This is a genomic window from Vibrio sp. D3 (assembly GCF_043995865.1).
Lineage (GTDB): Bacteria > Pseudomonadota > Gammaproteobacteria > Enterobacterales > Vibrionaceae > Vibrio > Vibrio diabolicus.
Map to the genome: position 1 here is coordinate 576,714 of NZ_CP171887.1, position 115,343 is coordinate 692,056.

98 protein-coding genes, 4 tRNA genes, 3 rRNA genes and 2 pseudogenes (2 of these 107 cut by a window edge) are annotated in these 115,343 nt (G+C 44.0%); 75 read left to right on the forward strand and 32 right to left on the reverse strand.

Annotated features, from left to right (window positions below; all coding sequences use genetic code 11):
• On the reverse strand, window positions 1–183 hold the beginning of the coding sequence (locus ACHFJ9_RS10690; RefSeq protein WP_256899780.1) for a lytic transglycosylase F. The gene continues 1,272 nt to the left of window position 1, outside the view; 183 of the gene's 1,455 nt are visible here — the first part of the coding sequence; the start codon lies at window positions 181–183; the stop codon falls past the left edge of the window.
• A 171-nt stretch (window positions 184–354) separates the two neighbouring features.
• On the reverse strand, window positions 355–1,083 hold the full coding sequence (locus tag ACHFJ9_RS10695) for an outer membrane protein assembly factor BamD (RefSeq protein WP_005385927.1): 729 nt from the start codon (window positions 1,081–1,083) through the stop codon (window positions 355–357).
• A gap of 136 nt (window positions 1,084–1,219) precedes the next feature.
• Between ACHFJ9_RS10695 and rluD the strand changes: the two genes are divergently transcribed.
• From rluD to ACHFJ9_RS10760, 13 genes are all read left to right on the forward strand, one after another.
• Entirely contained in the window at window positions 1,220–2,197 is a 978-nt protein-coding gene (gene rluD, locus ACHFJ9_RS10700; RefSeq protein ID WP_065645207.1) for a 23S rRNA pseudouridine(1911/1915/1917) synthase RluD, read from the forward strand.
• A 1-nt stretch (window position 2,198) separates the two neighbouring features.
• Window positions 2,199–2,927: a peptidoglycan editing factor PgeF gene (pgeF, locus tag ACHFJ9_RS10705; RefSeq protein ID WP_074192068.1), complete on the forward strand. Its 729-nt coding sequence runs from the start codon at window positions 2,199–2,201 to the stop codon at window positions 2,925–2,927.
• Window positions 2,928–3,071: 144 nt separating this feature from the next.
• Entirely contained in the window at window positions 3,072–5,645 is a 2,574-nt protein-coding gene (gene clpB, locus ACHFJ9_RS10710) for an ATP-dependent chaperone ClpB (protein ID WP_005397478.1), read from the forward strand.
• 507 nt (window positions 5,646–6,152) lie between these two features.
• Window positions 6,153–7,704 (forward strand): 16S ribosomal RNA (locus tag ACHFJ9_RS10715).
• Between the two features lie 95 nt (window positions 7,705–7,799).
• A tRNA-Ala gene (locus tag ACHFJ9_RS10720) sits at window positions 7,800–7,875 on the forward strand.
• Window positions 7,876–7,886: 11 nt separating this feature from the next.
• Window positions 7,887–7,962, forward strand: a tRNA-Glu gene (locus ACHFJ9_RS10725).
• Window positions 7,963–8,229: 267 nt separating this feature from the next.
• A 23S ribosomal RNA gene (locus ACHFJ9_RS10730) occupies window positions 8,230–11,122 on the forward strand.
• A gap of 93 nt (window positions 11,123–11,215) precedes the next feature.
• Window positions 11,216–11,332, forward strand: a 5S ribosomal RNA gene (gene rrf / locus ACHFJ9_RS10735).
• Together the 16S, 23S and 5S rRNA genes with 4 tRNA genes alongside form the textbook arrangement of a ribosomal RNA operon.
• 46 nt (window positions 11,333–11,378) lie before the next feature.
• Window positions 11,379–11,455 (forward strand) — tRNA-Asp (locus ACHFJ9_RS10740).
• A gap of 35 nt (window positions 11,456–11,490) precedes the next feature.
• Window positions 11,491–11,567 (forward strand) — tRNA-Trp (locus ACHFJ9_RS10745).
• A gap of 344 nt (window positions 11,568–11,911) precedes the next feature.
• On the forward strand, window positions 11,912–12,244 hold the full coding sequence (locus ACHFJ9_RS10750; RefSeq protein WP_005391613.1) for a DUF1904 domain-containing protein: 333 nt from the start codon (window positions 11,912–11,914) through the stop codon (window positions 12,242–12,244).
• Between the two features lie 12 nt (window positions 12,245–12,256).
• Complete coding sequence (gene mepA / locus ACHFJ9_RS10755; protein WP_005391611.1) at window positions 12,257–13,093, forward strand: penicillin-insensitive murein endopeptidase; 837 nt, start codon at window positions 12,257–12,259, stop codon at window positions 13,091–13,093.
• A gap of 322 nt (window positions 13,094–13,415) precedes the next feature.
• Window positions 13,416–13,724, forward strand: a complete 309-nt coding sequence (locus tag ACHFJ9_RS10760) for a hypothetical protein (RefSeq protein WP_005391608.1) — start codon at window positions 13,416–13,418, stop codon at window positions 13,722–13,724.
• 42 nt (window positions 13,725–13,766) lie between these two features.
• On the opposite strand, the gene ACHFJ9_RS10765 is transcribed toward ACHFJ9_RS10760, so the two are convergent.
• From ACHFJ9_RS10765 to rdgC, 3 genes are all read right to left on the reverse strand, one after another.
• Window positions 13,767–14,021 carry a YfhL family 4Fe-4S dicluster ferredoxin gene (locus ACHFJ9_RS10765; protein WP_031780214.1) on the reverse strand — a complete coding sequence of 85 codons (255 nt, stop codon included), beginning with the start codon at window positions 14,019–14,021 and terminating at the stop codon, window positions 13,767–13,769.
• A 2-nt stretch (window positions 14,022–14,023) separates the two neighbouring features.
• Entirely contained in the window at window positions 14,024–15,424 is a 1,401-nt protein-coding gene (yegQ, locus tag ACHFJ9_RS10770; protein WP_395356796.1) for a tRNA 5-hydroxyuridine modification protein YegQ, read from the reverse strand.
• 165 nt (window positions 15,425–15,589) lie between these two features.
• Window positions 15,590–16,504 (reverse strand): recombination-associated protein RdgC, encoded by a 915-nt coding sequence (gene rdgC, locus ACHFJ9_RS10775; protein ID WP_005391604.1) that lies wholly within the window; start codon window positions 16,502–16,504, stop codon window positions 15,590–15,592.
• Window positions 16,505–16,728: 224 nt separating this feature from the next.
• Between rdgC and phoB the strand changes: the two genes are divergently transcribed.
• From phoB to ACHFJ9_RS10790, 3 genes are read left to right on the forward strand one after another with little or no spacing between them, the layout of a single operon-like run.
• Window positions 16,729–17,418: a phosphate regulon transcriptional regulator PhoB gene (phoB, locus tag ACHFJ9_RS10780; protein ID WP_005381752.1), complete on the forward strand. Its 690-nt coding sequence runs from the start codon at window positions 16,729–16,731 to the stop codon at window positions 17,416–17,418.
• A 40-nt stretch (window positions 17,419–17,458) separates the two neighbouring features.
• Window positions 17,459–18,757 (forward strand): phosphate regulon sensor histidine kinase PhoR, encoded by a 1,299-nt coding sequence (gene phoR, locus ACHFJ9_RS10785; RefSeq protein ID WP_395356799.1) that lies wholly within the window; start codon window positions 17,459–17,461, stop codon window positions 18,755–18,757.
• A complete protein-coding gene (locus ACHFJ9_RS10790) occupies window positions 18,757–19,716 on the forward strand; it encodes a PstS family phosphate ABC transporter substrate-binding protein (protein ID WP_114323872.1) in 960 nt (319 codons plus the stop codon). Before phoR ends, ACHFJ9_RS10790 begins: the two co-directional genes overlap by 1 nt.
• A 34-nt stretch (window positions 19,717–19,750) precedes the next feature.
• Here the strand turns inward: ACHFJ9_RS10790 and ppx are convergent, their stop codons facing one another.
• Both ppx and ppk1 read right to left on the reverse strand, forming a co-directional pair.
• On the reverse strand, window positions 19,751–21,256 hold the full coding sequence (gene ppx, locus ACHFJ9_RS10795; protein WP_047010200.1) for an exopolyphosphatase: 1,506 nt from the start codon (window positions 21,254–21,256) through the stop codon (window positions 19,751–19,753).
• Entirely contained in the window at window positions 21,240–23,330 is a 2,091-nt protein-coding gene (gene ppk1 / locus ACHFJ9_RS10800; protein WP_005391598.1) for a polyphosphate kinase 1, read from the reverse strand. The genes ppx and ppk1 overlap by 17 nt, the downstream gene beginning before the upstream one ends.
• Window positions 23,331–23,537: 207 nt before the next feature.
• Between ppk1 and ACHFJ9_RS10805 the strand changes: the two genes are divergently transcribed.
• From ACHFJ9_RS10805 to phoU, 5 genes and pseudogenes are all read left to right on the forward strand, one after another.
• Window positions 23,538–25,742, forward strand: a complete 2,205-nt coding sequence (locus tag ACHFJ9_RS10805) for an ABC transporter permease subunit (protein ID WP_395356802.1) — start codon at window positions 23,538–23,540, stop codon at window positions 25,740–25,742.
• A gap of 30 nt (window positions 25,743–25,772) precedes the next feature.
• Window positions 25,773–26,004 (forward strand): annotated as a pseudogene (locus ACHFJ9_RS10810) (phosphate ABC transporter, permease protein PstA); the annotation flags it as partial.
• Window positions 26,005–26,069: 65 nt separating this feature from the next.
• A pseudogene (gene pstA / locus ACHFJ9_RS10815) lies at window positions 26,070–27,446 on the forward strand (phosphate ABC transporter permease PstA); the annotation flags it as partial.
• A gap of 2 nt (window positions 27,447–27,448) precedes the next feature.
• A complete protein-coding gene (gene pstB, locus ACHFJ9_RS10820; RefSeq protein WP_005381745.1) occupies window positions 27,449–28,267 on the forward strand; it encodes a phosphate ABC transporter ATP-binding protein PstB in 819 nt (272 codons plus the stop codon).
• A gap of 30 nt (window positions 28,268–28,297) precedes the next feature.
• Window positions 28,298–28,996, forward strand: coding sequence for a phosphate signaling complex protein PhoU (gene phoU, locus ACHFJ9_RS10825; RefSeq protein WP_005381744.1), 699 nt, complete (start codon window positions 28,298–28,300; stop codon window positions 28,994–28,996).
• 66 nt (window positions 28,997–29,062) lie between these two features.
• Here the strand turns inward: phoU and ppk2 are convergent, their stop codons facing one another.
• The 3 genes from ppk2 to ACHFJ9_RS10840 all read right to left on the reverse strand — a co-directional run bounded on the left by ppk2 (window position 29,063) and on the right by ACHFJ9_RS10840 (window position 31,548).
• On the reverse strand, window positions 29,063–29,839 hold the full coding sequence (ppk2, locus tag ACHFJ9_RS10830) for a polyphosphate kinase 2 (RefSeq protein WP_005381743.1): 777 nt from the start codon (window positions 29,837–29,839) through the stop codon (window positions 29,063–29,065).
• A gap of 70 nt (window positions 29,840–29,909) precedes the next feature.
• Entirely contained in the window at window positions 29,910–30,653 is a 744-nt protein-coding gene (locus tag ACHFJ9_RS10835) for a copper homeostasis protein CutC (protein ID WP_395357428.1), read from the reverse strand.
• Window positions 30,654–30,936: 283 nt separating this feature from the next.
• Complete coding sequence (locus ACHFJ9_RS10840) at window positions 30,937–31,548, reverse strand: peroxiredoxin C (protein WP_005381738.1); 612 nt, start codon at window positions 31,546–31,548, stop codon at window positions 30,937–30,939.
• 199 nt (window positions 31,549–31,747) lie between these two features.
• On the opposite strand from ACHFJ9_RS10840, the gene ACHFJ9_RS10845 reads away from it, so the two are divergent.
• The 3 genes from ACHFJ9_RS10845 to aceA all read left to right on the forward strand — a co-directional run bounded on the left by ACHFJ9_RS10845 (window position 31,748) and on the right by aceA (window position 36,322).
• Window positions 31,748–32,653 carry a hydrogen peroxide-inducible genes activator gene (locus tag ACHFJ9_RS10845; RefSeq protein WP_005383681.1) on the forward strand — a complete coding sequence of 302 codons (906 nt, stop codon included), beginning with the start codon at window positions 31,748–31,750 and terminating at the stop codon, window positions 32,651–32,653.
• A 606-nt stretch (window positions 32,654–33,259) separates the two neighbouring features.
• Window positions 33,260–34,888 carry a malate synthase A gene (gene aceB / locus ACHFJ9_RS10850; RefSeq protein WP_395356807.1) on the forward strand — a complete coding sequence of 543 codons (1,629 nt, stop codon included), beginning with the start codon at window positions 33,260–33,262 and terminating at the stop codon, window positions 34,886–34,888.
• Between the two features lie 120 nt (window positions 34,889–35,008).
• A complete protein-coding gene (gene aceA, locus ACHFJ9_RS10855; protein WP_005391585.1) occupies window positions 35,009–36,322 on the forward strand; it encodes an isocitrate lyase in 1,314 nt (437 codons plus the stop codon).
• Window positions 36,323–36,446: 124 nt separating this feature from the next.
• Here aceA and ACHFJ9_RS10860 read toward each other — a convergent pair whose 3' ends face one another.
• Complete coding sequence (locus tag ACHFJ9_RS10860; protein WP_005391583.1) at window positions 36,447–36,896, reverse strand: CBS domain-containing protein; 450 nt, start codon at window positions 36,894–36,896, stop codon at window positions 36,447–36,449.
• Window positions 36,897–37,219: 323 nt separating this feature from the next.
• Here ACHFJ9_RS10860 and ACHFJ9_RS10865 point away from each other — a divergent pair, with 323 nt between their 5' ends.
• The 6 genes from ACHFJ9_RS10865 (at window position 37,220) to secF (ending at window position 44,345) form a co-directional block, all read left to right on the forward strand.
• Window positions 37,220–38,386, forward strand: coding sequence for a trypsin-like serine protease (locus tag ACHFJ9_RS10865; protein ID WP_124008551.1), 1,167 nt, complete (start codon window positions 37,220–37,222; stop codon window positions 38,384–38,386).
• A gap of 270 nt (window positions 38,387–38,656) precedes the next feature.
• Complete coding sequence (queA, locus tag ACHFJ9_RS10870; protein ID WP_046874341.1) at window positions 38,657–39,709, forward strand: tRNA preQ1(34) S-adenosylmethionine ribosyltransferase-isomerase QueA; 1,053 nt, start codon at window positions 38,657–38,659, stop codon at window positions 39,707–39,709.
• 150 nt (window positions 39,710–39,859) lie between these two features.
• The gene (gene tgt, locus ACHFJ9_RS10875) at window positions 39,860–41,008 is read left to right on the forward strand and encodes a tRNA guanosine(34) transglycosylase Tgt (RefSeq protein ID WP_005391577.1); all 1,149 of its coding nucleotides are present in this window, start codon (window positions 39,860–39,862) and stop codon (window positions 41,006–41,008) included.
• Window positions 41,009–41,175: 167 nt separating this feature from the next.
• A complete protein-coding gene (yajC, locus tag ACHFJ9_RS10880; RefSeq protein ID WP_005381725.1) occupies window positions 41,176–41,505 on the forward strand; it encodes a preprotein translocase subunit YajC in 330 nt (109 codons plus the stop codon).
• A 21-nt stretch (window positions 41,506–41,526) separates the two neighbouring features.
• On the forward strand, window positions 41,527–43,383 hold the full coding sequence (gene secD / locus ACHFJ9_RS10885) for a protein translocase subunit SecD (protein ID WP_006741889.1): 1,857 nt from the start codon (window positions 41,527–41,529) through the stop codon (window positions 43,381–43,383).
• A gap of 14 nt (window positions 43,384–43,397) precedes the next feature.
• Entirely contained in the window at window positions 43,398–44,345 is a 948-nt protein-coding gene (secF, locus tag ACHFJ9_RS10890) for a protein translocase subunit SecF (protein ID WP_005391572.1), read from the forward strand.
• Window positions 44,346–44,555: 210 nt separating this feature from the next.
• Here secF and suhB read toward each other — a convergent pair whose 3' ends face one another.
• The gene (gene suhB, locus ACHFJ9_RS10895; protein WP_047010191.1) at window positions 44,556–45,359 is read right to left on the reverse strand and encodes an inositol-1-monophosphatase; all 804 of its coding nucleotides are present in this window, start codon (window positions 45,357–45,359) and stop codon (window positions 44,556–44,558) included.
• Window positions 45,360–45,590: 231 nt separating this feature from the next.
• Between suhB and trmJ the strand changes: the two genes are divergently transcribed.
• The 20 genes from trmJ (at window position 45,591) to ACHFJ9_RS10995 (ending at window position 64,216) form a co-directional block, all read left to right on the forward strand.
• Complete coding sequence (gene trmJ, locus ACHFJ9_RS10900; RefSeq protein ID WP_395356813.1) at window positions 45,591–46,310, forward strand: tRNA (cytosine(32)/uridine(32)-2'-O)-methyltransferase TrmJ; 720 nt, start codon at window positions 45,591–45,593, stop codon at window positions 46,308–46,310.
• Window positions 46,311–46,435: 125 nt separating this feature from the next.
• On the forward strand, window positions 46,436–46,942 hold the full coding sequence (gene iscR, locus ACHFJ9_RS10905) for a Fe-S cluster assembly transcriptional regulator IscR (protein ID WP_005381720.1): 507 nt from the start codon (window positions 46,436–46,438) through the stop codon (window positions 46,940–46,942).
• A gap of 28 nt (window positions 46,943–46,970) precedes the next feature.
• Window positions 46,971–48,185 carry an IscS subfamily cysteine desulfurase gene (locus ACHFJ9_RS10910; RefSeq protein WP_005391556.1) on the forward strand — a complete coding sequence of 405 codons (1,215 nt, stop codon included), beginning with the start codon at window positions 46,971–46,973 and terminating at the stop codon, window positions 48,183–48,185.
• A gap of 38 nt (window positions 48,186–48,223) precedes the next feature.
• Window positions 48,224–48,607 carry a Fe-S cluster assembly scaffold IscU gene (gene iscU, locus ACHFJ9_RS10915; protein ID WP_005381718.1) on the forward strand — a complete coding sequence of 128 codons (384 nt, stop codon included), beginning with the start codon at window positions 48,224–48,226 and terminating at the stop codon, window positions 48,605–48,607.
• Between the two features lie 70 nt (window positions 48,608–48,677).
• Window positions 48,678–49,001: an iron-sulfur cluster assembly protein IscA gene (iscA, locus tag ACHFJ9_RS10920; protein WP_005391554.1), complete on the forward strand. Its 324-nt coding sequence runs from the start codon at window positions 48,678–48,680 to the stop codon at window positions 48,999–49,001.
• Window positions 49,002–49,056: 55 nt separating this feature from the next.
• On the forward strand, window positions 49,057–49,572 hold the full coding sequence (hscB, locus tag ACHFJ9_RS10925) for a co-chaperone HscB (RefSeq protein WP_012842113.1): 516 nt from the start codon (window positions 49,057–49,059) through the stop codon (window positions 49,570–49,572).
• A 21-nt stretch (window positions 49,573–49,593) separates the two neighbouring features.
• Window positions 49,594–51,447: a Fe-S protein assembly chaperone HscA gene (gene hscA, locus ACHFJ9_RS10930; RefSeq protein WP_104969103.1), complete on the forward strand. Its 1,854-nt coding sequence runs from the start codon at window positions 49,594–49,596 to the stop codon at window positions 51,445–51,447.
• Window positions 51,448–51,460: 13 nt separating this feature from the next.
• Window positions 51,461–51,799 (forward strand): ISC system 2Fe-2S type ferredoxin, encoded by a 339-nt coding sequence (fdx, locus tag ACHFJ9_RS10935; protein ID WP_005391548.1) that lies wholly within the window; start codon window positions 51,461–51,463, stop codon window positions 51,797–51,799.
• A 44-nt stretch (window positions 51,800–51,843) separates the two neighbouring features.
• Window positions 51,844–52,038, forward strand: a complete 195-nt coding sequence (gene iscX, locus ACHFJ9_RS10940) for a Fe-S cluster assembly protein IscX (protein ID WP_005391546.1) — start codon at window positions 51,844–51,846, stop codon at window positions 52,036–52,038.
• A 161-nt stretch (window positions 52,039–52,199) separates the two neighbouring features.
• Window positions 52,200–53,498, forward strand: a complete 1,299-nt coding sequence (gene pepB, locus ACHFJ9_RS10945; protein ID WP_005391544.1) for an aminopeptidase PepB — start codon at window positions 52,200–52,202, stop codon at window positions 53,496–53,498.
• 94 nt (window positions 53,499–53,592) lie between these two features.
• Complete coding sequence (ndk, locus tag ACHFJ9_RS10950; protein WP_145474398.1) at window positions 53,593–54,018, forward strand: nucleoside-diphosphate kinase; 426 nt, start codon at window positions 53,593–53,595, stop codon at window positions 54,016–54,018.
• A gap of 217 nt (window positions 54,019–54,235) precedes the next feature.
• Complete coding sequence (locus ACHFJ9_RS10955; protein ID WP_005391540.1) at window positions 54,236–55,363, forward strand: bifunctional tRNA (adenosine(37)-C2)-methyltransferase TrmG/ribosomal RNA large subunit methyltransferase RlmN; 1,128 nt, start codon at window positions 54,236–54,238, stop codon at window positions 55,361–55,363.
• A 435-nt stretch (window positions 55,364–55,798) separates the two neighbouring features.
• Entirely contained in the window at window positions 55,799–56,749 is a 951-nt protein-coding gene (gene rodZ / locus ACHFJ9_RS10960; RefSeq protein WP_395356819.1) for a cytoskeleton protein RodZ, read from the forward strand.
• 6 nt (window positions 56,750–56,755) lie between these two features.
• Entirely contained in the window at window positions 56,756–57,874 is a 1,119-nt protein-coding gene (gene ispG / locus ACHFJ9_RS10965) for a flavodoxin-dependent (E)-4-hydroxy-3-methylbut-2-enyl-diphosphate synthase (RefSeq protein WP_005391537.1), read from the forward strand.
• A 26-nt stretch (window positions 57,875–57,900) separates the two neighbouring features.
• The gene (gene hisS / locus ACHFJ9_RS10970; RefSeq protein ID WP_046874336.1) at window positions 57,901–59,169 is read left to right on the forward strand and encodes a histidine--tRNA ligase; all 1,269 of its coding nucleotides are present in this window, start codon (window positions 57,901–57,903) and stop codon (window positions 59,167–59,169) included.
• Window positions 59,170–59,295: 126 nt separating this feature from the next.
• Entirely contained in the window at window positions 59,296–59,910 is a 615-nt protein-coding gene (locus ACHFJ9_RS10975; protein ID WP_005391529.1) for a YfgM family protein, read from the forward strand.
• A gap of 12 nt (window positions 59,911–59,922) precedes the next feature.
• The gene (gene bamB, locus ACHFJ9_RS10980) at window positions 59,923–61,083 is read left to right on the forward strand and encodes an outer membrane protein assembly factor BamB (protein WP_256955765.1); all 1,161 of its coding nucleotides are present in this window, start codon (window positions 59,923–59,925) and stop codon (window positions 61,081–61,083) included.
• 167 nt (window positions 61,084–61,250) lie between these two features.
• On the forward strand, window positions 61,251–62,747 hold the full coding sequence (gene der / locus ACHFJ9_RS10985; RefSeq protein WP_046874335.1) for a ribosome biogenesis GTPase Der: 1,497 nt from the start codon (window positions 61,251–61,253) through the stop codon (window positions 62,745–62,747).
• A gap of 59 nt (window positions 62,748–62,806) precedes the next feature.
• Window positions 62,807–63,682 carry an alanyl-tRNA editing protein gene (locus tag ACHFJ9_RS10990; protein ID WP_145474395.1) on the forward strand — a complete coding sequence of 292 codons (876 nt, stop codon included), beginning with the start codon at window positions 62,807–62,809 and terminating at the stop codon, window positions 63,680–63,682.
• A gap of 309 nt (window positions 63,683–63,991) precedes the next feature.
• Window positions 63,992–64,216 (forward strand): zinc ribbon domain-containing protein, encoded by a 225-nt coding sequence (locus ACHFJ9_RS10995; RefSeq protein ID WP_012842112.1) that lies wholly within the window; start codon window positions 63,992–63,994, stop codon window positions 64,214–64,216.
• 13 nt (window positions 64,217–64,229) lie between these two features.
• On the opposite strand, the gene xseA is transcribed toward ACHFJ9_RS10995, so the two are convergent.
• Entirely contained in the window at window positions 64,230–65,561 is a 1,332-nt protein-coding gene (gene xseA / locus ACHFJ9_RS11000) for an exodeoxyribonuclease VII large subunit (protein WP_395356823.1), read from the reverse strand.
• Window positions 65,562–65,792: 231 nt separating this feature from the next.
• Here xseA and guaB point away from each other — a divergent pair, with 231 nt between their 5' ends.
• The 5 genes from guaB (at window position 65,793) to ACHFJ9_RS11025 (ending at window position 73,289) form a co-directional block, all read left to right on the forward strand.
• Window positions 65,793–67,259, forward strand: coding sequence for an IMP dehydrogenase (gene guaB / locus ACHFJ9_RS11005; RefSeq protein ID WP_005391524.1), 1,467 nt, complete (start codon window positions 65,793–65,795; stop codon window positions 67,257–67,259).
• A gap of 99 nt (window positions 67,260–67,358) precedes the next feature.
• Window positions 67,359–68,912 (forward strand): glutamine-hydrolyzing GMP synthase, encoded by a 1,554-nt coding sequence (gene guaA / locus ACHFJ9_RS11010; RefSeq protein WP_395356825.1) that lies wholly within the window; start codon window positions 67,359–67,361, stop codon window positions 68,910–68,912.
• 164 nt (window positions 68,913–69,076) lie between these two features.
• Window positions 69,077–70,600, forward strand: coding sequence for a Na+/H+ antiporter NhaC family protein (locus ACHFJ9_RS11015; protein ID WP_074190951.1), 1,524 nt, complete (start codon window positions 69,077–69,079; stop codon window positions 70,598–70,600).
• Between the two features lie 212 nt (window positions 70,601–70,812).
• Complete coding sequence (locus ACHFJ9_RS11020) at window positions 70,813–72,516, forward strand: chitinase (protein ID WP_395356827.1); 1,704 nt, start codon at window positions 70,813–70,815, stop codon at window positions 72,514–72,516.
• A gap of 182 nt (window positions 72,517–72,698) precedes the next feature.
• Window positions 72,699–73,289, forward strand: a complete 591-nt coding sequence (locus tag ACHFJ9_RS11025) for an acetate uptake transporter (protein ID WP_395356829.1) — start codon at window positions 72,699–72,701, stop codon at window positions 73,287–73,289.
• A gap of 99 nt (window positions 73,290–73,388) precedes the next feature.
• Here the strand turns inward: ACHFJ9_RS11025 and ACHFJ9_RS11030 are convergent, their stop codons facing one another.
• Window positions 73,389–74,936: an alanine/glycine:cation symporter family protein gene (locus tag ACHFJ9_RS11030; protein WP_012842106.1), complete on the reverse strand. Its 1,548-nt coding sequence runs from the start codon at window positions 74,934–74,936 to the stop codon at window positions 73,389–73,391.
• Window positions 74,937–75,243: 307 nt separating this feature from the next.
• Window positions 75,244–76,500 carry a D-amino acid dehydrogenase gene (locus ACHFJ9_RS11035; protein WP_182036882.1) on the reverse strand — a complete coding sequence of 419 codons (1,257 nt, stop codon included), beginning with the start codon at window positions 76,498–76,500 and terminating at the stop codon, window positions 75,244–75,246.
• Between the two features lie 106 nt (window positions 76,501–76,606).
• Here ACHFJ9_RS11035 and ACHFJ9_RS11040 point away from each other — a divergent pair, with 106 nt between their 5' ends.
• A complete protein-coding gene (locus ACHFJ9_RS11040; protein ID WP_256955761.1) occupies window positions 76,607–77,524 on the forward strand; it encodes a LysR substrate-binding domain-containing protein in 918 nt (305 codons plus the stop codon).
• A gap of 63 nt (window positions 77,525–77,587) precedes the next feature.
• On the opposite strand, the gene ACHFJ9_RS11045 is transcribed toward ACHFJ9_RS11040, so the two are convergent.
• Entirely contained in the window at window positions 77,588–79,333 is a 1,746-nt protein-coding gene (locus ACHFJ9_RS11045) for an amidohydrolase (protein WP_395356832.1), read from the reverse strand.
• A 289-nt stretch (window positions 79,334–79,622) separates the two neighbouring features.
• Here ACHFJ9_RS11045 and ACHFJ9_RS11050 point away from each other — a divergent pair, with 289 nt between their 5' ends.
• From ACHFJ9_RS11050 to ACHFJ9_RS11060, 3 genes are all read left to right on the forward strand, one after another.
• A complete protein-coding gene (locus tag ACHFJ9_RS11050) occupies window positions 79,623–80,891 on the forward strand; it encodes an O-acetylhomoserine aminocarboxypropyltransferase/cysteine synthase family protein (protein WP_395356834.1) in 1,269 nt (422 codons plus the stop codon).
• Window positions 80,892–81,098: 207 nt separating this feature from the next.
• On the forward strand, window positions 81,099–82,430 hold the full coding sequence (locus ACHFJ9_RS11055) for an aspartate aminotransferase family protein (protein ID WP_395356836.1): 1,332 nt from the start codon (window positions 81,099–81,101) through the stop codon (window positions 82,428–82,430).
• The gene (locus tag ACHFJ9_RS11060; RefSeq protein WP_006741865.1) at window positions 82,421–83,260 is read left to right on the forward strand and encodes a 3-keto-5-aminohexanoate cleavage protein; all 840 of its coding nucleotides are present in this window, start codon (window positions 82,421–82,423) and stop codon (window positions 83,258–83,260) included. The genes ACHFJ9_RS11055 and ACHFJ9_RS11060 overlap by 10 nt, the downstream gene beginning before the upstream one ends.
• A gap of 70 nt (window positions 83,261–83,330) precedes the next feature.
• Here ACHFJ9_RS11060 and ACHFJ9_RS11065 read toward each other — a convergent pair whose 3' ends face one another.
• The 4 genes from ACHFJ9_RS11065 to ACHFJ9_RS11080 form a co-directional block, all read right to left on the reverse strand.
• Window positions 83,331–84,698, reverse strand: coding sequence for a Na+/H+ antiporter NhaC family protein (locus ACHFJ9_RS11065; RefSeq protein ID WP_186437868.1), 1,368 nt, complete (start codon window positions 84,696–84,698; stop codon window positions 83,331–83,333).
• 180 nt (window positions 84,699–84,878) lie between these two features.
• The gene (locus ACHFJ9_RS11070) at window positions 84,879–85,466 is read right to left on the reverse strand and encodes a DedA family protein (protein ID WP_074190960.1); all 588 of its coding nucleotides are present in this window, start codon (window positions 85,464–85,466) and stop codon (window positions 84,879–84,881) included.
• A gap of 204 nt (window positions 85,467–85,670) precedes the next feature.
• Entirely contained in the window at window positions 85,671–87,206 is a 1,536-nt protein-coding gene (locus ACHFJ9_RS11075; RefSeq protein WP_005391488.1) for a bifunctional GNAT family N-acetyltransferase/carbon-nitrogen hydrolase family protein, read from the reverse strand.
• Between the two features lie 120 nt (window positions 87,207–87,326).
• On the reverse strand, window positions 87,327–88,208 hold the full coding sequence (locus tag ACHFJ9_RS11080) for a LysR family transcriptional regulator (RefSeq protein ID WP_395356839.1): 882 nt from the start codon (window positions 88,206–88,208) through the stop codon (window positions 87,327–87,329).
• Between the two features lie 424 nt (window positions 88,209–88,632).
• Here ACHFJ9_RS11080 and ACHFJ9_RS11085 point away from each other — a divergent pair, with 424 nt between their 5' ends.
• Window positions 88,633–89,196 (forward strand): porin family protein, encoded by a 564-nt coding sequence (locus ACHFJ9_RS11085; RefSeq protein ID WP_005391484.1) that lies wholly within the window; start codon window positions 88,633–88,635, stop codon window positions 89,194–89,196.
• 496 nt (window positions 89,197–89,692) lie between these two features.
• Here ACHFJ9_RS11085 and ACHFJ9_RS11090 read toward each other — a convergent pair whose 3' ends face one another.
• The 3 genes from ACHFJ9_RS11090 to ACHFJ9_RS11100 all read right to left on the reverse strand — a co-directional run bounded on the left by ACHFJ9_RS11090 (window position 89,693) and on the right by ACHFJ9_RS11100 (window position 92,809).
• Entirely contained in the window at window positions 89,693–90,175 is a 483-nt protein-coding gene (locus tag ACHFJ9_RS11090) for a helix-turn-helix transcriptional regulator (protein WP_029786578.1), read from the reverse strand.
• Window positions 90,160–91,521 carry a type II toxin-antitoxin system HipA family toxin gene (locus ACHFJ9_RS11095; protein WP_161613063.1) on the reverse strand — a complete coding sequence of 454 codons (1,362 nt, stop codon included), beginning with the start codon at window positions 91,519–91,521 and terminating at the stop codon, window positions 90,160–90,162. Before ACHFJ9_RS11095 ends, ACHFJ9_RS11090 begins: the two co-directional genes overlap by 16 nt.
• Before the next feature lie 496 nt (window positions 91,522–92,017).
• Complete coding sequence (locus tag ACHFJ9_RS11100) at window positions 92,018–92,809, reverse strand: metallophosphoesterase (RefSeq protein ID WP_159408111.1); 792 nt, start codon at window positions 92,807–92,809, stop codon at window positions 92,018–92,020.
• A gap of 334 nt (window positions 92,810–93,143) precedes the next feature.
• On the opposite strand from ACHFJ9_RS11100, the gene ACHFJ9_RS11105 reads away from it, so the two are divergent.
• The gene (locus ACHFJ9_RS11105; RefSeq protein ID WP_258461074.1) at window positions 93,144–93,416 is read left to right on the forward strand and encodes a hypothetical protein; all 273 of its coding nucleotides are present in this window, start codon (window positions 93,144–93,146) and stop codon (window positions 93,414–93,416) included.
• 13 nt (window positions 93,417–93,429) lie between these two features.
• Here ACHFJ9_RS11105 and ACHFJ9_RS11110 read toward each other — a convergent pair whose 3' ends face one another.
• Window positions 93,430–93,816 (reverse strand): transcriptional regulator, encoded by a 387-nt coding sequence (locus ACHFJ9_RS11110; protein ID WP_159408110.1) that lies wholly within the window; start codon window positions 93,814–93,816, stop codon window positions 93,430–93,432.
• A 620-nt stretch (window positions 93,817–94,436) separates the two neighbouring features.
• Here ACHFJ9_RS11110 and ACHFJ9_RS11115 point away from each other — a divergent pair.
• The 3 genes from ACHFJ9_RS11115 to ACHFJ9_RS11125 all read left to right on the forward strand — a co-directional run bounded on the left by ACHFJ9_RS11115 (window position 94,437) and on the right by ACHFJ9_RS11125 (window position 96,759).
• Entirely contained in the window at window positions 94,437–95,351 is a 915-nt protein-coding gene (locus ACHFJ9_RS11115) for a hypothetical protein (RefSeq protein WP_159408108.1), read from the forward strand.
• Complete coding sequence (locus ACHFJ9_RS11120) at window positions 95,341–95,760, forward strand: hypothetical protein (protein WP_161613064.1); 420 nt, start codon at window positions 95,341–95,343, stop codon at window positions 95,758–95,760. Before ACHFJ9_RS11115 ends, ACHFJ9_RS11120 begins: the two co-directional genes overlap by 11 nt.
• Before the next feature lie 291 nt (window positions 95,761–96,051).
• On the forward strand, window positions 96,052–96,759 hold the full coding sequence (locus tag ACHFJ9_RS11125) for a hypothetical protein (protein ID WP_159408106.1): 708 nt from the start codon (window positions 96,052–96,054) through the stop codon (window positions 96,757–96,759).
• A 531-nt stretch (window positions 96,760–97,290) separates the two neighbouring features.
• Here ACHFJ9_RS11125 and ACHFJ9_RS11130 read toward each other — a convergent pair.
• The 3 genes from ACHFJ9_RS11130 to ACHFJ9_RS11140 form a co-directional block, all read right to left on the reverse strand.
• A complete protein-coding gene (locus tag ACHFJ9_RS11130) occupies window positions 97,291–97,902 on the reverse strand; it encodes a hypothetical protein (protein WP_159408105.1) in 612 nt (203 codons plus the stop codon).
• A gap of 297 nt (window positions 97,903–98,199) precedes the next feature.
• Window positions 98,200–98,706, reverse strand: coding sequence for a hypothetical protein (locus tag ACHFJ9_RS11135; RefSeq protein ID WP_159408104.1), 507 nt, complete (start codon window positions 98,704–98,706; stop codon window positions 98,200–98,202).
• A 574-nt stretch (window positions 98,707–99,280) separates the two neighbouring features.
• Window positions 99,281–100,117, reverse strand: a complete 837-nt coding sequence (locus tag ACHFJ9_RS11140) for a MarR family transcriptional regulator (protein WP_232105198.1) — start codon at window positions 100,115–100,117, stop codon at window positions 99,281–99,283.
• A gap of 392 nt (window positions 100,118–100,509) precedes the next feature.
• Between ACHFJ9_RS11140 and ACHFJ9_RS11145 the strand changes: the two genes are divergently transcribed.
• The 7 genes from ACHFJ9_RS11145 (at window position 100,510) to ACHFJ9_RS11175 (ending at window position 105,348) form a co-directional block, all read left to right on the forward strand.
• The gene (locus ACHFJ9_RS11145) at window positions 100,510–100,674 is read left to right on the forward strand and encodes an AlpA family transcriptional regulator (RefSeq protein WP_080728395.1); all 165 of its coding nucleotides are present in this window, start codon (window positions 100,510–100,512) and stop codon (window positions 100,672–100,674) included.
• Window positions 100,675–101,137: 463 nt separating this feature from the next.
• The gene (locus tag ACHFJ9_RS11150) at window positions 101,138–101,953 is read left to right on the forward strand and encodes a restriction endonuclease (protein WP_159408103.1); all 816 of its coding nucleotides are present in this window, start codon (window positions 101,138–101,140) and stop codon (window positions 101,951–101,953) included.
• A gap of 398 nt (window positions 101,954–102,351) precedes the next feature.
• Window positions 102,352–103,152 (forward strand): abortive infection family protein, encoded by an 801-nt coding sequence (locus ACHFJ9_RS11155; RefSeq protein ID WP_197972204.1) that lies wholly within the window; start codon window positions 102,352–102,354, stop codon window positions 103,150–103,152.
• A 166-nt stretch (window positions 103,153–103,318) separates the two neighbouring features.
• The gene (locus ACHFJ9_RS11160) at window positions 103,319–104,113 is read left to right on the forward strand and encodes a hypothetical protein (RefSeq protein ID WP_159408102.1); all 795 of its coding nucleotides are present in this window, start codon (window positions 103,319–103,321) and stop codon (window positions 104,111–104,113) included.
• A gap of 478 nt (window positions 104,114–104,591) precedes the next feature.
• Window positions 104,592–104,804, forward strand: coding sequence for a cold-shock protein (locus tag ACHFJ9_RS11165; protein WP_005380667.1), 213 nt, complete (start codon window positions 104,592–104,594; stop codon window positions 104,802–104,804).
• Window positions 104,805–104,923: 119 nt separating this feature from the next.
• Window positions 104,924–105,124: a hypothetical protein gene (locus tag ACHFJ9_RS11170; RefSeq protein ID WP_020196715.1), complete on the forward strand. Its 201-nt coding sequence runs from the start codon at window positions 104,924–104,926 to the stop codon at window positions 105,122–105,124.
• Window positions 105,125–105,189: 65 nt separating this feature from the next.
• On the forward strand, window positions 105,190–105,348 hold the full coding sequence (locus ACHFJ9_RS11175; protein ID WP_185215332.1) for a hypothetical protein: 159 nt from the start codon (window positions 105,190–105,192) through the stop codon (window positions 105,346–105,348).
• Between the two features lie 798 nt (window positions 105,349–106,146).
• Here the strand turns inward: ACHFJ9_RS11175 and ACHFJ9_RS11180 are convergent.
• From ACHFJ9_RS11180 to ltrA, 3 genes are all read right to left on the reverse strand, one after another.
• A complete protein-coding gene (locus ACHFJ9_RS11180; RefSeq protein WP_020196713.1) occupies window positions 106,147–106,302 on the reverse strand; it encodes a hypothetical protein in 156 nt (51 codons plus the stop codon).
• Between the two features lie 202 nt (window positions 106,303–106,504).
• Window positions 106,505–106,714: a cold-shock protein gene (locus tag ACHFJ9_RS11185; protein WP_005380677.1), complete on the reverse strand. Its 210-nt coding sequence runs from the start codon at window positions 106,712–106,714 to the stop codon at window positions 106,505–106,507.
• A gap of 507 nt (window positions 106,715–107,221) precedes the next feature.
• The gene (gene ltrA, locus ACHFJ9_RS11190; protein WP_005395181.1) at window positions 107,222–108,694 is read right to left on the reverse strand and encodes a group II intron reverse transcriptase/maturase; all 1,473 of its coding nucleotides are present in this window, start codon (window positions 108,692–108,694) and stop codon (window positions 107,222–107,224) included.
• Window positions 108,695–109,476: 782 nt separating this feature from the next.
• On the opposite strand from ltrA, the gene ACHFJ9_RS11195 reads away from it, so the two are divergent.
• Together ACHFJ9_RS11195 and ACHFJ9_RS11200 are read left to right on the forward strand one after the other, a co-directional pair.
• Complete coding sequence (locus tag ACHFJ9_RS11195) at window positions 109,477–110,517, forward strand: DUF262 domain-containing protein (RefSeq protein WP_039547831.1); 1,041 nt, start codon at window positions 109,477–109,479, stop codon at window positions 110,515–110,517.
• On the forward strand, window positions 110,510–111,190 hold the full coding sequence (locus ACHFJ9_RS11200; RefSeq protein WP_039547832.1) for an MAE_28990/MAE_18760 family HEPN-like nuclease: 681 nt from the start codon (window positions 110,510–110,512) through the stop codon (window positions 111,188–111,190). The genes ACHFJ9_RS11195 and ACHFJ9_RS11200 overlap by 8 nt, the downstream gene beginning before the upstream one ends.
• Window positions 111,191–111,341: 151 nt before the next feature.
• On the opposite strand, the gene abiEi is transcribed toward ACHFJ9_RS11200, so the two are convergent.
• Window positions 111,342–111,881, reverse strand: a complete 540-nt coding sequence (abiEi, locus tag ACHFJ9_RS11205; protein WP_159408101.1) for a type IV toxin-antitoxin system AbiEi family antitoxin — start codon at window positions 111,879–111,881, stop codon at window positions 111,342–111,344.
• A gap of 387 nt (window positions 111,882–112,268) precedes the next feature.
• On the opposite strand from abiEi, the gene ACHFJ9_RS11210 reads away from it, so the two are divergent.
• Window positions 112,269–112,556, forward strand: coding sequence for a hypothetical protein (locus tag ACHFJ9_RS11210; protein WP_159408100.1), 288 nt, complete (start codon window positions 112,269–112,271; stop codon window positions 112,554–112,556).
• Between the two features lie 629 nt (window positions 112,557–113,185).
• Window positions 113,186–113,776 (forward strand): recombinase family protein, encoded by a 591-nt coding sequence (locus ACHFJ9_RS11215; RefSeq protein WP_159408099.1) that lies wholly within the window; start codon window positions 113,186–113,188, stop codon window positions 113,774–113,776.
• A gap of 1,224 nt (window positions 113,777–115,000) precedes the next feature.
• On the opposite strand, the gene ACHFJ9_RS11220 is transcribed toward ACHFJ9_RS11215, so the two are convergent.
• A protein-coding gene (locus tag ACHFJ9_RS11220) for a type II restriction endonuclease (protein WP_243357280.1) crosses the window boundary here: on the reverse strand, window positions 115,001–115,343 show its end. It continues 866 nt past the right edge of the window; the window shows 343 of its 1,209 coding nt (coding positions 867–1,209); the start codon falls outside the window, past its right edge — the gene reads right to left on this strand; the stop codon is at window positions 115,001–115,003.

Sequence of the window (115,343 nt, forward strand, 5' to 3'; positions counted from 1 at the left end):
CAGGAGTTCTGCACCTATTCCTTTTGGTGTACCGCCCTCAATGTAATAGAAGCCTAGATCAGCAGAAACGAGGACACGTAAAACATTCTTCTCTTTAATAACATCGAGATCCCCAGTGTAAGGAGGTTGCTTGAGTGGTGATATTTGCAGTGCGCAAACGGAAGCAGACAATAAGAGCAGCATGACTGCGCATAGCTTAGGTATCGTCACGTTCACATCCTTTTATAAAGGGGAGGGGAACTTTAAGCATATGTAGAGCCCCGTAGATCATCAAGCAAGGGCAGAACACGCTATTGCGGGTAATAAAAAACCGCCACGGTAAAAACGGTGGCGGTTTAGTTTGAAGCGGCTCAGTTACTTCACAGGGTTGAGCTCGATAAGCTTTTCAGTTCTTGCTACGGCGTCTTCCAAACCGAGTTGCTTGTAGGCCTCTAGCTGGATAGTCAGTGACTTACGTGCCGCTTCGGTGTCTGGGAATGCTTTTTGTAGCTCTTGACTGCGATTAATTGCAGCTACCCAGGCTTCACGGCGGAGGTAGAAGTCAGCCGTCGCTAAGTCATAGTTCGCTAGGCGGTTTTTCAGCGCAACCATGCGTTTTTGTGAATCTTGTGCGTATGGGCTGTTCGGGTAGCGTTGAAGCAGTTTTTTGAAGTCATCAAACGCTTTTTTTACTGGCTCAGGATCGCGATCGCTTCGATCTACGCTGAACAGATCATGCATAAAGTTACGATCTTGCGCCATATGGCTTAGGCCGCGCATGTACAGTACCCAGTCCATTTTTTCATGGGTTGGGTTTAAACGCATAAAGCGAGAAATGGTTGCCAAGCCCAAAGCAAGGTCGTCGTTTTTGTAGTACGCATAGATTAGGTCAAGCTGCACCTGTTCTGAGTAGGCACCGAATGGGTAACGTGAGTCTAATGCTTCCAGTTTCTCAATTGCAGAAAGCCAATTACCACTTTGAAGAGAAATCTGTGCGTCTGCATACAGTTCCGAAGGCGGCACATCAGGAACGATTTCTTCTTTGCTTGCACATCCAAACAGAAGGGATACCGCTAAAAGGCCTGTTAAAGTCTGACGTTTCATATCAGGAGTCTGTTCCTTGAATCTAAATATTTCTTAAGCTGCCGTTACTTTCTTTCCAGTAACAGATACAATGACGTAATAGTCTATTTTTTCACAGTCGTGAGCATTAGTCTCACAGTTTTTAAAAAAGTTCGATATGGCTCAGCAGATTGTATTAACAAATACCGTAAAAGATAGCCAGTTAGGTCAACGTTTAGACCAAGCTATCGCCGAATTATTCGCGGACTTCTCTCGCTCGCGCCTGAAAGAGTGGCTGCTTGATGGGAAAGTTCAAGTTAATGGTGAAGTTGTCACCAAACCTCGCACCAAAGTAATGGGTGGCGAGGAAATTACATTGCAAGCCGAGTTAGAAGATGAAGAACGCTGGGAAGCGCAAGATATCCCGCTAGATATCGTCTATGAAGATGACGATATTATCGTTATCAACAAACCTCGTGACTTTGTGGTTCACCCAGGTGCCGGTACGCCAGATGGTACAGTGCTTAATGCGTTGTTGCATCATTACCCTGATATCGCAGAAGTGCCTCGTGCGGGCATTGTGCACCGTCTGGATAAAGACACAACGGGGCTGATGGTGGTGGCGAAAACTGTACCAGCACAAACTCGCCTGGTTCGCGCACTGCAAAAACGTAATATTACTCGTGAGTACGAAGCAATCGCTATTGGTCGTATGACAGCGGGTGGTAAAGTGGACCAACCTATTGGTCGTCATTCTACCAAGCGCACGCTTATGGCGGTAGCACCAATGGGTAAACCAGCGGTAACGCACTACCGTGTCGCTGAGCGTTTCCGCGAACACACACGTATCCGTCTGCGTCTTGAAACGGGTCGTACGCACCAGATCCGTGTGCACATGTCTTACCTTCAGCATCCGCTGCTCGGTGATATTGCATATGGTGGACGTGCTCGCATCCCGACAGGTGCTTCTGAAGAGCTAACGGCAATGATCCGTGGCTTCGATCGCCAAGCATTGCACGCCGTAATGCTACGCTTTGAACATCCAATTACGGGAGAAGTACTTGAGTTCCATGCCCCTGTGCCTGATGACATGGTGGCGATGACTGAAGCGCTTCGTCAAGATACGGAAGAGCACGGTTTACCGGAAGAGTTCTAAGATGAAGACAATCATTCCGAATTGGCGTGCGCCTAAAAATGTCAAAGCTTTTGCCTCAACACGCATAGGCGGTTTTTCGACAGGCCCTTATCAAGGGCTAAATTTAGGTACTCACGTTGGGGATGATTTGTCTTTAGTAGAGAAGAACCGAGCTTGGTTGGCGCAGCAGGCGAACATGCCCCATGCGCCAATCTGGTTAAACCAAACGCATTCAACCGTTGTGGCTCAAGCAAATGAACCAACAACACAAGTGCTTGATGCGGACGGTGTATTTACTTCTTCAAGCCATGTTGTTTGTTCAGCGATGACCGCCGATTGTCTACCTGTATTATTGACTAATACACAAGGCACGCAGGTCGCTGCCGTTCATGCAGGGTGGCGCGGCTTAGCAAATGGTATTGTCGAAAATGCATTAGCGTTGTTTTCAGGTGAAGTGATAGCGTGGCTTGGGCCTGCTATTGGGCCTGAAGCTTTTGAAGTCGGTGAAGATGTTCTGCAAGCTTTTGTTGATGTCGATTCTCTGGCACATCAAGCTTTTATGCCACGAGAGGCTAAAGGTAAATGGTTGGCTGATATGTCAAAGCTGGCAACGCAACGTCTAAATCGAGCTGGAGTGACACAAGTGTTTGACTCTGGACTTTGTACTTACCAAGATAAAGCCTCTTTTTATTCGTATCGCCGTGATGGTAAAACTGGTCGACAAGCAACCTTTATTTGGATTGAAGATTAGTTATAAGCACTAAAGTGCCAAGATGCATAGTGCTATTTTTGCAAAGCTATCTTTATTCATTCACTCCCTTGAAATTCCTCCTCTGAGTATCCATCTTTCTAACTGTCAAAAGAATTTCCTTTAGTTGAGGTTAGGAAGGTAGATATGCGTCTTGATCGATTCACAAGTAAGTTTCAAATCGCTATCTCTGATGCTCAATCACTAGCGTTAGGGCGCGATCATCAATATATCGAGCCAGTTCACCTAATGGTGGCTTTGCTTGACCAAAATGGCAGTCCAATTCGTCCATTGCTTACTATGCTGGATGTGGACGTAACGCATTTACGCTCTAAATTGAGTGAAATGCTAGATAGATTACCAAAAGTCAGTGGCATCGGTGGAGATGTACAGCTCTCTAGTTCGATGGGCACGTTGTTTAACCTGTGTGACAAAGTGGCGCAAAAGCGTCAAGACTCCTATATCTCGTCTGAAATCTTCCTGCTTGCTGCTTTAGAAGATCGCGGACCATTGGGGCAATTACTCAAAGAGATCGGTTTAACAGAGCAAAAAGTTAGCCAAGCAATCGAAAAGATCAGAGGTGGTCAAAAGGTTAATGATCCGAATGCAGAAGAGCTTCGCCAAGCATTGGAAAAGTTCACCATTGACCTTACCGAGCGAGCAGAACAGGGCAAACTGGATCCGGTTATCGGCCGTGATGATGAAATTCGCCGTACCATCCAAGTATTGCAGCGCCGTACTAAAAACAACCCTGTGATCATCGGTGAACCTGGCGTAGGTAAGACCGCAATTGTTGAAGGCTTAGCTCAGCGCATTGTCAACAATGAAGTGCCAGAGGGTCTGCGTGGTCGCCGTGTGCTGTCATTAGATATGGGCGCACTGGTTGCTGGTGCTAAGTACCGTGGTGAATTTGAAGAGCGCTTGAAGTCGGTATTGAATGAACTCGCTAAAGAAGAAGGTAATGTCATTCTGTTTATCGACGAGCTCCACACTATGGTTGGTGCGGGTAAAGGTGAAGGCTCAATGGATGCGGGGAACATGCTCAAACCTGCATTAGCCCGTGGTGAACTGCACTGTGTTGGCGCAACAACACTGGATGAATATCGTCAGTACATCGAAAAAGATGCGGCGTTAGAACGTCGTTTCCAAAAAGTGCTGGTGGATGAGCCGACCGTTGAGGATACCGTGGCGATTTTACGTGGCTTGAAGGAGCGTTATGAGCTTCATCATCACGTTGAAATTACTGACCCAGCGATTGTTGCAGCGGCGAGTTTGTCACATCGTTATGTTTCTGACCGTCAACTGCCAGATAAAGCGATCGACTTAATCGACGAAGCGGCTTCAAGCATTCGTTTACAAATTGACTCTAAGCCAGAGTCATTAGATAAGCTTGAACGTAAAATTATCCAACTTAAGATTGAGCAACAGGCGCTTAGTAACGAGCACGACGAAGCGAGTGAAAAGCGTTTGAAAGCGCTTAATGAAGAACTCAATGAAAAAGAACGTGAGTACGCTGAACTAGAAGAGGTTTGGAATACAGAAAAAGCCGCACTTTCTGGCACTCAACATATTAAGTCTGAGCTTGAACAAGCTCGTATGGACATGGAGTTTGCTCGCCGAGCTGGTGATTTAAACCGCATGTCGGAACTTCAATATGGTCGTATTCCTGAACTTGAGAAGCAGTTAGATCTTGCAACCCAAGCGGAAATGCAGGAAATGACACTATTGCGTAATAAAGTAACCGACAACGAGATTGCAGAAGTACTTTCTAAGCAAACTGGCATCCCAGTATCCAAGATGCTAGAAGCGGAAAAAGAGAAACTACTTCGTATGGAAGACGTACTGCATAATCGTGTGGTAGGGCAAAGCGAAGCGGTCTCTGTTGTATCGAATGCCATTCGTCGTAGTCGAGCTGGGCTTTCTGATCCAAACCGACCAATTGGCTCCTTCTTATTCTTAGGTCCAACTGGTGTAGGTAAAACAGAGCTTTGTAAGACACTTGCGAGCTTTATGTTCGACAGCGAAGATGCGATGGTCCGTATCGACATGTCTGAGTTCATGGAGAAACACTCAGTGGCAAGATTGGTGGGTGCGCCTCCAGGCTATGTCGGATATGAAGAGGGTGGTTACTTAACGGAAGCGGTTCGTCGCAAGCCGTATTCGGTGATTTTGTTAGATGAAGTAGAGAAAGCGCATCCGGATGTATTTAACATTCTGCTGCAAGTTCTCGATGATGGGCGTTTAACGGATGGTCAAGGTCGTACTGTTGACTTCCGTAATACGGTTGTGATCATGACATCGAACTTGGGTTCATCTCGTATCCAAGAGAATTTCGCAACATTAGATTATCAAGGTATCAAGAGTGAAGTAATGGATGTGGTTAGCAAACACTTCCGTCCTGAGTTCTTGAACCGTGTTGACGAAATAGTGGTGTTCCATCCACTTGGTCAAGAACACATCAAGTCCATCGCTTCTATTCAATTAGAACGTTTGGCGAAACGACTAGAAGAAAAAGGATATCAACTAGAGGTTTCTGACAAAGCACTCGATTTGATCGCTCAAGTTGGTTTCGACCCTGTATATGGTGCGCGTCCTTTAAAACGCGCAATTCAACAGAATGTCGAGAACCCATTAGCCAAATCGATTCTTTCTGGTGAAATTGTTCCAGACAAGAAAGTGCAGCTAATCGTTACTAATGACCAAATTCGTGCCCATCAGTAATTGCACAGATATAATAAGAAATGAGATAAAAATCACATTCAAGGGGCCATTTGGCCCCTTTTCTATAATGTTTTAGAACCTTTTGCCTGTTTTCTATACGAATGAACTAAAAAGGTGAGTTTTTTTTAAAAATGCACTTGTGTTCCTTAATGAACGCCCTATAATGCGCCTCCGTTGTCAAGGGAAAGCAAGTTAAGCGAAGCCTAGACAACAAGGTCAGTGAGTTAAGAATTAACTCGCAGATAAATAACTTAAAAAAGTGTTTGACACGATAAGTTATCTAGCTAAAATGGCCGTCCACTTTGAAGAGAAGTTCAAAGTGTGCTCTTTAAAAATATAGACCTATCAATCTGTGTGGGCACTCGTTGATGATAATCCAATTAGAAGCTTCAGCTTCAAATTAGGTTTCAATGAAACGAAGTGACCATTGAATCTTCGGATTCAGCACAGTCAATTCAAACATTACTTTATGTAATGTTCAGTATTCATTGAGCCGAACAAAATCTTAAATTGAAGAGTTTGATCATGGCTCAGATTGAACGCTGGCGGCAGGCCTAACACATGCAAGTCGAGCGGAAACGAGTTGTCTGAACCTTCGGGGAACGATAACGGCGTCGAGCGGCGGACGGGTGAGTAATGCCTAGGAAATTGCCCTGATGTGGGGGATAACCATTGGAAACGATGGCTAATACCGCATGATGCCTACGGGCCAAAGAGGGGGACCTTCGGGCCTCTCGCGTCAGGATATGCCTAGGTGGGATTAGCTAGTTGGTGAGGTAAGGGCTCACCAAGGCGACGATCCCTAGCTGGTCTGAGAGGATGATCAGCCACACTGGAACTGAGACACGGTCCAGACTCCTACGGGAGGCAGCAGTGGGGAATATTGCACAATGGGCGCAAGCCTGATGCAGCCATGCCGCGTGTATGAAGAAGGCCTTCGGGTTGTAAAGTACTTTCAGTCGTGAGGAAGGCGTTGTCGTTAATAGCGGCATCGTTTGACGTTAGCGACAGAAGAAGCACCGGCTAACTCCGTGCCAGCAGCCGCGGTAATACGGAGGGTGCGAGCGTTAATCGGAATTACTGGGCGTAAAGCGCATGCAGGTGGTTTGTTAAGTCAGATGTGAAAGCCCGGGGCTCAACCTCGGAATAGCATTTGAAACTGGCAGACTAGAGTACTGTAGAGGGGGGTAGAATTTCAGGTGTAGCGGTGAAATGCGTAGAGATCTGAAGGAATACCGGTGGCGAAGGCGGCCCCCTGGACAGATACTGACACTCAGATGCGAAAGCGTGGGGAGCAAACAGGATTAGATACCCTGGTAGTCCACGCCGTAAACGATGTCTACTTGGAGGTTGTGGCCTTGAGCCGTGGCTTTCGGAGCTAACGCGTTAAGTAGACCGCCTGGGGAGTACGGTCGCAAGATTAAAACTCAAATGAATTGACGGGGGCCCGCACAAGCGGTGGAGCATGTGGTTTAATTCGATGCAACGCGAAGAACCTTACCTACTCTTGACATCCAGAGAACTTTCCAGAGATGGATTGGTGCCTTCGGGAACTCTGAGACAGGTGCTGCATGGCTGTCGTCAGCTCGTGTTGTGAAATGTTGGGTTAAGTCCCGCAACGAGCGCAACCCTTATCCTTGTTTGCCAGCGAGTAATGTCGGGAACTCCAGGGAGACTGCGGTGATAAACCGGAGGAAGGTGGGGACGACGTCAAGTCATCATGGCCCTTACGAGTAGGGCTACACACGTGCTACAATGGCGCATACAGAGGGCGGCCAACTTGCGAGAGTGAGCGAATCCCAAAAAGTGCGTCGTAGTCCGGATTGGAGTCTGCAACTCGACTCCATGAAGTCGGAATCGCTAGTAATCGTGGATCAGAATGCCACGGTGAATACGTTCCCGGGCCTTGTACACACCGCCCGTCACACCATGGGAGTGGGCTGCAAAAGAAGTAGGTAGTTTAACCTTCGGGGGGACGCTTACCACTTTGTGGTTCATGACTGGGGTGAAGTCGTAACAAGGTAGCGCTAGGGGAACCTGGCGCTGGATCACCTCCTTATACGATGATTATTGCGATGAGTGTTCACACAGATTGATATGGTTTAGATTTCAGAGCAAAATTGGTTCTGCATAAAATGCTGAAGCAATTTATGTGGGGCTATAGCTCAGCTGGGAGAGCGCTTCGCTGGCAGCGAAGAGGTCATCGGTTCGATCCCGATTAGCTCCACCACATACTTCTGTGTCCCGTTCGTCTAGAGGCCTAGGACACCGCCCTTTCACGGCGGTAACAGGGGTTCGACTCCCCTACGGGATACCATCTTTAAACATTCTCTCTTGAGAGTTTTTAAAAATGGTTACTTCATTAGAAGTGATTAGCTCTTTAACAATTTGGAAAGCTGACAAAACAACAATTTATTGTTGTTTGTAAAGTTCTCAAAGTATTCATTTATGAATACAACTAAAAACACATTCAAGTGTTCTTGGAATTTGAGTCCGGCAAAATCGATATGTCTCTCGCTCATTCAAATAATGAGAGACAACTTTGGTGATTTGATTATCAACTCGAAACTCCTTCGGGTTGTATGGTTAAGTGACTAAGCGTACACGGTGGATGCCTTGGCAGTCAGAGGCGATGAAGGACGTATTAACTTGCGATAAGCCCAGATTAGGTAGTAAAAAACCACTTGAGTCTGGGATTTCCGAATGGGGAAACCCACTTACATAAGTAAGTATCGTTATGTGAATACATAGCATAACGAGGCGAACCGGGGGAACTGAAACATCTAAGTACCCCGAGGAAAAGAAATCAACCGAGATTCCGAAAGTAGCGGCGAGCGAAATTGGACTAGCCCTTAAGCTTTATAGGCGTCAGGTGAACAAGCTGGAAAGCTTGGCGATACAGGGTGATAGCCCCGTAACTGACGACGCATATTCAGTGAAATCGAGTAGGGCGGGACACGTGATATCCTGTCTGAATATGGGGGGACCATCCTCCAAGGCTAAATACTACTGACTGACCGATAGTGAACCAGTACCGTGAGGGAAAGGCGAAAAGAACCCCTGTGAGGGGAGTGAAATAGAACCTGAAACCGTGTACGTACAAGCAGTAGGAGCAGGCTTTGTCCTGTGACTGCGTACCTTTTGTATAATGGGTCAGCGACTTATATTCAGTGGCAAGGTTAACCATCTAGGGGAGCCGTAGGGAAACCGAGTCTTAACTGGGCGTTCAGTCTCTGGATATAGACCCGAAACCAGGTGATCTAGCCATGGGCAGGTTGAAGGTTGAGTAACATCAACTGGAGGACCGAACCGACTAATGTTGAAAAATTAGCGGATGACTTGTGGCTAGGGGTGAAAGGCCAATCAAACCTGGAGATAGCTGGTTCTCCCCGAAAGCTATTTAGGTAGCGCCTCGGACGAATACTACTGGGGGTAGAGCACTGTTAAGGCTAGGGGGTCATCCCGACTTACCAACCCTTTGCAAACTCCGAATACCAGTAAGTACTATCCGGGAGACACACGGCGGGTGCTAACGTCCGTCGTGGAGAGGGAAACAACCCAGACCGCCAGCTAAGGTCCCAAATTACTACTAAGTGGGAAACGATGTGGGAAGGCTCAGACAGCCAGGATGTTGGCTTAGAAGCAGCCATCATTTAAAGAAAGCGTAATAGCTCACTGGTCGAGTCGGCCTGCGCGGAAGATGTAACGGGGCTAAGTAGTAAACCGAAGCTGCGGCAATACTCTTTGAGTATTGGGTAGGGGAGCGTTCTGTAAGCGGTTGAAGGTGTGTGGTAACGCATGCTGGACGTATCAGAAGTGCGAATGCTGACATGAGTAACGATAAAGGGGGTGAAAAACCTCCTCGCCGGAAGACCAAGGGTTCCTGTCCAACGTTAATCGGGGCAGGGTAAGTCGACCCCTAAGGCGAGGCCGAAAGGCGTAGTCGATGGGAAACGGGTTAATATTCCCGTACTTCTTACAATTGCGATGGGGGGACGGAGAAGGCTAGGTGGGCCTGGCGACGGTTGTCCAGGTTCAAGTGCGTAGGCTTGAGAGTTAGGTAAATCCGGCTCTCTTTAAGGCTGAGACACGACGTCGAGCATCTACGGATGTGAAGTCATTGATGCCATGCTTCCAGGAAAAGCCTCTAAGCTTCAGATTGTAAGGAATCGTACCCCAAACCGACACACAGGTGGTCGGGTAGAGAATACCAAGGCGCTTGAGAGAACTCGGGTGAAGGAACTAGGCAAAATGGTACCGTAACTTCGGGAGAAGGTACGCTCTCGACGGTGAAGTCCCTCGCGGATGGAGCTATTGAGAGTCGCAGATACCAGGTGGCTGCAACTGTTTATTAAAAACACAGCACTGTGCAAAATCGCAAGATGACGTATACGGTGTGACGCCTGCCCGGTGCCGGAAGGTTAATTGATGGGGTTAGACTTCGGTCGAAGCTCTTGATCGAAGCCCCGGTAAACGGCGGCCGTAACTATAACGGTCCTAAGGTAGCGAAATTCCTTGTCGGGTAAGTTCCGACCTGCACGAATGGCGTAATGATGGCCACGCTGTCTCCACCCGAGACTCAGTGAAATTGAAATCGCTGTGAAGATGCAGTGTACCCGCGGCTAGACGGAAAGACCCCGTGAACCTTTACTACAGCTTGGCACTGAACATTGACCCTACATGTGTAGGATAGGTGGGAGGCTTTGAAGCGCAGTCGCTAGATTGCGTGGAGCCGTCCTTGAAATACCACCCTTGTAGTGTTGATGTTCTAACGTCGACCCCTTATCGGGGTTGCGGACAGTGCCTGGTGGGTAGTTTGACTGGGGCGGTCTCCTCCCAAAGCGTAACGGAGGAGCACGAAGGTGGGCTAATCACGGTTGGACATCGTGAGGTTAGTGCAATGGCATAAGCCCGCTTGACTGCGAGAATGACAATTCGAGCAGGTGCGAAAGCAGGTCATAGTGATCCGGTGGTTCTGAATGGAAGGGCCATCGCTCAACGGATAAAAGGTACTCCGGGGATAACAGGCTGATACCGCCCAAGAGTTCATATCGACGGCGGTGTTTGGCACCTCGATGTCGGCTCATCACATCCTGGGGCTGAAGTCGGTCCCAAGGGTATGGCTGTTCGCCATTTAAAGTGGTACGCGAGCTGGGTTTAGAACGTCGTGAGACAGTTCGGTCCCTATCTGCCGTGGGCGTTGGAGAATTGAAAGGGGCTGCTCCTAGTACGAGAGGACCGGAGTGGACGAACCTCTGGTGTTCGGGTTGTGTCGCCAGACGCATTGCCCGGTAGCTAAGTTCGGGATCGATAACCGCTGAAAGCATCTAAGCGGGAAGCGAGCCTTGAGATGAGTTCTCCCTGATACTTTAAGTATCCTAAAGGGTTGTCGTAGACTACGACGTTGATAGGCAGGGTGTGTAAGCGTTGTGAGGCGTTGAGCTAACCTGTACTAATTGCCCGTGAGGCTTAACCATACAACACCCAAGGGGTTTTGATGGACTCAATGAAAGAACATTGAATGTGTAAGAACGAGAATTAAGAAACAGCTTTCCGAATTAAAGAATTTGCTTGGCGACCATAGCGTTTTGGACCCACCTGATTTCCATGCCGAACTCAGAAGTGAAACGAAATAGCGCCGATGGTAGTGTGGGGCTTCCCCATGTGAGAGTAGGACATCGCCAGGCTTTAAATTTTGGACACTTGCTGATTACAAGCGAGTGATACCACTGCGGAGTGGTAGTTCAGTTGGTTAGAATACCGGCCTGTCACGCCGGGGGTCGCGGGTTCGAGTCCCGTCCACTCCGCCACTTATTTGAGCGTCGTCTCATTAAACACGAACTATAGGGGTGTAGCTCCAATTGGCAGAGCAGCGGATTCCAAATCCGCGTGTTGGGAGTTCGAATCTCTCCACCCCTGCCATATATCAAGGCTCTGACTTAGGTCAGAGCCTTTTTCATTTCTAACGAATAGTTCGAATAGTTGTCGATATCTGATACACATTGATCTTAAGAACATATTATATCGGTGACTTAAGCCATTCTATTTCCCTTGCAATAGATTGCGTCACTAAGCTTCGGTGTATCATTTTACCCCTTCTTACCTCTGTTCATACTCCCATTATTCTTCGTTAGTGAGCTAGTTGATTTACTACTTGATCTATATGACGTGTATAGAAAAGGTTAGTGGTTACATTGGCTTGGATGATTACTGACTTGGTTCCTGTTATTATCATGAGTTAATGCTAATAATTAGGAAGTAAGTTTATGCCACATTTTCGATTCCGTGCTGTAGAGCCGCAAGCTGTTCAGGCACTATCAAAGCCTCTGACGGATGAACTTCAGCCTCTGATGGACTGTCCGCGTGAGGATTTTACTTTTGAGTATATCTACACTACGTTTTTCAATGAGGGCGAGGTGAGTGCTGCATATCCTTTTGTCGAAGTGCTTTGGTTTGATCGTGGTCAGGAAGTACAAGATAAAGTTGCTAAGCTTATTACACAGCAAGTTCGTGGTATTGCTGGTGCGGATATTGATGTTGCAGTTATCTTTTCAGCTTTATCCCCTAAAGCTTATTACGATAATGGCGAACACTACTAAAGGCTAAAATCTATGAAGCTGGGTTTCATTGTATCTTTGGGTTTATGTTTCTCAGCTTCTGTATACTCTACTCCTTGGGAGTCTGTTGCTAACCCTACCCAAAACTCTTCTTCCTCTATTGGTAGCTATGCTAACGGTTGTTTGGATGGTGCATTACCTTTGCCTCTTGATGGCGTTGGTTATCAAGTTTTACGCAGTAAAACGAAACGCTACTATGGGCACCCTAAAACGATAGAGTTTATTGAAAACCTAGCGCTTAAAGCTCATCAAAATCTCGACACAACGCTGCTTATAGGTGACCTGTCTTTACCAAGAGGAGGAAGGTTTTCTTCTGGCCATTCTAGTCACCAAACTGGGTTAGATATTGATATCTGGTTAAGACTCGCTGACCAACCGCTTTCTTATAACGAATTACAACTCCCTAAGCCAATGAGTGTGGTGGACTTAAAAGGGTATTCCATACTTAACCATCGCTGGGAAGATAGGCACTTTAGGCTGATTCGATATGCTGCACAGAGTGAGGATGTTGCACGAATTTTTGTACATCCTGTCATTAAGGAGCAGCTTTGCTCGCAAGAAGAAGGCAAAGAACGTTCTTGGTTACGTAAAGTTCGCCCTTGGTGGGGGCATCATTACCACTTCCACGTCAGGTTATCTTGTCCTGAGTCGAGTGGCTACTGTGTTGAACAAGCTCTGCCTCCCGCTGGTGATGGTTGTGGGGTAGAGCTCGCTAGTTGGGGACCGAAAGTTAAGCCTATCGATAAGCCGCCGTCTGCGAAAGTTATTGCTAAGCCCAAGCGAAAAAAAGCGATTCCACCGCAATGCCAATCACTTATCTCTACTAACTAGAGTGGCTCTACAGGTTTATATTCCCTTACGTATCTCTTTTATGAAACTGGAGAAACATCATACTTTTGTCTACAGTGAATAATACCAATACAAAAACTAACCTAATTAGTTTTGGTGACATAATATAGAAATCTAAATTAAACAAAGAGTTGTAGTATAGATAAGTCGTAACTTCTCTGTTTAGAAAGATCTTTCGTCACGATACTTTGGTTTCTTAGCAATATGTCTGTCAGTTGGCTAGCGAAGCAATAACAAGGCAGACAAGTGTGTGAGGCGGGAATGGATACTTCTCCTGCTAGAAGAGTAAATCAAGGATAAAACCATGACTATGATTTGTGCAAAAGAATTTGCAGAGTGGTTAAGACACAGATTTAGCAGTGAAACGAAAGGGGTCTTATTGACTCGGGTTGATGTAAATCACCTGACAGGACGTCAGCGTCTTGATCCCGGGTTTGTTAATGATGTGCATTACGAGCTGATGCAATATGGAATGGCTTTCGTTACGGATACGAGCCGAGAAAACTTTTATCTTGTGCCGGTTTCCCAAGCTGAAAATTGGCGAGATAGGTTAGAGTCTCATTTTGAAAAAGAGTTGTTTTGTAATATCTATCCTATTGAAAAGTCGGGTTAAAAAAAGGTTCAACTTTGTCTCCAAAGTTGAACCTACTTGTTCTTATGCTAACCCTTGAATAATCACGAACTTCTCCAGTAACTGCTCTTCTGTTTCTACATGATCCGGGTCTGTGATAATGCATTTTGTAATCGGGCACACTGACTGACAGGTCGGCTTTTCGTAATGTCCCTTACACTCTGTACATAGAGCTGGGTCAATCTCGAAAATGCTTTCTCCCATGCTGATTGCCCCATTGGGGCATTCGGGATCGCACATGTCGCAGTTGATGCATTTGTCAGTAATGAGCAAGGCCATGATTACTTACCAGTCGGGTTACGGGTGTCCTGCCCTGAGTTTAAGTTACGCATCAATAGACCGTATTCTAAATCTAGATCTGCTGGTACTGGAATGAAGACGAAGTGACCATTCCCTTTGGCATCCTCAATAGACTCTGACTTACGGTTTTCCATCGCTTCTAGCGCGAAAACAACATTACCTTTTGGCGTCATTAACTCAAGACTATCACCGACAAGGAATTTGTTTTTCACTTCTACTTCAGCCATATCGCCACGACGTTTACCAGTGAACTCACCGACAAACTGTTGAGCATCAGAGACTGAGTAGCCGTAATCGTAATTCTGGTAGGTGTCGTGAGTATGACGACGTAGGAAGCCTTCGGTATAGCCACGGTGAGCCAGGCTCTCTAGTGTGCCCATTAGGCTTTCATCAAATGGTCGGCCTGCTACAGCATCATCAATCGCTTTACGGTAAACCTGTGCAGTACGAGCACAGTAATAGAATGATTTAGTACGACCTTCGATTTTCAGCGAGTGCACACCCATCTTAGTTAAGCGCTCAACATGCTGTACCGCACGTAGGTCTTTTGAGTTCATGATGTAAGTGCCGTGCTCATCTTCGTACGCTGCCATTTTTTCTTCTGGACGGTGCGCTTCAGAAAGTAGAACGACTTCATCCGTTGGTTTACCACGACCAATTGTGGTTTCAGGGCGTTCGTCTTGTACTTCGACAGGCTGTGCTTCAGATGGGTCAAATTTCTCTACGATATCACCAGCGTCGTTTTCTTTGCCTTCTTCCACTTTGTATTCCCAACGGCACGCGTTAGTGCAAGTGCCTTGGTTAGGATCACGTTTGTTGATGTAACCAGAAAGTAGGCAACGACCAGAATAAGCCATGCATAATGCACCGTGAACGAATACTTCAAGTTCGGTTTCAGGACAATGCTCACGAATTTCTTCGATTTCTTCTAAAGATAGTTCGCGAGAAACGATCACACGCTCCACGCCATTCGCTGCCCAGAACTTAACAGTCGCCCAGTTTACAGCGTTTGCTTGTACAGAAAGGTGAATTGGCATTTCTGGGAAAGCTTCACGAACCATCATGATTAGGCCTGGATCTGACATGATCAATGCGTCAGGACCCATTTCTACGATTGGTTTAAGATCACGGATGAAGGTTTTTAGCTTCGAGTTGTGTGGTTGAATGTTACATACCACATAAAGCTTTTTGCCTAGAGCATGTGCTTCATCGATACCGATTTTTAGGTTTTCGTGGTTAAACTCATTGTTACGCACGCGGAGGCTGTAGCGAGGTTGGCCAGCGTAAACTGCATCTGCGCCGTAGGCGAATGCGTAACGCATGTTTTTCAGGCTTCCCGCAGGAGACAGTAGCTCAGGTACGAATGCTTTCTCAGTTGTCATTGCTCAATTCTCTTTTATCTGATCACAAGTCAGGCCAATTCCACCTAATGGAAATGGGGCGCAAATTTTACGTCAAAATGTGAACTGTGACTAGGGCAATTGTGCTTCAGATAGAAAAACGCCCTCAAAAAAAGTGAGGGCGTTATGGTTAACCTTTATACAATATTAAGCGTTGGGATTTGGTAAGCCGCCTAGCGCATCGTATAGGTTGGGTAGGAAAGCACTGAACTCCCCACACATCAGAGAGAAGTCTGCATCAAATCGAGCTGCTTGATCTTCTCGTGGAATATCGTCATTTTGATCTTTCAATTCATCAGAGAATTTTAGACGCTTAATACCCGCATCTTCTGTCATGATGAATTCAATACGATCTTGCCAATTAAGTGCAAGCTTCGTTACGACTTTATCTGCTGCGATGTGGTTGCGGATTTCATCTGTGGTCAGCTCTTGCTTCTTACAACGAATCACGCCACCTTCTTCAAGCACGGATTTTAGCTCAGCTTCGTCCATCATGGTGATACCTTGAGGTGTGTCGCCCGTTTTCACCCACTCGGTTAGCGTTGTTTCAATCGCTACTTCTGGAATGGCAGGAACAACAGGTAAACTACCCATGGTTTTACGAAGTAGTGCTAATACGTCTTCCGCTTTTTTGTAGCTGCTTGCGTCAACAAGGATGAACCCTTCTTTTGGCATGATGAGCACGTGAGTGTGGCTGCTGCGGCTAAATGCGCGAGGCAGTAAATCCATTACGATGTCATCTTTCAGGTTGTCTTTCTCTTTCTTCTTCAGAGGACGACCTTCTTGCGCTTCCATTGCTTCTACTTTTGCATTCAATGACTCTTTGATCACTGAGGCAGGTAGCATTTTCTCTTCTTTCTTGGCGCAAATCAGAATGCGGTTTTCTGACACGTGAGTCATCATGTCACCATGTCTACCCATTGCACTGACCCAGCCAAATTTCTGTTTATCTTGACTGCCACATGGGGTGAATCGGAATTCAGACAGTTGAGTTTCTAGTTGTTCGGCGTTGAAAGTAACCTCGCGGTTAACGCGGTATACCAGACAGTTTTTAAACCACATAAATCTTCTCTAGGCTTGATGACAAGGGACTAATCATAGGGAATTTTTGTGCTGATGTCTTAATAGAAATGAAAAATATCCGAATGAACCTCAAAAGAAAGTTATATGAAAATTTGTTTTCAAAGGTCACAAAAGTGTCATAATTGGTAGTGATAATGCTTATGCATAGAGGGGCGCTTTGTCTCTTAAATTCATTAGCTCAACGAACATAAGGTTACTCAATTATGTCTAGAAGGATTCTGGTTGTTGAAGACGAAGCTCCTATTCGCGAAATGCTGTGCTTCGTACTTGAGCAGAAAGGTTACCAAGCGGTGGAAGCGGAAGATTACGATACTGCAGTAACCAAACTGGCTGAACCCTTCCCTGATTTAGTTTTACTGGATTGGATGTTACCAGGCGGCAGCGGCATTAACTTCATCAAACACATGAAGCGAGAGGAGTTAACGCGCAACATTCCAGTTGTGATGCTTACCGCTCGTGGTGAAGAAGAAGATAAAGTGCGCGGTTTAGAAGTCGGTGCGGATGACTACATTACTAAGCCATTCTCTCCTAAAGAGTTGGTTGCCCGCTTAAAAGCGGTGATTCGTCGTGTAACCCCGACCGCACTGGAAGACGTAATTGATGTGCAGGGATTGAAGCTTGATCCTGTATCACACCGTGTCACGGCTAATGATGCACCATTAGATATGGGCCCAACAGAGTTTAAAATGCTGCATTTTTTCATGACGCATCAAGAGCGTGTGTACAGCCGTGAGCAGCTATTAAACAATGTTTGGGGTACTAACGTGTATGTCGAAGATCGTACGGTCGATGTTCATATTCGCCGCCTGCGTAAAGCATTGGAAGCCGCAGGTCACGATAAGCTGATCCAAACTGTTCGTGGTGCTGGATACCGCTTCTCGACAAAGGCATAAATTAACACGCAGCTTATCGGTACCATTTCTGGAGTTATGAGTGGTTGAAAGATTAACGTGGAAAAAGCTGGCCTGGGAGCTGGCTTTTTTTTACAGCCCATGGGTGATAGTAGGTTGGATATTCGGTTATATGCCGTGGTTGCTTTTGGCAGCTACGGCATTGCAGCTTGTGTGGCATTTGCATAACCAAGTACGTTTATCTTCTTGGTTATGGGATGAAAAGCGCCTGACGCCACCGTCTGGTAGCGGTAACTGGGAATCTTTGTTCAATGGCTTGTATCGCTTACAGCAGCGTCAACGCCGTAAACGCAAAGAGCTTACTAATCTCATTCGCCGATTCAGAAATGGTGCGGAATCGTTACCCGATGCCGTTGTGGTGTTCCGTGCTGAAGGCAATATCGTTTGGTGTAACAAACTGGCTCAACACTTATTGGGTTTCCATTGGCCGGAAGACTCTGGTCAACCTATCTCCAACCTCATTCGTACGCCTGACTTTATCAAGTACCTCAACAAGAAAGACTTCTCTGAGCCATTGGAAATGCGCTCACCACTCAATGTCGAACGCATGCTAGAACTACGTATCGTACCGTATACCGAAGGTGAACATTTGATGGTGGTGCGTGATGTTAGCCAGTTAAAACAACTTGAGGGAATGCGCCGTAATTTCTTTGCTAACGTTTCTCATGAACTGCGTACACCAATGACGGTCCTACAAGGTTATTTGGAGATGACAGAAGACCCTGACATGGTTGTGGGCCCAATGTGGAGCAAAGCGCATGGTGTTATGACGGAGCAACTCAACCGCATGAACAGTTTGGTGAACCAACTACTGACGCTATCTAAAATTGAAGCGGCACCTATGCATGAGCTTGAAGAAGTCGTAAATGTACCTGCGATGCTCGAAGTACTAGAAAAAGAGGCGGTCAGCCTTAGTGGGGACAACCAACATAAATTGAAATTTGATGTTGATGCTAGCCTACGCGTACTGGGCGATGATGACCAGTTACGTAGTGCTATCTCTAACCTCGTTTATAATGCTGTCAAATACACACCGCCTGGCGCGAACATTAATGTTCGTTGGTTCCAGACATCTCAAGGCGCATGCTTAGAGGTGGAGGATAGTGGTGATGGTATAGAACCTCAGCACCTCCATCGACTTACTGAGCGTTTTTATCGCGTCGATAAAGCAAGATCACGCGATACCGGAGGGAGTGGGTTAGGGTTGGCTATTGTGAAACATGCGCTGAGTCACCATGACTCTCATTTAGAAATTCACAGTGAAGTAGGTGTGGGCAGTAAGTTTTCTTTTGTATTGCCTGAGCGTTTGGTGGTGAAATAATGGCGTTACGATTGGCAAAAACATTTAGTTTATTCGCGCTTGTTTGTTCCTGTATGGCTGCCGCTCAAGATAAACCATTGCCGAGTTATCATAAAACGACGGGGATTGTCGGGAACTTGCTCTCTGTTGGATCCGATACACTTGCGGGTATGACAACGCTTTGGGTTGAAGAGTTTAAATCCATTTACCCGAATATTAATGCGCAAGTCCAAGCGTCTGGCTCTTCCACGGCGCCCCCTGCATTGACCGAACAAACAGCTCAGTTTGGTCCCATGAGTCGCCCGATGCGTTTAAGAGAGGTTGAAGCGTTTGAACGTGAACATGGTTACAAGCCAACGGCGCTTAGGGTTGCGATCGATGCTATCGGTATTTTTGTCCATCAAGACAATCCAATTCAAGGGCTCAGCTTTAGTCAGTTAGATGCTTTGTTTTCTGCAACACTGCGCTGTGGTGAAAGTCAATTTGTCACAAACTGGCAGCAACTCGGTCTTGAATCACAGTGGGCAAAGCGAAACGTACAGTTGTTTGGTCGTAACTCCGTTTCTGGAACTTATGGTTACTTCAAAAGCAATGCCTTATGTGGCGGCGATTTCAAGACCCGAGTAAACGAGCAGCCAGGCTCCGCGTCAGTTGTGCAAGCTGTAGCGTCAACCATCAGTGGAATTGGTTATTCCGGTGTCGGTTATCGAGTGGCAGGTGTACGTTTAGTTCCGGTGGCAAAAACGGGGAATGACTACGTGACGCCAACGCGAGAACATATTGTTAGTGGTAAGTACCCACTATCACGTTACTTATATGTTTACGTGAATAAGCACCCGGATTACCCATTAACACCAATTGAAGCCGAGTTTATTCGCTTTATTTTCTCCGCTCAAGGGCAAGCGTTGGTTGAGAAAGATGGTTATGTGCCCATTACGGCAGATTTTGCAGAAGAAGAGTTAAAAAAAGTCGGCCTGTAAGCCGACTTTTTGTTTAGGTATGAACAGCACGAGATCAGAAAGTGAGTGTCCACTTCGCGCTGTCCCAACGTTCTTGTTCTTCCTGTAAATCAGCATGAAGCAATTTGTTGTTTTCTAGCCATGCTTTATCTGTGCACGTAAGAATCCATTCATCATTTTTGATGGATAAAGTAATGTCAGGCAATGGATCTTCGTTACGCTGTCCATTTAATACGATAGAAAGTCGTAATATTTTGATGAGGCTTATCACGTCACTTTGTTTGTAGAGGTTGAAATCTGGTAGTTCTTGCAGTTTAAGTGCTTTGCGTTGGAAGCGGGCTAATGTTGCGAGCACTAATTGCTGTTCACGGTTGAAGCCTTGTAGAGTGGAATGCAACAGAATATAGAAAGAGTGGCGATGGAAGCTACGTAAGTTGATACTTAATCCGACTTCATGAAGCAATGCTGCCCATTCTAGTAAGTCAAATAACTCACTCTTTTTCTTAATGCCTAGTTCAGAGCGTACCTGACATAACATCTCACGTGCATGGCCTTTAACACGAGCAGCATGCTCTAAGTCAACCCGGTGTTTGTTGGCTAAATTTTCAGTTGTGCGCATACGTATATCGGAGCGCGCAAAACGCTCTTCCATTTCGTACAACAGGCCTTCGCGCAGAGCACCATCGGAGAAAAACATCTGCTCAATGCGAAGCGCTTTGAAAATCGCGGACAAAATCGCCACGCCTGCCGCGAATACGGGCTTACGTTCTTCTGTTAAACCTGTCAGTTCAATCTCTTCAATTGAATCAAAATTACACAGAGTTTCAATAAGCGTGTCCAGTCTCTTCGCGGTGATCAGGCCATCTTCAAAACCTAATCCTACTAGCACTTCTTGAATTGCTTTGATGGTTCCTGATGAGCCGAGAGCGATATCCCAGCCTTTTTTACGGTATGCTGAAGCGATGGACTCGAGTTTTTGCTCGGCGGCTAACATCGCTTTATTGAAGTTTTTCCCAGACAGTTTGCCGTTTTTAAAATATTGCTCTGTAAAGCTGACGCATCCCATCTGTTTACTGTTGAGAAGCTCAGGTTCAAACTCTTGTCCAATGATCATTTCGGTACTGCCGCCACCAATATCAACGACCAACTTGGAGTTTGACTCTACTTGAGTGTGAGCGACACCTAAGTAAATCAAGCGGGCTTCTTCTTCCCCTGGGATGATTTCTATTGGGAAGGGCATCACTTCTTTCGCACGCTCAATGAATAGATGAGCATTTTTAGCGCGTCTTAGTGTGTGTGTCGCGGCGATACGCACATTCGACTCATCAAGCCCTTGCAGTCTCTCAGCGAACATGGCTAAGCACTCTAACGCACGTTCCATCGCGGAATGACTTAAGTTCAATTCACTGTCGAGTCCTGATGCTAAGCGAACACGCTGTTTATGACGGCTAACCAGTTGTAAGTCACTGCCTACAACCTTGGCCACCACCATGTGGAAACTGTTTGAGCCGAGGTCTATCGCGGCAATGTAGCGAGTATCTTGTTCAAGTATTTGAGGCATCTGAATTTTGTTTTCTAGTTTGCTTTTCTATATTTTTAAGATAGTCATAGATAGCGATTTGAGAACGAACTTTTTTGCGATTACCTCGTGGTACGTAAGCGTTGCTCATTTCCTTATCTATAAAACGAGCCTTTACTGTATCGGTAAAATGGATATTCGTTATATCAATAATTCTCTGTTTCAAACGTGGATCACGGACTGGCGCCGCCACCTCAATGCGGTGATCGATATTTCTTGTCATCCAGTCAGCAGAAGAGATATAGACTTGCGGATCGCCATCGTTATGGGTAATCACCACGCGTGGGTGTTCCAAAAAGCGGTCAACAATACTGATGATCCGAATGTTGTCGCTGATTCCCTCAATGCCTGGTACTAAGGAGCACATGCCGCGAATGATCATATTTATCTTCACTCCCGCCGTACTTGCTCCATATAGCTTATTGACGATGCCTTTATCGACTAGGTTATTGACCTTGATCGTAAGGGCGGCTTTCTTTCCTAGCTTGGCATTCGCAATTTCATTATCGATCAGGCGGTAGATTTGGGTACGAGAATTACGTGGAGATACCATGAGGTGATTGAACTTCACTGGGCGATATGGATTCTCAATGTAACCGAAGACATTACGAACTTCGTTAGTGATTTCTTGATCTGCGGTAAGGAGAGAGAAGTCGGTATAAATTCGTGCCGTCTTCTCATGGAAGTTGCCTGTGCCGATGTGCGCGTAGCGAATAATTTCTTCACCTTCACGGCGACTGATCATCAGTAGCTTTGAATGAATCTTAAGGCCAGGCGCTCCGAAGATGACGTGCACACCTGCCTCGGTCAACACTTTTGACCATTCGATATTGGCTTCTTCATCAAAGCGAGCCTGCAGCTCCACGACCACGGTGACATTTTTTCCGTTGTGCACGGCATCAATTAATGAGTTCATCAAGCGAGAATCTTTCGCGACGCGATAAATGTTAATCTTGATACTAAGTACTTTTGGATCGAAGGAGGCCTGGCGTACCAACTCACTAATGTGGTCAAAAGTGTGGTAGGGGTAATAGAGTAGAATATCTTTCGCTTTAATCGCATCAAAGCTGTTAGCGTAACCTTCGAAATCGGCGCATTTCATTGGTGGAAGCGGTTTATTTTCAAGGTACTCTCGCCCAACATTTGGAAACGCAATGAAGTCTTTAAAATTGTGATAGCGGCCGCCGGGGATAAGGTTATCGTAATTAGAGATATTGAGCTTGTTACAAAGAAACTCTAGCATTTGGGGCGGCATATCACGTTCGTAGACGAAGCGAACGGGCTTTGCTGTCAGTCGCTGATTGACACCTTCAGACATTTGTTCGAGCAAGCTGTATTCGATTTCGTTGCGTAAATCGTATTCGGCGTCACGCGTCATTTTCATCGCATAGCCGCTAAGCTCATCATAATCAAAAAAGCCTTTGAACAGCTCATCCAAACAGTGGCGGATAATATTATCAAGTAAGATGATGGTTTTTCGACGCTTTCCTTTCTGTTCTGGTACCATCACAAAGCGGGGAAGGTGATCGGTCGGAATTTCGATCAGAGCGTATTGGTAATGTTCTTCTTTACGTAGCTCTACGGCGATGTAAGCGTACTCGTCTTTGAGAAATTGCAGAACATCGATCTCATCTTTCATTAGCAGAGGAGTGATATGCGGCATGACCTCTCTACGGAAGTATTTCGCGATCCACTTTTGTTGCGATTCATCCAGTTGTTGCTCGTTGACCAAGAAAATGCGACGTCGCGCCATTTCTCGAATCAATTCGCTGTAAAGCTCATCAAATTGTTCGTTAAGCTTGAGTGCTTTCGACTGCATTTTGGTTAACAGTCGTTTAGGGCTATCGCTGCCACCGCGCTCTTGGCTGATTAGGATTCTGCGCTTCACGTCCGCAAAGCGTACTTTGTAAAATTCATCTAAATTGTTGGAAAAGATCCCAAGAAAGCGAATACGTTCGATCAAAGGGACGGTTTTATCGGCAGCTTCTTGTAATACTCGTTCGTTGAAAGACAACCAACTAAGTTCTTTTTCTATATATAGTTTTTCTGCGCTCATAACCTTACCTAGCCAAAAGTGAAGTAATACGTACTCATCTTGGAAAAATGGATGAGTGAGAACATTATGAGATTTTCATTACAGATTTATTTCATACCACGCATTGCATAAGAGTTGTATTCTTTTCAGGTGTTTAATGTGATCTGTAATATAATTGTCATCTTAACGACATATTCTAGTACTAAGTCAAAAAAGGTAGAGATTTAAATGGCACAAGCCGAGTTTTCATTGCAGGAAAAAGATAAGAAACGACTAATAAAAGATCGTTTAGTTCGACTTGCAGTGACATCCGGTGGTGTCGGCGTACTCGCGGCGCTTATTTTGATCTTTGTCTACCTCGCCATGGTGATCATTCCGCTTTTTTCTGATGCGGAGATCAAAACCAACCAAGCCATTCGAGCCTCCCATATTGAAACACCACTGGCGATTTCGGTGGATGATTACGCTCAGCTCGCGTTCGTTCTAACCCAAAGTGGTGAGATTCAATATTTGTCGATGGACGATCCTACGAAACCTGCGGTGTATAAACAGCAAATCGTCCAGGAACCCGTCGCTTTCTCTCAATCTGCTCCTGGACTAGGTTGGTATGGGTTTGTTGATGGGCAGGGTAAAGCGCACCTTTTCAAGCCTGAATTTAATGCCACGTTGAGAGAAAATACACGTCCTCCGGAAGTGATTGAGCTAGACACCAGCATGGATCTGACGCTGAGTACGCCTCAAGATCCTGTGACTCAGTTTGTGTTTGCAGCTTCAACGCCCTTACCAACAATTGTTTGGCAGACACAAAGCGGTGAAGTGAAGGCTCGTTGGCAAATGGCTTCGTCTATGGGTACGCCTCCGACAACGATCGATTTTACGTTCTCTTCAGGCTTTGATGCACCTCAGCAAATGTTATTGACACCTGATGGTGAAACGCTTTATTTGCGCGATGGCTCTGAGTTGATCGTGTTAAAGAAAACCGCACGTAAATTTGCTGTGCGAGAGGTGGTCGATCTTACTCAAGGTGATAAGAAGCATTCCGTTCGTACGATAGATTTATTGGCTGGTGCTTACTCGCTTTTGGTGACGCACAACGATGGTCGGGTGTCGCAATGGTTTGATACGCTGCAAGAAGAAAAGCGCACGTTAACGCATATTCGTGATTTTAAATTGGCATCAGAGCTTAAGTATTTGTTGCCGGATTCTCATCGAAAAGGATTTTATAGCTTTTACACCAACGGCACGTTGCAAAGCCATTATACAACCAGTGAAAAACTGGTGTTGTTTAAGCGTGCGTACAATCAAGCGCCAGCAATCGCAGCAATGTCTAACAATGAACGCTACTTAATCACTTGGCAAAGTAATGAGTTAAATGTTGCGGAAGTGGACAATGCCTATCCGGAAATTTCATTGTCCTCATTATGGCAAGAAGTGTGGTACGAAGGGTATCCTAAGCCTGAATTTGTGTGGCAATCGACTTCGGCGAGCGATAACTTTGAGGCTAAGTTCAGCCTAGTACCTATTGCGTTTGGGACGATAAAAGCGGCAATGTTTGCGATGCTGTTTTCAGTACCGCTCGCAGTGCTAGGTGCTATTTATACGGCTTACTTTATGTCGCCACGTATGCGTCGTGTCGTAAAACCGTCGATTGAGCTAATGGAAGCACTGCCGACGGTGATCATTGGTTTCCTCGCGGGGCTGTGGTTCGCGCCTATTGTCGAAGATCACCTGATTACGATCGTCGTCATGCTGTTTGTTTTGCCCTTGAGCACCATGATTATGGGCGGGCTATGGGCATTAATACCGCAACCTTTGCGGAATCGTCTGCCTAATGGTTGGCATGCTTTAGTGCTCATGCCTGTCATATTGGTACTGATTGGGCTTGGCGTGTGGATTTCGCCTACGATTGAGCAGACGTTCTTTGGTGGCGATATGCGCTTATTCTTAACCGAGCATGGTATTGGTTACGATCAACGCAATGCATTGGTGGTGGGGTTAGCGATGGGGTTTGCTGTTATCCCGACGATTTTTACCATCGCCGAAGATGCCATTTTCTCTGTACCGAAACATTTATCGGATGGCTCTTTGGCATTAGGGGCCACGCCTTGGCAAACTTTAATCTATGTTGTCTTGCTTACTGCAAGCCCAGGTATTTTTTCTGCCATTATGATGGGCCTGGGACGCGCTGTTGGCGAAACCATGATTGTGTTAATGGCAACGGGCAATACGCCATTAATGGATTGGAATATTTTGGAAGGATTGCGCAGCCTGTCGGCGACCATCGCCGTTGAGTTGCCAGAGTCGGAAGTTGGAAGTTCGCATTATCGCCTGCTGTTCCTAGCTGCATTGATTTTGTTTGTGTTTACGTTTGCAGTAAACGCGCTTGCGGAGTGGGTTCGTCAGAGACTGAGAGATAAGTACCGTGCGTTGTAATAATGGTTTGAATAAAGAGCGAGTAATAACGTGTTAAATTGGATTCGTTCTGGCGCACCGTGGATATGGCTAACAGGCGGTGCAGTCAGCATCAGTTTGTTGTCGGTATTAGGGTTGTTACTCCTTATCGGCTGGAAAGGCCTGACTTACTTTTGGCCAGCTCCCTTGTATCAGTGGAATGTTGCAGCATTGACGCCTGTACAAGGCGAAGTGCTACATGAAAATACTATTCTGATTGGTCAAGTGTATGAACGCAGTTTTGTACCGAAGAGTTATCTGCCTGAAAGCGCGGCGCAGCAATTAGAAGACGATGAAGACTTTGCTACGCGACTCAGTATCAAAATCGCCAACCGAGAGTTGTATCCCGCCGATTTTATCTCCGTATTGCAAATGCAGTTGGATGAGCCCACGACGCCAAAAGAGTGGGCAGTGATCGAGCGAAGTAGTGGCGGTTACTTTTTTGGTAAGCTGGTGGCGTTTCAGGATGGAGACAACTTATACACCAACGATATTCAATCCGTCTTGAACAAAAAACTGGATGATGCAGAAACTCTGCGCCATGAGATTGACTCTTTGGTTGTCGATCAGCTTAAAGAGCTTGGCTGGAAGCTAGAGCAGTTGCGATTAGAAAAGCGCAAGCATGAGTTGAATGACACGCTGACAGAAAGCTTCTTAAAGGAAAACCAGACGAAAAAAGAGCGGATAGAGAGAGCTCTGGCGACGTTAGATTTACAGCTTGATGGCTTACGATTACAGCTTTCTGGCTATGCCCTAATTGTCGAGGATATGACGGGCTCACAAGTATCGATTCCGCTCGAAGACATTTTGGACTACTGGTACCCAAACCAAATGTCACTGCCTGATAAAGTCATGCATTGGGGGAAGCAGGTTTGGAAGTTTTTATCTGAAGATCCAAGAGAGTCGAACTCTGAAGGAGGCGTGTTCCCTGCGATATTTGGTACGGTTTTCTTAGTACTTATCATGTCGATCATTGTGATGCCACTTGGGGTGATCGCTGCTATCTATCTGCATGAATACGCTAAGAATAACGCTCTAACCAGGGTTATTCGTATTGCGGTTATAAACCTAGCGGGTGTTCCATCGATTGTTTATGGCGTGTTTGGTTTAGGCTTCTTTGTTTATACGATAGGTGCCTCTATCGACAACGTATTCTATGCGGAGAAGCTACCGGCACCAACCTTTGGTACGCCGGGTTTGTTATGGTCTGCACTAACTCTTGCCGTGCTGACGCTTCCAGTTGTGATTGTGACGACAGAAGAAGGTTTAACTCGTATTCCGAGCTCAGTACGACATGGTTCTCTGGCGCTTGGTGCAACTCAGTTCGAAACACTATGGCGTGTGGTTTTGCCTATGGCGACGCCAGCTATTATCACAGGGCTCATCCTTGCGATTGCGCGTGCAGCTGGCGAAGTAGCGCCACTGATGCTGGTGGGGGTCGTGAAATTGGCATCCAGTTTACCGGTTGACGGGCAATTCCCTTATGTGCATTTGGATAGAAAGTTCATGCATTTAGGTTTTCACATTTACGATGTTGGCTTTCAAACCTCCAACATCGAAGCTGCGCGACCATTAGTTTATGCCACCTCTTTCTTACTCGTGACAGTGATTGTCGGGCTAAACTTAACAGCAATCAGTATTCGCAATAATTTACGAGAAAAATACAGAACGTTAGGACAAGATTAAGTATGTTTAATTTTGATAGTACATTAGGTTATGAGCCACCATTGGACGTTCATAATTTAACGGATGAACAAACAGCCATCTCAATCGAGAACCTTAATCTGTTCTATGGTCAAACTCAGGCGCTGCATGATATTTCGATGCGAATTCCCAAAGGGCGAGTCACCGCTTTTATCGGTCCTTCAGGGTGTGGAAAGTCGACGTTATTACGTTGCATCAATCGCATGAACGACTTAGTGGAAGGGTGTCGAGTCACAGGCAAAGTGCGTCTACATGGCAAGAATGTTTATCATCCCAATGTCGATGTTGCGACACTTCGACGCCGAGTGGGGATGGTGTTTCAAAGACCCAATCCATTTCCTAAGTCTATTTATGAAAACGTAGTTTATGGCTTACGCTTACAAGGTGTAAAAAACAGCCGCAGTTTAGATGACGCAGTGGAGCGATCCTTGCGCTCGGCGGCGTTGTGGGATGAGGTCAAAGACCGCTTGCATGAGAACGCATTTGGTTTATCTGGTGGTCAGCAACAGCGCTTGGTCATTGCGCGCGCGGTGGCGATTGAGCCGGAAGTCCTGTTATTGGATGAGCCGACATCAGCGTTGGATCCAATCTCAACTTTAACTATTGAAGAGCTTATCAATGAGCTTAAGACTCAATATACTGTCGTTATCGTTACCCATAACATGCAGCAAGCGGCGCGAGTGAGTGATCACACCGCATTCATTCATATGGGTAAGTTAATTGAATACTCTGACGCGGACTCGATCTTCACCTCGCCAATGAAGAAACAGACCGAAGATTACATTACGGGTCGATACGGTTAAGTCGCGACTCTATACGGAATAAGGAACATCATGCACTTTGGACGTCATATTTCAGGGCAGTTTAACGTAGAGCTAGAATCGATTCGTACTCATGTATTGACCATGGGTGGCTTGGTAGAACAGCAGCTTTCGTATGCTATTCAAGCCTTGCATAAAGAAGACATCGAACTGGCGCGTAAGGTTGTGCGTGACGATCATAAAGTGAATGCGATGGAAGTCTCGATCGATGACGCCTGCACACGCATTATTGCTAAGCGTCAGCCAACGGCAAAAGACTTGCGCTTAATCATGGCTATCATCAAAACGATCACTGATTTAGAACGTATCGGTGACGTGGCGACACGCATTGCTTACGTTGCCATTGAAAGCCCATCATCAAAAGAACGACAGTTCCAAGTGTCGTTAGAGCCTCTCTGCCGTCAGGCTATTAATATGCTGCATCAGGTTTTAGATGCGTTCGCCCGCATGGATGTGGAAGCGGCAGCAGAGGTGCACAAACAAGATGACAAGCTAGACGCCGAATATGAAGCGGTAATTCGTCAGTTGATGACCTACATGATGGAAGACCCAAAAAATATTCCCAACATTCTGCAAGTGATGTGGTCTGCACGTGCCATTGAACGCGTGGGGGACCGTTGCCAGAACATTTGTGAATACATTATTTACTTCGTGAAAGGGAAAGATGTACGCCATCTAGGTGATCAAAGCATTGATGACGTACTGAAGTAACTGATTTCAATAAATAGACCAGCTTTTAGGCTGGTCTATTTATTTATTAGGGAAAGGGAAAGTACATCAATATTTATCAGGAACGAAGGTCTGATCATCAATGGGCGCTCTGACGTAACCTTCTTTATTGAGTTCAGGTAATTCGATGGGTGAGTACTCAAGTGCTTTGTAATCAATCTGGCTTAGTAAATGACTGATACAGTTCAAGCGCGCTTTCTTTTTATCATCAGAAGGGACGACCCACCAAGGGCAGTTTTTCGTGTCTGTATAGGCAAACATCTTATCTTTTGCTTCCGAATACTCCGCCCAGCGATGACGTGACTCCAAATCCATTGGGCTGAATTTCCAACGTTTGATCGGCGTATTAATTCGGCCTAGAAAACGTTTTTCCTGCTCTTCGTCTGAAACCGAAAACCAATACTTAATCAGAATAATCCCAGAGCGTTGCAACATTCTTTCGAATTCAGGACAAGAGCGTAAAAACTCTTCGTATTCGTCTGGAGTACAGAACCCCATGACTTTTTCGACACCTGCTCGGTTATACCAACTTCGGTCAAATAAAACGATTTCACCAGCAGATGGCAAATGAGCGACGTAACGTTGGAAGTACCATTGCGTTTTTTCTTTTTCTGTCGGTGCAGGCAGAGCGACCACGCGACAAACACGCGGGTTTAGCTTTTCTGTGATGCGTTTTATCACCCCGCCTTTGCCCGCAGCATCACGGCCTTCAAACAGAACCACCACTTTTAACCCTTTGTGTTTGACCCACTCTTGAAGTTTAACGAGCTCAACTTGCAGGTTTTTGAGCTCCTTTTCGTATTCCTTTTTCTTCAATTTAGACATACACCGTTCCTCACTCCTTGATAAACAATATGTTAGCACTCAAAAGCTATGCTTGTGAGGTTACGGTGGTCTATTTGAGAGCTGCTACGACATCAGCAATGGCTTGTGTACTTGTGATGGGGATTAAAAAATCATCGACATCGGATGCGCCCATTTTGCTTTGTTCTGCAACAAAGGTCATTTTACTCGCTCGAGTCACTTTCCCTGACAGATGGATTTCAGGAACTTGAGTGTCTTCTACTAATGCACGTACGTTACTCGCATTAACGCCAGCACCCGCCATGATTGCTATGCGTCCTTGGGCTTGCTTAACCAAAGCTCTAAGCACATCGATCCCTTGTGGTGCTGAAGGCGCAAGGCCGGAGGTTAAAATACGTTCACAACCTAAGCTGATCACTTCTTCCAAAGCTTTTTCAGCGTCACGACACTGGTCAAAAGCACGATGGAACGTTATGCCCAGCCCTAATTCCTGTGCGAATTCGCACAGTGCTGTTGCAAAGGGCATGTGAATATCCCCCTCTTGAGTGAGTACACCGAGAACCACACCATCCAAGCCCGATTGGTGAGCTGCTTCAATATCCCAACGCATCATTTCGATCTCTTCTTCACAGTAGAAGAAGTCACCTTGGCGTGGGCGAATCATGGCATAAATAGGAATAGTCGAAATCCTAGCGGCTTGCTGCATAAAGCCATAACTGGGTGTTAGCCCGCCTAAAGCCAAAGAGGAGCAAAGCTCAATCCGAGTGGCGCCGCCAGCAATGGCGTAGTGCAGAGATTCAATATTATCGATACAGACTTCTAGGTGAGTAACCACGTTCATTCATCCTGCTAACGTTACAAATAAGTGTTGTGGCTAAGATATTAACAGGGCCAGTAAGCAGAATCTGTATGGAGGGAATGAGAAATAGAGGTAAAGTTTACGCTGCTGCGTTACCTCATTTTGGCGGTTTATCTGAAGGTAAAAGAAAGCCCAGAGCATTTGCTCTGGGCTTTGATAAGACTTTACTTAGACTGATTGGCGTTTGCGGTTTTCCGCATTAGCTTTTTGCTTTATATACATCCAACCATCACACCCGTTGAGCTAGGGTGAAGGTCTATTATTTTTTGCCTAGGTCAGCTGCGTGCTCAGATAGGAACGCTGCAACACCTTTTGGAGATGCGTCCATACCTGCTTTACCTTCTTCCCATTGTGCAGGACATACTTCGCCGTGCTTCTGGTGGAAGTTAAGAGCGTCAACCATGCGTAGCATTTCGTCGATGTTACGGCCTAGTGGTAGGTCGTTAACTACTTGGTGACGTACAACGCCTTCTTCGTCGATTAGGAAAGAACCACGGAAAGCAACGCCTGCTTCTGGGTGCTCAACATCGTAAGCTTTACAGATTTCGTGCTTAACGTCAGCAACTAGTGGGTACTTAACTTGACCGATACCGCCATCTTCGATAGCAGTGTTACGCCATGCGTTGTGAGAGAACTGAGAATCGATAGAAACACCGATTACTTCAACACCTTTAGCTTGGAAATCAGCTAGACGGTTGTCGAATGCGATTAGCTCAGATGGGCAAACGAAAGTGAAATCTAGTGGGTAGAAGAATACTACTGCTTTCTTACCTTTAGTGAACTCTGCAAAGTTGAAGTTTTCAACGATTTCACCGTTACCTAGAACAGCTGCTGCAGTAAAATCAGGGGCTTGACGACCTACTAGTACCATTTTTTTGCTCCTAAAAAGTATGGTTAGTTCCAAACCGAATTCAGTTGTGTCGGTTTGGTCCGTGTTTGTACGAGACAAACTATAGTACAGATTGTAGTATTGAAAAAAGCGAAATAAATAGATTGAGTTAATCGAAAAAAACGATAATAGCAAAACTCTTAACTCGATCACTGGAACGGCGGTAGATACAAATACAATTATGAATAAATGGCCCAGTTTGAAGCAGTTGCACTACTTAGTCACACTGCATGAAACAAGACATTTTAGTGACGCTGCAGAGCGTTGTTTTGTCAGTCAGTCGACTTTAAGTAAAGGTATTCAAAACTTAGAGGAATTGATTGGTTGTCCATTATATGAAAAAAAAGACAAGAAAAGTCCACTGGTTTTTACCCAAACAGGAGAAATGGTAGTAAAGCAGGGGCGAGAGCTGTTAGCAAAAGGGCAAGATTTGGTCGAGCTTGGACGTATGTGCCAAGGCGACGATATGCAAGGCCAGCTAAAAGTGGGATGCATACCAACAATTGCTCCGTTTTTACTGTGTGATTTGGTGCAAGAGGTTAACTACCGTTTCCCACAACTGAATCTTTTATTAAGAGAAGACACGACAACAAACTTACTTCAAGCGCTTAGACACGGTGAGTTGGATGTACTCATTTTAGCGTTGCCAGTTGAAATTGACGGTATGGAAAGTCGAGTGGTGGGTAAGGATCCGTTTCGAATGGTTATTAGTGCGAATCAAGCCCAATCGGTGCCTGTGCCGATTCGTTACGCAGATTTACCTGACGAATCCGTCTTTTTATTAGAGAAAGAGCATTGCTTAACGGAACACGCGGTATCAGCGTGTAAATTAACAGATAAAGAAAAAATTAATCCGTTTACAGCAACCAGCCTTCATACTTTGGTGCAAATGGTTGCGAATGGTTTGGGAACAACGTTCATTCCTCAAATGGCTATCGACCACGGCCTACTGCATAACCAGAATTTAGTTGTGATCGATCCCCCAGGAAAGCAAGCCTATCGCGAAATTGGCTTAGTTTGGCGTCCGAGTTCATCAAGAACGAAAACATTTAATCAGCTTGCAGAAGTCGTTTCCGAACTGCTTTAGCTATTAGTATTAGCCTCTACATCTCCATTATTTATCTAAAAGCGCACTGAAAACAGTGCGCTTTCTAGTATTTTATTCTGTTGGTGAACTTTGACTTGTAAAATTTTACAGCTCTTCTTTGATGAAGCTTTCATAAAATAGTGAAATTTCACAATGTTAATTTTACACAAAACCTTGTATGTCTTGTTTGACCCTTGTTTGAGTTCACCTTGCCAGCCCTTGTGAATACAAGGTGTTTGTTTGCCAGTCTATATTCATACACTCGTTTGAAATGATAAATTGACCTTAAAATTAATGTAATTTAATTACGTAATAAATTACAAAAATAGGTGTTCGATAGGCGGTTTTTACCCTGCCGAATAAAACTTCGAATTTTCTGTTTTATTTATCTTGGGGGTTTCGTTAAACCCTTTGTTGAGATAGCTTATTTAAAGGCCGATAAGACTTATGTCTAGATTGAAAATACACATAACATTACGCAATCTATCGACATGGCTAGACGAGTTGAACACAAAATTAAAGGATGTAATTTGTTGTTCATAACTTACAAATGTAGCTTTACGCTGACTGCCCAAGATGGATAAAGCACGTTAAGGATGAATGATTATGCTTGCTCAGACAGAACAAAAAACACAACAACTAAAGCAAACCCAAGGCATGCTTGAGGTGAATGGAGTCGTTGCTCCAGAACATCAAGCAATTTTCCCTGTTGAAGCCCAAACCTTTTTATCTCTGCTGTGTGAAAAATTTGCCGGACGTGTTGAGCAGTTGATGGAAGCACGAGAAGAGAAGCAAGCGCGTATCGATGCAGGTGAGCTGCCAGACTTTTTACCAGAGACACAAGACATCCGTGAAGGAAGCTGGAAGATCCTGGGAATCCCACAAGATCTGCAAGATCGCCGTGTGGAGATTACCGGACCAACTGATCGCAAGATGGTGATTAACGCACTGAATGCGAATGTAAAAGTGTTCATGGCAGACTTCGAAGATTCAATGTCTCCAGCATGGAGTAAAGTGCTGGATGGGCAAGTGAATTTACGCGATGCCGTGAATGGCACCATCAGTTACACCAACCCTGGCAATGGCAAGCATTATCAGCTGGAAGATGACCCAGCGGTGTTGATCTGCCGTGTTCGCGGCCTTCATTTAAAAGAAAAACACGTTACGTGGCACGGTCAGATCATTCCAGGTGCGCTATTCGATTTCGCTCTGTACTTCTATAACAACTACAAAGCGTTACTTCAAAAAGGCAGCGGCCCTTATTTCTACATTCCAAAACTGCAATCGCATCACGAAGCGAAGTGGTGGAGCGAAGTGTTCCATTTCACGGAAGACTATTTCGGTCTTGATACAGGCACCATCAAAGCGACTGTGCTGATTGAAACTTTACCAGCCGTATTCGAAATGGATGAGATTCTGTTCTCACTTAAAGAACACATCGTTGGTTTGAACTGTGGTCGCTGGGATTACATCTTTAGCTACATCAAAACCTTGAAGAAGCACCCTGAACGCGTACTGCCAGATCGCCAAGTGGTCACTATGGACAAGCCATTCTTGAACGCTTACTCGCGATTATTGGTGCGTACTTGTCATAAACGAGGTGCTTTCGCGATGGGAGGAATGGCTGCCTTTATCCCAGCGAAAGACCCGCAAGAGAATCAAAAAGTATTAGACAAGATCCAGACTGACAAATCGCTAGAAGCAAACAATGGTCACGACGGTACTTGGGTAGCTCATCCAGGTTTGGCTGACACCGCGATGGAAGTTTTTAGTGCTGTACTGGGCGAGCGCACCAATCAATTGGATGTGAGTCGTTCAGAGGATGCACCTATTACAGCGGCTGAACTACTCGAGCCTTGTGAAGGCGAGCGTACAGAAGCCGGAATGCGCCACAATATTCGTGTTGCGCTGCAATACATTGAAGCTTGGATTTCTGGTAATGGTTGTGTACCGATTTATGGCTTGATGGAAGATGCGGCGACAGCTGAAATCTCTCGCGCTTCTATCTGGCAATGGATTCAACACGGCAAGTCGCTAGATAACGGATTGAAGGTCACTAAGGATCTGTTCGAGCTCTATCTAAAAGAAGAGATTGAAGTAGTGAAACAAGAAATTGGCGAGCAGCGCTACCAAGCGGGTCGATTTGAAGAAGCGGCAGACTTGATGGCAAGGCTCACTACGAGCGATGAGCTGACCAACTTTTTAACAGTTCCTGGTTATGACTACCTGGATTAATAAAGAATAACTGTAACACCAATAACGTGAAGGATTTTCAAGGCAGATAGGGAAGTACTGCCTGAGAACGGAAACTCAACGCACACGCATAAAGTGCAAATTATAAAGAGGGATAGACCAATGACTAACTTAACTCGCCGCCAACAAATTGAAGCTCTGGAAAAAGACTGGGCAACTAACCCGCGCTGGAAAAATGTAAAGCGTACATACACTGCTGAGGAAGTGGTGGAACTGCGTGGCTCTATGGTACCAGCTAACACAATTGCACAACGTGGTGCAGACAAACTTTGGTCACTGGTCAACGGTAGCGCGAAAAAAGGTTACGTAAACTGTCTGGGCGCGCTGACAGGCGGCCAAGCTGTTCAACAAGCTAAAGCTGGTATTGAAGCGATTTACCTATCTGGTTGGCAGGTAGCGGCAGACAACAACACCGCTTCAACGATGTACCCTGACCAGTCTCTATACCCAGTCGATTCTGTACCGTCAGTAGTAAAACGCATCAATAACTCGTTCCGTCGTGCAGACCAAATCCAATGGTCAGCAGGTAAATCGCCTGAAGATGAAGGCGGTATTGACTACTTCCTACCAATCGTAGCGGATGCTGAAGCGGGCTTTGGTGGTGTGCTTAACGCTTACGAGCTCATGAAATCGATGATCGAGGCAGGCGCAGCGGGCGTTCACTTTGAAGACCAGCTAGCATCGGTGAAGAAATGTGGCCACATGGGCGGCAAGGTATTAGTTCCAACGCAAGAAGCGGTACAAAAACTGGTTGCTGCTCGTTTAGCTGCTGATGTAGCGGGTACAACAACCTTGGTTATTGCTCGTACTGATGCGAATGCGGCAGATCTCATTACTTCAGATTGCGACCCATACGATAAAGACTTTATTGAAGGAGAGCGTACTCAAGAAGGTTTCTACCGCGTTCGCGCTGGTATCGACCAAGCCATCTCTCGCGGCCTAGCTTACGCACCGTATGCAGATTTGATCTGGTGTGAAACAGCGACGCCATGTTTGGAAGAAGCTCGTAAGTTTGCAGAAGCGATTCACGCTGAATACCCAGATCAACTGTTGGCATACAACTGTTCGCCGTCCTTCAACTGGGAGAAGAACCTAGATGCAGAAACTATTGCTAAGTTCCAACAAGAGCTGGCAGACATGGGCTACAAGTACCAATTCATCACGCTAGCAGGTATTCACAACATGTGGTTCAACATGTTCGAACTGGCACACGCTTATGCTCAAGGTGAAGGTATGCGTCATTATGTTGAGAAAGTTCAGCGTCCTGAATTCCAGGCGGCAGAAAAAGGCTATACATTTGTTGCACACCAACAAGAAGTAGGTACAGGTTACTTCGATAGAATGACCAATACTATCCAAGGTGGTAACTCTTCAGTGACCGCATTGACAGGTTCGACCGAAGAAGACCAATTCTAATTGGCAGAGAAACACTTCCTTAATCAGCGTCAGTAATGGCATTTTGAGCGGCAACCCTGCCGCTCTTTTTTCGTTTAATACGTTTAAGAAACGAAATTTACACCCAAGATAACGCGTTTGCGTATTATTCTTCTGGCTCGATTTCTTCGGGTTCCACTTCTTCTTGCAGTTCCAATAAGTTAATCGCAATGGTCACAAAGTCACTGTCAGTAATGATGCCTACCAATCGACCCTTGGTGACAACAGGTAAACAGCCAACTTTGTGCTTTTGCATATAGATAGCGCTCTCTTTAAGCCCCGCGATGGGTTCGGCCGTCATGATGTTGGTGTGCATCATTTCGTAGAGCGGTGTATCTAGAGTAAAAGATTGTTCAGCCTCATCTGGGTGCAAGCTCGATTCTTGAGCAGCAAGAATGTCGCGTTGAGTCACCAAGCCTTGTAAGTGGTTATTGGCATCAACAACCGGAATATGTCGAATATCAAGCGCATCCATCATGCTTTTTGCATCACGCAAGGTATGCGTGCGCAGTAAGGTATGAGGATTACGAGTCATCATGTCTTCAACCTTGATCATAGAGACCTCCAGCGGCATTGTCCTTCTCTTAAATATAGAGAATATTTTTCTGTATATCTGGGAGCTAACTCGTTTTTCATCAATTAAATAGCACAATACACTTGCTCTTCTTTTTGTCTGCGTAATCTGTGTCTTATCGACGTTTTTATTAATTTGAATAAGTAGGTTTGTGTGCGAGTCAGTTGGCATTTTGGGTTGATATTGAATGGACCGCTAAGGTAATCCAATGAATTGAATCGCACATTTTTATTCGCTGGATTTTCCAAGATTCGTCTCTCGAAGAAGATACGTTCAGGCTTACCAAATTGAAGACAGCAACCTAAATGAAAAGAACAACGTGTAACAAACTCATTGCGCTGGCAGTGGCGGCATTCAGTGTGCAATCAGCACAGGCGATTGTGTTAGGAGATGAACTAACCGACTCTGTTGATCGTGTTACTTTACGAGCAAGTAATATGGCAGAGTTCCCACTGTGTGGCGGCACCATGCTGACGGAGCAGTGGGTGTTGACTGCGGCACACTGCGTGGTAATGGGGCAGGGAACGAACGAAGCAAGCTACTATGTGACCCCGCCGGGCGAGTTGTCGGTGAATGCGAATGTGCATGAACTTAATTCAGCAGGGCTTGATAACTTCTATCCGGTGTCTCACGTTGTGGTTCACCCTGATTACACGCGGATTTCAAAAGCTGAGACCGACAGTAATGGTAACGTGAAACCTATACAAACCGGTTTAGACTCAGACATCGCGTTGCTGTATCTCACGCGCCCAGTGGCAAATGCGAGCTTTGCTGATTTAGCAAACAAAGCCGACATGGAGAGTATCGAAGCGCGGTTGGCTGCGGATTGGAACGATAATTACCTGACCAATCAACGTGTCGAAAATGTGCAAGTGTTTGGGTGGGGGACCACTCAGCCGGATGCTTCTGAACCTTCCAATACGCTCAAAACCACCATTAGTACATTTTTACCCATCGACAAATGTTATGAGCGTTTAGAAATTGGCAGCAGTTTTCCGGGGATCATCGACTCAAGAGAAAACCAAACCAAAATTTGTACGCTACCAACGAAAAACCGAGTATTAGAGCCGGATAGCCACACCCAATATGGCAACTCTGCATGTAAAGGTGACAGTGGGGGGCCGCTGGTCGATGTGGCGACGGGAAAACAGATTGGTATTGTTAGCGGTGGACCTCTCATTCTTCCGACTTGTGGCTCTTTGACGATTCCAAGTTTCTACACCAAGGTGAGCCAATATTACGACTGGGTACAGTCTTACATTACTGCCGATGCGCCACCAAGTAGCTACATCATTGCACCGAACTTTATTAAAGAGGCTAATAACGAAGTCGGCGGAGATAAAGAGTGTCACGACGGTATCGCAACTAATAACTGTGATTTCAAAGGGGCAGATGATGATGGTGGCAGTTTGGGTCTGTGGCTATTGAGTCTATTCGTACCCTTGGCGTGGTGGCGAAGGCGTGAGGTTTGATAGGGCTATTTGAATACCAAACGAGTAAGCAGCGTTATGCGCTGCTTTGCTTTTTAATGTTCCATTTCTTTCGACTTAAACTGAAAAATAATGCCAAGTGATCGCGGTTTTTCACGTTTTATTACACTCTTCATCATGGCTTTTACAGTGATATTCTGGGGATTTGCTTGCTATTGCAGCATGTAAACATATACTAGTCTGCTGCGAAAAACTCGTCGCAATTTTATCGTCGTCCTAGACGTGATTTGACCAATATATAAGACAAGTAACATGCAAGTATCAGATTTCCATTTCGACCTTCCAGATGAACTTATCGCTCGTTACCCTCAGCCAGAGCGTACCGCTAGCCGACTATTACAAATGGACGGCAATACCGGAGAGCTAATTGATGGCACATTTACTGATGTATTGGGCCAAGTTCAACCCGGTGATCTCGTGGTGTTTAATAATACTCGTGTTATACCTGCTCGTCTTTTTGGTCGTAAAGAGTCGGGTGGTAAGCTAGAGGTGCTGGTGGAGCGCATGCTTGACGAGAAAAGCATCCTCGCGCACGTTCGCTGCTCTAAATCTCCAAAACCAGGTACAACCATCATTGTTGGCGAGAATGATGAATACTCAGCAGAAATGGTGGCGCGTCATGACGCTCTATTTGAACTGAAATTTAACGCTGATAAGACGGTATTAGAAATTTTGGAAGAAATCGGCCACATGCCACTTCCTCCTTACATTGACCGCCCAGATGAAGATGCAGATAAAGAGCGTTACCAAACCGTATATAACCAGAAGCCAGGCGCAGTAGCGGCGCCGACAGCGGGTCTTCATTTTGATGATGTTCTACTAGAGAAAATCAAAGCGAAAGGCGCAGAGTTTGCTTACGTCACTTTGCACGTTGGTGCTGGTACATTCCAGCCAGTAAAAGTAGAAAACATCAACGATCACCATATGCACGCTGAGTACGTAGAAGTACCGCAAGAAGTCGTCGAAGCAATTAAAGCGACGAAAGCGCGCGGTGGACGAATTATTGCTGTTGGTACTACATCGGTACGCTCACTTGAAAGCGCAGCGCAAGACGCATTGAAAAAAGGGACTGAGTTGGTCCCATTCTTTGGTGATACAGAAATCTTTATTTTTCCTGGCTACGAATATCAGCTTGTGGATTGCTTGATTACCAATTTCCACCTGCCAGAATCCACACTGATCATGTTGGTGAGTGCATTTGCAGGTTATGAGAACACCATGAATGCTTACAAGCATGCGGTAGAAAACAAATATCGCTTTTTCTCATATGGTGATTCAATGTTCATCAAGAAGAAAACGATTTAGTAAAAAATAAGATTTACGAGTGCTAGCAGTAAGCTAGGAAATAGAGCAGAACCTCTGCTTTATCTCTCGCAAGGAAAAGCGACCGCTCCTTAAAGTAGGGTTGAGCCCTAAACACTCAGTCAGACTGTTTCTCTGACACCCGGAGGCATCGTGAAATTAAAATTCGATCTTAAGAAGAAAAACGGCAATGCGCGTCGTGGTCAACTGACTTTCGAACGTGGCACTGTTCAAACCCCAGCGTTTATGCCAGTTGGTACTTACGGTACGGTTAAAGGCATGACGCCAGAAGAAGTGAAAGGTACGGGCGCAGAAATCCTACTAGGTAACACGTTCCACCTTTGGCTACGTCCTGGTCAAGAAGTCATGAAAATGCACGGCGACTTGCATGATTTTATGAACTGGCACGGTCCTATTCTTACTGATTCAGGCGGCTTCCAAGTATTCAGCCTTGGCAAGATGCGTACTATTACCGAAGAGGGTGTGCACTTCCGTAACCCAGTTAATGGTGACAAGATTTTCATGGACGCAGAAAAGTCGATGGAAATTCAAAAAGACCTAGGTTCTGACATCGTCATGATTTTTGACGAGTGTACGCCATACCCAGCGACACACGATGAAGCGAAGAAATCGATGGAAATGTCGCTACGTTGGGCACAGCGCTCACGTGATCACTTCGAGAAGCTAGAAAACCCGAACAACCTGTTTGGTATTGTTCAAGGTGGTGTTTACGAAGATCTACGTGATGTGTCGGTAAAAGGTCTAACGGAAATCGGTTTTGACGGTTACGCGGTTGGTGGCTTGGCAGTAGGCGAGCCTAAAGAAGACATGCACCGTATTCTTGAGCACACTTGTCCGCAGCTTCCAGAAGACAAGCCTCGCTACCTAATGGGCGTGGGTAAACCAGAAGACTTGGTTGAAGGTGTTCGCCGCGGTATCGATATGTTTGACTGTGTAATGCCAACGCGTAACGCGCGTAATGGTCACCTGTTTGTGACTGGTGGTGTGATCAAGATCCGTAATGCGAAACATAAAACGGATACAACCCCGCTGGATCCGCACTGTGACTGTTACACTTGTCAAAACTACAGTAAATCGTACCTTCATCACTTAGAGCGTTGTAATGAAATTCTAGGTGCTCGTCTAAATACGATCCACAACCTACGCTACTACCAGCGTCTGATGGAAAGTATTCGTAAAGCGATTGATGAAGATCGTTTCGATGAGTTTGTTACTGAGTTCTATGAGCGTCGTGGCCGTGAAGTGCCACCACTAGCAAAAGAACAGTCATTAACGGACTAAAAAAGAATTAAAGCCTTTGGCATGTCGCCAGAGGCTTTTGCTAATAAAGTAGGCTAACGCACGTTATTTTTGAGAGAGTGATCGCTATTAGTTACTCTCAGACTTGAATCTAAAATGCGAAAGCCCAACTTGTTGGATTATCAATAAAATATAATGAGGATGTTTTAATGTTTATTTCTCAGGCTCACGCAGCAGCAGAAGGCGCGCCAGCAGGCGGTGGTTTTGAAATGCTAATCATGCTTGGCATGTTCGCAGTGATCTTTTACTTCATGATTTACCGCCCACAAGCGAAACGTGTAAAAGAGCACAAGAACCTAATGGCTTCTATGGGCAAAGGCGACGAAGTTCTAACTAGCGGTGGCCTAGTGGGTAAAATCACTAAGATTGCTGAAGATAATGACTACATTTCAATCGAGCTTAACGCGAACAATGAAGTGGTAATCAAGAAAGACTTCATCACTGCAGTGTTGCCAAAAGGTACGCTTAAGTCTCTATAAAACAGCTAAAGGATCCTCGCTGTGCTAAACCGTTATCCATTATGGAAGTACTTGATGGTATTTTTTGCCATCATCACCGCTGCGTTATACGCACTTCCAAATATCTACGGTGAAGATCCGGCTATTCAAGTTACAGGGGCGCGTGGCGCCTCTGTAGATATGTCAACGCTGGATGCTGTCACTACTGCTCTTGATAAAGAGCAACTCTCTCATAAATCCATTGCTTTAGAGAATGGATCAATTCTTGTTCGTTTTAACGACACTGACACGCAAATCAGTGCTCGTGATGTCATCAGCGAAGCGCTTGGCAAAGACACAATTGTTGCACTTAACCTTGCTCCTTCTACACCCGATTGGCTAGAAGCGATTGGCGCATCACCATTAAAGCTGGGTCTTGACCTTCGTGGTGGTGTCCACTTCTTAATGGAAGTAGACATGGACGCTGCGATGGAAAAGCTCGTTGGTCAGCAAGAAGAAGCTTTCCGTAGCGAACTTCGTGAGGCAAAAATTCGTTATCGTGCTATCCGCCCTTCTGGCAAAGAAGCGGTAGAGGTTCTGCTACGTAACGAAGAGCAATTAGCAGAAGCGAAAGCAATGCTAGAAAAGAATCACCCGGACATGCTCTTTGTCGAATCTGATTCAAATGGCCGTTACGCTCTTACTGCGACCTTTACCGAGCAACGTTTACAAGAGATCCGTAACTACGCTGTTGAGCAAAACATTACGATTTTACGTAACCGTGTAAACGAGCTAGGTGTTGCAGAGCCTCTCGTTCAACGTCAAGGTGCAAGCCGAATTGTTGTTGAGCTTCCTGGTGTTCAAGATACTGCTCGTGCAAAAGAGATTCTAGGTGCGACTGCAACGCTAGAATTCCGTGAAGTTGACGATAAAGCTGACCTATCAGCGGCGGCAAATGGTCGTGCGCCAGCAGGCAGTGAAATCAAAATGGACCGAGACGGTCGTCCGGTTGTGCTTAAGAAGCGTGTTATTCTTGGTGGTCAAAGCATTACGGATGCAAGCTCAAGTGTCGATGAATACGGTCGTCCACAAGTTAACATCTCGCTAGACAGCGAAGGTGGTAACAAGATGTCAGCGTTCTCTAAGAAGAACATCGGTAAGCTAATGGCTACCGTGTTTGCTGAGTACAAAGACAGTGGTCGTCGCACGCCAGAAGGCAAAGTCATCCTAGATAAGCATGAAGAAGTCATCAACCAAGCGACGATTCAATCGGCTCTTGGACGTAACTTCCGTATCACGGGTATAGACTCCGCAGCTGAAGCGCACAACCTTGCACTTCTATTACGTGCTGGTGCACTGATCGCACCTATCTCTATCGTTGAAGAGCGTACTATTGGTCCATCAATGGGCCAGCAAAACATCGATATGGGTATCCAAGCGTGTATCTGGGGTATGGTTGCCGTAATGCTGTTTACGCTGCTTTACTACCGTGGCTTTGGCTTGATTGCCAACATCGCTCTAATGGCTAACTTAGTGTTGATCATTGGTGTTATGTCGATGATTCCAGGCGCTACCATGACGCTTCCGGGGATTGCCGGTATCGTGTTAACGGTCGGTATGGCGGTTGATGCGAACGTACTGATCTTCGAGCGTATCCGTGAAGAGCTTCGTGATGGGCGTAGTCCACAACAAGCTATTCACCAAGGTTACGCGAATGCATTCAGTACGATTGCCGATGCGAACATCACGACACTGATTACTGCAATTATCCTATTTGCAGTCGGTACTGGTGCAGTGAAAGGTTTCGCGGTTACTCTATCTATCGGTATCTTAACTTCAATGTTCACCGCCATTATTGGTACACGTTGTATCGTGAACCTGATTTACGGTGGCAAACGCGTTGATAAATTGTCGATCTAAGGCTGGGAATTAATATGTTTCAAATTCTAAAAGCAGAGAAGACGATCGGCTTTATGCGTTGGTCGAAAGTAGCATTCGTTTTTTCAATCTTTATGATTGCTGCTTCTATCTTCACTTTGTCAACTAAGTGGCTAAATTGGGGCCTAGACTTCACTGGCGGTACGCTAATTGAAGTTGGCTTTGAAAAACCTGCGAACCTTGAAAAAATCCGAACCGCTTTAGATGCGAAAGGTTTTGGTGATGCGACAGTACAAAACTTCGGTAGTGCTCGTGAAGTAATGGTTCGTCTTCGTCCACGTGATGACGTTTCTGGTGAAACGCTGGGCAACCAAATCATTGGTGCTATCAAAGATGGTACTGGCGAAAGCGTAGAAATGCGTCGTATTGAATTCGTAGGTCCTAACGTTGGTGATGAGCTAACAGAAGCTGGCGGTCTAGCGATCCTCGTGTCGCTGATCTGTATCCTGCTTTATGTCTCGATGCGATTTGAATGGCGTCTAGCGGCTGGTGCGGTTATGGCATTGGCTCACGATATCATTATCACGTTAGGTGTTTTCTCATTCCTACAAATAGAAGTTGACCTAACCATCGTCGCGGCATTATTAACGGTAGTCGGTTACTCGCTCAACGATACCATCGTTGTGTTTGACCGTATCCGTGAAAACTTCCGTAAGATGCGTAAAGGTGAGCCAGCCGATATCATGGACGCTTCAATCACCCAAACGTTGAGCCGTACGTTGATTACCTCGGGTACAACATTGTTCGTGGTAATTGCACTGTTCATGCAGGGTGGTGCGATGATTCACGGCTTCGCAACCGCACTTCTACTTGGTATCACTGTAGGTACTTACTCTTCTATCTACGTAGCATCAGCACTGGCTCTAAAACTGGGTATCCAGAAAGAGCACTTGATGCCACCTCAAGTAGAAAAAGAAGGCGCAGAGTTCGACGAAATGCCATAAGGCAGATTGAGAGTCGACAACAAAAAACCGCTGAGCAATCAGCGGTTTTTTTGTATCTGAATCGAGTTGTGTGCTTGCAGAACCTCATTGTATGGAGAGCCTTACATTGCGGCTAAGTAGATACGGTTCAGTAGATACAAAAAAGCCCCGCTCATTGAGTGGGGCTTTCTAAAGTCATCAGCGTGACGGGCTAAATATGACTTTCAAATATTACTTAAGGATCGCGCTGTTACCGTTTTCGCGGATGTGCTTAAGGATAGATTTTACGCCACGAGCGCTTGAAGCAACAATGTTACCAGACTTCATGTACTCAGTGCCGCCAGCAAAGTCAGTTAGGATTGCGCCAGCTTCACGAGCAATAAGCTCACCTGCTGCCATATCCCAAGGTTTTAGACCTAGCTCGAAGTAACCATCAACACGGCCAGCAGCCACGTAACATAGGTCAAGAGCAGCAGAGCCGCTACGACGGAAATCAGCACATTCAGTGAATAGCGCACCAACGATCTTGATGTAAGACTCAGCGTGTTGTTTCTGTTTGAATGGGAAACCAGTAGCTAGAACAGTACCTTGAAGGTCTTTTAGTTGAGCAACACGGATACGCGCACTGTTTAGTTGAGCGCCTGCACCACGTTGTGCAGTGAATAGCTCGTTTTGCATTGGATCGTAAACACAAGCAACTTCAGTTTTGCCTTTGATACGAACTGCGATAGAAACCGCGAAAGTTGGGTAACCTTTTACAAAGTTAGTGGTGCCATCCAGTGGGTCGATGATCCATTGTACGTCTTTATCTTTACCTTCGATAAGACCTTGTTCTTCAGCAACGATACAGTGCTCAGGGTAAGACTGCTTGATAGTATCGATGATGATGTATTCTGCTTCTTTATCTACATTAGTGACAAAGTCATTAGTGCCTTTAAGAGTAGATTCTACTTTATCAGTGTTTTCTAATGATTTAGCAATATGATTGCCTGCCTTTCGCGCAGCGCGAATAGCAATGTTTAGCATTGGATGCATACGAATTTCCCAACGGATGTTAAAGAACAAATGAAAGCGGCGGCGAGTATACCAGAGATCAGTAAAAAGGGAAGTGGTTATTTTTTGTTCTAAAGTCAGTGGTTTTATTGTATTTAGCTTGAGGCGAACGAGAACAATGACCAAGAATGAGAAGAGAGGCCTGCTTCGCCCTAGGGTGTGTTAAAAAACTATGGTAACATTCTGCGGTTTTAATTTAGGTAGCAAACACAGATGTTGGATCAAGTAAAAATTGTACTCGTAGGTACCTCTCATTCAGGCAATATTGGCTCAGCAGCTCGAGCTATGAAAGTGATGGGTTTAAGCCAACTAGTATTAGTCGATCCACAATGTGAAGTGGATGAACAAACTCTTGCTTTGGCTGCGGGGGCTGGTGATATTGCTCAAAATGCAAAGATTGTCGGCACATTAGAGGAAGCGGTTGAAGATTGCAGCCTCGTGGTGGGCTCCAGTGCTCGCTCTCGTACATTAGAATGGCCAATGCTTGAGCCAGGTGAATGTGGTGAGAAATTTGCGGTTGAGGGTAGAAAACATCCTGTCGCGCTCGTGTTTGGTCGTGAAAGAACTGGTCTAACAAACGAAGAGCTGCAAAGGTGTCACTACCATGTTTGCATTCCTGCTAACCCTGAATATAGCTCGCTTAACCTAGCGATGGCCGTACAAACTCTGAGTTACGAAGTACGAGTTGCGCATTTGAACTTAGAGCAAAGCCAGTTTGCCCCAAATGAGCCGGAAGAGTACCCACGTCATAGAGAGCTCGAAATGTTCTTCGAGCATCTTGAAAAGGTGATGGTTGAGACCCAGTTTATCAATAAAGAGCAACCAGGGCAGGTGATGAATAAATTGCGCCGCTTGTTCTCTCGTGCTCGGCCAGAAACCCAGGAGCTCAATATTCTACGCGGCATTTTGACCTCGATAGAAAAAAAGTTCTGAATAAAGAATAACCACTTTAGGTGTAAGGATGAATACCTGAGTAAAATGGTCAAATAAATACTTGACCAAATTACTCAGGTATGGAAAAATCTTAACCATTACAAACCATGTGGATACGGTGTGGTATGAAACTTACATCTAAAGGAAGATATGCGGTGACAGCCATGCTGGATGTGGCACTGCATTCGCAACAAAACCCTGTACCTCTTGCTGACATCTCAGAGCGTCAGGGGATCTCGCTCTCTTACTTAGAGCAGCTATTTTCAAAATTGCGTAAAGCAGGTCTCGTTGCCAGCGTTCGTGGTCCTGGTGGTGGTTACCGACTTGGTGCCGACGCACACAGTATCGCTATTGGTACCGTGATTGCAGCCGTTGATGAGTCAGTCGATGCAACCAAATGCCAGGGCAAAGGAGATTGCCAAGGTGGAACACGTTGCCTTACTCACACGCTATGGCGCGACTTAAGCTCTCGCATTAGTGACTTCTTGAATAACATCACTCTTGGTGAGTTGATGACAGACAATGAAGTCCTCGAAATTTCTGATCGTCAGGACATTGATCTGGCGGTAACCCATGGGCTATCAAACAAAAATACAACCGCCGCGCCCATCGGTGTAAACGTCCGCTCTTAGCGGTCAGCTTTTTACATTGGAGTAGAGAATGAAACTGCCGATTTATCTTGATTATTCCGCTACATGTCCAGTTGATCCACGTGTTGCTGAAAAAATGGTTCAGTACATGACAATGGATGGCACATTTGGCAACCCAGCGTCGCGTTCGCACCGTTACGGCTGGCAGGCAGAAGAAGCGGTCGATACTGCTCGTGAGCAAATTGCTGACCTTCTAAATGCAGATCCTCGCGAAATCGTATTTACATCTGGTGCGACAGAATCAGACAACCTTGCGATTAAAGGTGCAGCGCACTTTTACTCGAAGAAAGGCAAGCACGTAATCACTTGTAAAACAGAGCACAAAGCCGTTCTTGACCCATGTCGTCAACTTGAGCGTGAAGGCTTTGAAGTGACTTACCTTGAGCCAGAATCAAATGGCTTGATCGATCTAGAGAAGCTTAAAGCGGCAATGCGTGATGACACAGTGCTTGTGTCTATTATGCACGTAAACAACGAGATTGGTGTGGTTCAAGACATTACAGCGATCGGCGAATTGTGTCGTGAGCGTAAAATTGTTTTCCACGTGGATGCAGCGCAATCTGCAGGTAAATTACCAATCGACGTTCAAGAGATGAAAGTTGACCTAATTTCGCTTTCTGCTCACAAAGTTTATGGCCCTAAAGGCATCGGTGCACTTTACGTTCGTCGTAAGCCTCGTATTCGTCTTGAAGCGCAAATGCACGGTGGCGGCCATGAGCGTGGTTTCCGCTCTGGTACACTTCCTACTCACCAAATCGTTGGTATGGGTGAAGCATTCCGCATTGCAAAAGAAGACATGCAAAAAGATTACGATCACGCTTTAGCGCTTCGTAACCGTCTTTTTGATGGCGTGAAAGACTTAGAAGCAGTGACGGTAAACGGTGACCTTGAGCAACGTGTACCACACAACCTAAACATCAGCTTCGCATTCGTAGAAGGTGAATCACTACTAATGTCGCTTAAAGATCTAGCGGTATCTTCTGGTAGTGCTTGTACGTCTGCAAGTCTTGAGCCTTCTTACGTTCTTCGTGCCCTAGGCATGGATGATGAATTGGCTCACAGCTCGGTTCGTTTCTCGTTTGGTCGTTTCACGACTGAAGAAGAAATTGATTACGCAATTGAACAAATCCGCGTTGCAGTGACTAAGCTACGCGACATGTCTCCTCTATGGGATATGTACAAAGAAGGGATTGATTTGAGCACTGTTGAATGGGCTCACCATTAATCTCAGGGATTGAAATAGAGGATTCGAGGTAATTTATCATGGCATACAGCGAAAAAGTAATTGATCACTACGAGAACCCACGTAACGTTGGTTCATTCGATAAAGAAGACCCATCAGTAGGTAGCGGCATGGTTGGCGCTCCAGCTTGTGGTGACGTAATGAAGCTTCAAATCAAAGTGACACCGGAAGGTATCATCGAAGATGCGAAGTTCAAAACATACGGTTGTGGTAGTGCAATCGCATCAAGCTCACTAGTAACTGAGTGGGTAAAAGGCAAGTCAGTTGATGAAGCAGCAGCAATTAAAAACTCTGAAATTGCTGAAGAGCTAGAGCTTCCACCAGTGAAAGTTCACTGTTCAATTCTTGCTGAAGATGCAATCAAAGCAGCGGTTGCAGACTACAAGAAAAAACACCAAGAATAATTATTCCGTAATATAATGGGAGCTTTGACGCTCCCATTCCAATCGAAATTTAGACAGACTAAGGTGCAGTATGGCCATCACAATGACAGAATCAGCGGCAAGTCGCGTAAGAGCATTCCTAGATAACCGAGGCAAAGGTATCGGTTTACGCCTTGGAGTGAAGACGACTGGTTGTTCAGGCATGGCATATGTACTTGAGTTTGTCGATGAGCTTAACGAAGAAGATGAAGTTTTTGAACTCTCTGGAGTGAAAATCATCATCGATAAAAAAAGCTTAGTGTACCTAGACGGTACCGAATTGGATTACGTGAAAGAAGGGTTGAATGAAGGTTTTGAATTCAACAACCCTAACGCGAAAAGTGAATGTGGTTGTGGTGAAAGCTTCAACGTCTAATTGATTGTCCTTCTGGGCAAGCGAGTCCGGAAGGCTTTACTAGGACCCGAACTTAATGAATCACTTTGAATTATTTGGGCTACCAAGTCAGTTTAAGCTGGATGGTAGCCTTCTTTCTTCTCAGTTCCGAGAACTACAAAAACGCTTCCACCCGGATAACTTTGCAACGGGATCTGAACGTGACCGTTTGATGGCGGTGCAAAAGGCAGCGCAAATCAACGATGCCTATCAAGTTCTGAAAAATCCTATCTCCCGTGCCGAGTACATACTCGCAGAGCAGGGAGTTGAGATCCGAGGTGAACAGCAGACAATGCAAGATCCAATGTTCTTAATGGAGCAAATGGAGCTGCGCGAAGAACTGGAAGAAATTGCTGACAGCACCGATCCTGAATCGGCGCTTTTTGACTTCGATTCTAAGGTCAGCAAAATGTACAAACAGCATCTGGCAAGCGTCGAGCAAGAGCTTGATGATGGTCTTTGGGCTGAAGCCGCAGACCGAGTTCGTAAGCTAAAATTCATTGCCAAACTAAAGAACGAAATTGAACTAGTCGAAGACAAACTCCTCGGCTAGTTAGCGTGACAAGGACCTATCATGGCACTACTTCAAATCGCAGAACCGGGCCAAAGCTCGGCACCTCATGAGCATAAGTTAGCAGCGGGTATCGACTTAGGTACTACCAACTCTTTGGTTGCTTCTGTACGTAGCGGCGATGCAACTCCACTTGCGGACGAGCAGGGCCGTACTATTTTACCTTCAGTCGTTAATTACACTGAGGAAACGTTAACGGTTGGCCACGAAGCCAAAGCCAAAGCAGAATTTGAACCAGAGAACACTATTATCTCTGTAAAACGTTTGATTGGTCGTTCATTAAAGGACATTCAGTCCCGTTACTCTTCACTTCCTTATCGTTTTAGAGAGAGTGAAAATGGTCTTCCAATCCTGCAAACGCCTCAAGGTGACAAAAACCCGATTGAAGTATCTGCGGACATTCTAAAAGCGCTAGGTAAGCGAGCAGAAGAAACGTTAGGTGGTGAGTTAGCGGGTGTTGTGATCACTGTTCCTGCTTACTTTGATGATGCTCAGCGTGCAGGTACGAAAGATGCCGCGAAATTAGCTGGCCTTCATGTGCTGCGTCTTCTGAACGAACCAACTGCCGCGGCAATTGCTTATGGCCTAGACTCAGGCCAAGAAGGGGTGATTGCAGTTTATGACCTAGGTGGCGGTACATTTGATATCTCTATCCTACGTTTGTCGAAAGGCGTATTTGAAGTATTAGCAACAGGTGGTGACTCTGCGTTAGGCGGTGATGACTTTGACCATCTGTTAGCGGATTACCTAATGGAGCAAGCGGGTCTCGAAGCCCCACTTTCTGCTGAAAAAAACCGTACGCTACTGAACATTGCTACTGCGACTAAGATTGCTTTCTCTGAGCAAGACAGCGTTGACGTTGACGTGTTTGGTTGGAAGGGCACCGTTACTCGTGAGCAGTTCGAAGATCTGATTCGCCCACTAGTGAAGAAAACACTAATGTCTTGTCGTCGTGCATTAAAAGATGCTGATGTTAACGCAGACGAAGTACTCGAAGTTGTCATGGTTGGTGGTTCAACACGCACATTGCTGGTTCGTGAAATGGTAGGCGAGTTTTTTGGACGCACACCGCTAACAAGCATTAATCCTGATGAAGTTGTCGCAATCGGCGCGGGTATCCAAGCCGACATTCTAGCGGGTAACAAGCCTGATTCAGAAATGTTACTTCTTGACGTGATCCCACTGTCGCTTGGTATTGAAACCATGGGTGGTCTGGTTGAGAAGATCATCCCTCGCAATACCACGATTCCTGTTGCGCGTGCGCAAGAATTTACCACATTCAAAGATGGCCAAACGGCCATGAGTGTTCATGTGGTACAAGGTGAGCGTGAAATGGTTGATGATTGTCGTTCACTGGCTCGTTTCTCATTGAAAGGCATTCCACCGATGGCGGCGGGTGCGGCACATATTCGTGTGACTTACCAAGTTGACGCTGACGGCCTTCTTTCTGTTACGGCAATGGAAAAGAGCACCGGTGTTCAGTCAGAGATTCAAGTAAAACCTTCTTACGGGTTAAGCGATAATGAAGTGGCGGATATGCTGCGTGATTCAATGACTCACGCTAAAGAAGACATGCAAGCTCGTGCGCTAGCTGAACAGCGTGTTGAGGCCGACCGTGTGATAGAAGGCTTGATTGCAGCCATGCAAGCTGATGGTGACGAACTACTATCAGAACAAGAGAAACAAGACCTGATAAAAGCCATCGAAGCCTTGATTGAGCTGCGTAATGGTGATGATGCAGATGCGATTGAGCAAGGCATTAAAGATACCGATAAAGCGAGCCAAGATTTCGCATCGCGCCGTATGGATAAATCGATTCGAGCTGCGCTGTCAGGTCAATCAGTAGACGATATATAAGAGATAAGTAGTTATGCCTAAGATTATTGTATTACCACACGACGATTTGTGCCCAGAAGGCGCAGTGTTGGAAGCAAACACTGGTGAAACCGTTCTGGACGTAGCGCTAAAAAATGGTATCGGTATTGAACATGCGTGTGAAAAATCATGTGCGTGTACCACTTGCCACGTGATCATCCGTGAAGGTTTTGATTCGCTAGAAGAAAGTGAAGAGCTGGAAGACGACATGCTGGATAAAGCGTGGGGTCTAGAGCCTGAATCTCGTCTAGGGTGTCAGGCGAAAATTGCGGATGAAGACTTAGTGGTAGAAATTCCTAAGTACACGCTGAACCACGCTTCAGAAGATCACTAAAACTATCTTCCCAATATAGGGAAGAAGCAAAAGGAAGATGAGCAATGAAATGGACAGATTCTCGCGATATCGCGATTGAACTTTGTGACAAGTTTCCAGATGTTGATCCGCAAACGGTGCGTTTTACCGATCTTCATCAATGGATCATGGAGTTAGATGAGTTTGAAGATGACCCAAACCATTGTAACGAAAAGATTCTGGAAGCCGTTATCATGTGCTGGATGGATGAAGCAGACTAAGTCTGTAAAACACAGCCTAGTTAACAATTCTTACTAAAAAAAGCGGACCTTTAGGTCCGTTTTTTTATCCAATTGACATTTTTGCCCTACATAATGCTAACATCCGTGAGTTATTAAAAAGAAGCAGCGTAGGCAACGCTGCTATAAGACAAGGAGAAACCATGTCTACACAGATGTCTGTATTTTTAAGTCAAGAGTCGGCAGCACCACATTGGGGTGAAAAAGCACTGCTTTCATTCGCTGAAAACGGCGCAACCATTCATTTAGGTGAAGGTCACGATCTTGGTGCAATTCAACGTGCAGCTCGTCAGCTAGATGGCCAAGGAATTCGTTCTATTTTTCTTTCCGGTGATAACTGGGATTTAGAGAGCGTTTGGGCTTTCCACCAAGGTTACCGTAACCCAAAAAAACATGGCTCGGTTGAGTGGTCTGCATTGTCTGAAGAAGATCAAGCAGAGCTTCAAGCGCGTATTACTGCGACTGATTTTACCCGAGATATCATCAATAAAACCGCAGAAGAAGTTGCCCCTCGTCAGCTAGCGACAATGGCCGCTGAATTCATCAAATCTGTTGCGCCTAAAGGCACAGTGACAGCTCGTATCGTCAAAGACAAAGACTTGTTGGCAGAAGGTTGGGAAGGCATTTACGCCGTAGGCCGTGGTTCTGAGCGTACTTCTGCGATGCTCCAGCTAGACTACAACCCGACAGGTGACGAGAACGCACCAATATTCGCGTGTCTTGTCGGTAAAGGTATCACCTTTGATTCGGGTGGTTACAGCTTGAAGCCTTCTAACTTCATGAGCGCAATGAAAGCAGACATGGGTGGCTCAGGCACCATCACCGGTGGTCTTGCACTGGCGATTCTTCGTGGTTTGAACAAGCGTGTAAAACTGATCCTTTGTTGTGCAGAGAACATGGTTTCTGGTCGCGCACTCAAGCTTGGCGACATCATCACCTACAAAAACGGTAAAACCGTTGAAATCATGAACACCGATGCAGAAGGTCGTTTAGTGCTTGCTGATGGCCTTATCTACGCCAGTGAACAAAAACCTGAGTTAATCATTGATTGTGCAACACTAACAGGTGCGGCGAAGAATGCTTTGGGTAATGATTACCACGCACTAATGAGTTTCGATGACGAGTTATCGCATCAAGCGCTCACTGCGGCAAACCAAGAAAAAGAAGGTTTATGGCCGCTACCACTTGCTGACTTCCACCGTGGAATGCTGCCGTCAAACTTTGCTGACCTATCGAATATCAGTTCTGGCGACTACTCTCCGGGTGCAAGCACAGCAGCAGCATTCTTGTCTTACTTCGTAGAAGACTACAAAAAAGGCTGGTTGCACTTCGACTGTGCGGGTACATACCGTAAAGCCGCGTCTGATAAATGGGCTGCGGGAGCTACGGGTATGGGCGTTCGTACACTTGCTCGTTTCCTCAATGAGCAAGCTGGTAAATAAGATTGATTGCAGCACTCCTTGTTTGAGTGCTGCTCTTACCCAGTAAGTCACTTTAAAAACACAACTATTATTACAAGTACAGAAAGGAAATTTTATGGCTCTAGAAAGAACATTTTCAATCATTAAGCCGGATGCGGTAGAGCGAAACCTAATTGGTGAAATCTATAACCGTATTGAAAAGGCTGGCCTACGTATTGTCGCTGCTAAAATGGTTCACCTGACTGAAGATCAGGCAAGCGGTTTTTATGCAGAGCATGAAGGCAAAGAGTTTTTCCCTCCACTAAAAGAGTTCATGACATCTGGTCCTATTATGGTTCAGGTACTGGAAGGTGAAAATGCGATTGCACGTTACCGTGAACTGATGGGTAAAACTAACCCAGAGGAAGCGGCATGCGGTACGCTTCGTGCCGATTACGCACTTAGCATGCGTCACAATTCAGTTCATGGTTCCGATAGCCCTGAATCTGCGGCTCGTGAGATTGAGTTTTTCTTCCCTGAGTCAGAGATTTGCCCGCGTTAATTATAAATTAATGTATTCGTAAAGATCGTAAGCCCCGAACCTTCGGGGCTTTTTTATATCTGAGCATCAGCGGGGGCTACGATAGAATCATTGTTTAATATTTAATCAGAATGATTTTAATGCCTTAGCAAAGTCAGGGCCTTACAGACCTTGTTGTAGCTGAATAAAGGCTGTACAATTCGCGCCCTTATTCTAGTTTCAGTCATTGAGAGGCAACATGACCACTGAAAAAATCAATCTACTCGACTTTGATCGCAAAGGCATGCGTCAGTTTTTCGCGGAAGAACTCGGCGAGAAAGCGTTTCGTGCCGATCAGGTTATGAAGTGGATCTACCATTTCGGTGTAGATGACTTCGAAAAAATGACAAACATTAACAAGAAGCTGCGCGAAAAGCTTTTACACAAGTGCGAAATCAAGGCACCAACAGTCGCAGAAGCTCAGCACTCTTCTGATGGTACAATCAAGTGGGCGATGAACGTTGGTGATCAGGATGTGGAAACGGTTTACATTCCAGAAGATGACCGTGCAACGCTTTGTGTGTCTTCTCAAGTAGGTTGTGCGTTGGAATGTAAGTTCTGCTCAACCGCACAGCAAGGTTTTAACCGTAACTTGAAAGTTTCAGAGATCATCGGTCAGGTGTGGCGCGCTGCACGTGAAATTGGTCTTGAGAAAGAAACAGGTCGCCGCCCAATTACTAACGTCGTGATGATGGGGATGGGTGAACCGCTTCTAAACATGAAGAACTTGATCCCGGCATTAGAGCTAATGCTGGACGACCTTGGCTTTGGTTTGTCAAAACGTCGTGTGACTGTATCTACATCAGGTGTGGTTTCTGGTCTTGATCAGATGACAGGCAAAATCGATGTCGCGTTGGCAATTTCCCTTCATGCGCCAAACGATAAGCTGCGTAGTGAAATCATGCCAATTAACGATCGTTGGGATATTCAAGATTTCCTAGCATCAGTTCGTCGTTACATCGCTTCATCGAATGCAAACCGCGGTAAGGTAACGGTTGAGTACGTACTTCTTGATCATGTGAATGATGACATGGACCATGCTCGTGAACTGGCTGAGCTGATGAAAGACACACCATGTAAGATTAACTTGATTCCGTTTAACCCGTATCCAGGTTCACCTTACAAGAAACCAAGTAACTCACGTATCGATCGCTTCCAAAAAACATTGATGCAATATGAGCATACAGTAACGGTTCGTAAGACTCGTGGCGATGACATTGATGCAGCGTGTGGTCAGTTAGTCGGTGATGTGATTGACCGAACTAAACGTACTGCAATGTTAAAAGCGTCGCGCGGTGCTGATACCATTGAAGTAAAAGCCGTATAAACGACCGGAATTCAAAAATAGCCAGAGCCATTTGCTCTGGCTATTTTGTTTAGCGATAAGGGCATTTCTGCCAAGATTTATGACGACAACTCTCCAACTCGAGGTTATTTGGGTATAATTTCGAATTCCTTTGTCAAAGTTTGGACAAAAGCTTGAGCTATCTGTTAGTTTGAGTGTAAAGAGTTTTTGTCTTCGTTACACATTCGCTTATCATGATATGTGACATTAACGATGACACCGATAATTCTCAGCATTTTCTCACATACGCTTTGCTGATTTTTGCAAAACGGGTATTCACACTCAAATCGCTGAGAGTTTCTTAAAATTATTATTTTGGTTAACGCGTTTAGGCTAGCTATCTTTTAAAGAGGCTTAAGAACAATAACGAAAATACATAACCACGTTAGCCACTAAAACAGATTAAATACCACCATTATGACAGAACACGAAAATACGAATGAAGTGCCACTTTCTATTGAAGCTGGCGCATTACTGAAAAACAAACGCGAATCTCTTGGGATGAGTCAAAAGCAAGTTGCTGATCGCCTGAGGCTTCGCGTTTCTGTTATTGAAGATATTGAAAATAACCGATTTGAGTCTCAACAAGTTGCGACATTTACGCGTGGTTACTTGCGTTCTTACGCGAAGTTCGTAGGCCTTGATGAGAAGATGGTTTTGACTGCGTTAGAGCAGACAGCAGATGTACAGCCACAAGAGCAAGAAATTGAAATGCAGAGTTTCTCTCGCAAAACAAAAGATGAGAAGCACAATAGCCGTATCATGCTCCTGACTTGGGTTATCGGGTTGGTCATTATTGGTATTTCTGCAGCTTGGTGGTGGCAAAACCAGCAAGAGAATAGCCTAACGAAGGAAGTTACGGATTCAAGTGTTGAAGCGCCGAAGCCCACAGCGCAAGAGTTAGCTGATATCGATTTAATGACGGCTGAGGAGTTAATCGCAAGTACTCCTGAAGACGTTGTTTCAACAAGTAATGATGTTGTTGAAACGAGTGAAGTACCAGTCGAGCAGGGTAGCGATCCTCTGCTTGCTGAAACTGAAAATACAACAAGCGTAGATTCTGAAGAACCTGTTGCCGTGATTGAAACTGCGGAAGAGGAACAGCCTGCGCCAGTCGTACCTGAAGGCATGACACTTCTTACTATGAAGTTTAAAGCGGACTGTTGGATTCAAGTGAAAGACACCAATGGTAAAACGCTGGTAAGTGGTACTCATAAACCAGGACAAGATGTAGAACTTACCGGAAAAGCGCCGTTTAAAGTGATATTAGGCGCACCGGAAGGGGTTACAATGACATTTGCAAGTGAACCTGTCGACCTTTCTGGGTATACTTCAGGCAAAGTAGCTAGATTCACTCTACCGTTATAAAAAATTATGCAACACGAATCTCCAATTATTCGTCGTAAATCGACGCGTATTTATGTGGGTGATGTGCCAATTGGTGATGGTGCGCCAATTGCCGTACAGTCAATGACTAACACTCGCACGACTGACGTAGAAGCGACAGTCGCTCAAATCCGAGCACTAGAAAAAGTAGGTGCAGATATCGTTCGAGTTTCTGTACCTACCATGGACGCAGCAGAAGCTTTCAAACTGATTAAACAGCAAGTTTCTGTACCATTAGTGGCTGATATTCATTTCGACTATCGTATCGCGCTGAAAGTGGCGGAGTACGGTGTTGACTGTTTACGTATCAACCCAGGTAACATCGGCAATGAAGAGCGCATTCGCGCTGTTGTTGACTGTGCTCGCGATAAAAACATCCCAATCCGTATTGGTGTCAACGGTGGATCTTTGGAAAAAGATTTACAGATGAAATACGGTGAACCAACGCCAGAAGCTTTGGTTGAATCGGCGATGCGTCACGTAGATCATCTCGATCGTCTTAACTTTGACCAATTTAAAGTTAGCGTGAAAGCTTCAGACGTCTTCCTTGCGGTGGATTCATACCGTCTGCTAGCGAAGAAAATCGATCAGCCTCTTCACTTGGGTATTACAGAAGCGGGTGGTGCTCGTGCTGGTGCTGTTAAGTCATCTGTTGGCTTAGGTATGCTGTTATCTGAAGGGATCGGTGATACGCTGCGTATCTCTTTGGCTGCCGATCCAGTTGAAGAAATCAAAGTCGGTTTCGACATTCTTAAATCTCTGCGTATTCGCTCTCGAGGCATCAACTTTATTGCTTGCCCAAGTTGCTCGCGCCAAGAATTTGATGTGATTGGCACAGTGAACGCACTTGAGCAGCGTTTAGAAGACATCATCACGCCAATGGATGTGTCTATCATCGGTTGTGTGGTAAACGGCCCTGGTGAAGCAGAAGTTTCTCACTTAGGTCTAGCAGGTAGTAACAAGAAGAGCGCATTCTACGAAGATGGTAAACGCCAGAAAGAACGCTTTGATAACGATGACCTTGTGAATCAGCTAGAAGCTAAGATCCGTGCGAAAGCAGCCATGATGAATGGCGAAAACCGCATCGAAGTTAAAGTACAAGATTAATCTCAACGAGAATTACGGTAAGTATTGTGGCAAAAACAATTCAAGCAATTCGAGGCATGAACGATTGCCTCCCAACTCAGTCGCCACTGTGGCAAAAACTAGAAAACACAGTGAAAAATGTAATTAGCGCATACGGTTATAACGAAGTGCGCATGCCAATCGTTGAAGAAACAAACCTATTCAGCCGCGCTGTTGGTGAAGAGACAGACGTCGTTTCAAAAGAAATGTACACCTTTGATGATCGTAACGGAGACAGCCTAACACTTCGCCCTGAAGGTACTGCGGGTTGTGTACGTTCATGTATTCAAAACAGTCTGATCAACCGTGATGAACAGCGTCTGTGGTACATGGGGCCTATGTTCCGCCATGAACGTCCGCAGAAAGGTCGTTACCGTCAATTCCACCAGTGTGGTGTTGAGGTGTTTGGTCTAAATGGTCCAGATGTTGATGCAGAGCTTATCATGATGACGGCTCGACTATGGCGTGAGCTAGGTATCAATGAACATGTTCGTCTTGAGCTGAACTCTATCGGTTCTCAAGAAGATCGCGCAGACTACCGCACTGCACTGGTTGCATTCCTTGAGCAACATATTGATGTGCTAGACGAAGATTGTAAGCGTCGCATGCACACGAACCCACTGCGTGTTCTGGATACGAAGAACCCTGACGTTCAAGCTATTTTAGGTGATGCACCTCGACTTTCAGATTACTTAGGTGAAGAATCTAAAGCACACTTCGCAGGTCTATGTGAACTTTTAGACGCTGCAGGTATCGAATACACAGTTAACGAACGTCTAGTTCGTGGTCTGGATTACTACAACCGCACGGTATTTGAATGGATCACTGAAAGCCTAGGTGCTCAAGGCACCGTTTGTGGCGGTGGACGTTACGATGGTCTTGTAGAGCAATTAGGTGGTAAACCAACACCAGCCGTTGGCTTTGCAATGGGCCTAGAGCGTCTTGTTCTGATGCTAGAAACACTAGAACTAACAGACGTTCGTCGCAGTGTGGATGTTTATGTAGTAACAGCAGGCGAAGGCACCATGATGGCAGGAATGAAGCTAGCAGAGCAGCTTCGTGAGTCTATCCCTGGCGTTCGTGTGATGAATCACTTCGGTGGCGGTAACTTCAAGAAACAGTTTAAACGCGCAGACAAAGTTGGTGCTGTTGTAGCATTAGTTCTGGGTGAAAACGAAGTTGCGGATAATACCGTAGTACTGAAAGATTTGGCCGGTGGTGAGCAAGAGACTTACAACCAAGCAGAAGTTGCAGAAAAGATCGCAGCACTGATTTAAGTCTTTTAGTAATCTAACAAAATTACATCCTAGTTCGTAAGCTAAGGCTCCCAAATGTGGAGCCTTTAAACGAAATAGGAACAATGGCAGCTAAGCTGCCATTTACATGTTTTAAGAGGACAGGAAGTGGAACTTTACGATACTGAAGAACAACAAGTTGAAGCCATTAAAGACTGGTGGAAGGAAAACGGCAAAGCCGTCATCATCGGTGCGGTTGTTGGCTTAGGTGGTCTATTTGGCTGGCGTTACTACCAGGATTCTGTGATTCAGGCGAGTGAAGCAGCTTCTCAAAGCTACACGACAGCAATGAATGCTTTGCAAGACAAAGGCACTGATGCTCAAGCTGACGTGAAAGCTTTCATTGAGTCAAATGAAGTAAAAGAATATTCAGTATTGGCTGCGCTACAACTTGCTAAAGCACAAGTTGAAGCTCAAGATCTTTCTGCTGCATTAGAGCAATTGAAGTGGGCGCAAAGCAACACTCAAGATGCTGCGCTGTTACCATTGATTAGTTACCGCATTGCGCGCATTGAAACGGAAATGGGTAACTTTGACGCTGCAACGGCTGAACTAAGTAACGTCACTGATGCTGCATGGACAGGTCGTATTGCTGAACTTCGTGGCGATATTGCGATTCGCCAAGGTGACAAAGATGCCGCATATGCTGCTTATACTGAAGCTCAGCAAGCGGCAGACGCAAGCCCGACGCTACAAATGAAATTGGACGATCTGGCGAAATAAGGACCGCATTGGATGAAAAGAGTCTTTAACAAAGCCTTGTTAGGGGCGCTAACAATGGGAATTCTTGCCGGTTGTGCTGGTGAGAAAGATACCATTGTAATGGCGCCACTACCTCAGGTAGACAGTGAGTTTACAACCAGTAGTGAGTGGAGCACATCGGTTGGCGATGGTGTTGGTCATTACTTTTCAAAGCTATCCCCTGTATTTGCGAATGATACATTGTTCGTGGCAAGTCGCGATGGCTTAGTAAAAGCGCTGGATCCTGAAAACGGTAAACAACGTTGGCAAACGGACCTAGAAGAAGATGTCATTGCTCGTCTCTCTGGTGGTATCACAGCCGCATACGGAAACCTTTACATTGGCTCTGAGAATGGTGAAGTCATCTCTCTTGACCAAGAAACAGGTGAGATTGTTTGGCGTGTAAAAGTTGGTGGTGAGGTACTGGCGAAGCCAGTTGCAGATTCAGGCCTTATTATCATCAATACTAGCCGAGGCATGTTGATTGCCCTTAATGAGAGTACAGGTGAGCAACGCTGGGCATTGAGTACAGAAGTGCCGAACCTAACTTTACGTGGCGACAGTACTCCGACTGCAATTGGCGGCGGTGTATTTTGGGGAACGGCAAATGGCCGACTCGCAGCTGCTATCGTTGAGCGTGGTCAGTTGATTTGGCAACAGCCTGTTGGTACGCCAAAAGGCGCGACAGAAATTGATCGTTTGGTTGATGTTGATTCATCGCCAATTGTGCTAGGCGGTACTCTTTTCACCATTGGATACAATGGTCAACTTATCGCCATTGATTTGCGTTCAGCGAACCCGATTTGGAAGCGTAATTACTCATCTGCAACAGACATTTCTACAGATGGTAGCCGCATCTTTGTGATAACGGAAAAAGATCATGTTGTTGCCGTTGATTCACGAAGTGGGACTGAGTTGTGGGAAAACAGCTTGCTTGAGCACCGACAACTTACAGCGCCAGTTATTATCGGCAATTATCTCGTTGTCGGTGACACGCTTGGTTACCTTCACTGGATGGATCGTTCAACGGGCGAATTTGTTGCGCAGCAGTTTATCGATGATAGCGGCTTGGCCGTTGGCCCGACGTTATTGTCGGATGGTTATGTGATTACAACTCGCAACGGCGATGTAAAGAAACTAACCATTAACGAATAATATCGTGATATAATTCACATTCGGCTCCTGGCTGGTGACAGCTAGGAGCCGTTTTGTTGTTTGAATTTATTAACCCTGACGTGGTTATAGGTAAAAAGCTGGTTTGATTTGGCATCGAGCAAGTCGTTACCTATAACTACAGAAGAAAGATTATTGTAGAGGTTGTTATGGTACCTGTTGTAGCTCTAGTAGGGCGTCCGAACGTAGGTAAATCTACACTATTTAACCGATTGACTCGCACTCGTGACGCGTTGGTTGCGGACTTTCCAGGCCTAACGCGAGACCGTAAGTATGGCCAGGCGAGACTTGGTGAAGAGCACGAATTCATTGTGATTGATACCGGCGGTATTGATGGCACAGAAGAAGGCGTGGAAACAAAGATGGCAGAACAGTCATTAGCCGCGATTGATGAGGCTGATGTTGTATTGTTCCTTGTTGACGGTCGTGCTGGTCTGACACCTTCAGATGCAGCAATTGCTGCGCATCTGCGTAAAATTGAAAAGCCAGCGATGCTGGTGGTAAACAAAATAGATGGTATTGATGCCGATGCGGCGTGTGCTGATTTTTGGCAGCTCGGCGTGGATGATATGTACCAGATTGCGGCCGCTCATGGCCGTGGTGTGACCGCTCTGCTTGAGCGTGCTTTATCTCCATTCTTTGATGATCTACTAACAAGTGAGTCTGAAGACGGTGAGATTGAAGACCTGACTGGATTCGAAGACGAAGAGCCTCTTGTTGAAGATTACACTGAAGAAGACGCAGAAGCTGAATTCAAGCGCCTTCAAGAGCAGCCGATTAAGTTGGCGATCATCGGTCGTCCTAACGTAGGTAAATCGACACTGACTAACCGTATTCTGGGTGAAGAACGTGTGGTTGTATACGATATGCCTGGTACGACGCGTGATTCTATCTACATCCCGATGGAGCGTGATGGACGCGAATACGTACTAATTGATACCGCAGGTGTTCGTCGTCGTGGTCGTATCAATGAAACGGTTGAAAAGTTCTCTGTTGTTAAGACGCTGAAAGCGGTAGAAGATGCAAACGTCGTTCTACTGGTGATTGATGCTCGTGAAAATATTTCAGACCAAGACCTAAGCTTGCTTGGTTTTGCACTGAATGCTGGCCGCTCAATTGTCATCGCCGTTAACAAGTGGGATGGTCTAGACAGTGACGTGAAAGAAAGCGTGAAGAAAGAACTGGACCGCCGTCTAGGATTCGTCGATTTCGCGCGTATCCACTTTATCTCTGCGCTGCACGGTACTGGCGTTGGTCACTTGTTTGAATCTATCCAAGAAGCATATAACTCGGCGACAACGCGCGTGGGTACGTCAGTACTGACGCGTATCATGAAGATGGCAGTGGATGATCACCAGCCGCCAATGGTTCGTGGTCGTCGTATCAAACTCAAATACGCACACGCAGGTGGTTACAATCCACCGATCGTTGTTATCCACGGTAACATGGTTCGTGAATTGCCAGATTCGTATAAACGTTATCTGATGAACTACTTCCGTAAGTCTCTGGAAATTATGGGAACACCGATTCGCATTAACTTCCACAACAGTGATAACCCATACGAGAACCGTACGAATAAGCTTACGCTATCACAAGAGCGTAAACGTAAGCGTATGATGTCGATGGTGAAAAACCGCAATAAATAATGAAATTCGAATACCCAAGTTTCTACTTGGGTATTTTTTTATCAAAAGTAATCGTAAAAATGACTATCACAGCAACAAAGACTCGTTTTTGTCATCAAACATGGCAATTAGAAGCACAAATACAGCTCGTTCAATCTACGGAAGAAGTGACTTACGTTATTACAGATTTCACGCCGTTCCATCCCGTTAGTCACATATGGCCGGATCACCCTGCAGACAAAGGAACGTTGAAGGTGAATGGGGCTGAGCATGAAGTGATAGATTGCCAAGTGGGCGCAGTAGAGCAGAAAAGTGGTGCTCTGTATGTGGGTAGTGACATCCCTGTAAAGCGTGATGCTGAAGGTTGGGTGTTTGTCGTCGTGCATGTTTTATCACGTACGGAATCACTTGCAATTAATGACTTGGTGACATTAGCGGTAGATAAAGACTATCAAAATGCTTTGAGCCGAGGCCACACTGCAGGACACTTAGCGTATTTGGCGTTGAATAAAGTGCTAGCGGAAGACTATTGGCGAAAAGACGCAGACCGCAAAGACCCACATGGTTATTATGACTTTAATAGCTATGCACAAGTTACGAGTTATGTTACTCCAGACAAGTGCCTCGATACGTACCGTTTAGGCAAAACACTCCGTAAAAGAGGATTAAACAGTGCAGATATGCTGAATGACCTCCAGGCGATTGCAGAAAAAGTGAATGGCCAACTGGTTGAATGGCTTCAAAGAGATGCGATGATCACCATGGAATGCCACGGCGATAGATTAACGGATTCTCGCTATTGGAAGTGCGATTTAGGGGAAGGTCAATTAGCGGTAATCCCTTGTGGTGGAACGCATGCGAGCCATTTAAATGAGTTTGCTTTTATCCAAGTTAAACTCGTTGAGCTCGACGCTCAAACTATCGAAATGCACACCAATGTAAACACTGCTTTCTGAATAAGATCTTTTTATTAAATTCTAATTTTTTGTTTAATTAAATTTAAATTAGGTTTTTTATTCTGCCTTAAATTGGAATGCAGAATATGTAACTTATGCTTTCGGTGTGTGGTTATATAAATATTCTTTTAAGGGGTGATCGCTGATCAAGGAGTAAATATCAGACGATCAGTATAAGATCCTACTTATCAAGTATGGTTAGCGCCTCGTGAAACTTGTTGGGGCGGTGATGAAGATCAACATACTTGTTCGTTATTTTGAGTAGCATGCGTTAATCGAAATTGCTTAGTTTAGAGAGAGGAACGGGATATGCAGCAGAACATTTGCCCGACTTGCAATGTCGAACTGGAATGGACAGGACAATACCATTGTGCACAGTGTGAATCGGATTTTAAAAAAGTAGGTTTTTGCCCTGATTGTGAGGCGGAGCTGGAGAAGCTGCAAGCATGCGGTGCTGCGAGTTACTTTTGTAATGTGTGTAATGAACTCAAATCAAAATCACGTGTCCGATTTGAGTTCCAGAAAATCAGTTAACCAGAGTTTGTATTCAGTTAACGGTAGAGCGAACGTCGCCTTCGGCTAATCGAGTAATCAATACATCTCCCGATTTTACATCTGAAGATTGAGTAATCACTTTACCTTGCTCAGTTTGAGTAATTGAGTAACCTCGTTTCAATGTCGCTAGCGGGCTGACAGTGTCTAACTTCTCTGCAGCAATCGCGAGTTGATGGCGAATAGTCAGTAACTTGCGATCCATTGCATCCATGAGCTTTTGCTCAACACGTTCTAGCTTCGACTTCTGCTCGCTAAGGCGTGTTACAGGAGAGTTCAATTGCAGCCGATAATGTTGACGCTCGATTCGCTGTTGACGCAAGGCAATAAAACGACTCATCGCTCGCTGTAAGCGCATGTCCAAATCATCTAACTGTTGAGTCTGGCGTTGCAAGCGATAGCTTGGGTGCTGTCTCTCTAGACGGTGCATTAATTGCGCAGATTGCTGCTTTTGCTGTGCTAGGTAGTAACGCATCGCGCTCGCTAACTTATGCTGGCGGGTAACTAAAGCTTGATCTTTGTGGCTGTTATCACGACTTACTAGCTCAGCGGCCGCTGATGGAGTAGGTGCACGTACGTCGGCGACAAAATCTGCTATTGTCACGTCGACTTCATGTCCAACGGCGCTAATAATAGGAATTTGGCTTGCTGCAATCGTGCGAGCTAATATCTCGTTGTTAAAGCACCACAAGTCTTCTAATGAACCACCACCTCGGCCCACAATTAGCACATCACATTCATCACGGCTGTTAGCGCGACCAATGGCTTGTGCAATTTGAATGGCTGCGTCCTCACCTTGTACTACTGTCGGATAAATCACAACGGGTAGGGAAGGATCACGACGTTTCAATACGTCTAAGATATCGTAAAGCGCGGCACCAGTTTTCGATGTGATGACGCCAACACGTTTTGGGTGTTCAGGCAAAGGTTGCTTATTGGTTTGAGCGAACAACCCTTCTGCGGCAAGCTTCATTTTCAGCTCTTCAAACTCTTGCTGAAGACGGCCGTCACCTTCCGGTTGCATGCTTTCGATGATCAATTGGTAGTCACCGCGAGGCTCATAAAGAGAAAGACGAGCTTTTACTAGGACTTGATTACCGTTAGCAGGCTTGAAAGTAACGCGGCGATTGTTACCACGAAACATGGCACATTTAACTTGAGCGCGAGAGTCTTTAAGAGTGAGGTACCAGTGACCAGAGACAGGAGCTGAAAAGTTGGATATCTCTCCGACGAGCCAAACGATCCCCATTTCGTTTTCAAGGAGTAAACGAACTTCTGCGTTGAGACGAGAAACAGTAAAGATGTTTTGATTGGTCTTGGAGAGCACAGCTAATCTCTTAGACGTGAGTATGGAAATTAGCGGCAATATAATACATAGCAAGGGGGTAATTGCAAGAAAAAAATTAAAAAATTTGTGGTCAAGCGATTGCGTTAACCGTATAATCCCTCCGCAATATCTAATCCAAATGTAGCTTGTTGTTAACACAGGTTACCCTCATTATGCGAAACGATGAGATTGGATTGTTCTTTTTACTCCTCTAATTGTGAGATATTGCAAATGCTAAGAATTGCCAAAGAAGCGCTGACATTCGATGACGTACTACTTGTGCCAGCACACTCCACCGTTCTCCCAAACACAGCTGATCTTCGCACTCAGCTAACTAAGAACATCACCCTAAACATCCCAATGATTTCAGCGTCTATGGACACTGTTACTGAAGCTCGTCTAGCGATCGCGCTAGCGCAAGAGGGTGGCATTGGCTTTATCCACAAGAACATGTCTATTGAGCAGCAGGCAGCCGAAGTTCGTAAAGTTAAGAAGTTCGAAGCTGGTATGGTGACTGACGCGGTTACAGTAAACCCTGACGCGACCATCGCTGATGTTGTTGCACTCACTGAAAAGCATGGTTTTGCAGGTTTCCCTGTTGTCACTGAGAGCAATGAGCTTGTTGGTATTATCACTGGTCGTGACGTTCGTTTTGTGACGGATCTTTCTAAGAAAGTATCTTCAGTAATGACGCCAAAAGAGAAGTTGGCAGCGGTTAAAGAAGGTGCTACACGAGAAGAAGTGCAAGAGAAAATGCACGAAGCTCGCGTAGAGAAAGTATTGGTTGTGAATGATGAGTTCCAACTAACCGGTATGATTACTGCGAAAGACTTCCACAAAGCAGAACGTAAACCAAACGCATGTAAAGATGAGCGTGGTCGCCTACGTGTTGGCGCAGCAGTTGGTGCTGGTGCTGGTAACGAAGAGCGAGTTGCTGCACTAGTTGAAGCTGGCGTTGACGTTCTACTTATCGACTCTTCACACGGTCATTCTGAAGGTGTTCTAAGCCGCATTCGTGAAACACGTGCAGCTTACCCAGATCTAGACATCATCGGTGGTAACGTAGCAACAGGTGCTGGTGCTAAAGCACTAATCGAAGCTGGCGTAAGCGCAGTGAAAGTTGGTATCGGCCCTGGTTCTATCTGTACAACTCGTATTGTAACGGGTGTGGGAGTTCCACAAATCACTGCAATCGCAGATGCGGCAGAAGTTGCTAATGATTATGGTATTCCAGTTATCGCTGACGGTGGTATCCGTTTCTCAGGTGATATCTGTAAAGCAATCGTAGCAGGCGCATCATGTGTGATGGTTGGTTCTATGTTTGCAGGTACTGAAGAAGCGCCGGGTGAAGTGATTCTATACAACGGCCGTTCTTACAAGTCTTACCGTGGCATGGGTTCTCTTGGTGCAATGTCTCAAGGTTCTTCTGACCGTTACTTCCAGTCTGACAACGCAGCGGACAAGCTAGTACCAGAAGGTATCGAAGGTCGTATCGCATACAAAGGCCGTCTAAAAGAGATCGTACACCAACAAATGGGTGGTCTACGTTCAAGCATGGGTCTAACTGGCTCTGCAACTATCGAAGATATGCGTACGAAAGCTGAATTTGTACGTATCTCTGGTGCTGGTATGCAAGAGTCTCATGTACACGATGTTCAAATTACTAAGGAAGCACCGAACTACCGTCTAGGGAACTAATTACCCAACGGAAACGTTTGCTTTTTCCTTGAAGCATTAAGAAGAGGCGAGTACACTCGCCTCGGTTTTAATCACTTAGCCTTAAAAAGACTGCTCAAAATGACTAAAAATATCCATGACCAACGTATTCTGATCTTGGACTTCGGTTCTCAGTACACTCAATTAGTAGCACGCCGCGTACGTGAAATCGGCGTTTACTGTGAACTATGGAGCTGGGATGTAGAAGAAGCGGATATTCGCGAATTCAACCCAGATGGCATTATCCTATCTGGCGGTCCAGAAAGCGTAACGGAAGAGAACTCTCCACGCGCGCCTCAATATGTATTTGACTCTGGTGTTCCTTTACTTGGCGTATGTTACGGCATGCAAACTATGGCGGAACAACTAGGTGGCAAAGTAGCAGGCTCTAACGAACGTGAGTTTGGCTACGCTCAGGTTAAAGTTTCTGATGAATGTGCCCTATTTAAAGATCTTGAAGCAACTCAAGACGTTTGGATGAGCCACGGCGACAAAGTAGTAGAGATCCCAGCCGATTTCGTAAAAGTTGGTGAGACAGACACTTGTCCTTACGCTGCGATGGCGAACGAAGAGAAGAAATACTACGGCGTTCAGTTCCACCCAGAAGTGACACACACAAAAGGTGGCCTACAAATGCTTGAGAACTTTGTTCTTGGCGTATGTGGCTGTGAGCGTCTATGGACATCGGAATCTATCATCGAAGACGCGGTTGCTCGCATTAAAGAGCAAGTGGGTGACGACGAAGTTATCCTAGGCTTATCTGGTGGTGTGGATTCATCTGTTGTTGCGATGCTGGTGCACCGCGCAATTGGCGACAAGCTAACGTGTGTATTTGTCGATAACGGTCTACTTCGTTTAAACGAAGGCCAACAAGTGATGGATATGTTTGGCGATAAGTTCGGCCTAAACATCATCAAAGTTGATGCAGAAGATCGTTTCCTTGAAGCACTGAAAGGCAAGTCTGACCCAGAAGAGAAGCGTAAGACAATCGGCCACGTATTCGTAGATGTATTCGATGAAGAGTCGAAAAAGCTAAAAAATGCAAAATGGCTAGCGCAAGGTACCATCTACCCAGACGTAATCGAGTCTGCGGCATCTAAGACTGGTAAAGCGCACGTGATCAAATCACACCACAATGTGGGCGGTCTACCAGATGAAATGGAAATGGGTCTTGTTGAGCCACTACGTGAGCTGTTCAAAGATGAAGTACGTAAGATTGGTCTAGAGCTAGGCCTGCCTTATAACATGCTTTACCGCCACCCATTCCCAGGTCCAGGTCTAGGTGTTCGTGTTCTTGGTGAAATCAAGAAAGAATACTGTGACTTGCTACGTCGTGCTGATGCTATATTCATTGAAGAGCTTCACGCTGCAGACCTTTATGACAAAGTATCTCAAGCGTTCACGGTATTCCTACCAGTTCGCTCTGTAGGTGTAATGGGCGATGGCCGTAAATACGACTGGGTTGTATCACTGCGTGCAGTAGAAACCATCGACTTTATGACTGCCCATTGGGCACACCTACCATATGACTTCCTAGGTAAGGTATCTAACCGTATTATCAACGAAGTTGATGGCATTTCTCGTGTTGTTTACGACATTTCAGGTAAGCCACCAGCGACTATCGAGTGGGAATAATTTTCCTCTAGACTGTTGAGTTTATAAGAACCAGCCTCCGGGCTGGTTTTTTTGTGCTTCAAATTTGTGAAGAGGGGACTCAACTTTTTATAGGAGATATATACATGCGATAAAGTTAAATATATATTCACTTTAGTTGTTTAAATATTATAAATGGTATTGCTATGGAACAGGCTGAAGTTACCTCTCTCATTCCCATCCTTATTACTCTTTTCCTCGCTCTGACGACGAGAAATGTCGTCGTTGGTTTATTCGCTGGTGTGGTCAGTGGCGTCGCTATGCTTGAAGGGACATTTGTCGAAAAAGGACCACTAGACTCGTTTAGTGCGTTGATGAAAAGCTATCTACTGCCGCAACTTACCGATAGCTACAACGCTGGTGTGATTTTGTTATTAGTGTTCATTGGTGGTTTCGTTGCGCTGATGGAAAAGTCTGGTGGTGGTGTTGCTTTTGCTAAAAAGGTTACTCAATGGGTGGCGAGTAAATGCCAAGCTCAACTGTCCGCATGGTTTGGTGGTGTGGTTATTTTCTTCTCTGACCTTGGTACACCGTTGATTGTTGGTCCTGTTTTTCGCCCTTTATTTGATAAGTTAAAAGTATCACGCCAAAAATTAGCTTTTATTATCGATTCTACTTCCTCTCCCGTCGCAATCTTGATTCCTTTTATCGGATGGGGCGTTTACATCATGGGGTTGATTCAAAAAGAGTTTACTGCCCTGAATGTCAGTATGAGTGACTGGGATGCTTTCATTGGCGCGATCCCGTATCAGTTTTACGCCTTTCTTGCGATCGCGATTGTGCCGATTGTCTCTTTCTTCAAATTAGATTTCGGACCGATGGCGAAGGCTGAACAACTAGCAGAGCAGGGTTCCGACTTTGGGAAAGTGCAGGAGTCCATGAATGTGTTTACGCATAAAAATGCAAAATCTAGTTTTGTATGGGCACCTTTGCTCGTTATGCTGGTGGTTTTATGTACCATCCTCGTACCACACGGTTTTCCATTTCAAAAAGTAGCAGGCTCAACGTTCAGGGCTGCACTTTCTTCGGCATATTTCTTCGCAGCCTTTACTTTGATTGCGCTGATGGCGTTTTATGGCGTAAGAAAACTCTCTGATGGCATTCAGGTTTACCTAAAAGGGATGTCGAACATGATGTCTGTAGCCGTGATTTTGGTATTGGCTTGGGCACTTAGCTCGGTTGGGAAAGAATTAGGTGCAGCTGCATACATTGCTGAACAAGCTCAAGCCGGTTTCCCGTATTGGCTATTGCCAGCAGTCGCCTTTTTGCTTGCTGGTATTATTTCGTTCGCTACGGGATCATCTTGGGGGACGTTTGCCATCATGATGCCATTGGTGATCCCAACGGCCGTCGCGATTGATGCTCCTTTGTTAGTTTGTATTGGTGCGGTGTTATCTGGTGGCCTGTTTGGCGATCACTGCTCGCCAATCTCTGAAACTACGATTTTGTCGTCAACAGGAGCTGGGTGTGAGCAGTATGAGCACTTCCGAACTCAGTTACCTTACGCATTACTCAATGGAATGATTGCATTAGGGTGTTTCCTTTTAGCTGGAATCAACGCTTCGCCAGTGATTGTGCTTGCCGCCATTGTTGCCCAGTGTGTGGTTTATTTTGTGTTGTCTAAACAAAAATCAACCGCGAAGCTAGACGTGGTTTCGGCAGAACAATAAAGATAGAAATATCATAAAGCGGAGGCTCATTGGGCCTCCGCTTTTCTTTTGAGTCAAGGTAACATTTTTCTTGTGACAAAATGTGTGCGAGGACTTATTTATTCATTTTGTCTCGCAGAATCAACGCACTTAGCTCGGCGTTTTGTATATATGATCCACTATATGTCTAGTTATTCCTTGTATATTGTATTGTTAAAATCCGGAGACTAGACATGTTTGCACTCAAACATCTTCCTCTTGCATTGAGTTGTGTCCTAGCTGCACAAGCGAATGCGAGTATGAATATCCAGCCCGATCCGCTAAATCCGAATGGTTATGTCATTGCTCGTGGTGACGTTCAAGCCGTAGAGCAAAGCAAAACCTCTGATCCTATGTATGCTATTTGGTCACAAGCACTAGAGACGCGCCCGAACTCAGTGGTGGAGGCGATTGTTCCTGGAGCAGCAACCAATCCAGAAAACGTGAAGCGTGTAGAGCGTGTGTTCCCTGAAAGTGAGTGGGACTTCCTGACTCAAATGGCGGCACCTGAATACACTTACACGCGTTTCCTACGTGCAATTGGTAAGTTCCCAGCATTCTGTGGTGAGTATACGGATGGTCGAGATTCGGATGCGATTTGTAAAAAATCGATCGTGACAGCCTTTGCTCACTTTGCGCAGGAAACTGGTGGTCATATTTCGATTGATAACGTATCGGATAACCCTCTTGGATTGGAAGAGTGGCAGCAAGCTTTGGTTCATGTGCGTGAAATGGGCTGGTCAGAAGGTCAAGAAGGTTACACGACCGGTTGTGGTCAGAATGACTGGCAAAATAAGCGTTGGCCATGTGAACCAGGACAAGGTTACTTTGGACGTGGTGCTAAACAGCTTTCTTACCATTTTAACTATGGCGCGTTCTCTGAAGTGATGTTTGATGGTGATGCATCTGTATTGCTAAAAAATCCAGGCTTGGTTGCGGATTCATGGCTGAACTTGGCATCGGCTATCTGGTTCTTCCTAACTCCACAAGCACCGAAACCAGCAATGCTACATGTGATTGACCGTACTTGGGTGCCTTCACAGCGTGAGCTTGATGCTGGCATTGGTTACGGCTTTGGTACCACCATCAACGTGATCAATGGTGGTATTGAGTGTGGTGAGCAAAACAAGGATAAAGGTCAACCTGTTAACCGTATTCGTTATTGGGAAGGTCTTGCCGCCCATTATCAAATTCCAATTGAAGCTGATGAAACAAACACTTGTTGGCAGCAGACGCCTTACGGCAGTCTGAACCTAAATGGTGCGACAGACGTGCTTTACACCAACTGGGATGGTAACTGGAAATACTACTCAGATCGCCCTGGAGGCCATTCGTTTGAATGTGAGTTGGTTGGTTTCCAAACGGCTTACTCTGCGCTAGTTGCGGGTGATTACGAGAAGTGCGTAACTAACTTCTACCAATCTCATGCGGGTTGGCCTGAAGTTCGTGTGGTTGACAAGTTAGATCCTGTAGATCCGGTCGATCCGCCTGTAGGTGGCGTGGCAGCTTGGGATGCAAGCAAAGTGTACAACACTGGTGATCAAGTCTCTTACCAAGGTGCTGTTTACGAAGCGAAATGGTGGTCACAAGGTAATGAGCCAACGAAAGGCGACCCGTGGAAGCTGGTCTCAGGCACTCCGACAGAGCCGCCTACAACGGAACCTGAACCACCAGTGACTGAGCCAGAGCCGCCCGTCACAGAACCGGAGCCACCAGTAACCGAGCCAGAACCACCAGTGACAGGTAATTTTATTCAGTGGGAGCCGGGCGTAACGCAAGTCGCTAACGGCGATAAAGTGACGTACCAAAACAAATGCTTTGTCGCAAAAAACGGCCCTGGAGTGTGGGAAAGCCCAACGCAAAGTAACTGGTTCTGGGACGAGATCTCTTGCCTGTAGTTGATTGAAAAGTAGTCTAACCATCTATAAAGACTCTGCTTTTTAGCGGGGTCTTTTTTTATTTGAGCGGTTGCTTATTTATGGAATCTAAGTTTTCAATAACAGTTTTTCTCTTTTGTTCTGGGGCCCATTAAAATTCGCGCGCATTTTTTATCAACATTTTTGAAAAAAGGTATTTGTACATGTCGACAAAACTGGCTAACCCAGCACCGCTAGGTCTAATGGGTTTCGGTATGACCACTATTCTGCTCAATATTCATAACGCAGGATTTTTCCCAATTGACTCTATGATTCTAGCGATGGGCATCTTTTACGGTGGCCTTAGCCAAGTAATCGTTGGCATCATGTGCTTTAAACGCGGCGACACGTTCGGCACAACTGCGTTTACTTCTTACGGTCTATTTTGGCTAACACTAGTAGGCTTGATCGTAATGCCTTATATGGGTCTTCCTGCAAGCCCAGCAAGCTTTATGGGTTGGTACCTAGCGCTTTGGGGCATCTTCACTGGTTTCATGTTCATTGGTTCTCTATGCTACCCAACAGCGAAGCAAGTGGTATTTGGTTCTCTAACCATCCTGTTCTTCCTACTCGCAGTTCGTGACTTTACTGGTAGTGAAGTGATCGGTGCTATCGCTGGTTTCGAAGGTATCTTCTGTGGTGCAAGCGCGATTTACTTCGCAATGGCACAAGTACTAAACAACGAATTTGGTCGTGAAGTTCTACCTGTAGGTAAAGCAAAAATCGCTCGTAAAGTTGAAGCTGTCGCTGCTTAATCCTTTACACATAATGCAGAAAAGGGGATTAACCAATGGTTAATCCCCTTTTTTATGCCCTTAAACGGACCACTGCTTTTTCTTGTTTATGCGTTAAGGCTATGTTGATGGTTGTTCAACAGTTTCTGTAGTACTGTTGTCTGCCGTTGGCGCCTTACCCGTTTTACGCTTGTACTTATCTTCCCAGTAATCTGCGCCTTTAATGCCTAGCGCTACAGGGTTGAATGTAAAGTCGGTCACACCACGTTTTTGTTGTTCTTCGTAATCGTTCAATGCTTTGAGAGCAGGTTTCGACATAAAGAAGATGATCAAAATACCGACGATGTTAAGCCATGCCATTAGACCTACACCTACATCACCCATCGCCCAGGCTAAGTTGGCGGTTTTCACGGTTCCGTAGAACACGGATGAAATAATGATGACTTTCAGAATAAACATCAGCCCATTTACTTTGAATGTACGACGAATGTAAGCAATGTTCGTTTCTGCAATGTAGTAATAAGCTAGAATGGTCGTAAACGCAAAGAAGAAGAGTGCGATTGCGATGAATGGCTTACCCACACCAGGTAGCGCACTTTCGATCGCCATTTGCGTAAATACAGGACCATTCGCACCAATATCAGCCGGTAGGTTTTGAATTAGGAACGTACCTTCAACTGCACCATTTACGTTGTACGCGCCAGTGATAAGAATCATAAACGCGGTTGCTGAACACACAAGTAGTGTATCGATGTAAATAGAGAAAGATTGAACAAGACCTTGCTGAGCTGGGTGATCAACACTCGCTGCAGCTGCAGCGTGAGGACCTGTACCTTGACCTGCTTCGTTGGAGTAAACGCCACGTTTTACACCCCAACCGATTGCCGCACCAACACCTGCCATTGGTGTGAACGCGTCACCAATGATCATGCCGAAAATGCGTGGAACCTCACCAATGTTTAGTAGGATGATGACAAATGCAGTGATGATGTAAGCCAGCGCCATAAATGGCACAACGATTTGGGTAAAGTTTGCAATACGTTTTACGCCACCGAAGATGATGAAGGCCAGAATGACACAGACAACCGTACCAGTGAAAATTTTAGCAAAACTGAAGGTACCAATAGCGGTTTCAATCATGTCACCTGAGCCAAATGCTGCTTCTACTGCGTTACCGATGCTGTTCGATTGAACGCCAGGAAGTAGAACACCACATGCAAAGATGGTCGCGATAGCGAAGATCCAAGCGTACCATTTTTGTCCCATTGCTTTTTCAATGTAGTAAGCAGGGCCACCACGGAATTCACCTTCGTCTTCTTCTTTATAGATTTGCGCAAGTGTCGACTCTGCGTATGCGGTTGCAGCGCCAAAGAAGGCAACGACCCACATCCAGAATACGGCGCCTGGGCCACCGAAACCGATAGCGGCAGCAACACCAGCAATGTTACCTGTACCTACACGGCCAGATAGTGAAACGGCAAGTGCCTGAAATGATGATATCCCTTTTGTTGAACTCTTCCCTGAAAGTAATAAGCGCCACATCTCAAAGAAGTGACGAATTTGTACAAAACGCGTCATGATTGAATAGAACAAACCTGCACCAAGGCACAAATAGATCAGTACCGGGCTCCAAATAATTCCATTCAGAAAATCAACTAATGACTGCATGAGTATTTTCCCTGTTAGTTGTGTTTGTGGTTGTTTTTCACACAATACATTACCCTTTATGTAATGCAATTGTTAATTTTTTTGGCTATAAATCCTTTGTAGCGTGATGGTGAACACAGAATGGAGAGTGATTGTTAAAATTTAGTTCTTGTTGCTTATTTGCTCCTTTGAGGTATAAGATTTGTCTGATGATTAAATATGCAGCACATTGTCATTAAAATGTGCTGCATATTTGATGAGTTAAAAATGTCAAATAATATGCATTTTGTGGAGTAAAGGCCTGTTTGTTTTTTATGCAGATATGTCCTTATGCATAACGGCAAAGGTTAAGCTCTGTGTCATCCATCACTTTCGCTTTTTCACCAGCCATAATGCTCGCTAGTAATTGACCAGAACCACAAGCCATAGTCCAACCCAGAGTGCCGTGTCCGGTGTTAGTAAAAAGGTTATCGTATTTAGTTGCGCCAATAATCGGTGTGCCATCAGGCGTCATTGGTCTAAAGCCACTCCAAAACTCGGCTTGGCTAAAGTCGCCGCAGCGAGGGAAAAGATCACGGATGACCATTTCGATGGTGTTTTTTCGTTTTTGCGGAAGGGAGGCATCAAACCCTGCTAATTCTGCGGTGCCCGCTACGCGAATTCTGTCATCAAACCGAGTCATGGCGACTTTATAGGTTTCATCCATCACAGTAGATCGAGGAGAGAAGTGCTCATCTTCCATTGGGATGGTGAGCGAATAGCCTTTTACTGGATAGACAGGAATCTCAATGTCGATTTGCTTGAGTAGCGCTGTAGAATAGCTGCCAGAGGCAACCACATATTGGTCCGCTTTAAACTGTCCTCGATTCGTTTGGACACCTATGATCTTTTTGCCTACTGTAACCCAATTGCTTACTTCGGTGTCGAACTCGAACCTCACGCCATGGGCCTTAGCGAGTTCTGTTAGTTGTTGGCAAAACTGATAGCAATCGCCTGTTTCGTCATCTGGCAGGTGCAAGCCACCAACCAGTTTATCTTTCACAAGATCCAGTCCAGGTTCTTGTTCAATGCAGCGTTCTACGTCCATCAACTCAAACCGAGTCCCGCTTTGCTCTAGAAGCTGCATATCCTTTTCAATGGCTTGCAGCTGTTGAGGCGTTCGAAATACTTGCAAGGTGCCGAACTGGCGACCTTGATATTCAATGGCATGTTCTTGACGTAATTGTTCCAGACACATACGACTGTGGTTAGCTATCGAAAGCATGCGAGCTTTGTTGACTTGGTAGCGAGACAGGGTGCAGTTGGCCACCATCTTACTTGCCCAACTGATCATATCGGCATTGAGGGTTGGTTTGATTTTGAGTGGAGCATGCTCTTCCATTAACCACTTTATGGCTTTAACAGGAACACCAGGCGCAGCCCAAGGCGAAGAATAGCCGTACGAGATCTGCCCAGCATTGGCGAAACTTGTTTCCATTGCACTGCTTGGTTGACGGTCAATAACCGTAACTTGATAGCCTGCTTGAGATAAATACCAAGCAGAGGTTAAGCCGATGACGCCGCTGCCTAATACGATGACTTCCATTGATGTACTCCACACATTTATCTGAGTGGTTAGTTTCTTTTCTTTACCTTTTGTTAACAATCGATATAAATTACATACAGCGTTTAGAAAAACTATAGGCTCAAGGATGAGAAGTAATTTAATAAGTGGCTTGTGTCTGTTTAGCCAAGTCGCGGAACACAGCAGCTTTACTGGCGCGGCTAAGTTTTTGCATCTCACTACGGGAGCCGTGAGCCAACAAATTATTCATTTGGAAGAGTTATTAGGTTTTACTTTATTTGAACGCCATTCCCGCGGTATTCGTTTAACCGCTAAAGGCACTCAGTTACACCAAGCAACGCAGTTTCACTTTTCTGAGCTGAGCAAACTGCTTGATGAGCTCAAAGTAGAAAAGCACACCAATGAGATCCGCTTAAAATTAACGCCTTCTTTTGCTTTTAAATGGTTAGTCCCAAAGCTGGAAAGTTTTCATCACGAGAACCCGGATATCCAAGTGCAAATCTTCGCGGAAGGGGCGTTAGTGAATAGTGAGATAAAAGATTATGACGTCGCGATAGACTATGGTCTTCATCCTTACCGAAATGCTAACGCAGAGTTGATTTTGGATGAGCAACTGCTGCCCGTAATGAGTCCGAAGTACCTTGAGGAGCATGGTTGGCTAAAAGTGCCTTTTGATGAACAAGAATCCTCAATGTCAGTGAAGAAATGGCAGGAGGCGACGCTACTACACGATGCGATGCCATGGGAAAAAGCGACGCGTGACTATGAGTGGCTATATTGGGCGTCAGCAATGGGATTAGACTTTAAAACCGATGTTGGACACTTTTTTAATCGAACGGATATGGCGATGTCTGCAGCGGAAGCAGGAGTTGGGATTGCGATGGCACGAATGGCACTGATTGAGGATGAATTGACGACAGAGCGTTTAGTTTCTCCCTTTCAGCCGGTTCCAGCCAATGCAGGATACTACTTGATCATGAACACACGAAGCCAGTCCACAAACAAGTTTCGTACTTGGTTATTACAGCAAGTGGCGAGCAAATAGATAAAGTGCCTGGTGAGTCAGATAGAAAACACCGCCTCGATGACGGCGGTGTTTTATTTTGGATTACTGTCGTTGATAAACCGATTCACCTCTGCTGATGGTTTCTTCCACGTTGAGATCTTTTAGCGCCTTAGGTTCAATCTTCATCGGGTTGTTATCGAGGATGATTAAATCCGCATTCTTACCCACTTCGATAGAACCTTTATACGACTCCTCAAAGTGTTGGTAAGCTGGCCAAATCGTCATGGCTTGCAGTGCGGTATAAGTGTCAACACGCTGATCTGCACCCAGTATTTTATCAGTTCTGGTGGTGCGATTGACGGTCGCATCCAATACTCGGAATGAACTTGGCAGCGCCACAGGTGCGTCATGGTGTGTACTGAATTTTAACCCCGCCTTTCTCACCGCTTGAGTTGGTGAAATGAAATCGGCACGAGGATGGCCGAGTACCGAGTCCACATGCCAGTCACCCCAATAAAAAGTATGCATTGGGAATAGAGACGGAAAGATGCCTTGCGCCGCTAAGCGATCCACTTGGTCTTGGCGCATGGTTTGGCCGTGAATGAGTACAGGTCGGCGGTCTTGTTTTCCTAGCTTTTCATTTGCTTTGGTCACTGCGTTGATAAATTGCTCGATCGCAGCGTCACCATTGGCATGCGTCAGCACTTGCCATTCATTTTTAAAGGCCGTTTCTACGTAATCGTAAGCTTGTTGATCTTCAAAGGTTGGGTAGCCAGCGTAGTCTTTATCTTGTCCATGTGGCGGGTGGAAGTAAGGCTGACTTAGCCATGCCGTTTTACCTTGTGGAGAGCCATCAAAGTTCAGCTTTACGCCACCGATGCGGAAATGGTTTGTGTACTCTGGCGTGTTGTATTCCGAGTTCATAAAATCACTGCTCGATACCATATCGGCGTAAGCAACCAAGTCGATCATCAGCTTGTCGTTTTTCGACGCGCGTTTCATCGCTTCATAACCTTCTGATGTTGCTCGTCCTTCTTGAGCTGTGGTATAGCCATATTTCGCGTACATACCTTGTGAGGCTTCTAACATGCGATCTTGAAGTTCTGAATCAATCAACTTATTGAGGTTGAACAGCATTGCAAAGTGCGCGTTTTCTTCTAGGACACCATTTGGCTCTTGGCTGTTTTCCATTCGGCGGATAATGCCACCTTTTGGATCTTCCGATTTTGCCGTGATGCCTGCTAGCTCTAACGCTTTACTGTTCGCGACACTCAAATGCCCCGAAGTATGGATGATTAATACAGGCTTATCTGTGCTGACTTTATCGAGATCCGCTTTGGTAGGGTAGTAATCCAGTTGGGCGTCGTCGTAACCAAAACCTAAAATCCACCCCGTTTTCTCAATGAATAGGCGTTGCGTATTATTGTTCTCGGCATTTTTCAGAGTTTCGATGATTTTCGCAACGTTATCGGCTTCGCCATCAGGAGATGGCAGCACGTTTGCGACCATGGCTTGCAGACCAACACCATACACATGACTGTGCGGATCAACAAAGCCAGGCAACATAGTTTTGCCTTTTAAGTCGACCAACTGTGTTTTACCGAACTTGTGTTCCATCGCTCCATCTTTGCTGCCGACATAAATGATTTTCTCGCCTAATGTCGCGACGGCTTCGGCGTACTCTGGCTTATCGCCAGACATAGTTAGGATGTCGCCACCATAATAAATTTTGTCTGCGGCGGTTACTTTGAGTGGCTCGGCGACGGCTTCTACTTCTTTCGCTTCTTCAGAAAAACACCCCGTTAAAGCAAGCCCAGATAGGGCAATGGGGATCCAGTTTTTGTTCATCGGTCATCTCCATACAGAGTAAGTTTTTTGCCTATTGCTCCCATCTCAATGAGTTTGAGAACTCAATAGGTCACATTCACTTTAGTTCATATTGAAGGAGGATTATCAACAAGATTAAAGACTTTCAATCAAGCGCAAGTTATACCTATCGATGAATATCAAAAATGTTACCTTTTCCCATTTCATAAACGTTTCTGGACTTGGGCAATGTGACCCATAACGAGGTTCTGTGGTTAAAAAGTCGGCATGATAAGTCCACGATTTATCTCGATGACGCTCAAGGAAGAACATGAAAGACGAAACGCTATCCATCCATTTTGGTTACGAAACTGACCCTACCACTAAATCTGTCGCGACACCGATTTATCAAACGGTCGCGTACGAGTTTGATAACGCGCAGCACGGCGCTGATCTGTTTAACTTGGAAGTGCCGGGTAATATCTACACTCGCATCATGAATCCGACTAACGATGTTCTGGAAAAACGTATGGCGGCGTTAGAAGGTGGCATTGCTGGATTGGTCGTGAGTGCGGGGAGTGCAGCGATTAATTATGCGATTCTGACCTTAGCGCAAGCGGGCGATAACATCGTTTCTACGCCGCAACTTTATGGCGGTACTTACACCTTGTTTGCGCACATGCTGCCAAATCAAGGTATTCAAGTGAAGTTTGCCAAAGATGACAAGCCAGAAAGTTTGGCCGAGTTAATTGATGAAAATACCAAAGCGGTGTACTGCGAGAGCATTGGTAACCCTGCGGGTAATATCATTGATTTAGAACGTGTGGCGGAGCTTGCTCACGCACAAGGCGTGCCTGTGATTGTGGATAACACTGTCGCGACGCCAGTGCTGTGCAAACCCATCGAGTTCGGTGCGGATATCGTAGTTCACTCTCTCACTAAATACGTTGGTGGGCATGGCACCACATTGGGTGGCGTGATTGTGGATTCCGGTAAATTCCCTTGGGCGCAGCACAAAGACCGTTTTCCTGTTTTCAACCAACCAGAACCTTCTTACCACGGAGTCGTGTATACCGAAGCGTTTGGTGAGGCGGCATTTATCGGGCGGGCGCGTACCGTACCATTGCGTAATACCGGTTCGGCATTATCACCGTTGAATGCATTTATGCTTATGCAAGGGCTAGAAACGTTACCGCTGCGTATGGAACGCCATACTGAGAATGCTCTCAAAGTGGCTGAATTCTTGGAACAGCATGACAAAGTCAGTTGGGTGAGTTACGCCGGCTTGCCAAGTTCAGCACACTTCAACCTCGCCGAAAAATACATGAAAGGTAAGCCTTCTGCGATTTTGTCGTTTGGTTTAAAAGACGGTTATGAAGCCGGAGTGCGCTTTTATGACGCTCTGAAAATCTTTAAGCGTTTGGTGAACATTGGCGATGCAAAATCATTGGCTTGCCATCCAGCATCGACGACTCATCGTCAGTTGAGCGAAGCAGAACAAAAACAAGCTGGTGTGTCACCAGAGATGATTCGTTTATCTGTGGGTATTGAGCATATTGACGATATCCTAGCCGATTTAGAACAGGCACTAAGCGCGTAAACGATTCTTTTTTTAGCTTTTGGTTACCCATAGGCCAGCCTTTAAAAAAGCTGGCCTTTATTTGTTTTATTGTTTAAATATCAAAGGCTTTATTGTTATTGGGTTGTGGTATTCCAAAAGCTCATGGTAGGTGAGATTTATTCCCTTGTCGCGTTTGGGTTTGTTCCTGATGATGTGTGCAAATCTTATACATTGAAAGGGACTCAAATGTCTTACGTATTTCACCGTCATTGCCATGCCACGCTGCCAATCATCGATAAAGGTGAAGGTGTTTATCTATTCGATAAACAAGGGAAACAGTATCTCGATGCTTGTGGTGGTGCTGCGGTATCAAACCTTGGCCACAGTCATCAAGCCGTTAAAAAAGCCATGTTGGAACAGCTCGAGCGAGTGCCGTTTGCTCATACTGGATTTTTTACTAGTGACAGCAGTGAGCGACTAGCGGAATTGATTTGTCAGCATATGCCTGAGCAGTTCAACCATGTGTATTTAGTCAGTGGCGGATCAGAAGCGGTGGAGTCGGCACTAAAAATGGCGCGGCAGTATTTTGTGGAATCAGGTAAGCCAGAGAAAAAGCAATTCATCGCGCGTCAGCAAAGTTATCACGGCAATACGTTGGGAGCTCTGGCGGTCGGTGGTAATGAATGGCGACGTGAACCGTTCAAACCTATCTTGCATCCGAGTCATCACATTGCCCCTTGCTATGCTTATCGTTATCAGCAGAGTCATGAGTCGGAATTGGATTACTCATTGCGAGCGGCGAATGAACTAGAGGCAAAAATTCTTGAGTTGGGGGCTGAGAATGTCATGGCTTTTGTCGCCGAGCCTATTGTGGGAGCCACCGCTGGAGCTGTGCCTGCGACTCAAGGTTACTTCAAACGTATTCGCGAAATATGCGACCAATACGATGTGTTATTGATCTTGGATGAAGTCATGTGTGGCGTTGGGCGAAGTGGCAGTTTTTTTGCGTTTGAGCAAGAAGAGGCAGAGCCCGATCTGGTTTGTATGGCTAAAGGGCTTGGTGCGGGTTATCAACCTATTGGCGCGGTGGTTGCGAATGATCGAGTCTATCAAGCTATTGCTGATGGAAGCGGTTTTTTCCAACACGGTCATACCTTTATGGCGCACCCTATGGCGTGCGCTGCCGCCGTGGCAACCATTGAAACCATCTTCCAAGATGATTTATTAACGGCGGTGAATCAGCAAAGTGTTTTGCTGCGTAATGAGCTTACTTCTGCATTGGCCCATTTACCGTACATTGGCGACATTCGTGGTAAAGGCTTGTTTGTTGGCATTGAGCTGGTGGCGGATAAAGAAAGCAAGTCGCCTCTGAGTAAAGCCACATTGGCAGACAAACGCATCAAACAGCGAGCAATGGAAAATGGCTTAATGTGCTACCCAATGGGCGGAACGATTGATGGCGTTAATGGGCACCATATTTTGCTCGCACCGCCTTTCATTGTTCAGCCTCACCATATTGATGAACTAGTCGGCAAACTCTCACTGACGTTAAAAGAGGTGGCGGAGACATGGAAGTAGCAAACCAATATTTGCGAGAACCTATCGCCATTATCGTGGCTCCAAACGGCGCAAGAAAAACCAAGCATGATCACGCCAACTTACCCATGACAACGGACGAACTGGTTGCAGAGGCTATCGCTTGTCAAACGGTAGGAGCTGCCATGATCCATTTGCATGCTAGAGACGCCAAGGGACGTCATTCATTAGACATCGACGACAACATGGAAATTTACCATGCCGTGAAAGAAGCGGTGGGAGAAACCATGATGGTTCAGCTCACCACAGAAGCGGTGGGTTTATATTCTCCGCCACAACAGAGGGCGTTAGTCAAAGCTGTGAAACCTGAAGCGGCTTCTTTCGCATTGAGGGAGTTAATCTCCGATCGCGCAAGTGAGAAAGAAGGGCATGCCTTTTTCCATTGGGTGGCTGAAAACAACATCGTGAGCCAAATTATTCTCTACGATGCAACCGACATTGAACGTTATTTCCAACTGCGTGATGCGGGCGTGTTACCTAAAACGCATCAGCATGCATTAGTGGTGTTAGGGCGTTATCACCAAGCTCAGCAGTCTTCACCATGGGATTTACGAGGTTTGAATTTGGCGCGTTTTGTCGAGGAAGAAATTCGATGTGCCATTTGTGCTTTTGGCGCGCGAGAGCAAGACTGTTTAGCGAGTGCGATGTTACTTGGATTCGATGTGAGAGTGGGGTTTGAGAATAACCACTTTGATGTGGCAGGCGAATTAGCAATCAGTAACGCGGCTCAGGTGGAAGCTCTACGTGATGTGGCGCATCGATTTGCGATTCCTTTACACAGTGCGCAAAGTTTGCGTTCAGCTTTGAAGTAAATCTGCTCGCAGCAAGGAAAATAAAGAAGAAAGTAAAAAGGCTCCCTCGGAGCCTTTTCGGTATTTGTCGTTAGTTTTCGGTTTGCACTACAGGTTGACGCGCGGGATGTTTGATAAATACCGCGACAACAGCCGCTATCGCTAATGCAAAGCAGTAGTAAGAATTAGCAACTACTTCAATTGGCGATAGGTTGAATACGGAACCTAGCAGCAACACTTGAGCGCCGTAAGGCAACACGCCTTGCACCACGCATGAGAAAATGTCTAACAAGCTTGCTGAGCGGCGAGGAGAGACATTGTTCTCTTCCGCCAACTGGCGCGCAACGCTGCCCGATACAATGATTGCGACTGTATTGTTCGCCGTACAGCCATTGACCATCGACACCAAGCCAGCGATACCTAGCTCGCTCGCGCGGCTGTTGGCATGCTTAGAGTGGCTAGAGCCAAACGCGTGGATAAGGCTGCTAACGAAATTGGTTAGGAACGCAAGACCGCCTTGACGACGCATCAGTTCACTCAAACCTCCAATTAGCATGGATAACAAGAAGATCTCTTGCATGTTACCAAAGCCTTTATAAACGTCTTGGGCTAGATTAGTCAGTCCGTAATTGTCAATCGATGCCAAGCTCACGCCGCCAGCCAAAAGGATACCAATCGACAGAACCACAAACACATTCACACCAGATACCGCTAGGATCAAAATAGTGATGTACGGCAAGACTTTTAGCCACTCAATATCGCCAGTTGCAGGCACTTGAGTCGCTGTACTGTTGAAAGCGAACACTGCAATCGCGATCAACGCCGCAGGCAAAGCAATACGAATGTTCTCTTTAAACTTATCTTTCATCTCACAACCTTGAGAGCGTGTCGCCGCGATGGTGGTGTCAGAGATGATAGAAAGGTTATCACCAAACATAGCGCCGCTCAGCACAACGCCTGCGGTTAACGGTAAGCTCATTCCTGCTGATTCAGCAATCCCCAACGCTACGGGGGCAACGGCTGCGATGGTACCCATCGAAGTGCCCATCGCTGTTGCGATAAAAGCAGAAATCAGAAAAATGCCCGGCAAAATCATGCTGGTTGGAATTGCGGATAAACCAAGGTTCACCGTTGCATCAACACCGCCAGAGGCTTTTGCTACCGCAGCAAAAGCACCAGCAAGCAGATAGATCATACACATTGCGATGATGTCTGGGTGGCCAACACCACGCATGAAGTGTTCGATTGAGCGGTTAAGTTTCTCTTTACTTAAAAGAAACGCAATGATGATGGCTGGTAATACCGCGATGGGTGCAGGCAGCTGGTAGAAGGCAAATTCAACGCCTTGCAAAGATAAGTAAGTGCCTACGCCAATAAACAGCGCAAGGAATACAATCAATGGGATCAGTGCGACCGCAGAAGGTGCAACTGTTTTAGTTGTTTGTTGGGAACCGGACATGTAAACGACAATGTTAATAATAAGAGAGAAGAGCAGACTAATATCACATTTACGCATTGTCAACGTCTAGACGTCTAAATGGCTGTTTAAATTTTGCACGTAAAGAAAAAGATAAAAGCTCGTATTACGTATCTCATTGATACCACGAGCTTTAGTTATGCGCTAATGAAGGGACTGTCGTTATTGCATTGATTTGGCTTTTTTGCGTTTAATAATACCTAAAACCATCCACGTAAATAAGACAGCAGCAAATGCCCATACCAGATATTTGTATTCGGTGTACAGGTTGCTCAACACGCTTAAATGTTCAAATGCAAAGTGAGTTAACAAGCTGAATACCAATACCCAAACCGTCGCCGCGAGGGCGTTACCGAGCAAAAACTCTCTACGTGGCATTTTCGCGATACCGCATGCAAGAGGCATAAATTGCTTCATTCCTTCAATAAAGCGACTGACGACCAAGCACGTAGGGCCGTATTTCTGGATAGTCAGTTGAAGTGTTTGCATCTTCGGGCCAGAGATATAGCCTTTTTTATCCAACCAGCCTTCAAAGTAATAACCGATTAGGTAACCACAGGTATTCCCAAAAAAGCAGCTTAGCCACGATACCATCATAACCATACTTAGGTTCATGACTTGTTCTGAAGAGAGCAAAGATGCCGCGATCATCAGCGATTGACCAGGCATCGGTACACCTATCCCTTCTAGAAATATACTGACAATCAGCGCCAAGTAGCCGTATTGCTCAAGCAAAGGCTTCATTGACATGAGAAGTTCGTTAATGTGTTCCAAAAGCTTTCCCCTAATAAAAGCGGAACGAAGTTGGAGTGATACTCCGAATGTCCTACTGGGTCAATTCTTGTTTCTCACTGCTGAGAAAAACTGACATGCCTCTGATTATTGTGCGGAATCAATCTGCTGCTTGTTTTATTCGCCGCCACGCTCCCGTGTGGCGGCGAATAAGGCACACCATTATGACTCTTTAGCTTTAGTAAATGCGCCATACAAATCAAGGCGTCGGTGACGTAAGTTGGTTACTGAACCCTCGGTATTAAGTTGCTTCAACTTAGTCAAATCAACATCGGCGAAGATCATCATTTCGGTGTTGGCGCTTGCTTCTGTCAAGGTCGCATCGTGCGGGAAGTAGATATCCGACGGTGAGAATACGGCAGATTGTGCGTACTGGATGTCCACGTTATCAACACGAGGTAAGTTACCGACACTGCCACCAATTGCAACATAGCATTCGTTTTCAATGGCTCGCGATTGGGAACAAATTCGTACTCGTTGGTAGCCATTTTTTGTGTCCGTCCAGAAAGGAACGAATACAATTTGTGCGCCTTGTTCTGCTAACATTCTTCCCAATTCAGGGAATTCGCTGTCATAACAAATAAGTATGCCGACTTTGCCCGCATCGGTTTCGAACACTTGAACATTGTCACCACCGTCGATCACCCAGTCTCTTTGTTCATGAGGCGTGATGTGGATTTTATATTGAGCGTTAATTTCACCATCTCGTTGCAGCAAGTAGGCCACATTATACAGTTTGCCATCTTCGATAACGGGCATACTGCCTGCAATAATGTTGATGTTGTAGGTGACCGCCATCTGCGAGAAACGGTTTTTGATCTCTTCCGTAAAGCTAGCCAAAAAGCGGATTGCTTCAACGGAATTTTTGTCGTTTTGCAAGCCCATCAGCGGTGCGTTAAAGAACTCAGGGAATAGGGCGAAATCGGCCTTGTAATTCGCAAGAGAAGAAATGAAGAACTCAGCTTGATCGAGCAAATCCTCCAGGTCATTCATCGCGCGCATTTGCCACTGTACGACACCAATCCGAATCAGTGTTTTTTCTACATCGTGTACGGATTGAATATCCTCTTCGTAGAAAAAGTTATCCCACTCCAGCAGTGTCGCGTAACCTTTAGAAGCGCTATCCTCTGGTAAGTAGCCGCGCATGATACGTTTTACATCGAAGTCGTTAGCAAGCTGAAAAGACAAAATAGGGTCATGAAGCTCACGGCGTTTTACTTTGTCGATGTACTCTGCAACGCTCAGTTCATCTGCGTATTGGTGGTAATTAGGAATGCGACCACCGGCTAAAATGGCTTTGAAGTTCTTACTACGGCAAAGCTCTTTACGCGCATCATATAAACGTCGACCCAAACGTAGCCCTCGATAGTCCGGGTGGACAAATACATCGAGACCATACATTGCATCACCGGTTACTTGGTTCTGTATGACGTTGTTTTCGGTAATGATGTCGGTATACAGGTGAGGAAGAGAAAAGCGGTTGTAGTCCACTTTAATGGTTAATGCTGCACCGACTATTTTGCCGTTATCTTCAATACAGATTTGGCCATCAGGAAACTGATGAATGAGATCCATAATCGTCAGCCGTGGCCATGAGCCGCCAACATCAGGAAACACTAAGTCCATTAGTTCTGCAAGTTCAGGGTAATCCGTTGGCTCAATGGTACGTAATGAGAGTTTGGGCGAATTGCTGTCCATATCTTTCAATCCATTTATCCTTTTGAAACAGTGTTAATGAGAATGCCACAATTTGGAGCAGACAGATACTGAAGTCTTTGAGTTGTTTTGGTTTACCAAAAGCATTTCAAGAAAACAATATTAGCTTAGTTTGCTCTTCAACCATTCGTAAAACGCCGCCACTTTCTTAGCCGATAGGCGATAATTCGGGATCATCACGTAATAACCATAACCACTCTGTAAAGATAGGTTGAGAATACGTTGGATATCCCCTCTTAAAATAGAATTCTGCGCCATAAAATCAGGAAGTAAGGCGAGTCCTTTTCCCATTTTGACGGCTTCGTGAGCTAGGTAAAAATGTTCAAAGCCTACAGAGTGATAGGTAACGGTTGATTCTACTGCATGTGCAGCCTTAAATTGCTCCCACAACTGAGGGCGAGTGATTTGAGGTATCAACGGATAGTCGCTAACAGCGTGCACACTCTTGAGTGCAGGAGCGTTAGTACAACCGACCAATAGTAGTATTTCTTCGCATAGCAAGTGGCTGTATTCATAATGCGTGGACAATGGAAGACAACGAATATGCAAGTCGCTTTCACCGCTTGAACCTTTGACGTTCCCATCTCCGGTACAGATTCTTACACGGATATTGGGATGTCGCTGGTGGAAGTCATCAATATGAGGTACCAACCAAAGGCTAGCGAAAGAAGGAGTAACATCCACGGTGAGCAATTCTTGCTTTGAATCTGATTGGATTAAGTTAGCGGTTGCATTCTGAATAAGTTCTAGTGCTTCTGTGACTTGCGGTAGGTAGCGTTTTCCTTCCTCAGTTAACTCAATACCATTCGAGCCTCTTTGTATTAAAGGTAAACCCACTAGTTGTTCAAGCGCGGCGACTTGTTTGCTTACTGCGCTTTGTGTAATGCATAGGGCATCCGCCGCTTTAGAGAAGCTGAGGTAATTTGCAACCGCGACAAACGTCCTCAATGCTCGGATAGAAGGGTACTCACTGCCTTTTAACATACTTCAGTCCCATGGAGATAGCCTCTTCACAGAGTAGGAGATTTACCTATTGAAGCAAAGAGAGAAAAAGCCGATGTGTGATTACCTTCCTTACTCGTTCATAAAGAATCCAGACCAAAAATTAAGAATTCTAAATATAATGGGTATGTAAATAATTGATGATTGGGGTTTGTTTATTGATTTCTCCTATCTTTTGAAAAAACTACAAATAAAATAGAATGTTTTACATCATTAGTATTTACACAAATCTAATATTGTTTTCTCAAGGTAAATAAAGCGGTATAACTTTTAGTTTTGTTGTTCTAATTTCAAAATAATGTCAATTTTTTATAAAGTAGAAAATGTTTTTCATTAAATTAAAATTGGCATTGCATTTGCTTTATATAATTCGAACTTTCAATGGCACTTATATTAGGAGAACGAAATGAAAAGCAATGTTGTTACTTTGATTGGCCTTTTTTCTTTAGCAACGTTTAGTACTTTATCTCACGCAGCGGACTCCAAAGATCATGGTGTTTATGTCGGCGCCAATTATGGTTACTTAAAAGTTGATGGACAAGATGACTTTGATGATGACAGTGATGCTATTCAAGGTTTGGTTGGTTACCGTTTTAACCCTTACTTAGCGTTAGAGGGCGGTTACATTGATTTTGGTAGCTATGGTAATAACTTAGCAAATGCCGAAACGGACGGTTACACCGCAGCACTAAAAGTTACAGCCCCTATTGCTGATCGTGTCGATCTTTACGCAAAAGGCGGTCAAATGTGGTACTCGACGGATTACAACGTTGCGGGCTTCCAAGGCAACAAAGATGACGAAGGTGTATTCGCTGGTGCCGGTGTTGGTTTTAAAGTTACTGATAACTTCTTAGTTAACGCAGAATATATGTGGTACGACGTAGAACTTAATGCAGAGAACGTAGCGAATGGTGCAAACACAAAAACTGATTTTAACCAAGCATCGCTAGGTGTGGAATATCGCTTCTAATATTGTTAACCATGTTTAACCCAAATAAAAATGCGAAGCTAAATGGCTTCGCATTTTTATTTTTTAAGAGATTTAATTATCTGCATAAAATTACTAATGAATAAAATATTTATAAAGTTGGAAGTGTTGATTATTAGAGATCATCTGCTTATTTTCTATAGGCTATAAAAGAAGCCGTGCACTAATAGCAAGTAACATCGTAAAAGTAGATCGTGTACTGTTGCAACATAAGTACGGATAGCAGATACAAAAAAGGCCACCCGAAGGTGGCCTTTTCCAAACGTTTGGTGGAGCTGGCGGGAGTTGAAATGGTTTCTCAATTTTCATAGATTCAGTAACTTATATCGATGTTACCAATTTGGTGTTGCATAAAATGTTACATCAATTTCCTGCTTAAAAAGGAACTGAACCCGCGTCCATGTATTACTAAATCATTTAAAAATGCTAGCTTGCTATAGCAATTTAATCTAAAGAAATAGCGCTGATACTGAGTATTTTACCCAGCCTCACCATCTATTAGTAGCGATTTTAACACATCGGGAGAAGACGGTAGCATTCCGACTTTTAAGCCAAATGGTTTGAATACCTTGTTGAGAATCTCTGTATTGTAGCTGCCCCGATCATTCTCTATATCTGAGAGTGTTTTTCTTGATACATCTACAAGTCTTGCGAACACATCCTGTTTGAGTCCCAGTATATTAATGCGTAAACTTTTTAACGCTTGGCCTTGTGTTAGCTCTCCAAGCAATAAGTGTTTGATGATTTTGTTTGCCTCTGTTTTGCGTTCTGCTGCACTTACTGCTTTGGCGTTTTTTGAGGTTTTCGATCTAGTCGGAGTATTAAGTTGCGATCGTTCTTTGGTCGAATGAGTTGCATCCGTCCCAGTCTTGGGTTGATGTTGATTTCGGTTTGCTCTTAGACGAGCAACGGTATCTTGTACGGACTCTTTATTGCTTGGCTTATTCATAGTAGCCCCCATTTAGTGAGCTTTTCTGATATATGATTAAGTCCAACGGCTGGCATCTCTAAGATTTGTTCTGGTACTCCTCGTAATGCTAGTCTCTGCTTTAAATTAAGGCATTTACTTGCAGTAACCTCTAGTTCTTGTAATAACACTTCTTTTGGCACGAGATCAGATAAGGTGTCCGCTATTCCTACGAAGTCGTAAGTTCCGCCAACCTCTAGTGGGGCTTTCCATTTTGTTGTTCTTGGAATGCCTTCAGGATCAGCTTTCATTGGTGCGAAGTCGTAAACGGGAGCAAGCTTTATGACTCCATCACCTTTCAAGAATGAAGTGTTTCTGCCATGGTTATCACTATTACCAAACAAGATGTTGAGTAGATCTCTCTTCACCCATTCAATGACGAAAGCTTGGGTATCAAACCTATACCCTTGGTGTTTAACCATATTGCTTTCAGTAATTTTTTCTATGAGAGTTCGGATTGTTGTTTCGTGATCAAGAGAGACCCCAGCGCCTTTGTTCAAAATGGAATACACAGATTCCATGCCAAATCTCTCTATTTGTTGCTCAATAATTTGAACATCAAATCGAGGAAGCCACAAGGAAGGGTAGTTTAATCCTTCCTCCAAGCGCATACCGTCGGTGGAGATCGTTTCAACTCCCATTTCAGTTAGCTCGTGGTAGAAGTAGAACTCAGCTCTTAGAATATTACAGTCGATGGTGCTTCTTGAGCCTCTAGGGTACTTTACTAAGTAATGTAAGTCGTGGTTGCTATTGTCATCTTGGTATGGGTCAATCCATATTTTTTCGCTACCAGATCCATGATCGAAACCGCATCGGAGGATCAGTTTTGGCGCTTCACCTCCAGCCCCAGTTGCACCACCTGCGGCTGCCCCTCTTTGTTGTGCATAGTCGAGGAAATCACCTGCTCGATTTTTAACATCATCAACAGAGAAGTAGAGGTTGTCTGCTACTTCGTAGCGCTCAGGAAGAGAGTCTTTTACTCTTAAGTTACCAATAGGCGACATTGTGCCAAACTTGAGCAAAACATAGTCTTGTTCATCAGAACTAAGGTCTTCAATATCCAGGTGTTTGACCCAGTATCGTCTACTAGCACCACTAGGCATAATATCGTCTAGAAACGTTAACCATCCAGGTTTACCCATGTCATCAAAAAAGAATGAGACAGGGTGATTTAGTGAAACAGCGTGAAAGTCATCTTTATCGTGATGTTCTAGCGCATAGTCGCTGAGGTAGTTGAGTTCAGTCACTCGGAAATTATGTTGGCTACTTTTAGGGAATGAGATGATACCAATATCTATCCATTCACCTCTGAGAAAAGCTTGTACGGTTAGTTCTTCCATCGACAACACCTCTACTTATCAATGAGTAAAACTTTACTCTTAAAGTCATTTTTTTTCAAGTTATGAGTAAAATTTTACTCATTAATGTGTGTTGAGACTCTTTATGAGTAAATGATTACGCATAGCTTGTAAGTCAAAATTGTTGATGAGCAGAATGGATTATTTTAGCTATGAAAGCTGCGATAGGGAGTGGGGCGTTAATTGTTTGTTCAGTTATGCAGGTTGTTCATAATAAATGAACAGTTGCCTTAAATGAACAAAGTGAATGAGGAGATTAAGAATGGCTGCTACATACAAAAATACAGTTAATACACTTTAATGCGCGTAAAAGTGTTTGAACGTTACCTTTTAATGCGCATAAAAGTGTTGTTTGCTGTGCAGATAGATGATGAACCTGTACATAATTCCTAGGGCCTTATTCACAAGGTGATCAATGCGCGAAGTTAAGAAAGCCCTAGCGGACTTTCAGATGCCGAAGTCTATTGTTGGCTAGCTCTTATAGGTAATAAGCTTTATTAGTAAGTAATCCACTGGTTAAGCGGACAGAACCCTTGGGGTTAGAAATAAATGTGGTCCTACCGTCCGCAATGACTTTCTCTACAGCATCATGTTGATGTCCTGCCACCCAATACCTAGCTCTTGAGATCAACTCATTACTCAACCCTGCATGATAATACGGAGCATAATCGCTGCTGGCATTTTGCTCGAAAGCAAAAGCTTCTTTAGATGGAAGGTGGTGAGATATTGCTATATCAACTTTCTCTGGAAAGTTGTTAATGAATGCTTTGTGCTGCTCTTCAATCATTTGATGACTGATGTACTTTGTATCATTCATCAGTTCTGAGTACGCATCAATCAGTGTAGACGAGTATGTGTGAATAGGAAACCAAAGAGTTCCCCCATAAATGCTATATCCATCTAAATCTATTGACTCATTATTCAAAAAGAACAGGTTTTCAGTTGTATCACTATGAGCCTTAAGCTTGGCTAGTACGGAACCCCTAGAATCTTTGAGAACGTCAGAGTTAGCACTAGATTTGCACCTAACGGACGTACTTCTATGGCGGTAGGGTTTACTCTTATTGCTATACCATTCATGGTTTCCTGCAATCATTATCACAGTCTTAAAGTGGCGGCAAAGTACATTCTTCACATACGCCATGCCTAAGAGGCCGTTCGCTGTGTCACCTGCAACGACTAAAGTGGCTTCGTTATCGAAGCTATACCAGAAATCACGGCGTATTCCGTGAATGTCGAGATGCAGATCGGAAACAACGTAAAACTTCAAACTATCATGACCTTAGAGTTGATTGACTTCTCCATGGTACAGGTTTTTTTTAGATTAGAGAAGTGAGCACATACGCTAAGTGCTTTAACATCAGTAGCTTAAAGTGAAGCTTCCATGGAAGACAATGATTGGACGCTTTGTTTGATTTTTCGGCACTAAGATTTAGACACTAACTTTTAGTGTCTAAATCTTAGTGGTTTATAACTGTATGAAATTAATCGTTTTTATTGTAAACAGTTAAGATTTTTTGCTGAGGAAACTTCTCAGAGGCTGGCGAGAGTGTAATTGTGCTACAGCCGTGTGTACGGCAGGCATTTTTATGAGCGAGGCTGATATGAAGAACGAGGCTAAGGCTACAAGAAGTGATAGCGAGCAAGCCGAATCAAAGGATAGTAAGGTTACGCTAAATGGACTTCTTGACTTGCTTGATCACGCTATCTCTACCAATACTGATAAGCTAGTTGAAGTAACTGAAGCCCTCAAAATAGAACTGGAAGAGATCATCGATGGCTATCAAGTTGGCCTAGACGGAAAGTATCAAGAACAATCACCATTCGAGTCTGCACAGCATGAAGCTGTGCTACCCAAGCGGCATGCGCCGCAGTAACGAGTGTTCGGTATCATGCAAGATAGCCTTCTTGCAGTGTATTCTCTAATTCTTTGCCGAGAATAATCTCAAAGTCAGTAAATACAGCAATAGGGCGGCAAGCGTTGCCTTTTTCCTCTAACTGGATGAATCCTTTTGATGATAAGTCGTCGAGAGTTCGTGAGAGTTCGCGGATATGATGACCGCTAATCTCCGAAAGCTCAGCTAGACTTTCAGGCTTTTCTCTATTGATCAGCAGCATTAGTTCGATATTCTCATTACACAGTAGCTTTGAGGCTTCATTTAGTGACGTGAACCAAAACGTCGGTAGATGCTTGTTATGGCTAATGTTGCCAGCGGCCACACTAATCATATGCCTACGAATGAGATCTTCAGATGCCACCCCAATGCGAGCTTTCATGAGTATCCTTCTCAGAATGAAGTAATAGAACCTTAGTGTATACGACGCTGTTCTGAAAGAAAAAGTGGATAGTTATATTCGCTATGCGAATAGACGCCACTTTCATGACAGAGAGGTCAAGAGAAACAACGATACCAAAGTACTGTAAATGGCCATTAACTCACTGATAGTAATAGAAATTGTGATATATTGCGATCACGTAACCTTTGACCGATCATAAACATCGTTGGAGAAGGTTCAAAAATCTATCTTAGAGATCAAGGAAAACAACGATATTTGAATAGTCACCGATTTTATAGACATGCTTCGGTTAGACACGGTTACTTGGTTTATCCAATTCAACTTATCCGAAGTGCACGATTTTGAGCAACAACTATAACTCGTCTCTGCCCTAAAATCATTCAGAGTAAATGCTCTTTAATATCTTGCTGATGTAAATTTACCCTACAAAAAGTTATCCGATAGAATACAAATCAACACGACTTACCCCTTTACTATGCTTGTTTGACTTGGCAATTTGCCTATTTAATTGGTTAAATCATCATGTAATCTTGTTGAGGATGATAAATCACTGAAAATATTGTTATTATCCTTTTTATTTATCAGTAAAACCGACTCCCATGAGATATGAATCCGCTCCTGTAGCCCCAGAAGAAAGACAAGAAACCACTAGAGAACGAGCAGCACGTCAACGCCGAGAACGTCAGGAAGCGCTGAGATCTACCGCGAGCGATGAGAAACGATGGGCTGAAAACAGAGAGCGCGTTCTTGCTGAACGCAAAGCTGTCCAACAAGCTTACGACCTAACAGAAAAAGAATGGAACGATGTTTTACAAAAGCAAGCTAAAGAATATCAGTGGGACACTTCTCAACAAGAGAACGTGAGTATTGCGGTACTGACTGTTGAAGAAGGTAACGAGTATTTAGACTTGCTCATCAAAGACTCGCATGGACAACTTTCGAACGGGAAGGACTACACTGGCGTAGGTATGGGGCTTAAAGGCGCTTATGAGGTCGCTAAAGAGCTTGGTGGATGGGGAGCAACTGCCAAAGCTGTAAATATCAATGGTGTAATGAATATTGTGGTTGAGAACTACAAGCCTAAATATTTAGACCTAGGTATCCGTTGGCAAGAAGCAACACCACAAATGCTTAAAATTGGTCACGCCCTAAATACTGTTCAAGGCAATGTCAGTTTCTTGAAAGGCAACATCTATGTAGAGCTTGTGTTTAGTGGTGCGGTTAATGCAGTTGACTACATTTTGCATGATGAAAAAACGCTAGGTGAAGTGGTCGGCCAATTTACAGCGGATATATCTAAAGGTGTGGTTGCAGGCGTAATAGCTCAAGGTGCTACTTTAGTATTAAGAGCTGGATTAATCCTAGCGTTTGCTACCCCGCCTACAGCATTGTTACTAGGTTTCTTTGCCATAAGTGCATTTTACATTGGTAAGAAAGTATCTGAAGTAGATGACAAATATAGATATACTGAACCAATGAAAAAAGAAGTTGAGAGATTAATTGATGAAAATTAACCGCTTAAAGGCATTTGCTTTCTGTTTGATTTTTTCATCACTTTTCCTACTATCGGCTCACGATGTTATGGAGGTGTTTGATGCACATAAACTGCTTCATGATAGAATAGTCGTAAGTGGAGCGATTAATGATGCTTCTACATTTGCTTTTTCTTGGGCAATGTTTGTTGTGTCTGTATTCATGGTCATCTGCCTAATTACAGGGAAAAAGCTCCTCTGGATACCCAAGATATTTATAATCATTCTTGGGGGGGTATCTGTATTAGCTTTTCTAACTGGCTGGAAGGTAAATGGAGCATTGAAGGAAAAACTTCATGAGAAAAGCTATATCGAATGCACCTCTAAACGAGAACTCACATTAAAATCCTCAAGTCGGACCTATGTTTTAGACCCTAGCGTGTGTGATTAAAATTGTCTTTCAGGCTTTTGGCACAAGCCACTCTGTTAGCGTATGTACACGTCATGCGCTAACTCTCCCAAAGCCGTTTTTTAATACTTGAAGTTACTCATTAATTTCCAATGTTCAATTTTCGGAAACATCATTCTGGACGTTTCAGCTAGATCCTGGTTAGCAAGCCTCTGCCCCAAACGTGTTTCAACCAACTATCACTTCATTTCGTTAAAGCAACATTTGACTTAGTTTTAGTTAGCTATGTACTGTAACTATTCGCCGTGAGTTCGAAGATTAGGATGACTATAGATGTTTGACGAGAGCCAAGAAGCAGCAGTCATAGAAGCATATGATTTTGCGTATAAGGTTGGGAAGGAGCATATAAAAAATATTGAAAAAAACGCTTCAGCGAATGACAAACAGATACTGAAAGCAATTCGTTCTCAACACTCAGTAGAGGAACTGAAAAAACGCGTCTTCGACTTGGCGATTGAATACCACTACTGCAAAGCACCATCTTCTACCGATGGTCTCATTTCAAAGTTAGAAACTATAGAAGCTGAACTAAAAAGCTTAATCAGTAAGTTTGATTCATTGAAAAACACAGCCCCTGACACATTTGATGACATCACTAAGCTGATGCATTCACCTTACTTGCGAAGTGGTGAGCTTAAAGCACAAACTTTTACATATTATGACCCTCAGATCGAACTAAAGCACTTGATTCGAAGTGTTGGGCTAACGATGAGCAGTGCTCAGACTAGAACAAATAAATCAAAAAAAAGAGGCATATATTGGCACCGCATCGAAAAAATTTGGTCGCAAATTACCAATAAACGGCCTCAAACTGGTCAAAATAGTGATTTTATTGCGTTCTCTGTGATGGTTTTCAACGCTGGTAAAAACTCCGAGAACCCAGAAGAAAGTGCTCAGGCGTTGAATAGAGCCTACAGGAGATACTTGGAGACTAAACGCTCTACAACGCAGCTACCAAAAAGCATGGACAAAAATGATTAAATAACTCTTTTTGTGTCCAGAATGGCAGTCGTACACTGGATATGATGAGTCTATAAATAATGATGTGGAGAGACTTATCATGCTTCTAGAAATTCGAACAAAAGACATTCATATAAAGTTTGCTTGGAGAGCGCTAAGCATGGTTATCATTGTGGGGTTATGCATGTATTTTGACCTTCCATTGCCTTGGCAAAATGGGTAGAACTAAGCTGCAATAGAAAGCTCTTCGCATACTTCATTTAATCCATGTTTTGCTAATTTAGTATATTCACTAAAATGTTTCTGTCCAGAAGTGAGCTGTGTGGGGGCGAGTACAGGTGCATGACCAACTTATATAATCAAAACTGTCGGAGCGTGTATGAGTCAATACAGCTAATGTCAGCAAGTTCCTCCAAATCATTCGGACTCTCTTAACCGATATGAATCAAGAGTTTGAAATTCTCCTTGGGAGGGAGCTTTGATGCTTGGTCTTGCTATGTACACCAGTGCCTAGGTTAGTCCATATCCACTATTACTTAGAACTAAGATTGATTACTTCTGGTTAAACAAAGCACTACATTGAAAACGATTTTCTACGATTTCATCTGCTACCTCTTTTAAATACTCAAACCATTCGTCATTGACGATGTTAGTCACTAATACATACTCTGTATCAGCAATGCAGAGTAATTGGTTTACTAACTTAGTAAAAAAACCGTTCCCTTGCAGAGCAGGGTGCAAATCTAATCTCTCAATCTGAGCTACTTTCTGCATGGAAAAATTCATTAATAACTGGCACCACGCTTCAGAGTCAGCATTGTTTTTGCACATAACTAATATCTCACCGCTAGGTAGAACTAATTCCTTGGTAGGTATGCTTTTTTCGTTAGCATATTTAATAATGTGAGTTTTGGTTTTATCAAATTGCGTTAGATAAGTTATGTCACTACGATAAGCAAGATGAATTACTTCCTCTCCGTTGCTGTCATGAATTAGTAAGCCGAACTCCCCATTTTTCCCTTTTTCTAATGAGGAAATATATTCTTTTGTTGCAAGCTCAATTAACTGCTCAACCAGATTCTGCCCTGGAACGTTTGGAACTAGAAGTGCTGTAGATGCTTGAAGCTCATGAATAGGGGAATCTAATTTAAATGTGAATGCCATATGTTTTTCCAAAAAGTTTAATGATGTTTATCCTTACAAGGTCTAAGCCGCTTTTGACATATAGCTTGTACTCTACTCGGATGCTTGTAAGGAGAGTCTTTGAAGCATTTTCAATGCATTGTCGAAAATAAGGCTAGAGATATGTTCTGGAAAGTCATTTGGCAATCTCGTATTTAAATGGTCTATAGCTTCTGGAAGCTCGTTGTTCATATATGCAGTGAGCGTTTCCATTACCAGTGAGCTTTTTTGCTATACGGTTTTGTCTCGTTTATCAAACAGAGTGTTGGCAAGAGCCACTTAGCGAGTGATTTGACTAATGACGTCACCGAATAAGACTGGTCTAAATCGAGTCTGATCTACTGATACATTGATATAGCGGGGATCTGGTTTGCCTGCATCATCTAGAATGAGACTGTCATGTAAATGTCCGTGAACATTGATCTTTCCATGTAATTCCTGAGGATGTATAGGGCAGTGTGTAAACCAGCTATTTCGTTTAGATAGCATCGAGTGAATCTCATCGAAGCCAGCTGCGAGCATCTTGCCGCTGATCTTCATGTTTGTACAATGATTGCCAAGTACGAGTACTTTCTTCGTACATTTAATACTTACAACCTTCTCTAGCCAAAACGGGGTAGTTGCAATATCTCCTAGCAGGATTAACGTATCACGACGTTGTACAAATGATGCAAGGTTATCAAATAGAATATTATGATGCTCTTCAGGAGAATCGAATCCTGAACGATATTTCAATATATTATCATGTCCTAGGCGTAAGTCTGCGGAGAGTACAAATCTACTCATAAGAATATTCTCAGTAACGATATTATGAATAATATACACTTGAACTGTAGTATTGTTCAAATAAATATTTTTCTTCACCTTGAATGTAATATATAGAAAATAATAAACACAAAGTGTTACTTTTTATTTATTAAAATAATGCACTGTATGTTTGCCTAAGTTTTTTACACCAAAATTGCTTGGCACACTTTTTTGCCAAGCTTGGCAACGAAACTGCCAGTAATGGCGGAGGAAGTGTCAGGATTGGCAGTGAATGTGCCAAGTGTGGCAGAAGAAATTTAGCAGAAAAAACGATGTTCTATATTTTGTTAAGTGATTTTAAATAATGTATCCTTATATTAGAATTATAACTTTATAATAATTATAACAGTTATAATAGTTATAACATGAAAAAGTCAATAAGTAAAAACTATTTTATTTCCATAATTATCTTAGCTCAATTTAATAATTAAATTATTCGTAATTATATTTATGATTTTTATTTGATTTAATAATTAAAAATGCAAAATAAATTCGATTATTTTTTGCACAGTTACTTTGCTGTTTAGGAGAGCAATTGATGTTTTTTAATGATCTAGTGTATGCGTTGTCTGCTAAGCCCAAGCGTTCTAGCGATATCACTTAAGTTAGCTTTGCTATTCGTGGCTAGTTGTTGTTTTAACAGCTCTTTGATCAACTGGTGTTGTTCTAGATTGGCTCCATATCCAACGTCTGGGCCACGCTTAGTTCCAATGCTATTGATTAGTTCTACACATTCGAAGCGATGCAAGATCCCAATCAGTGTGGTCCAAGTATTCAACTCATTGAAAAGCGTTAGGCACTCTTTATCACTCCACGCGTTTGGTTCTTTAGGATCTAAACATCTCACTATCGCGATACACCATGATGACCATTGACCAAAATCATCTGACTTGATCTGATTTATTTTTTTATAGCTCGCTGGGTAGTTTACTTTACATGTCTGAACAATGTTCTTTGATAGCGAGAGCCAGTCTCCTGCCTTCGCGCTATCTTTACATTGGCGCAGAAATACTCGTGGATGCGGCGCATAGCCGCTGACCAGGTCATACAGTTGTCGTCCCAGATTTTTCTGTTTGTTAGGTTGTACTAGGTACTTTTCGTAAACAGTGCTGTTCTGGTTGGACAGACGCTTCAATTTAGTGATAGCTGCGTATTTTTGCTGTTTATAAGGTTTAGTGGACTTGATGGGGTGGTGTTTTTCGCAGTAGTAGTGAAAGCGGCTGCGTAGACGCCAGCATAGTGGGCAGTATGGTAGAATACTGTTCCAACGAACCTCTTCCTCTTGATGTTGTGGAGTGAGTGAACGCAGATCCTTTAAGCCCAACAGTACTTGATCGGCATAATTGATGCGTCGTTGGGTATGAAGCCCGAATCCACGTAAAGCTAGCACCGTTTCAATAAGTTTAATTGTTTTATTTAATCCTCCGTAACTTTAGATGATCTCGGCAAGATGGATAGCATTAAAACTGCTGTACTTTTTGAGTATGGTTCCATGTTGTCTGAGCAACTTGGTAAACCATGGTTCTAGAACAATGTTCCGAGCGGCATCAACAGCGTGTAAATACCCAGAACGACGTCGCTGAGCAATTTTACAACCTCGAGATTTGGCCTGGTTTTTTAAGTCATTGATTGCTGTTTCTATCTGTAGTCTCAACAGCATTGCGTTTTTGATCTAAGTCCATTAGTCATCATGTCAATATGGTTTGTTGCTTATTTTATATTACGAGTCAGGTGATGAGAATCTAAGATACGACTAAATAATAGAGAAATAAAGGTAATAAAATGTTTGTAAGACAAGAGCAGTTAGCTAAAGAGATCGGGGTAAGCGTAAGTACTTTGTGGCGTTGGCGTAGAGAAGGAAAAATGCCGCCCGTCGTAGCACTTAGTTCTAGAGTGGTGGGCTGGCAGAGAAAAGACATTGAGCGCTGGCTAGAAGAACAAAAATAGATGCGACTTGTTACTGCGAGAACAGTGTTCTCGCTTAGCCCTCGTAAATATAAGTATGTCATTGTTTATATGATTAATAACACGAATAAAAAATGCTCTTGCAGGAACCTTGTTCTTGCTTTGTCTATCTCAGGGATCCAATTTCTGCTCGAATCTTCATTAGTTGAACGGAGAACAATGTTCTCCGAAATGACGAAAGGCAGAGTCAGGTATTATCCGATTAGTGTCTGGGTATATCAGACAAAGGCTGATAGCTTTCAAACGCTTTTGCTAGAACACTGTTCTCGCTCACATCATCAAAAACTGAAGTTTGGTTATTTAATTAATAAATAAATAAAAAATGCTCTTGCTAGAACTATGTTCTAACTGCTTGTAATCCCAATAAATAAATACATGATTTACCTCTTTGTATTAGACCTGGTAATTGTGCTTTAATTCACTTTGATGCTTATTGGGAGGGGTTATGGCTCGGAAGAATGATGGAATTATTTGGCATTTGATGGATGCGCCGTGGTGGGTGAGTATCTTTTTCTCAGCAGGCATTTATGTTGGTTTATCTTTCCTATTGCCAGGATTAGCGGCTCGCAGTGATAACTTCATCTTCAATGCCATTGGGCCGAATCTTCCGCAAATGGCACCGTATTTTGCTTTTTTGTTTTTAATTCCAGCTCCAATTTCGTTCTTTAAGCAGTATCAGCGAAAGCATAATTATCTTGCGACGACATCTCAAATCAGAGCACACAAAAACACGACTCCGCTTAATTCCCTCAGTTGGATTGAATTTGAAAGCTACATTGGCGAGTACTTTAAACAGCAAGGCTACGACGTTAAACAATCTTTCTCAAAGCAGGGAGATGGAGGGGTTGATATTTGGTTAACTAAAGACGGTGAGTTGAGTCTCATACAATGTAAGCACTGGAAAGCTAGAAAAGTCGGAGTTCAAGTCTTAAGAGAAATGTATGGTGTGATGATCGACAATCGTGCTAGCAAAATGATCATCGTAACATCGGGAGGTTTTACTTCTGAAGCCATCGCTTTTGCTCAAGAGAAGCGCCTGTGGTTGGTTAATGGTAGCGAGCTAGTCCACATGATTGAAGATGGACGCAGCTTTATGAATAAGCCAGTCATTGCAGAGCCTACACCCGATCCTCATTCCAAGGTTTGCCCAAACTGCCAGTCTAGCCTTGTGATCCGTGTTGCTAAAAAAGGTCGTAATGCGGGTAAAAGTTTCTATGGTTGCTCTACGTATCCTAAATGTCGCTACACTTGCGACTGTTGAATGTGAGTGAGGGTTCAAGCAGTCTAACCGTATAGAAGGGTGTTCTCAGAACATAAAAGTTAACCTTTTGAGCCTAATTTCCAACTGAAAATGCTATTGCGAGAACATTGTTCTCGCTCAAATCATCAAAAACTAAAGTTTGCTCATTTCATTGATAGATAAAAAGCCCTCTCAGTGCAGAACTCTCTGGTGAAAAATGTGTTACCCATTATCTTTCATAAGTGGGTTTGTCAGAACCAATGGGGTAATGAACGTAAGCTCTGAAACACTTTTGCCCCAAACTGCGCTAGAGCAAGTATTCTTAACATTTCTACTGGCTTACCTTTGACTGAACTAATCTTATGCATTTAATATCATTGAATGCACATATCGACATGTTGATGACTTTGGAGAGTAATTTGAAGCAATTTTTGGTTAATAGACAATGCTACTTAGATGAGTTCACCGATCTAGAGAAGATTGAATACCTCCAAAATATGCTTATTTCAAGGGCTACGGGAGGTGATGATAACAGCCAAGGTGATTACAAAATTCTACGAGACTATGTTATCAACCATTCAACCTTAAAAACCTTATGTCCTTCGTTTATAAAAACGAATAGAAGCCTCGACCAGTTTTGGGGATTCATACAACCAAAGTTTGAAACCTACAAAGAGCGAAGACAGTACATATATGGGCAGTTTGTTGCTAGTTTAGATTTTCTAGAAGGGAAGCAAGCTCACCCAGCAAATCAGTCAATTGATGAAGTACTGAGTCAGTTCAGTGAAGACAGTATTCATAGAGCATGGCAGAAAGCACTTGAGCGTAAATCTCACGATCCAGATGGTGCTATAACTATGGCCCGAAGTATCATAGAGTCGGTATGTAAGCACATTCTTCATGATAGGGGGGTGATGTTTGATGAAAGTCGCATTGATCTTTCTGATTTATATAAATCCACCGCTAAAGAGTTGAACATGTCTCCTGAACAGCATTCAGAGCAAGTATTCAAGCAAATACTTGGTGGTTGCTCTGGTGTTGTGAATGGTCTAGGCACATTGAGAAACAAACATGGCGATGCGCACGGCGACAAGCCTAAATCAGCGAAACCCAAAAAACGACATGCAGAATTAGCTGTAAATCTCGCAGGCGCAATGGCTTTGTTCTTAGTCGAGACACATTTGGAGTCACACAACCCCGTACTAACTGTAGATTTCTGATCCTTGGACTACAAGAAGGGCTGACAAACATCAGTTAGACCTTGCTTCGTAGTTTTTACCCCATTTGAGGCCTCAGTCATTGTACAATTAGTTAGGAAGGGTGGAAGCGTTGCTAACCACTTATCACGCATTAGCCATGATGGGGGAATCAGTGTAGATGGGCAGTATGAAAGAATTTTTAGATGTTCTGAATAAAGCAAAGAATGTTAGGCTAAATTTAGCAATATTCTTGGTTGTAACTGGCTTACTCTGGCTCGAAAGGACTCAACAAGTTCAATTCGAAATATTATCTAAAACATTGCTTCAAAGCTTGTTCTTCTTAACTGTTATTCGTTTAGTCTATGCACTGATTTCATTGGCTTTTGATTGTTTAGAGCGTTGGAGAACAACTCAGAAAGCCAAAGAGGAACAAGCTCAAAAGGAAAAGCATGAACAAATTGAAAGGCAAAGAAATCGAGAGAAATTACGCCTAGCATTTAATGAGCTAGATGTTCACCAGTTACACATCATCCAAGAATTGAAGCGACAAAATCATGTGTCTGTTCGCAAGGGCGCTCCCCTGTTTACCTTAAAGAACGCGAAAATTATCTATACTCCAGCCGTGGGTGATAGATATGAATCGGCAGCATTAACAACGTTGGCTAAAAGTATATTAGAGGAAGAGCTTTGGTCTAATTTCGAGCAACTAAAGCGTGATGCTTTGGTTAGGTTCTTTACTGGGATGCAACCGAAAGACGTTGAGCATTTCCTTGATTTCTTGAAAAAAGAGTCTATCTGCACTAAAAGATACAATCGTTCAAACGGTAGCCAATACTATGATAATGAGCGAGTATTTTCTGCATTTTCAAAAACAATCGTATTTACTCAACCTCAACGTAACTACACATACAGTTTAGACCCTATAGCAAAAGAGGTAGTATTCTCACTATTTGGCGAGGAGTCGGTTGAAGATTGTGGCTAACACATATGAGGCTCCTCTGCCGTCAATCGTTACTCACGGTGGTTTGCAATACCTTACCTAATCCGTCAATAGCTAATTTAGTAAAATCAATGACTCGTTTCTGGCCAGAACCTTCACAATTGGCACTCCGTAGCACAGAAGTGCCCCATTCAAAGTTAGAATTAGGGATCATGCTTGTATCGAATATCTGTTTTGCAATAATTATTTTTAATGATGCTGTTGATTTCAATTCAGCCTTTCACTTTTTATGTCATTGATTTTATGGAAAATAAAAATCAATCAAGAAATAGATATCTATTATGTTCATATAGTGTATAGTGTCAGAAGCTCAAACGATGAGCTATTAGTAAAATATTTAGTTCAAGATCTTCTCAGTTTTTATTCGATTAAATTCGTCATATTTATCCTGCGATACCTTTTTCTTCATTCCTTATTTAGTAGCTTTCTTTTTAACTTAATCAATGTATCGAGATATATTATGTCAAATAAATCAACAGGCTTAGTAAAATGGTTTAATGAATCCAAAGGTTTTGGATTTATCACTCCTGATAACGGCGGTTCTGACCTATTTGTTCACTTCAAATCAATTGTTAGTGATGGCTTCAAAACATTATCTGAAGGCCAAAAGGTTTCTTTTGTTGTTGAACAAGGTAACAAAGGTCCTCAAGCGGATAATGTTACGTTAGTGTAAGATATTTATAAAAAGTCTCTTCTGTCGAGGAGACTTTTTTACTTTATTTTTTAATAAAGATTCTGAACGTTCGAAATACGAATAAAATAAATTTTGGGATCGATAAGATAAGAAGCAATATGAGAAAACCAGTAAGAAAATCAAGCAAGAAAACACAGAAAAACAACTTCGAAGAACGATTCGCTGCGATGGTAAAAGAATATCAAGAAGCGAAAGAAATTCTCGACTCTATGACTGAAAGTTCATCAGAATATTTAGCACAGAAAAAAGCATGCGATAAACTTTTTGCAAACGCGGAACGATACATTAATAAGAGATAATGAATTGAAATGGCTTTATTCTAATCTGAATAAAATCATCTTTCATAGCATCAATAGGATGATATATGAGTAAGTCACCTAAACCGACACAAAAGCAGAAGCAATTTAGTATTAATCAGAAAGGGATTAAACGAATACCAGAAGAGTTGAAAAAAATGGGTGTTCGCAAACGCATAGAAGAGATTGAAGAACAAAAAAAGTGGGATAAAGAGTGGGGACTATGAGTTCACGAAACCTCTCTGAGCTTATCAATACGACACTCCTCTTACATTCCGAAAAGCTGAGCAACTTGGACCGAGACATGCTGACAGGTTTACGAGATCAACTTAATCGTGAGCAAACCTTGTCAGACAAACAATCCAAACTGTGTCAAAGGCTACTACGAAAAACGAATCATGATTGCTAACCAACGTCAGTCTTCACAGCTATCTACCCAGCTATCATCAAGCGTTATTCGACTTAGCATCTGATCCATTAAATCTCTAATCTTAATTAGTATTGCACCCTCTGGCGCATGATGCTCAGCTGAGCGCTTGGCGTTCGTTAGACTTTTCATGAAGATAGTTTCGCTATCCATCACGGTGTGTTTTAGGTCGGCATGGTCCTATTCCTTTTGAGGAGACGTAGTGGTGTGATGCTTTCAATATGGCATTGTTTCACGCTTAAACGTTCGAACTGACTTGGTTTCTGCCTAAAAGCTGGACTAGGCAAGCAACTGATTATCAAGGAGTATGGACGGCAAAAAACCATCATAGAATGGTTATTACCTCATCTCACAAACCTGAGCACTACGAGTATGTTTCATCGCTCCTACAGTTTAAGCAACTTAACGTTCCACTTGTCATAATATGATGTGTGCCCCAGATATTTCGTTGTTGCTATTCCCAAAGCTCATCTGTTGAAGAGCATAGTCTTTCTATGAGCAACCTTGTACAAACCTTACATTCAATATAATAAAATTTTTTTAGTGTATGATTCGCACTTTTTTAACTTAAACCAGATCTTCTTTCTACCGTGATTTTTCAAAGTAGTTCCTCCAAAACAACACCAGTCTCACCATTAGCAATCCTTTGGAGAAGGCTATTCATCTTTATTTTTTTATGTATTGATGTTTCTTTATTTTGAATAGATTTGTTTTTATTATTTCTATTCTCATTATTAAATATTTGATTAGACATATTATGCCCCTTTATAAAAAATTATAATTAAGGTGCACTGAACATAAGTATTTTTAGGATAGGTAATTAAGGAGATTACAGAGAGAAACTTGCTAGGGATTACGCTGGAAAACTATCTTTATATTTTATCTTGAAACAAATCTTTGTCAGAGCAACTACCTCGCCAGGCGTATGACGAGGCAGTGTAAATTCAATTGTAAGACTAAATAGTCGTTACATTTTCTGCTTGAAGGCCTTTAGGACCTTTACCTACAGTAAAGGAAACCTGCTCGCCTTCAATAAGCTTCTTAAAACCATCGCCTAAAATGCTTCTGAAATGAACAAATAAATCATCGCCATTTTCTTGAGAAATAAAACCAAAACCTTTAGTTTCGTTAAACCACTTTACTGTACCAATTACTTGATTAGACATATTATGCCCCTTATAAAATTAAAATTAAGGTGCACTGAACATAGGTATTATTTTAGGATAGAGCATTAAGGAGATTACAGAGAGAAACTTGCTAGGGATGACGCTGGAAAACTTTCTTTATATTTTATCTTGAAACAACTCTGTGTCAGAGCAAAGACCACTATACAGATTAATTAAAAAAAATATACCTTTATTTCAAATTAATTTTTATATCATCTATTCAAACGCATTTTATCACAAAGGGTTCATCTTGATTCCGACGTTTTGCAGTTGGGAACATTAAGCAATAAATCAATACTGCCAAACGGCCTTTTTTGAGAGAGACTTGCTTGCGGCTGCCAAACTCGCCTTTGTCCAACGGCTTGCTGACGGGGTAGATCATCGTAACGCAGAACTGTCGAGTAGACGACACCTGTTACCAAGTGTCGTCCCTCTAAGAACCCAGCGTGCAACTTTCACCGCACTAGGCTCAAGCCTTCACGAAGGCACCGATTGGCACCCAGCAACTTATAAAGCAGTGAGAGCAGGCTCATGCCAAGAGTTACGACATTGCCTCTTTGACTTTCTCTTTGCCAAGTATTCTTGGTATTGAGGGTCAAAAGGTGTAGCGGCACTCCTGATTTTCACATGTCTCTCTATTGGCACCTTGGCTATTTGAAACAGATTGAACTGACAATCCATATCCATGATCTTCTGCCAACCGTGAAATTGCCATTGACCTTGACGGTTGATGAAGTATTTAAGCGCGATCCAAGTTCTGGATTTTGTTGGATGGCGTCTTTTAGCCCAATGCCATAACGTATGGAATAGCTTGTGACCTACATATCCGAATACCTGTTTAGCCACGCAGTGCCGATAGTAATTCGACCAGCCCCTGAGTTTCGGATTTATCAACTTGATTAAATCGTTAACAGGGATGGTTGCGTGCTTTTTGATGAGTTCGCGCAAGTTGCTCAAGAACAGTAGTGTGTTGGATTTGCTCGGTTTAATGAGCAATTTCCCTTTGTACTTCCTATGATTAAAACCTAGGAAATCAAAACCACGGCTGATATGGGTAATGTGCGTTTTCTCTTCGGAGAGTGTTAAGCCTCTTTCTGCTAAGAAATCAGCAATCAACGGTTTGATATCGTTCTCCAGCACTTCCTTTGAAGCACAGGTGACGACGAAATCGTCGGCGTATCCAATAAAGTTGGCTCTAGCTCCCTTTTTGAGTGCGGTAGACTTTATGCGTTGCTCAAGTCCTGCAAGAGTCATTAGCATCAAGGTCGGAGATATGACCCCGCCTTGTGGTGTCCCCTCGTCAGTACGGTAGAACAGCCCTTTGTCCACAAAACCAGACTTTAACCATTGTCCCAACATGCGTTTATCTACGGCAATATTATTCATAAGCCATTGATGCCCGATCTTGTCGAAACAGGCTTTGATATCTCCCTCAAGAACCCATTGAGCTGATTTCTTTAATGCCAGACACTTGAAGCACTGTGCGACTGCATCGGCAGTGCTGCGGTTTGGTCTAAATCCATAGCTGTTAGGGTCGGCAAGTGTTTCTGATACTGGCTCCAGAGCAAGAAGATGAAGCGCTTGCTGCGCTCTATCGACCATGCAGGGGATACCCAGTGGTCTGAGCTTGCCGTTTTTCTTGGGGATGTAGATACGCTTGAGCGGTTTGGCTTGATAAGCTTTTCTGCTCAATTGATTAACTGCTTTCATACGGCGCGTATCTGTGTTCCAGATAACGCCGTCTATTCCAGGCGTTTTACTGCCTTTGTTTTGTGATACTCGCTTAACAGCAAGAAGTTTTGCCGAGCGCGAGTGAGTCAGTATCCACTGCAACGCTTTCGCTTTGCCGTGTTTACCTTCTCGTGTTGCCTTTGCAATACGCATCTGAAGCTTTAAAACACGCGCTTCTACCGCTTTCCAGTTTATGGATTGCCATTGAGCACTGTCAGGAGAGGCACTAATCTCTTTTGAAATCATCATTTGCGTTTCTCCTTGAATAAAGTTCTTCAAATTCTCTTGCAACGGAAGACCAGTCGGAAGTCAGCTCACTTTCGTGATCAGATATGAATCTGTATCTGCATCGTTACAATGCAGCGTTCGCTTTTTCCAACATCCTCTACCTGCATCACTATCGGCCACAAAGGCTTTCCCCAAAGGGAGTGATACAGGCTTACCGTGTTCCGTATGTCGCGCAATGTCAGGGTAGATGCCCGCTATGGTGCGGAGAGTTCAATGATCACGAAAGAGCATGGGGCAATCTCTTTCCGACTCTCACGCCTTTTGGCTACAGCGTGTTAACCACTTCCGCTGTTTCATCACATAACGCACCTTGAGCGGATTCACTTATGTTCATCATGCTGACTACCTAGCACTCACCCGATTTATGTGGTTATCAGGAGGATCGTCTTCTCACGATTTCAATCCCGATTGGTAAATACCAACCTTCGTTACATTGTCAGACTCGCTACTTTATTCAGAGTCCTAGGTTCATCTGGTGATACAGATGGTCCACTCGTTGAGCGGTGAACAGCGCTTCATACGACCTCACGTCGCACGCCCCATAGTGAGTCAGAGAGAAATCGAATCTCATTTTAAGTATAGCTATATGACTTACTTTCACTTATGTCAGCTTAGCTCTTTGCCTCTTCATGAATTGCTAGCCAGTATTTGCAACTACCACTCACTAACTTATTGACTAATATCGACTAAAACAGGAGTTGTTGTTACACTGGAGTAAATTTAGATAGCTCGCTGGAGAACACATGAAAGACTATATGAATCAACTCGATCAAGAGACTAGAAAGGTAGATTTTGATTCATTTGATATCTCTGTTAAAGAGTTGATTTCTATGGCGAATGAATCAATTATCAACATTGCTCCTGAGTATCAAAGGCAATTTCGTTGGCCCGAGGAAAACCAGTCTAAACTTGTAGAATCTGTTTTATTGGGAATACCTATTCCTAATCTGTTCATGGCTGCAAATAGAGATGGATCTTGGGAGTTAATTGATGGTGTACAAAGGCTTAACTCATTGATTCATTTTTGTGGAACCCCTGAGCAAATAGAAAGTTTTGGGCTGGATAAGCCTCTTAGACTTAAGGGACTGGATATCCTTTCCGAGTTCAATGGGGCAACGTTTGATGATCTGCCTCATTCACTTCGTTTGAAGTTCAGTTTACGCCCACTTAAGGTAACAACATTAAGCGATAAGAGTGATCTGAAAGTACGATTCGACCTCTTTGAGAGATTGAATACTGGTGGAATCAAACTAACTCCTCAAGAAATTCGAGCTTGTGTATTTAGGGGGCAATTTAATGATTTTATTGTTGAACTTGCAAAAAATGATGATTTTAACAAAGTTGTTAATGTGTCATCAACTAAAGCAAAAGACGGTACTAAAGAAGAGCTTGTTTTGAAGTTTTTGGCTTACAAAACTAAACGTGATGGCTTTAAGCACAGTGTAGAAACGTTTCTAAATGACTTTATGGCTGAATCGTCAGTACATTTTAATTACAAGAAGTATCGAGAGTTGTTTGAAAAAACATTCGAGTCACTAAGAACTGTCTTACCTGAAGGAATTAAGCGCGGAAATAAAGGAAGTACACCACAAGTACTTTTTGAAGCAATTTCTATTGGGGCTGCTGATGCTATTGAGGCTGGTGTTGATATTACTGGCTCAGATGTAGCTAACTGGATTGATGATGAAGAGTTACGCCGTTTGACTACAGGAGCCACAAACTCAGGGCCTCGATTACGCGAAAGAATTGAATATTGTCGAGTTAGGTTTGTAGATAATGTTTAATGATATTGACTCTGGTGTTATGCATCGCTTGAGACAACTAGATTCAATACTAGAGTATTTGTCAGATGAGACACTGACAGAAGATACTAAAAATTCAGACTTCTATCGTGCTCAGAAAGGCTTGGTATTTGTTGCAATGTATGCAGCACTTGAGTTTGCAATTACGCAATCAGTTACACGGACATTAGAAATTATTGAGCAAGAGGAAGCGCCAGCTAATCGTTTTAAAAGTACGGTATTATGCTCACTGTTTGATTCTTATTTTAAGGCACTTCGAGAGTGTGGTGCCTCAAAAGTGTGGGAGAATCGTCATAAACTTGTTCTTGCAGTAACAGGTGATACTGAAGTAACTAATGTTGACAGTTCTGTTTTTCCATCAGGTGGCTCAATGAATATTTCCATCAAACAGTTAGAGAACGTGTGGACATTTTTTGATTTAGATAGCTCACCACTGCCTGAAGGCGTACAACACTTTGTCTTAACGGAAGTGAAAGATCACCGTAACGCAATAGCTCATGGTAGGGAGACTGCAATTACTATAGGGCGTAGGTTTAACGTTACGCAGCTAGATAGCAAAGCAGACAGTATAAAGCATTTATGTCTTCACATTACTTCTTCGTTTGCCTCTTATTGCGCAGACAAACGATATTTTATTGCTGACCGTGTGGCATAAAAAAATAACAGCCAACGCTATCAATACTGAACTTCTATTGGAACAGCTTTGCCATTATCAATAGTTATTCATGACTTACTTATGCTTGATTTTTCGTAACTCACTTCTGTCCAAAAGTGAGTCAGTGGTTTTTGGGAGTGCCAGCATCTGCCTACTCGTGATTCGTCATAATTAAGTGTGTGTTTCTGCCAACCCTCTTCAAATCTCGAATGGCAGTCTCTTTACTAGCAATCCGCAGGGGCCGATCTGAAGTTATTGTATTGCTGATAATGTCAATATCATCACGTTTAGTATGTGTGAACTCGATAACGCCGTAAGGGGTCCTAAACTCTCCTTTGCGTCCTGTTGTCATGATCGTAATTCTATCAATCATCACTTGTGAAATGACACTGTATTCTGAGAGTGCCGATTCTAGAGAGATGTAATTGTACTCTCCTCGTCGCAAGCATTTAGCAATGTATTCAATGGTATAACCGCCCTTATGACGACTGTATGAGAATACATAAACACCGTTACACGTTCGCTCTATTACTCCTGCTTTTACTAAACGTGGCAGGCTTTGTTGGAATGCTGTAAGTGAATCATCAAAAAATAACCTTCTGAGATCACTCTTCCGATAAACATGTATGCCTTGCTTGTCAAACCTATGCAGGCGCTCCAATGCAGTCTTAATCTTCACTTCAATACTCATAAGTAGTCATAAAAAGTAAGTATGGCATATATTTTTGTTCACTTGTGATTGAAGTTAAAGCATCGATAGTCGTTGATACCGTAGTGATGCCTAGCTTGTTTTTCTCGGTTAGGATCCTAACTCGTAATCTATGATGATGAATATGATTCTTTAAGGAGGGGAATAGCAGCACTAATAGCCCAGAATCCGATCTTTTTCGTTTTGGGTAGGAGTTTAACTAATTACTATCTCTCTTATTTAATAATTAAAAAAACAAACGATTTATATTTAATAATTAAATGTTAAAGTAATTTTTAAAATAATGTTTAAAGGTCCTTTACAAAGAGAATATTACTTGATAAATATAATGGTCATTGAAATTGTATATATATCAAGAGGGTTGTCGATATGTCTCAAGTTCTGGTTTATTCTAAACGTAATCGTAAAATGAGTTATCTATCCGTAAGAGAAAAACGTAAAACTAAGCTTAATGATTTTAAAGTGGTTTATAATGAAATTTCAGATGAGGAAGCATTACGTAGAGCGAATTCTATTAATTTAGATGAAAAGAACAGTGTTCCACAAGTTAGTTCAAAAAGACAATCTATTAAAGAAAAGAAAGAATGTCGAGTTCCTGGTTTATATGGTTGTAACCGTTACAAGTCAAGAAAAAATGAGATATTCAACGTGTTCTAACGTTGTTCTTTTTTGCACAACTCTAAAGCCAGTGGACTTGTATCAGGCAAGTTATAAAAGCCTTGGGAATTCCGTAATTAAAGATGTTGGCAAGATAATTTGCCAAGATTGGCAATCAATGTGCCACTGCTGGCATTGAAAGTGCCAGCAGTGGCAGAAGAATTATTGTAATAAATTAAGCTGACGTTAGCTTAATCTTCACTTTTTTAAAATCTAACGTTATATTAGAATTATAACTTTATAATAGTTATAACCGTTATAATAGTTATAACATGAGAAAATAATAAAATAAAGTTTATTTTCTTATGTTGGATTTTAATGTCAAAGTTTTTTTATACTGAATTTTTTAATTATATATAAATAACTTTAGAGTAATGATATTTACCTATGCGTATTAATTTATTTACTCGATTTTTATGAAGGCAAAGGTGGTTTGCCAAAGTTATTGACTCAACTAGTCAACTTTAGCGGGATGTAAACATTCCTTTAGTATCAACAAACATCCGTTTTCTGACACCAGAAGGGAGTGAGCTGTTTGCAGTCTCATAAAATAGGGTTTGGATTTTTATGATACCCAACTGATTGATGATACTAGTTGTGATACCCAAAAGGAGAGTATTGTGGAGACTATGGGACGGACATTCGCTTATTGTCGTGTATCGACTAGCGAACAAACTGTGTCAAATCAGATCTTAGCTATCAGAAATGCTGGCTACGATGTTCAAGAACACCGAATTGTACATGAAACAGTTTCTGGTAGTGTGCCTGCAACTGAACGACGTGAGTTCAAAATGTTGATTGAGCATAAACTAGAGCCAGGGGACAAACTAGTTGTATTAAAGCTAGATCGACTTGGAAGAGATAACATCGATGTTCAGCATACGATCAGTATGCTGTTAGAGAAGGGCGTTACACCAATTTCTCTGGATCTGCCAACCGCTGATCTAAGCTCAGCGGAAGGACGATTGATGCTGCAAATGTTCTCAGCATTTGCTGAATTTGAGCGAAACCGAATTCGAGAGCGAACGTTGGAAGGGCAGGCTAGGGCTAAATCTGAGGGTAAGCGGATTGGCCGACCAGAAGCTATCAGTACAACTCAAAAAGTTCAAGAATGTAGATCAAGGGGACTGAGCCAATCTAAAACAGCTCATGCTCTAGGCATCTCCGTCCCCACGGTCAAGCGACATTGGAACAAGAGGTTAACTGAAAGTATTCAATGAAGAACAATGTTCCATGACAATGTAAGATTGAGTTCTGCCAGAAGTCATTACTCGTTAAGAGGTTAACGATATTGCAAGAACCTTGTTCTTGCTTAGCTTATCGAATAATACCAAGTTCTCTCGCCGACATTCAGTAGAAGTCTTATCTTTTGCTAGCTTTGAATAAGCTGCTAATTGATGCATGATAACCATATCGAGAGTGAATTGCTCTTTACTCGGAACAATGTTCTTATCCCAATCTTAAAATAGTAAAGATTGGGTATTTGATTAATCAATAAAAAACTGTGTGGAAGAACAATGTTCCGAATGATAAGTAGGAGGTTCTTCCTTTTAATAAGCTAGGCTTCCAGACTTAATCATTAAAACTAAAGAGATAATCTTCTAAAAATAGAATTAATTTAAAATTCTGAGAACAGTATTACAATTAATAATAAAAAGGCCGAGATAAACTCGACCTTTTTATCCAACGCTTAACCGCCAGTTGGCGCGGAAGTGTAACCATCTATTAGCGGATAAAATAGTGATACATTTACTTGTATTAAAACTAATTTTTCTTTAAGCCACCAGTGAGGTGGAAGAAATTACTTTTACTGTTAAAGATGAAGTAATATTAGTTTAAATATATCTTTAAGCCACTTTCTAGATAGAAGCTCTGCTTCTTGCTACGAGATTTAATATATTAGATTGTTTTTTCTTAATCAAGAGTTTTTTCAACTTGACTAAAAAGTTTTTTATGTATAATAAAAACTTGTTTAATTGGGTAATTAGTAATTAATATGTTTATACCATGAGTCTATTTAGGCTAAATCCGTATTAGGACAAGATTCTGTTCCTCTCATGTTTTTATAAGTTCTACAATAGGGTTATTCTCAAATCAGAACAGTTTTCTCTTAGTTGGAAGTCACTATGAAATGGGCTAGTGCACTGACTGTTGATACTGCGAGAACACTGTTCTCGCTCAAGTCATCAAAAACTAAAGATTGAGCATTCGATTAACACATAAAAATGCAAGGAATATAACGGTATTCTGCTTAGGTATACTTATGATTTTGCTCACCTCTCTCCACGGTCGTCATGAAATAGAAACTCCTTTAACCTATGTTAAGCAAGTGTTTACAATGTATAACACCTGCCTAACGATGATACTCCGAGAACGTTGTTCTGTTTTTTGATAGGAACCTTTATCTACTTGGTGTGTTGCTGGTTGTGGATAGATCAACAAACTCAATCTAATACTAGTGACTTAGTTTTATCGATAAACTCTTCAAGTGATAAAATTTCATTCCGTATATCTTTATGAAAACTCGAATGGATGGGACGTGGGACAACAAGTTTTACGTTTGAATCTTTCATTTCTTTAAATTGGTTCTTAGAAACGCCCTCTTGTAGAGTAAATAGATAGACATCATTGATTCTATCGGCTTCATTTAGAACTTGTCTCCATCTATCTTTACATGTGGTTTTTACGGCCAGCATGCGAAGTTTATCTGATGGATATGATAAATCATGGTAAGCGTTTGCTGAAGGAAATAGGAAGTCAGGCTTTTTATTGTTTTCGGTTTTTGCT

Bases quoted from the DNA above. Each gene is read 5' to 3' on its own strand.
- ACHFJ9_RS10695 (WP_005385927.1), bottom strand. From the start codon at position 1,083: ATGAAACGTCAGACTTTAACAGGCCTTTTAGCGGTATCCCTTCTGTTT.
- rluD (WP_065645207.1), top strand. From the start codon at position 1,220: ATGGCTCAGCAGATTGTATTAACAAATACCGTAAAAGATAGCCAGTTA.
- pgeF (WP_074192068.1), top strand. From the start codon at position 2,199: ATGAAGACAATCATTCCGAATTGGCGTGCGCCTAAAAATGTCAAAGCT.
- clpB (WP_005397478.1), top strand. From the start codon at position 3,072: ATGCGTCTTGATCGATTCACAAGTAAGTTTCAAATCGCTATCTCTGAT.
- ACHFJ9_RS10750 (WP_005391613.1), top strand. From the start codon at position 11,912: ATGCCACATTTTCGATTCCGTGCTGTAGAGCCGCAAGCTGTTCAGGCA.
- mepA (WP_005391611.1), top strand. From the start codon at position 12,257: ATGAAGCTGGGTTTCATTGTATCTTTGGGTTTATGTTTCTCAGCTTCT.
- ACHFJ9_RS10760 (WP_005391608.1), top strand. From the start codon at position 13,416: ATGACTATGATTTGTGCAAAAGAATTTGCAGAGTGGTTAAGACACAGA.
- ACHFJ9_RS10765 (WP_031780214.1), bottom strand. From the start codon at position 14,021: ATGGCCTTGCTCATTACTGACAAATGCATCAACTGCGACATGTGCGAT.
- yegQ (WP_395356796.1), bottom strand. From the start codon at position 15,424: ATGACAACTGAGAAAGCATTCGTACCTGAGCTACTGTCTCCTGCGGGA.
- rdgC (WP_005391604.1), bottom strand. From the start codon at position 16,504: ATGTGGTTTAAAAACTGTCTGGTATACCGCGTTAACCGCGAGGTTACT.
- phoB (WP_005381752.1), top strand. From the start codon at position 16,729: ATGTCTAGAAGGATTCTGGTTGTTGAAGACGAAGCTCCTATTCGCGAA.
- ACHFJ9_RS10790 (WP_114323872.1), top strand. From the start codon at position 18,757: ATGGCGTTACGATTGGCAAAAACATTTAGTTTATTCGCGCTTGTTTGT.
- ppx (WP_047010200.1), bottom strand. From the start codon at position 21,256: ATGCCTCAAATACTTGAACAAGATACTCGCTACATTGCCGCGATAGAC.
- ppk1 (WP_005391598.1), bottom strand. From the start codon at position 23,330: ATGAGCGCAGAAAAACTATATATAGAAAAAGAACTTAGTTGGTTGTCT.
- ACHFJ9_RS10805 (WP_395356802.1), top strand. From the start codon at position 23,538: ATGGCACAAGCCGAGTTTTCATTGCAGGAAAAAGATAAGAAACGACTA.
- pstB (WP_005381745.1), top strand. From the start codon at position 27,449: ATGTTTAATTTTGATAGTACATTAGGTTATGAGCCACCATTGGACGTT.
- phoU (WP_005381744.1), top strand. From the start codon at position 28,298: ATGCACTTTGGACGTCATATTTCAGGGCAGTTTAACGTAGAGCTAGAA.
- ppk2 (WP_005381743.1), bottom strand. From the start codon at position 29,839: ATGTCTAAATTGAAGAAAAAGGAATACGAAAAGGAGCTCAAAAACCTG.
- ACHFJ9_RS10840 (WP_005381738.1), bottom strand. From the start codon at position 31,548: ATGGTACTAGTAGGTCGTCAAGCCCCTGATTTTACTGCAGCAGCTGTT.
- ACHFJ9_RS10845 (WP_005383681.1), top strand. From the start codon at position 31,748: ATGAATAAATGGCCCAGTTTGAAGCAGTTGCACTACTTAGTCACACTG.
- aceB (WP_395356807.1), top strand. From the start codon at position 33,260: ATGCTTGCTCAGACAGAACAAAAAACACAACAACTAAAGCAAACCCAA.
- aceA (WP_005391585.1), top strand. From the start codon at position 35,009: ATGACTAACTTAACTCGCCGCCAACAAATTGAAGCTCTGGAAAAAGAC.
- ACHFJ9_RS10860 (WP_005391583.1), bottom strand. From the start codon at position 36,896: ATGATCAAGGTTGAAGACATGATGACTCGTAATCCTCATACCTTACTG.
- ACHFJ9_RS10865 (WP_124008551.1), top strand. From the start codon at position 37,220: ATGAAAAGAACAACGTGTAACAAACTCATTGCGCTGGCAGTGGCGGCA.
- queA (WP_046874341.1), top strand. From the start codon at position 38,657: ATGCAAGTATCAGATTTCCATTTCGACCTTCCAGATGAACTTATCGCT.
- yajC (WP_005381725.1), top strand. From the start codon at position 41,176: ATGTTTATTTCTCAGGCTCACGCAGCAGCAGAAGGCGCGCCAGCAGGC.
- secF (WP_005391572.1), top strand. From the start codon at position 43,398: ATGTTTCAAATTCTAAAAGCAGAGAAGACGATCGGCTTTATGCGTTGG.
- suhB (WP_047010191.1), bottom strand. From the start codon at position 45,359: ATGCATCCAATGCTAAACATTGCTATTCGCGCTGCGCGAAAGGCAGGC.
- trmJ (WP_395356813.1), top strand. From the start codon at position 45,591: ATGTTGGATCAAGTAAAAATTGTACTCGTAGGTACCTCTCATTCAGGC.
- iscR (WP_005381720.1), top strand. From the start codon at position 46,436: ATGAAACTTACATCTAAAGGAAGATATGCGGTGACAGCCATGCTGGAT.
- ACHFJ9_RS10910 (WP_005391556.1), top strand. From the start codon at position 46,971: ATGAAACTGCCGATTTATCTTGATTATTCCGCTACATGTCCAGTTGAT.
- iscU (WP_005381718.1), top strand. From the start codon at position 48,224: ATGGCATACAGCGAAAAAGTAATTGATCACTACGAGAACCCACGTAAC.
- iscA (WP_005391554.1), top strand. From the start codon at position 48,678: ATGGCCATCACAATGACAGAATCAGCGGCAAGTCGCGTAAGAGCATTC.
- hscB (WP_012842113.1), top strand. From the start codon at position 49,057: ATGAATCACTTTGAATTATTTGGGCTACCAAGTCAGTTTAAGCTGGAT.
- hscA (WP_104969103.1), top strand. From the start codon at position 49,594: ATGGCACTACTTCAAATCGCAGAACCGGGCCAAAGCTCGGCACCTCAT.
- fdx (WP_005391548.1), top strand. From the start codon at position 51,461: ATGCCTAAGATTATTGTATTACCACACGACGATTTGTGCCCAGAAGGC.
- iscX (WP_005391546.1), top strand. From the start codon at position 51,844: ATGAAATGGACAGATTCTCGCGATATCGCGATTGAACTTTGTGACAAG.
- pepB (WP_005391544.1), top strand. From the start codon at position 52,200: ATGTCTACACAGATGTCTGTATTTTTAAGTCAAGAGTCGGCAGCACCA.
- ndk (WP_145474398.1), top strand. From the start codon at position 53,593: ATGGCTCTAGAAAGAACATTTTCAATCATTAAGCCGGATGCGGTAGAG.
- ACHFJ9_RS10955 (WP_005391540.1), top strand. From the start codon at position 54,236: ATGACCACTGAAAAAATCAATCTACTCGACTTTGATCGCAAAGGCATG.
- rodZ (WP_395356819.1), top strand. From the start codon at position 55,799: ATGACAGAACACGAAAATACGAATGAAGTGCCACTTTCTATTGAAGCT.
- ispG (WP_005391537.1), top strand. From the start codon at position 56,756: ATGCAACACGAATCTCCAATTATTCGTCGTAAATCGACGCGTATTTAT.
- bamB (WP_256955765.1), top strand. From the start codon at position 59,923: ATGAAAAGAGTCTTTAACAAAGCCTTGTTAGGGGCGCTAACAATGGGA.
- der (WP_046874335.1), top strand. From the start codon at position 61,251: ATGGTACCTGTTGTAGCTCTAGTAGGGCGTCCGAACGTAGGTAAATCT.
- ACHFJ9_RS10990 (WP_145474395.1), top strand. From the start codon at position 62,807: ATGACTATCACAGCAACAAAGACTCGTTTTTGTCATCAAACATGGCAA.
- ACHFJ9_RS10995 (WP_012842112.1), top strand. From the start codon at position 63,992: ATGCAGCAGAACATTTGCCCGACTTGCAATGTCGAACTGGAATGGACA.
- guaB (WP_005391524.1), top strand. From the start codon at position 65,793: ATGCTAAGAATTGCCAAAGAAGCGCTGACATTCGATGACGTACTACTT.
- guaA (WP_395356825.1), top strand. From the start codon at position 67,359: ATGACTAAAAATATCCATGACCAACGTATTCTGATCTTGGACTTCGGT.
- ACHFJ9_RS11015 (WP_074190951.1), top strand. From the start codon at position 69,077: ATGGAACAGGCTGAAGTTACCTCTCTCATTCCCATCCTTATTACTCTT.
- ACHFJ9_RS11020 (WP_395356827.1), top strand. From the start codon at position 70,813: ATGTTTGCACTCAAACATCTTCCTCTTGCATTGAGTTGTGTCCTAGCT.
- ACHFJ9_RS11025 (WP_395356829.1), top strand. From the start codon at position 72,699: ATGTCGACAAAACTGGCTAACCCAGCACCGCTAGGTCTAATGGGTTTC.
- ACHFJ9_RS11030 (WP_012842106.1), bottom strand. From the start codon at position 74,936: ATGCAGTCATTAGTTGATTTTCTGAATGGAATTATTTGGAGCCCGGTA.
- ACHFJ9_RS11035 (WP_182036882.1), bottom strand. From the start codon at position 76,500: ATGGAAGTCATCGTATTAGGCAGCGGCGTCATCGGCTTAACCTCTGCT.
- ACHFJ9_RS11040 (WP_256955761.1), top strand. From the start codon at position 76,607: ATGAGAAGTAATTTAATAAGTGGCTTGTGTCTGTTTAGCCAAGTCGCG.
- ACHFJ9_RS11045 (WP_395356832.1), bottom strand. From the start codon at position 79,333: ATGAACAAAAACTGGATCCCCATTGCCCTATCTGGGCTTGCTTTAACG.
- ACHFJ9_RS11050 (WP_395356834.1), top strand. From the start codon at position 79,623: ATGAAAGACGAAACGCTATCCATCCATTTTGGTTACGAAACTGACCCT.
- ACHFJ9_RS11055 (WP_395356836.1), top strand. From the start codon at position 81,099: ATGTCTTACGTATTTCACCGTCATTGCCATGCCACGCTGCCAATCATC.
- ACHFJ9_RS11060 (WP_006741865.1), top strand. From the start codon at position 82,421: ATGGAAGTAGCAAACCAATATTTGCGAGAACCTATCGCCATTATCGTG.
- ACHFJ9_RS11065 (WP_186437868.1), bottom strand. From the start codon at position 84,698: ATGTCCGGTTCCCAACAAACAACTAAAACAGTTGCACCTTCTGCGGTC.
- ACHFJ9_RS11070 (WP_074190960.1), bottom strand. From the start codon at position 85,466: ATGTCAATGAAGCCTTTGCTTGAGCAATACGGCTACTTGGCGCTGATT.
- ACHFJ9_RS11075 (WP_005391488.1), bottom strand. From the start codon at position 87,206: ATGGACAGCAATTCGCCCAAACTCTCATTACGTACCATTGAGCCAACG.
- ACHFJ9_RS11080 (WP_395356839.1), bottom strand. From the start codon at position 88,208: ATGTTAAAAGGCAGTGAGTACCCTTCTATCCGAGCATTGAGGACGTTT.
- ACHFJ9_RS11085 (WP_005391484.1), top strand. From the start codon at position 88,633: ATGAAAAGCAATGTTGTTACTTTGATTGGCCTTTTTTCTTTAGCAACG.
- ACHFJ9_RS11090 (WP_029786578.1), bottom strand. From the start codon at position 90,175: ATGGGGGCTACTATGAATAAGCCAAGCAATAAAGAGTCCGTACAAGAT.
- ACHFJ9_RS11095 (WP_161613063.1), bottom strand. From the start codon at position 91,521: ATGGAAGAACTAACCGTACAAGCTTTTCTCAGAGGTGAATGGATAGAT.
- ACHFJ9_RS11105 (WP_258461074.1), top strand. From the start codon at position 93,144: ATGAAGAACGAGGCTAAGGCTACAAGAAGTGATAGCGAGCAAGCCGAA.
- ACHFJ9_RS11110 (WP_159408110.1), bottom strand. From the start codon at position 93,816: ATGAAAGCTCGCATTGGGGTGGCATCTGAAGATCTCATTCGTAGGCAT.
- ACHFJ9_RS11115 (WP_159408108.1), top strand. From the start codon at position 94,437: ATGAGATATGAATCCGCTCCTGTAGCCCCAGAAGAAAGACAAGAAACC.
- ACHFJ9_RS11120 (WP_161613064.1), top strand. From the start codon at position 95,341: ATGAAAATTAACCGCTTAAAGGCATTTGCTTTCTGTTTGATTTTTTCA.
- ACHFJ9_RS11125 (WP_159408106.1), top strand. From the start codon at position 96,052: ATGTTTGACGAGAGCCAAGAAGCAGCAGTCATAGAAGCATATGATTTT.
- ACHFJ9_RS11130 (WP_159408105.1), bottom strand. From the start codon at position 97,902: ATGGCATTCACATTTAAATTAGATTCCCCTATTCATGAGCTTCAAGCA.
- ACHFJ9_RS11135 (WP_159408104.1), bottom strand. From the start codon at position 98,706: ATGAGTAGATTTGTACTCTCCGCAGACTTACGCCTAGGACATGATAAT.
- ACHFJ9_RS11145 (WP_080728395.1), top strand. From the start codon at position 100,510: ATGTTTGTAAGACAAGAGCAGTTAGCTAAAGAGATCGGGGTAAGCGTA.
- ACHFJ9_RS11150 (WP_159408103.1), top strand. From the start codon at position 101,138: ATGGCTCGGAAGAATGATGGAATTATTTGGCATTTGATGGATGCGCCG.
- ACHFJ9_RS11160 (WP_159408102.1), top strand. From the start codon at position 103,319: ATGAAAGAATTTTTAGATGTTCTGAATAAAGCAAAGAATGTTAGGCTA.
- ACHFJ9_RS11165 (WP_005380667.1), top strand. From the start codon at position 104,592: ATGTCAAATAAATCAACAGGCTTAGTAAAATGGTTTAATGAATCCAAA.
- ACHFJ9_RS11170 (WP_020196715.1), top strand. From the start codon at position 104,924: ATGAGAAAACCAGTAAGAAAATCAAGCAAGAAAACACAGAAAAACAAC.
- ACHFJ9_RS11175 (WP_185215332.1), top strand. From the start codon at position 105,190: ATGAGTAAGTCACCTAAACCGACACAAAAGCAGAAGCAATTTAGTATT.
- ACHFJ9_RS11180 (WP_020196713.1), bottom strand. From the start codon at position 106,302: ATGTCTAATCAAATATTTAATAATGAGAATAGAAATAATAAAAACAAA.
- ACHFJ9_RS11185 (WP_005380677.1), bottom strand. From the start codon at position 106,714: ATGTCTAATCAAGTAATTGGTACAGTAAAGTGGTTTAACGAAACTAAA.
- ltrA (WP_005395181.1), bottom strand. From the start codon at position 108,694: ATGATGATTTCAAAAGAGATTAGTGCCTCTCCTGACAGTGCTCAATGG.
- ACHFJ9_RS11195 (WP_039547831.1), top strand. From the start codon at position 109,477: ATGAAAGACTATATGAATCAACTCGATCAAGAGACTAGAAAGGTAGAT.
- ACHFJ9_RS11200 (WP_039547832.1), top strand. From the start codon at position 110,510: ATGTTTAATGATATTGACTCTGGTGTTATGCATCGCTTGAGACAACTA.
- abiEi (WP_159408101.1), bottom strand. From the start codon at position 111,881: ATGAGTATTGAAGTGAAGATTAAGACTGCATTGGAGCGCCTGCATAGG.
- ACHFJ9_RS11210 (WP_159408100.1), top strand. From the start codon at position 112,269: ATGTCTCAAGTTCTGGTTTATTCTAAACGTAATCGTAAAATGAGTTAT.
- ACHFJ9_RS11215 (WP_159408099.1), top strand. From the start codon at position 113,186: ATGGGACGGACATTCGCTTATTGTCGTGTATCGACTAGCGAACAAACT.